This window comes from Corynebacterium atrinae (assembly GCF_030408455.1).
GTDB classification, from domain to species: domain Bacteria; phylum Actinomycetota; class Actinomycetes; order Mycobacteriales; family Mycobacteriaceae; genus Corynebacterium; species Corynebacterium atrinae.
Genome location: NZ_CP046977.1, coordinates 2,506,546 through 2,621,888, shown reverse-complemented (window position 1 = coordinate 2,621,888; position 115,343 = coordinate 2,506,546). Strand labels below are relative to the sequence as shown.

General features: G+C 61.9%; 87 protein-coding genes, 1 tRNA gene and 1 pseudogene (1 of these 89 running past the window's edge). 49 read left to right on the top strand and 40 right to left on the bottom strand.

Features of this window, described 5'->3' with window-relative positions:
• The first annotated feature begins 153 nt into the window (after positions 1–153).
• The gene (locus CATRI_RS12650) at positions 154–786 is read left to right on the top strand and encodes a TetR/AcrR family transcriptional regulator (RefSeq protein ID WP_290218166.1); all 633 of its coding nucleotides are present in this window, start codon (positions 154–156) and stop codon (positions 784–786) included.
• Here the strand turns inward: CATRI_RS12650 and yidC are convergent.
• On the bottom strand, positions 713–1,948 hold the full coding sequence (gene yidC, locus CATRI_RS12645; RefSeq protein WP_290218164.1) for a membrane protein insertase YidC: 1,236 nt from the start codon (positions 1,946–1,948) through the stop codon (positions 713–715). The genes CATRI_RS12650 and yidC overlap by 74 nt on opposite strands.
• Before the next feature lie 150 nt (positions 1,949–2,098).
• Between yidC and CATRI_RS12640 the strand changes: the two genes are divergently transcribed.
• Entirely contained in the window at positions 2,099–3,385 is a 1,287-nt protein-coding gene (locus CATRI_RS12640) for a sensor histidine kinase (protein ID WP_290218161.1), read from the top strand.
• Positions 3,382–4,020 (top strand): response regulator, encoded by a 639-nt coding sequence (locus tag CATRI_RS12635; protein ID WP_290218158.1) that lies wholly within the window; start codon positions 3,382–3,384, stop codon positions 4,018–4,020. The genes CATRI_RS12640 and CATRI_RS12635 overlap by 4 nt, the downstream gene beginning before the upstream one ends.
• Positions 4,021–4,023: 3 nt before the next feature.
• On the opposite strand, the gene CATRI_RS12630 is transcribed toward CATRI_RS12635, so the two are convergent.
• Both CATRI_RS12630 and CATRI_RS12625 read right to left on the bottom strand, forming a co-directional pair.
• Positions 4,024–4,362, bottom strand: a complete 339-nt coding sequence (locus CATRI_RS12630) for a histone-like nucleoid-structuring protein Lsr2 (protein WP_290218156.1) — start codon at positions 4,360–4,362, stop codon at positions 4,024–4,026.
• A 210-nt stretch (positions 4,363–4,572) separates the two neighbouring features.
• Entirely contained in the window at positions 4,573–5,208 is a 636-nt protein-coding gene (locus tag CATRI_RS12625) for a DUF6474 family protein (protein WP_290218155.1), read from the bottom strand.
• 219 nt (positions 5,209–5,427) lie between these two features.
• On the opposite strand from CATRI_RS12625, the gene CATRI_RS12620 reads away from it, so the two are divergent.
• The gene (locus CATRI_RS12620; RefSeq protein ID WP_290221193.1) at positions 5,428–6,831 is read left to right on the top strand and encodes a TM0106 family RecB-like putative nuclease; all 1,404 of its coding nucleotides are present in this window, start codon (positions 5,428–5,430) and stop codon (positions 6,829–6,831) included.
• On the opposite strand, the gene CATRI_RS12615 is transcribed toward CATRI_RS12620, so the two are convergent.
• A complete protein-coding gene (locus CATRI_RS12615) occupies positions 6,809–8,002 on the bottom strand; it encodes an MFS transporter (protein ID WP_435384170.1) in 1,194 nt (397 codons plus the stop codon). The genes CATRI_RS12620 and CATRI_RS12615 overlap by 23 nt on opposite strands.
• Before the next feature lie 71 nt (positions 8,003–8,073).
• Between CATRI_RS12615 and CATRI_RS12610 the strand changes: the two genes are divergently transcribed.
• Positions 8,074–8,961 carry a LysR family transcriptional regulator gene (locus CATRI_RS12610; RefSeq protein ID WP_290218153.1) on the top strand — a complete coding sequence of 296 codons (888 nt, stop codon included), beginning with the start codon at positions 8,074–8,076 and terminating at the stop codon, positions 8,959–8,961.
• A gap of 168 nt (positions 8,962–9,129) precedes the next feature.
• Here CATRI_RS12610 and CATRI_RS12605 read toward each other — a convergent pair whose 3' ends face one another.
• A complete protein-coding gene (locus CATRI_RS12605; RefSeq protein WP_290218152.1) occupies positions 9,130–9,729 on the bottom strand; it encodes a superoxide dismutase in 600 nt (199 codons plus the stop codon).
• 128 nt (positions 9,730–9,857) lie between these two features.
• Here CATRI_RS12605 and msrA point away from each other — a divergent pair, with 128 nt between their 5' ends.
• Positions 9,858–10,529, top strand: coding sequence for a peptide-methionine (S)-S-oxide reductase MsrA (msrA, locus tag CATRI_RS12600; protein ID WP_290218151.1), 672 nt, complete (start codon positions 9,858–9,860; stop codon positions 10,527–10,529).
• A 5-nt stretch (positions 10,530–10,534) separates the two neighbouring features.
• Here the strand turns inward: msrA and CATRI_RS12595 are convergent, their stop codons facing one another.
• A complete protein-coding gene (locus CATRI_RS12595; protein WP_290218149.1) occupies positions 10,535–11,218 on the bottom strand; it encodes an HAD family hydrolase in 684 nt (227 codons plus the stop codon).
• 174 nt (positions 11,219–11,392) lie between these two features.
• On the opposite strand from CATRI_RS12595, the gene CATRI_RS12590 reads away from it, so the two are divergent.
• Positions 11,393–12,943: an alkaline phosphatase D family protein gene (locus CATRI_RS12590; RefSeq protein WP_290221187.1), complete on the top strand. Its 1,551-nt coding sequence runs from the start codon at positions 11,393–11,395 to the stop codon at positions 12,941–12,943.
• Here CATRI_RS12590 and CATRI_RS12585 read toward each other — a convergent pair.
• Positions 12,933–14,765 (bottom strand): alpha/beta-hydrolase family protein, encoded by a 1,833-nt coding sequence (locus CATRI_RS12585; protein ID WP_290218147.1) that lies wholly within the window; start codon positions 14,763–14,765, stop codon positions 12,933–12,935. The two genes, CATRI_RS12590 and CATRI_RS12585, sit on opposite strands and share 11 nt — an antisense overlap.
• Before the next feature lie 160 nt (positions 14,766–14,925).
• Here CATRI_RS12585 and CATRI_RS12580 point away from each other — a divergent pair, with 160 nt between their 5' ends.
• Entirely contained in the window at positions 14,926–15,882 is a 957-nt protein-coding gene (locus tag CATRI_RS12580) for an L-lactate dehydrogenase (RefSeq protein ID WP_290218144.1), read from the top strand.
• A 267-nt stretch (positions 15,883–16,149) separates the two neighbouring features.
• On the opposite strand, the gene CATRI_RS12575 is transcribed toward CATRI_RS12580, so the two are convergent.
• Positions 16,150–17,619, bottom strand: coding sequence for a hypothetical protein (locus CATRI_RS12575; protein ID WP_290218142.1), 1,470 nt, complete (start codon positions 17,617–17,619; stop codon positions 16,150–16,152).
• Positions 17,620–18,017: 398 nt separating this feature from the next.
• On the bottom strand, positions 18,018–21,887 hold the full coding sequence (locus CATRI_RS12570; protein WP_290218139.1) for an ATP-binding protein: 3,870 nt from the start codon (positions 21,885–21,887) through the stop codon (positions 18,018–18,020).
• An 845-nt stretch (positions 21,888–22,732) separates the two neighbouring features.
• On the opposite strand from CATRI_RS12570, the gene CATRI_RS12565 reads away from it, so the two are divergent.
• Genes CATRI_RS12565 through CATRI_RS12555 form a run of 3 tightly spaced genes read left to right on the top strand, consistent with a single transcriptional unit; the run spans position 22,733 to position 26,250 of the window.
• The gene (locus tag CATRI_RS12565; RefSeq protein ID WP_290218136.1) at positions 22,733–24,583 is read left to right on the top strand and encodes a pyruvate kinase; all 1,851 of its coding nucleotides are present in this window, start codon (positions 22,733–22,735) and stop codon (positions 24,581–24,583) included.
• 5 nt (positions 24,584–24,588) lie between these two features.
• Positions 24,589–25,314, top strand: a complete 726-nt coding sequence (locus tag CATRI_RS12560) for a glycerophosphodiester phosphodiesterase (protein WP_290218134.1) — start codon at positions 24,589–24,591, stop codon at positions 25,312–25,314.
• A 21-nt stretch (positions 25,315–25,335) separates the two neighbouring features.
• A complete protein-coding gene (locus CATRI_RS12555; protein ID WP_290218131.1) occupies positions 25,336–26,250 on the top strand; it encodes a DUF5926 family protein in 915 nt (304 codons plus the stop codon).
• 4 nt (positions 26,251–26,254) lie between these two features.
• Here CATRI_RS12555 and CATRI_RS12550 read toward each other — a convergent pair whose 3' ends face one another.
• Genes CATRI_RS12550 through CATRI_RS12540 form a run of 3 tightly spaced genes read right to left on the bottom strand, consistent with a single transcriptional unit; the run spans position 26,255 to position 29,519 of the window.
• Positions 26,255–27,499 carry an LCP family protein gene (locus CATRI_RS12550; protein ID WP_290218129.1) on the bottom strand — a complete coding sequence of 415 codons (1,245 nt, stop codon included), beginning with the start codon at positions 27,497–27,499 and terminating at the stop codon, positions 26,255–26,257.
• A gap of 17 nt (positions 27,500–27,516) precedes the next feature.
• Positions 27,517–28,254, bottom strand: coding sequence for a CPBP family intramembrane glutamic endopeptidase (locus CATRI_RS12545; protein ID WP_290218126.1), 738 nt, complete (start codon positions 28,252–28,254; stop codon positions 27,517–27,519).
• Positions 28,251–29,519, bottom strand: coding sequence for an amidase (locus CATRI_RS12540; RefSeq protein WP_290218122.1), 1,269 nt, complete (start codon positions 29,517–29,519; stop codon positions 28,251–28,253). The genes CATRI_RS12545 and CATRI_RS12540 overlap by 4 nt, the downstream gene beginning before the upstream one ends.
• Between CATRI_RS12540 and pheA the strand changes: the two genes are divergently transcribed.
• Positions 29,518–30,465, top strand: a complete 948-nt coding sequence (pheA, locus tag CATRI_RS12535; RefSeq protein ID WP_290218117.1) for a prephenate dehydratase — start codon at positions 29,518–29,520, stop codon at positions 30,463–30,465. The two genes, CATRI_RS12540 and pheA, sit on opposite strands and share 2 nt — an antisense overlap.
• A 1-nt stretch (position 30,466) precedes the next feature.
• Complete coding sequence (locus CATRI_RS12530; RefSeq protein ID WP_290218114.1) at positions 30,467–31,129, top strand: histidine phosphatase family protein; 663 nt, start codon at positions 30,467–30,469, stop codon at positions 31,127–31,129.
• A 20-nt stretch (positions 31,130–31,149) separates the two neighbouring features.
• On the opposite strand, the gene CATRI_RS12525 is transcribed toward CATRI_RS12530, so the two are convergent.
• The 3 genes from CATRI_RS12525 to CATRI_RS12515 all read right to left on the bottom strand — a co-directional run bounded on the left by CATRI_RS12525 (position 31,150) and on the right by CATRI_RS12515 (position 33,347).
• Positions 31,150–31,497, bottom strand: coding sequence for a metallopeptidase family protein (locus CATRI_RS12525; protein WP_290218112.1), 348 nt, complete (start codon positions 31,495–31,497; stop codon positions 31,150–31,152).
• The gene (locus CATRI_RS12520) at positions 31,494–32,501 is read right to left on the bottom strand and encodes a septum formation family protein (protein ID WP_290218109.1); all 1,008 of its coding nucleotides are present in this window, start codon (positions 32,499–32,501) and stop codon (positions 31,494–31,496) included. The genes CATRI_RS12525 and CATRI_RS12520 overlap by 4 nt, the downstream gene beginning before the upstream one ends.
• 75 nt (positions 32,502–32,576) lie before the next feature.
• A complete protein-coding gene (locus tag CATRI_RS12515; RefSeq protein ID WP_290218106.1) occupies positions 32,577–33,347 on the bottom strand; it encodes a GntR family transcriptional regulator in 771 nt (256 codons plus the stop codon).
• A gap of 164 nt (positions 33,348–33,511) precedes the next feature.
• Between CATRI_RS12515 and serS the strand changes: the two genes are divergently transcribed.
• The 4 genes from serS to glpK are packed head-to-tail and all read left to right on the top strand — an operon-like array spanning position 33,512 to position 38,063.
• A complete protein-coding gene (gene serS, locus CATRI_RS12510; protein WP_290218104.1) occupies positions 33,512–34,771 on the top strand; it encodes a serine--tRNA ligase in 1,260 nt (419 codons plus the stop codon).
• Positions 34,772–34,773: 2 nt separating this feature from the next.
• A complete protein-coding gene (locus CATRI_RS12505; RefSeq protein ID WP_290218099.1) occupies positions 34,774–35,715 on the top strand; it encodes a lysophospholipid acyltransferase family protein in 942 nt (313 codons plus the stop codon).
• 1 nt (position 35,716) lies between these two features.
• Complete coding sequence (locus CATRI_RS12500; protein ID WP_290218098.1) at positions 35,717–36,544, top strand: HAD family hydrolase; 828 nt, start codon at positions 35,717–35,719, stop codon at positions 36,542–36,544.
• A 4-nt stretch (positions 36,545–36,548) separates the two neighbouring features.
• Positions 36,549–38,063: a glycerol kinase GlpK gene (glpK, locus tag CATRI_RS12495; protein WP_290218097.1), complete on the top strand. Its 1,515-nt coding sequence runs from the start codon at positions 36,549–36,551 to the stop codon at positions 38,061–38,063.
• Here glpK and CATRI_RS12490 read toward each other — a convergent pair.
• On the bottom strand, positions 38,060–40,159 hold the full coding sequence (locus CATRI_RS12490; protein ID WP_290218096.1) for an N-acetylmuramoyl-L-alanine amidase: 2,100 nt from the start codon (positions 40,157–40,159) through the stop codon (positions 38,060–38,062). The two genes, glpK and CATRI_RS12490, sit on opposite strands and share 4 nt — an antisense overlap.
• Before the next feature lie 168 nt (positions 40,160–40,327).
• Between CATRI_RS12490 and glf the strand changes: the two genes are divergently transcribed.
• From glf to CATRI_RS12465, 5 genes are all read left to right on the top strand, one after another.
• On the top strand, positions 40,328–41,527 hold the full coding sequence (gene glf, locus CATRI_RS12485; protein ID WP_290218094.1) for a UDP-galactopyranose mutase: 1,200 nt from the start codon (positions 40,328–40,330) through the stop codon (positions 41,525–41,527).
• An 84-nt stretch (positions 41,528–41,611) separates the two neighbouring features.
• Complete coding sequence (locus CATRI_RS12480; protein WP_290218091.1) at positions 41,612–42,244, top strand: arsenate-mycothiol transferase ArsC; 633 nt, start codon at positions 41,612–41,614, stop codon at positions 42,242–42,244.
• Between the two features lie 19 nt (positions 42,245–42,263).
• Positions 42,264–42,716, top strand: coding sequence for a phosphatase PAP2 family protein (locus CATRI_RS12475; RefSeq protein WP_290218087.1), 453 nt, complete (start codon positions 42,264–42,266; stop codon positions 42,714–42,716).
• Complete coding sequence (locus tag CATRI_RS12470) at positions 42,713–43,120, top strand: VOC family protein (protein WP_290218085.1); 408 nt, start codon at positions 42,713–42,715, stop codon at positions 43,118–43,120. Before CATRI_RS12475 ends, CATRI_RS12470 begins: the two co-directional genes overlap by 4 nt.
• Positions 43,121–43,294: 174 nt before the next feature.
• Positions 43,295–43,927 (top strand): three-helix bundle dimerization domain-containing protein, encoded by a 633-nt coding sequence (locus CATRI_RS12465; protein WP_290218083.1) that lies wholly within the window; start codon positions 43,295–43,297, stop codon positions 43,925–43,927.
• Positions 43,928–44,029: 102 nt separating this feature from the next.
• Here CATRI_RS12465 and CATRI_RS12460 read toward each other — a convergent pair whose 3' ends face one another.
• Positions 44,030–45,454, bottom strand: a complete 1,425-nt coding sequence (locus CATRI_RS12460; RefSeq protein ID WP_290218081.1) for a DUF5129 domain-containing protein — start codon at positions 45,452–45,454, stop codon at positions 44,030–44,032.
• A gap of 74 nt (positions 45,455–45,528) precedes the next feature.
• On the opposite strand from CATRI_RS12460, the gene CATRI_RS12455 reads away from it, so the two are divergent.
• The 11 genes from CATRI_RS12455 (at position 45,529) to CATRI_RS12405 (ending at position 64,439) form a co-directional block, all read left to right on the top strand.
• A complete protein-coding gene (locus tag CATRI_RS12455; RefSeq protein WP_290218078.1) occupies positions 45,529–47,523 on the top strand; it encodes a glycosyltransferase in 1,995 nt (664 codons plus the stop codon).
• Positions 47,520–48,023 (top strand): phosphatase PAP2 family protein, encoded by a 504-nt coding sequence (locus tag CATRI_RS12450; protein WP_290218074.1) that lies wholly within the window; start codon positions 47,520–47,522, stop codon positions 48,021–48,023. Before CATRI_RS12455 ends, CATRI_RS12450 begins: the two co-directional genes overlap by 4 nt.
• Positions 48,020–49,000 (top strand): decaprenyl-phosphate phosphoribosyltransferase, encoded by a 981-nt coding sequence (locus CATRI_RS12445; RefSeq protein ID WP_290218072.1) that lies wholly within the window; start codon positions 48,020–48,022, stop codon positions 48,998–49,000. Before CATRI_RS12450 ends, CATRI_RS12445 begins: the two co-directional genes overlap by 4 nt.
• A gap of 30 nt (positions 49,001–49,030) precedes the next feature.
• A complete protein-coding gene (locus tag CATRI_RS12440) occupies positions 49,031–50,992 on the top strand; it encodes an arabinofuranosyltransferase AftB family protein (RefSeq protein ID WP_290218069.1) in 1,962 nt (653 codons plus the stop codon).
• A gap of 188 nt (positions 50,993–51,180) precedes the next feature.
• On the top strand, positions 51,181–52,197 hold the full coding sequence (locus CATRI_RS12435; RefSeq protein ID WP_290218066.1) for an alpha/beta hydrolase: 1,017 nt from the start codon (positions 51,181–51,183) through the stop codon (positions 52,195–52,197).
• 363 nt (positions 52,198–52,560) lie between these two features.
• Complete coding sequence (locus CATRI_RS12430; protein ID WP_290218064.1) at positions 52,561–54,501, top strand: alpha/beta hydrolase-fold protein; 1,941 nt, start codon at positions 52,561–52,563, stop codon at positions 54,499–54,501.
• Entirely contained in the window at positions 54,501–54,989 is a 489-nt protein-coding gene (locus CATRI_RS12425; protein WP_290218062.1) for a hypothetical protein, read from the top strand. Before CATRI_RS12430 ends, CATRI_RS12425 begins: the two co-directional genes overlap by 1 nt.
• A 4-nt stretch (positions 54,990–54,993) precedes the next feature.
• On the top strand, positions 54,994–55,905 hold the full coding sequence (locus CATRI_RS12420) for a cutinase family protein (protein ID WP_290218059.1): 912 nt from the start codon (positions 54,994–54,996) through the stop codon (positions 55,903–55,905).
• 147 nt (positions 55,906–56,052) lie between these two features.
• The gene (locus CATRI_RS12415; RefSeq protein WP_290218057.1) at positions 56,053–57,903 is read left to right on the top strand and encodes a FadD32-like long-chain-fatty-acid--AMP ligase; all 1,851 of its coding nucleotides are present in this window, start codon (positions 56,053–56,055) and stop codon (positions 57,901–57,903) included.
• Positions 57,904–58,054: 151 nt separating this feature from the next.
• Positions 58,055–62,863 (top strand): polyketide synthase Pks13, encoded by a 4,809-nt coding sequence (gene pks13, locus CATRI_RS12410; RefSeq protein WP_290218054.1) that lies wholly within the window; start codon positions 58,055–58,057, stop codon positions 62,861–62,863.
• 25 nt (positions 62,864–62,888) lie between these two features.
• Complete coding sequence (locus CATRI_RS12405) at positions 62,889–64,439, top strand: acyl-CoA carboxylase subunit beta (protein ID WP_290218051.1); 1,551 nt, start codon at positions 62,889–62,891, stop codon at positions 64,437–64,439.
• Between the two features lie 303 nt (positions 64,440–64,742).
• Here CATRI_RS12405 and CATRI_RS12400 read toward each other — a convergent pair whose 3' ends face one another.
• The 7 genes and pseudogenes from CATRI_RS12400 to trmB form a co-directional block, all read right to left on the bottom strand.
• Entirely contained in the window at positions 64,743–66,104 is a 1,362-nt protein-coding gene (locus CATRI_RS12400; protein ID WP_290218048.1) for an HNH endonuclease signature motif containing protein, read from the bottom strand.
• A gap of 189 nt (positions 66,105–66,293) precedes the next feature.
• Positions 66,294–66,665, bottom strand: a complete 372-nt coding sequence (locus tag CATRI_RS12395; RefSeq protein WP_290218046.1) for a DUF3054 domain-containing protein — start codon at positions 66,663–66,665, stop codon at positions 66,294–66,296.
• A 57-nt stretch (positions 66,666–66,722) separates the two neighbouring features.
• A pseudogene (locus tag CATRI_RS12390) lies at positions 66,723–67,283 on the bottom strand (suppressor of fused domain protein).
• 127 nt (positions 67,284–67,410) lie between these two features.
• Positions 67,411–68,454 carry a lysylphosphatidylglycerol synthase transmembrane domain-containing protein gene (locus CATRI_RS12385; protein ID WP_290218044.1) on the bottom strand — a complete coding sequence of 348 codons (1,044 nt, stop codon included), beginning with the start codon at positions 68,452–68,454 and terminating at the stop codon, positions 67,411–67,413.
• The gene (locus tag CATRI_RS12380) at positions 68,454–70,790 is read right to left on the bottom strand and encodes an MMPL family transporter (RefSeq protein WP_290218042.1); all 2,337 of its coding nucleotides are present in this window, start codon (positions 70,788–70,790) and stop codon (positions 68,454–68,456) included. The genes CATRI_RS12385 and CATRI_RS12380 overlap by 1 nt, the downstream gene beginning before the upstream one ends.
• A gap of 27 nt (positions 70,791–70,817) precedes the next feature.
• On the bottom strand, positions 70,818–71,495 hold the full coding sequence (locus tag CATRI_RS12375) for an NYN domain-containing protein (protein ID WP_290218041.1): 678 nt from the start codon (positions 71,493–71,495) through the stop codon (positions 70,818–70,820).
• A gap of 28 nt (positions 71,496–71,523) precedes the next feature.
• Positions 71,524–72,306 (bottom strand): tRNA (guanosine(46)-N7)-methyltransferase TrmB, encoded by a 783-nt coding sequence (trmB, locus tag CATRI_RS12370; protein ID WP_290218038.1) that lies wholly within the window; start codon positions 72,304–72,306, stop codon positions 71,524–71,526.
• Positions 72,307–72,443: 137 nt separating this feature from the next.
• Here trmB and CATRI_RS12365 point away from each other — a divergent pair, with 137 nt between their 5' ends.
• From CATRI_RS12365 to CATRI_RS12350, 4 genes are all read left to right on the top strand, one after another.
• Complete coding sequence (locus CATRI_RS12365; protein WP_290218035.1) at positions 72,444–73,640, top strand: hypothetical protein; 1,197 nt, start codon at positions 72,444–72,446, stop codon at positions 73,638–73,640.
• A gap of 15 nt (positions 73,641–73,655) precedes the next feature.
• Complete coding sequence (locus tag CATRI_RS12360) at positions 73,656–74,039, top strand: DUF6802 family protein (RefSeq protein WP_290218033.1); 384 nt, start codon at positions 73,656–73,658, stop codon at positions 74,037–74,039.
• Between the two features lie 118 nt (positions 74,040–74,157).
• Entirely contained in the window at positions 74,158–75,981 is a 1,824-nt protein-coding gene (locus tag CATRI_RS12355; protein WP_290218030.1) for a phosphoenolpyruvate carboxykinase (GTP), read from the top strand.
• A 152-nt stretch (positions 75,982–76,133) separates the two neighbouring features.
• A complete protein-coding gene (locus tag CATRI_RS12350) occupies positions 76,134–77,303 on the top strand; it encodes a glycosyltransferase family 4 protein (RefSeq protein WP_290218027.1) in 1,170 nt (389 codons plus the stop codon).
• On the opposite strand, the gene CATRI_RS12345 is transcribed toward CATRI_RS12350, so the two are convergent.
• From CATRI_RS12345 to CATRI_RS12335, 3 genes are all read right to left on the bottom strand, one after another.
• Positions 77,304–78,230, bottom strand: coding sequence for an NAD-dependent epimerase/dehydratase family protein (locus tag CATRI_RS12345; protein WP_290218025.1), 927 nt, complete (start codon positions 78,228–78,230; stop codon positions 77,304–77,306).
• Between the two features lie 51 nt (positions 78,231–78,281).
• Positions 78,282–79,604 (bottom strand): nucleotide sugar dehydrogenase, encoded by a 1,323-nt coding sequence (locus tag CATRI_RS12340; RefSeq protein WP_290218023.1) that lies wholly within the window; start codon positions 79,602–79,604, stop codon positions 78,282–78,284.
• Between the two features lie 264 nt (positions 79,605–79,868).
• On the bottom strand, positions 79,869–80,657 hold the full coding sequence (locus CATRI_RS12335) for a class I SAM-dependent methyltransferase (RefSeq protein ID WP_290218021.1): 789 nt from the start codon (positions 80,655–80,657) through the stop codon (positions 79,869–79,871).
• 42 nt (positions 80,658–80,699) lie between these two features.
• Here CATRI_RS12335 and CATRI_RS12330 point away from each other — a divergent pair, with 42 nt between their 5' ends.
• A complete protein-coding gene (locus tag CATRI_RS12330) occupies positions 80,700–81,821 on the top strand; it encodes a glycosyltransferase family 4 protein (protein WP_290218019.1) in 1,122 nt (373 codons plus the stop codon).
• Here the strand turns inward: CATRI_RS12330 and CATRI_RS12325 are convergent.
• On the bottom strand, positions 81,760–83,283 hold the full coding sequence (locus tag CATRI_RS12325; protein WP_290218015.1) for an MmpA family trehalose lipid delivery protein: 1,524 nt from the start codon (positions 83,281–83,283) through the stop codon (positions 81,760–81,762). The genes CATRI_RS12330 and CATRI_RS12325 overlap by 62 nt on opposite strands.
• Entirely contained in the window at positions 83,232–84,413 is a 1,182-nt protein-coding gene (locus CATRI_RS12320) for a PorA family protein (protein WP_290218013.1), read from the bottom strand. The genes CATRI_RS12325 and CATRI_RS12320 overlap by 52 nt, the downstream gene beginning before the upstream one ends.
• Before the next feature lie 59 nt (positions 84,414–84,472).
• On the opposite strand from CATRI_RS12320, the gene CATRI_RS12315 reads away from it, so the two are divergent.
• On the top strand, positions 84,473–85,645 hold the full coding sequence (locus tag CATRI_RS12315) for an acyltransferase family protein (RefSeq protein WP_290218010.1): 1,173 nt from the start codon (positions 84,473–84,475) through the stop codon (positions 85,643–85,645).
• Here CATRI_RS12315 and CATRI_RS12310 read toward each other — a convergent pair.
• The 3 genes from CATRI_RS12310 to CATRI_RS12300 are packed head-to-tail and all read right to left on the bottom strand — an operon-like array spanning position 85,561 to position 89,403.
• Entirely contained in the window at positions 85,561–88,701 is a 3,141-nt protein-coding gene (locus tag CATRI_RS12310) for an alpha-(1->3)-arabinofuranosyltransferase domain-containing protein (RefSeq protein WP_290218008.1), read from the bottom strand. The genes CATRI_RS12315 and CATRI_RS12310 overlap by 85 nt on opposite strands.
• 10 nt (positions 88,702–88,711) lie before the next feature.
• Positions 88,712–88,909 (bottom strand): DUF2613 domain-containing protein, encoded by a 198-nt coding sequence (locus tag CATRI_RS12305; RefSeq protein WP_290218007.1) that lies wholly within the window; start codon positions 88,907–88,909, stop codon positions 88,712–88,714.
• A 20-nt stretch (positions 88,910–88,929) separates the two neighbouring features.
• Entirely contained in the window at positions 88,930–89,403 is a 474-nt protein-coding gene (locus CATRI_RS12300) for a universal stress protein (protein WP_290221184.1), read from the bottom strand.
• Positions 89,404–89,493: 90 nt separating this feature from the next.
• Here CATRI_RS12300 and CATRI_RS12295 point away from each other — a divergent pair, with 90 nt between their 5' ends.
• The 3 genes from CATRI_RS12295 to CATRI_RS12285 all read left to right on the top strand — a co-directional run bounded on the left by CATRI_RS12295 (position 89,494) and on the right by CATRI_RS12285 (position 92,831).
• Positions 89,494–90,639, top strand: a complete 1,146-nt coding sequence (locus CATRI_RS12295; protein WP_290218004.1) for a glycoside hydrolase family 3 N-terminal domain-containing protein — start codon at positions 89,494–89,496, stop codon at positions 90,637–90,639.
• A 52-nt stretch (positions 90,640–90,691) separates the two neighbouring features.
• Positions 90,692–92,398: a VanW family protein gene (locus tag CATRI_RS12290; protein ID WP_290218002.1), complete on the top strand. Its 1,707-nt coding sequence runs from the start codon at positions 90,692–90,694 to the stop codon at positions 92,396–92,398.
• 91 nt (positions 92,399–92,489) lie between these two features.
• Complete coding sequence (locus CATRI_RS12285; RefSeq protein ID WP_290218001.1) at positions 92,490–92,831, top strand: DUF2200 domain-containing protein; 342 nt, start codon at positions 92,490–92,492, stop codon at positions 92,829–92,831.
• Positions 92,832–92,925: 94 nt separating this feature from the next.
• On the opposite strand, the gene CATRI_RS13600 is transcribed toward CATRI_RS12285, so the two are convergent.
• Positions 92,926–93,915 carry a tyrosine-type recombinase/integrase gene (locus CATRI_RS13600; RefSeq protein WP_353959726.1) on the bottom strand — a complete coding sequence of 330 codons (990 nt, stop codon included), beginning with the start codon at positions 93,913–93,915 and terminating at the stop codon, positions 92,926–92,928.
• A 40-nt stretch (positions 93,916–93,955) separates the two neighbouring features.
• Here CATRI_RS13600 and CATRI_RS12280 point away from each other — a divergent pair, with 40 nt between their 5' ends.
• Positions 93,956–94,888: a type IIL restriction-modification enzyme MmeI gene (locus CATRI_RS12280; protein ID WP_290217999.1), complete on the top strand. Its 933-nt coding sequence runs from the start codon at positions 93,956–93,958 to the stop codon at positions 94,886–94,888.
• Here the strand turns inward: CATRI_RS12280 and CATRI_RS12275 are convergent.
• From CATRI_RS12275 to CATRI_RS12265, 3 genes are all read right to left on the bottom strand, one after another.
• On the bottom strand, positions 94,878–97,610 hold the full coding sequence (locus CATRI_RS12275) for a class I SAM-dependent DNA methyltransferase (protein ID WP_290217996.1): 2,733 nt from the start codon (positions 97,608–97,610) through the stop codon (positions 94,878–94,880). The two genes, CATRI_RS12280 and CATRI_RS12275, sit on opposite strands and share 11 nt — an antisense overlap.
• Complete coding sequence (locus tag CATRI_RS12270; protein ID WP_290217994.1) at positions 97,603–100,896, bottom strand: helicase-related protein; 3,294 nt, start codon at positions 100,894–100,896, stop codon at positions 97,603–97,605. Before CATRI_RS12270 ends, CATRI_RS12275 begins: the two co-directional genes overlap by 8 nt.
• Before the next feature lie 553 nt (positions 100,897–101,449).
• Positions 101,450–101,520, bottom strand: a tRNA-Gly gene (locus CATRI_RS12265).
• A gap of 92 nt (positions 101,521–101,612) precedes the next feature.
• Here CATRI_RS12265 and dcd point away from each other — a divergent pair.
• Complete coding sequence (dcd, locus tag CATRI_RS12260; protein WP_290217992.1) at positions 101,613–102,176, top strand: dCTP deaminase; 564 nt, start codon at positions 101,613–101,615, stop codon at positions 102,174–102,176.
• A gap of 58 nt (positions 102,177–102,234) precedes the next feature.
• Positions 102,235–103,557 carry a UDP-glucose dehydrogenase family protein gene (locus CATRI_RS12255; protein ID WP_290217990.1) on the top strand — a complete coding sequence of 441 codons (1,323 nt, stop codon included), beginning with the start codon at positions 102,235–102,237 and terminating at the stop codon, positions 103,555–103,557.
• On the opposite strand, the gene CATRI_RS12250 is transcribed toward CATRI_RS12255, so the two are convergent.
• The 4 genes from CATRI_RS12250 to CATRI_RS12235 form a co-directional block, all read right to left on the bottom strand.
• Positions 103,554–104,777: a YibE/F family protein gene (locus tag CATRI_RS12250; protein ID WP_290217988.1), complete on the bottom strand. Its 1,224-nt coding sequence runs from the start codon at positions 104,775–104,777 to the stop codon at positions 103,554–103,556. The two genes, CATRI_RS12255 and CATRI_RS12250, sit on opposite strands and share 4 nt — an antisense overlap.
• 11 nt (positions 104,778–104,788) lie before the next feature.
• A complete protein-coding gene (locus tag CATRI_RS12245; RefSeq protein WP_290217985.1) occupies positions 104,789–106,045 on the bottom strand; it encodes a pyridoxal phosphate-dependent aminotransferase in 1,257 nt (418 codons plus the stop codon).
• Positions 106,046–106,091: 46 nt separating this feature from the next.
• The gene (locus tag CATRI_RS12240) at positions 106,092–106,742 is read right to left on the bottom strand and encodes a DUF1707 SHOCT-like domain-containing protein (protein WP_290217983.1); all 651 of its coding nucleotides are present in this window, start codon (positions 106,740–106,742) and stop codon (positions 106,092–106,094) included.
• A 76-nt stretch (positions 106,743–106,818) separates the two neighbouring features.
• A complete protein-coding gene (locus CATRI_RS12235; protein ID WP_290217981.1) occupies positions 106,819–109,359 on the bottom strand; it encodes a heterodisulfide reductase-related iron-sulfur binding cluster in 2,541 nt (846 codons plus the stop codon).
• A 252-nt stretch (positions 109,360–109,611) separates the two neighbouring features.
• On the opposite strand from CATRI_RS12235, the gene cas3 reads away from it, so the two are divergent.
• The 4 genes in view from cas3 to cas7e are tightly spaced (at most 46 nt apart) and all read left to right on the top strand, a layout consistent with a single transcriptional unit that may run on beyond the window.
• Complete coding sequence (gene cas3, locus CATRI_RS12230; protein ID WP_290217979.1) at positions 109,612–112,461, top strand: CRISPR-associated helicase Cas3'; 2,850 nt, start codon at positions 109,612–109,614, stop codon at positions 112,459–112,461.
• 46 nt (positions 112,462–112,507) lie between these two features.
• Complete coding sequence (gene casA / locus CATRI_RS12225; protein WP_290217976.1) at positions 112,508–114,178, top strand: type I-E CRISPR-associated protein Cse1/CasA; 1,671 nt, start codon at positions 112,508–112,510, stop codon at positions 114,176–114,178.
• On the top strand, positions 114,175–114,804 hold the full coding sequence (gene casB / locus CATRI_RS12220) for a type I-E CRISPR-associated protein Cse2/CasB (protein ID WP_290217975.1): 630 nt from the start codon (positions 114,175–114,177) through the stop codon (positions 114,802–114,804). The genes casA and casB overlap by 4 nt, the downstream gene beginning before the upstream one ends.
• Positions 114,805–114,828: 24 nt before the next feature.
• Positions 114,829–115,343: the 5' portion of a type I-E CRISPR-associated protein Cas7/Cse4/CasC gene (gene cas7e / locus CATRI_RS12215; RefSeq protein WP_290217973.1), read on the top strand. 619 nt of this gene lie beyond the right edge of the window; only the first 515 of its 1,134 coding nucleotides appear in the window; it begins with the start codon at positions 114,829–114,831; its stop codon lies off the right edge, out of view.

The window sequence follows — 115,343 nt, the reverse complement described above, 5'->3', positions numbered from 1 at the left end:
TGGGGGCGGCGGGCGTCTGGCGTTTCTGAGGCCAGTGCGAGGGCCGTGAGACACCAAGGCCGGGGGTGCGTGCTTGCTATACGTACCGGTTTGTCTATATTGAGTAGAAGCAACCGCACATTCCCCCTCGACCCTTGGAAGGACGGCTATTTCGTGGCTCCCAGCACACCTAAAAAGAAGACCACTGTTACCCGCCGGCGCAACCGTCCTAGCCCGCGCCAGCGCCTTCTGGATTCGGCAACGAACCTTTTTTCCACTGAGGGCATCCGGGTCATCGGAATTGATCGCATCCTGCGGGAGGCGGACGTCGCCAAGGCTTCTCTTTATTCTCTGTTTGGTTCGAAGGACGCGTTGGTCATCGCCTATTTGGAGGCGCTCGATGAGCAGTCTCGGCAGGCGTGGGAGGATAGAACGAGGAACATGGCCGACGCAGAGGACAAGATCCTCGCGTTCTTTGACATGGCTATCGCGGAGGAACCCGCGAAAGACTTCCGTGGATCTCACTTTCAAAACGCCGCGAATGAGTACCCGAAGCCGGAAACTGATTCCGAACGGGGCATCATCGCTGCCTGTCTGGCGCATCGGACGTGGATGCACAAGACGATGACGGATCTCCTCACCGCGAAGAACGGCTACCCCTCATCGACGCAGGCGAACCAGTTGCTCATCTTCCTCGACGGCGGCTTGGCGGGCGCCCGTTTCGTCCGGCACGTTAGTCCGTTGGAGACGGCTCGGGATTTGGCTCGTCAGATGTTGCTGGCTCCTCCGGCGGATTATTCAATTTAGCCGCAGCGTCAGGGTTTTTCTTCGCTAGGCGTGCTTGGCGCTTGCGCTCGTTCTTTTCCTTGATGAGTTCGGTGCGTGCGGCGGACTGTTCTTTCCTGATTCGTTTTCGTTCAGCCTTCTCGGCGGTCGCCTTTTCGCGGCGTTCTGCATTTTCAGCTTTGAGCTCTCGGCGAATCTCGGGGATCTTCCACGGCTTAATGGCGCCGGTTGCTTTTCGACGTCGCACTGCCCTCCGGTGGGCGCGCCGCTCCCGGAGGTCGCTGAGGAAGGCCTCCTTCGCTTCATCGGTAGCAGCAAGATGCACATCAGAGAGGGGCATGAGCTGGTCGATCCGGAAGCGGATGTAGGAGGTTTGGGCTAGTGTCCACAGGTTGTTCGCAAACCAGTAGGCGATGATGGCCACGGGGGCCTGGCCGGTGAGGCCGAAGCTGATAAGCATGACGGGGATGAACGGGATCATAAAGACGATCATCTTGTTCGCACCGCGGGAGAGCTTGGAGGACCAATCCATGGTCAAGCGGTTCCGGCGTACGGTCTGGAAGAGGTTGAACATGGTGAAGAAGACGGCCAGCAGCAACGTCGGCAACACGAACTGCATGACTTCACTGCGGGTGGTTCCCAAGGCCGCGAGATGTTCTTCAGACATGGCCACGTAGGCAGGCAGGGGATAGCCGAACAACTCCGCGTTGATGAATGATCGCATCTCTGTGGCGTTGAGCAATCCCACGGAGGCGCCCTCTGGCACTTCCAAGGTCTCGGAGGGTCGGGACATCTGCACGACGACGCGGTAGAGCCCCAAGAAGATGGGAATCTGGATGAGCATGGGCAAGCAGCCGGCCATCGGATTGTAATTGTGGCGTTGGCGCAGTTCCTTGCGCTTGACTTCCAACTCCGCGACCGACTCCTTATCGGTGCGAGACTCATACTCCTTGTTGAGGGCCTCGAGCTCGGGACGCATGACAATGGAGCGCCGCGAGGACAAGTATTGGATCCAGGAAATCGGTGTGATGAGGCCGCGGACGGTAATCACAAGGCCGAGCAGGGAGAGTGCCCAGGCGGTTGAGTCGTTGACTCCCAGCAGGTTGTGGATCAGGAGGTGCCAAAGCTTCAGGACCCCGGAGACCAGATAGATAAACGGTTCCAGCACAGTCGAGTCAACCATCCTCACAGTAGTCGAGAGCAAGGCCACCTGACCTGCTCACCATTCGCTGTTCCGATCCTATCCATGCACGACGGATCTCACGAATGGCCGACCCATAATGCGACTGGGGCATGATGAAAAATTGAGGATCCGCTGAGTAGGCTCATGTACATGGAGACCAGCGAAGAGTCACGGGAGCGCACCTATGCCCCCGATGAGGAAGTGTTGACCGACGGAGTCCACATTCTTACCGCGCTGCTGTTGGTTGTGGCGTTGCTCAGCTCCATCCGTCTTCCCTTCGGTGAGGCAGCCTTGAATCTGCTGCTGTGCTCCGGATTTGCCGTCCTCTATTTCTACGGATCGTCGCAGCTCCCGCGGTGGCGAGAAACCACCCAGTTGCTGTGGCTGGTGGCGCTAACCGGGGTATGGATCCTGGCGATGCTCGTCGCCCCCGTTGGCATCTATCTGGTGTTTTCTTTGTTCTTCCTTTACTTGCGGGTGATGGACGATATTCGGGGCGTCGCCTCGGTGTTGTTTGCCGCGGCGGTATCGGTCATTACGCAGATCCCCAACGGATTGACGGTTGGTGGGGTGATGGGCCCAGCGGTGTCGGCGGGCGTCGTATTGGCTATTCACTACGCCTTCCGCACGATGTGGCGCATCAACCGGGAGCGGGAGGAGCTCATTGATCAACTCATCGCTACCCGTTCGCAGCTCGCCGAGACCGAGAGGGCGGCGGGCGTGGTGGAGGAGCGCCAGCGCTTGGCCCACGAAATCCATGACACGGTTGCCCAAGGCTTATCGAGCATCCAGCTCCTGCTTCATTCGGTGGAGCGTGACATCCAGGGCTTCGGGTTGCCGGAAGAGCAGACAGCTAACCCGCGACGTTTGTTGGAACTGGCGCGAACCACCGCTGCGGAGAATCTGGGGGAAACGCGTGCGATGATCGCGACCCTCCAGCCTGCCTCCCTATCGGAGACGTCGCTGGAAGGGGCCCTGGAGCGAATGTCGCGGAGTTTCGCGGCGGCCGCGGAGGTGGACATCAGCGTCAAGTTGGAGGGCCAAGAAACTCAGCTGCCGATGCGGACGGAAACCTGCCTGTTGAGGATTGCCCAGGGGGCGGTGGGCAACGTCGCAAAGCATGCACATGCCACGAAGTGCCAGGTGACGGTGACCTACGAGCCGGATGAGGTGCGCCTCGACGTCGTCGACAATGGTGATGGCTTCGATCCGACTGAGGTCGAGGAAAGGCCAGCCAGCCTGGGCCACATTGGACTCGACGCGATGCGGCAGCGCGCCGCCGAGCAAGGCGGGGTGCTGGAGGTCGAGTCGACGCCCGGATTTGGCACGGCGGTGTCGGTGGCTATCCCGGTGGACACCGTGACTCATACTGAGGCAACGCTAACTACTACACTTGAACACAACCACAACGAAGAAGAGGAAAGGTGGCAAGCATGATCCGAGTGCTGCTGGCCGACGATCATGAAATTGTCCGGATGGGGCTTCGAGCCGTCCTAGAGGACGCTGAGGACATTGAAGTGGTCGGGGAAGTCGCCACTGCGGAGGCCGCCATCGCAGCCGCCCAAGCCGGTGGGATCGACGTCTTGCTCATGGACCTACGATTCGGGGCCGGCGTCGAAGGCACGCGAGTGATGAACGGGGCGGAGGCCACAGCAGAGATCAAGGCATCGATGGCGAAGCCGCCCAAAGTGCTCGTGGTGACCAACTATGACACCGATGCGGACATTCTCGGCGCGATTGAAGCCGGAGCGGTCGGGTACATGCTCAAAGATGCCCCACCGGCCGAGCTCCTCGCCGCCGTGCGTTCCGCAGCCGAGGGTGACTCTGCGCTGTCTCCCGTTGTGGCGGATCGACTGATGACGCGGGTGCGGACCCCGCGCACATCATTGACGCCCCGTGAGCTGGAGGTGCTCAAGCTCGTGTCGGAGGGCTCCTCCAACCGCGAGATCGGGCACACCCTCATGCTCTCCGAGGCGACCGTGAAATCCCACCTCGTCCATATTTATGACAAGTTGGGCGTGCGCTCTCGCACCTCCGCCGTGGCGGCAGCCCGAGAGCAGGGAATGCTCTAACCGCTAGGAGTGGGCCTTGTCATAAGCCTCGTAGACGTGGGCGGGCAAGGTGCCACGGTCGGATACTCGGATGCCCTCTTCGCGGGCCCACTCGCGGACCTTGCGGGTGTTGGAGCGCTTAACTCCACCGGTGCCTCGCCCACGGCGACCCAGGGCAGGAGCCGCGCTGGCTACCTTGATGTAGGGAGCCAGGGCTTCGCGGAAAGCTGCGGCGTTCTTGGCCGAAAGGTCAACGACGTAATGCGAGCCGTCAAGGGAGAAGCGAATGGAATCGACATCTTCGGCGGCTAGGGGCGAGCCATCGATGTCGTCGTAGTACTGGGTGATTTCGCGGCGTGCCATGGGAAACTCCTCAAGGTGAAATGAAAGCCCGTACTGGTGATACGGGGGATTGTTTTAGTGTATCGACCATTATGCCGACTAAAAGCAAACTCCGCATTCGAACATAGGCTAATTTGTTGAGGCATTCAACAAATTCAATGCTAGAAGTGCAGGTAATGGTGCAATCTCACAAGCAATTCACATGAGAAAAAGAGGCGCAATGACCTCGTATTAGGGGCGACGAAGGCGGTCCTGAATCTCCTGAGTTACCGCATCAATATCGCGTGAGATAGTGCCGTGGGCTCGGCGGCGCTGCTCTGGGGTCATGAACTCTGCGTTGTCCACGGCCTTGTCCAGCTCGTCGAGGCGCTCGTTCACGTCGCGGACGAAGCCAACGGGATGAGTTTCTTCGCTCAAGGTCTGCCGTACGCCGTGGGTGCGGGCTTTGAGTTCGGATCCGTGACCGGAAAAGCGAGCTAGTTCGTCTACGGAAACTCCTACCTTGCGTGCCTTTGCCTCGGCGACCTGCTCGCGGCCGGCGGTAATTGCGCGATAAATCAGGGGTAGCAAAAGGGGAAGGGCCAGGCGGGCGGCTCCGGCCCATCGGCGAACATTGGCGGAATTGATCCGACCCTGTTTGATTTGAGCCAGGGTGTTCTCGGCCATCTTCCGCTCATGCTTGCGGCGGTCCTTGAGACCACGGGCTTCCTGCTTGAGCAGATCTTTTTCCGCTTTGGCTAGGAGCTTTTCACGGCGCAGCTGAAGCTTGGCATCTTCTTTGACGGTTTGGCGGGCCCGGACCTTCGCGGCCTTGATCTCGGCCTTAGACTTTGCGCGGCTTCGGCGGATGGATTTAATAATGCCCATGTGATTGCGACCTTAACTTCCCGGTTAATGGCGATTCATCGATGTTCGCGTTCAACACTACCTGGGTTAGTGGGATATGCTCACGCCATTGTGAGTGCTTTGGAAAGCTGCGGAACTGTGACGGCATCTGATCTGGTCGGTTGCCGTTACCGGTTGGTTCAGCGTGCGCGCTACCCGGAGGTTCCCCGCACCCGCACTGCGGAGGCACGGCTGGCGCGCATGCGGGTTGCTCAGCAGGCGGTCCGTGATTTGCTGCCGCAGCGCCCGGCCCTGGGGGATGGGCGTTCGCGCCGTTTCTTGCGGGTCGACATTCCAGCGGGGGATGAGTTCGCCGCAGAGCTGGCAACCTTGGAGGCGTTAGCGCAACGAGCGACGCTCATTACCGGGGCGGTGTTCAGCAATGCCCAGTGGCGCGTCGAGGTGGACATTCTTGTTCGCCGCCCGGAAGGAACGTATCTGCCGGTGATAGTGAGCAATCACCGGGTTGCGCGCGCTTCTCAGAATCACACCACGGCGGTGGTGGCTACGGGTCGGCTGGGGTTGGGGGAACCCGTCGACGCGCAATTCCGGCTGCGGCACCACGCCGTCGATGGCTATCGCCTGGGTTTGGCGGCCCGTGCCCTTGCTGAACTAGACCTCGATAGCGGTTGGGGAGGGACGATCGGCCAAGATCGCTCGAGGGCTTTCCTTGAGCGCACCGCCTCCTTTCAACCTGCACTGGATGCCGCCCTGCACCTGCGGCTCCCCGATCAGCCACGCCGCGTCAAAGAATGCAGCACCTGTCGCTTCTGGCCCCGTTGTGACGTCGAACTGACCGCCTCGGACGACATCAGCCTCGTCCTCCCGGGCGATCGCGCGCAGCCCTACCGTGAGCAGGGAATAGGCACCGTAAAAGAGCTTATCGACGCCCAGCTCGGCGAGCCCTCCGCCCTCGCCCACGCATGGCGCGAGGGCATCCCCCTGCTGCGCAGGGTGGACGCCGTTACTGCTCCGCGAGCGGACGTAGAAGTCGACGTGGACATGGAGGCTTACCTCGATCAGGGGGCCTACCTGTGGGGCGTGTTCGACGGGCAGGACTATCATGCCTTCGCCACGTGGGAGCCCCTCGGCGGCGACGCCGAGGCGGAGAACTTCGCCCGCTTTTGGGCCCGGTTGCAGGAGCTGAGGCGGCAGGCACACAGCGAGGGACGCAGCTTCGCTTCCTACTGTTGGTCCGCGCACGGGGAGAACCACTGGATGCGCATGAGTGCCCGCCGCTTCGGCGGACAGCGCTTCGCCGATGTGGTGGTTCCCTCGGAAGCCGACGTCATGGAGTTCATCGGCTCCCCCGACTGGGTGGACATGTTCGCCGAGGTGCGCCGCCAACTCGTGGGGCCCTATGGCCTGGGGCTCAAGGTCGTGGCGCCGGTGGCGGGGTACTCGTGGGCGGACGGTGACTTCGACGGCGAGGAATCAGTGAATGCCCGGCGGGTGGCGCGGGGCGTCGATAAGCAGGCGCTGGAGACGCGCAGCCGTCTCCTGCGCTACAACGAAGACGATTGCCGAGCGACCGCGCGGGTCCGGGAGTGGATGCGGGCAGGCGCGCCGGGCACCCCACCGATCAGCGGGCGCCGCGACGATTGAGGGTCAGGCTCAGCGCCACGAGCAGCAGCAAGACTGCCGCGAGGGTGAGCGTGAACCCAGTCCAAGACAGCTGCGCGAACACCAGGCCGGTCAACGCCCCGATGATCGATGACCCTGCGTAGTAGCTAAACAGGTACATGCTCGACGCCTCGGCGCGGTGTTCGGTGGCGGCCAGGCCGATCCAACTCGACGCCAGGGAGTGCATGGCGAAAAACGCCGCCGTGAACACCAACAGGCCAAGCAGGGCGAGGGGAAGCCATCCGGAGGCGGTCGCCAGCGTGCTCAGCACCATGAGGATCGTGCAGGTCAGCAGCGTCGGCCCGCGACCATAGCGGCCCGCGATGGCGCCGGCGCGGGCGGAACTCCACGTGCCGGACAGATACATGATGAACACCAAGCCGACGAGCCCGGGCGACAACCCGAAGTGATCGATCATGCGGAAGCCGAAGAAGTTATACATGGATACGAACACGCCCATGCCCACAAACGCGATCGCAAATAGTGCTAGCAGGTGAGGATTGCGCAGGTGCCCGACCATGGCGGCGAATTCCGAACGCATGCCGATCTCTTTCGGCACGAAGCGACGCTGGCGGGGCAGGAGGAAGGCCATGGCGATTGCGATAGAGAAGGTGATGAGCGAACTGATGACCAGGGAGGTGCGCCAATCGACGACCTCCAATAACCCGGCCGGCATGAGGCGACCGCTCAGCCCGCCGACGGAGGTACCGGCGACGTAGATGCCCATCGCGCGCGGGAGGTCCTCGGGGTGAAGCTCCTCGGCGAGCCAGGCCATGGCGACCGCGGGGACTCCAGCGATGACGAGCCCCTGGAGACCGCGCAGGGCGATGAGGGAGGCGCCGTCCGGCGCGAGCGGCAGCAGCATCCCGATCGAGGTGGCCAGCAGCGCGGAAAAGATGAGAATGCGGCCGCGGCCGAAACGCTCGGAGAGGATCGACGCGGGCACGATGCACAGCGCGAGCATGCCCGTCGTGGCGGAGACGGTGAGGGCGGCGACGCTGGGAGTGAGGTGGAGGTCTTCGACGAGCGTGGGCAGCAGGGCTTGCGTGGCGTAGAGGGCATTGAAGGAAGCGAGCCCCGCCAGCAGCACGGCGAAAACGGCGCGGCGATAGAGACGGTCACCACGGCGCAATCCCGGCTGCTTAGGAGTCATGCCCATCATGGTGGCCGAGCAGGGGGCATGTGTAAAATGTACGGAATTGAGTAGTTCGATACGATAGGCGCATGAGTGACTTCTCCCTCTCTGACCTGCAGGGACTGCTAGCCGTCGCGGAATCCGGGCACCTCACCGAAGCCTCCGAGGTCCTCGATGTGTCCCAGCCCACTCTCACGCGCCGCATCCAGCGCCTCGAACGGGCCATCGGCGCCGACCTCTTCGACCGCTCCGGCCGCCGCATCGCCCTCAACGCTCGCGGCCGCGCCTTCCTACCCCACGCGCGCACCATCGTCGCCGAGCTCGCGGACGGCACCGCCAAAGTCGGCCGCCTCATGGACCCCGACCACGGCACCGTCCGCCTCGACTTCATGCACTCGCTCGGCACCTGGATGGTCCCCGACCTCCTCCGCGACTACCGGGCGCTCCACCCCCACGTCGACATCCGCCTCCACCAGGGTGCTGCCCGCGAACTCGTGGACAGAGTGCTTATCGACGCCGCCGACCTCGCCCTCGTCGGACCCCGCCCACCCGAGGTGGGCACCGAGATCGGCTGGCACCAACTCCGCGTCCAGCGCCTGGCACTAGCCGTCCCCGAGGACCACCCCCTAGCCCTACCGGGCCCCGTGCCCATCGACATTCGCGACGCCCGCGACGAAGGCTTCGTCGGCATGCTCCCCGGCTACGGCACCCGGCTGCTGCTCGACCGCGTCACCGAAGAAGCGGGCTTCCACCCGCGCCTCGTCTTCGAATCGATGGAGCTGACGACAGTCGCGGGCCTCGTCTCCGCTGGCCTCGGAGTCGCCCTCCTGCCGCTCGATGATCCCTACCTCGCGCCCCGCGGCATCGTTCTGCGCCCCCTCGACCCGCCCGCCCACCGGGAACTGGGGTTGGTGTGGCGCGCCGGGGCCTCGGAGGCGCCGCCGGTCGATCGCTTCCGGGAGTTCATCGTGGGTTAAGGGGCTGAGGTGTCGGGAACTCGAAACCCGCTCTATCTAACAACTCCGGGGTCAATTCCTCTTCCAAAACCGCCAAGTTGTTAGGAAGTGCCGGTTTTGCCAATGCAGTGGGCCAAAAAGCCGCCGGACACTTGGTCCGGCGGCTCGTCAGGTACTAGCTAGGGGGAATTACTTGGCGGAAGCGTAACGCTGTGCGACGTCGTCCCAGTTGAAGACGTTCCACACGGCCTTGACGTAATCGGCCTTGACGTTCTTGTACTGCAGGTAGAAGGCGTGCTCCCACATGTCGAGCATGAGCAGCGGGGTCAGGTTGATGGAGATGTTGCCCTGCTGGTCGGTGAGCTGCTCGATGACGAGGCGGTCAGCGACGTGGTCATAACCAAGCACGGCCCAGCCAGAGCCCTGCAGGCCCAGAGCTGCCGCGTTGAAGTGCTCCTTGAAAGCGTCGAAGGAACCAAAGTCGCGGACGATGGCCTCAGCGAGCTCGCCGGTCGGCTCGCCGCCACCGTTGGGGGAAAGGTTCTTCCAGAAGATGGAGTGGTTGGTGTGTCCACCCAGGTTGAAGGCGAGGTCCTTGGAGAGTGCGGCGGCGGCGACGCCGATGTAGCCGTTCTCGCGGGCGTCGGCAAGCTTCTCCAGGGCGGCGTTAGCACCATTGACGTAGTTCTGGTGGTGCTTGGAGTGGTGCAGCTCCATGATCTCGGCGGCAATGTGGGGCTCGAGAGCGTCGTATGCGTAATCGAGCTCGGGAAGTTCGTAGACAGCCATTTTTCTCTTCAGTCCTTTCGTAGACGTCGCACCGTCAAGCGGCGCGCTGTTCCCCATGATAGGCATATTCGAGAAATTGGCAACGATTGTGTTCCCAAAATGCTCTCACGTGGTACTAGGGTGGGCGCATGGCATGGATGTTTCAACGCACTCCCGAACTTGTCCCTACTAGCGAAGCTCTCAAGGGCGGCCGGGCCCCAGTTCTGCCTCACCCGCGCCCGCATGCCGTCCTGGGCACCCCCATCACCGGCCCCTGGCGCGAGGACCAGCGCGTGCTCTACATCGGTATCGGCTGCTTCTGGGGCGTGGAAAAGATCTACTGGGAGATGGAAGGGGTGGAGTCAACCTCGGTGGGTTACGCCGGAGGCGCCACGATCAACCCCACCTACCGGGAAGTCTGCTCAGGCCGCACCAACCACGCCGAGGTAGTGGAAGTGGTCTACAACCCGGCCGTGATCTCCCTCAAGGACATCGTGGTGGCCGCTTTGGAGGCCCACGACCCGACCCAAGGCATGCGCCAAGGCAATGACGTGGGCACGCAGTACCGTTCGGCCTTCTACACCACGGGTGAGCACGCGGAGGAGGAGAAGCAGGAGATCCAGGCGATCGTGGATTCCTATGCTGAACAGCTGGCTGGCCACGGTTTCGGCGAGGTCACCACCGAGGTAAAGACCCTCGCAGAGACCGCCTCCGGTGCCTACTACCTGGCCGAGGATGAGCACCAGCAGTACCTGCACAAGGTGCCCAACGGCTACTGCCCGCACCACTCCACTGGTGTGGCCTGCCGCATTCCGGACTAGGGGCTTTAGGCCCGGAGTAGGTCGACCACGCCCGTCAGCGACGACATGACCCTCTCATCCGCCGGTGCGGCCGGGTCACGCGGTTGGTCCGCGCGCTGCAACAAGACAGCATCCATGCCGGCGGCGCGGGGACCGGCGACATCGTTGGTCCAGGAATCACCAACCATGAGGGTGTCTTCGGCGCTGGCACCTAGGCGAGAAAGGGCGGCGGCGTAAGCCGCCGGTTGCGGTTTGGGTGCGCCGAGTTCGACGGTGGCGAGGAGGAGGACGGCGTCGATAAGCAGTCCGGTGCGTTCGAGTTTGGCGCGCTGTAGTTTCTCCGCTCCGTTGGTGAGGATGCCCACGCGCAGTCCGGCGGCGAGGGAATCGGTGAGCGCGGGCCGGGCGTCGTCGTAGGCGCGCCAGCTGGAGCGATAGACGCGCAGATAGCCTTCGTACAGCTCGAGTGCTTCCTCATCGGAGAGGGACGGGCGGCCGAGGAACTCCTTGCAGCGCTCGACTCGTTGGCCGACGTGGCTTACCTCGCCGTTTTCGAAACGCGTGAACCACTTCTTCTCTATATAGGACCAGCGGGACCACTGGCCGGTGGGCAGGCCCAGTTCCCGGCACCACTCGTCGACGCCGAGGCGGGCGGCGGAGGCGTGATCGACGAGGGTGCCGTCGAGATCGAAAAGCACGGCGCGATACATGGGGCTTTAGTGTAGGCGGCACCTATGTGAAGCGGGCATGAGATGTCCTTCATGTAGGGCTCGTTCCGCCGCCGGGCGGGTCACAATGTGGCCGTGACTACCAATGATCAGCGCGGACAGCGACAACTTACCCGGCGAGGGCTGCTGCAGGGCACCCTCTTGGCTGGGGCAGTGATGGCAGTGCCGGGGGTGTCCACGGCGAGCGAGCATCGGGCGTTCCTGCACGGAGTGGCATCGGGTGACCCACTGCCGACGTCGGTGATCTTATGGACGCGGGTGACCCCGTCGCCGGAGGCCGTGCCCGGGGCGGGCATCGGGCCGGCCGTGCAGGTGGGGTGGGAGATCTCCCGTTGGGAGGACTTTCGGGTGGTGGAGCGGGGCGAAACGACGCTTGCTACGGCTGCCACCGATCACACCGTTCACGTCGACCCTTTCCACCTAAACCCCGCAACCACCTACTTCTACCGGTTCACCATCCTCGACGGGCCGCTGGCCGGGCAGGTGTCGCCGGTGGGGCGGACGCTGACGCACCCAAGCGACGACACGAACCCGGGGCAATGGCGCCTGGCCGTGTGCTCCTGCGCGAACTACGAAGCCGGGTACTTCCAGGCCTATGCCGACATCGCCCGCCGCGCCCACGCCGGGGAGATCGATGTGGCAGTGCACATGGGGGACTACCTGTATGAATACGCCTCGGGGGAGTACGCCGGTAAGGACGGGGTGGTGCGCCCGCACGTGCCGACGTGGGAGTTAACCGCCCTGCCGGACTACCGCTCGCGCTACGGCCACTACCGCCTCGACCCCGACCTGCAGGCCGCGCACGCCGCGCTGCCGTGGGTGGTGACCTGGGATGATCATGAGATCGCCAACAATGCCTGGGCGGGTGGGGCCAGTGAACACACCGGGGCGCACGGCGATTGGGCGGCGCGCCGGGACCACGCGATGCAGGCTTACCTCGAATGGTTGCCGGTCCGCGGCACCTCCCCCTCGCGTGGTGGGCATATCTATCGCACTCTGCGCTACGGCACCCTCGCGGAGCTGCACATGCTGGACCTGCGTTCCTATCGCAGTGCCCCTGGCCTGCACAATCCGCTGTCGCGCGGCGAGGATCGCACGATCATGGGCTCCGAGCAGTTCCGCTGGCTCTCGGCGCGGCTGGCCACTGCCTCCACGCGGTGGAACCTCATCGGGACCTCGGTGATGATGGCCCCGCTCGATCTCATCAACATCGCGCAGGAGGTGAAAACGCAGCTGCTGTCCATGATCGGTGTCGATCTGGCGGGCACGACCATCAACGTGGACCAGTGGGATGGCTACCAGGCTGACCGCCAGCGCCTACTGGATCAGCTGGCGCGGACGCACGCCCATGGCCGGACGGTGTTTCTCACCGGCGATATTCACTCGGAGTGGGCCAACCACATCTGGGCAGGTGATCGGGTGGTCGCGGCGGAACTCGTCTGTTCTTCCGTGACTGCCGCCAACGTGGATGACCTGCTGCGGCTGCCGGTCGACAGCGCCACCTCCCTGGTCGCGGAGACCCACGTGCGGGCGCACAATCCGCACATCGCCCACGTCGACCTGGACGCGCACGGCTACTCCACTCTCCTTATCCACCATGATGCGGTCGAGATGTCATGGCAACGAGTGTCCGATGTGACTGTCGCCGGTTCCGGAGTATCCACCGCTCACACAATGCTTTACGACGGCGCGCAGCTCACCGTATGACGGAATCCCGACGGATAAACTCCGCCGCTTTCGCGGCGAGAGAGGGGGCCAGGCGCACGGCGGCGTCCGCGCCCAGCACCGCGTCCCAGTACCACAGCATTTCCTCGTGATAGTTGTGTCCATGGCCCCCGGCGGTGGCATTCGACGTCAGCTGATCCAGCCCGATCTGCCAGGACGTAATGAAAGGAATCCAGCGGATACCGGTGACCACGTCGAGGCGTTGGGCGCGCGGGGCCGGCCGACCACGCGTGCCCGGCTCGGTGAGCCAGGCGGGTCGGCGCCAGATCAGCGGAATATCCCACCAGACGATGGGATCAGACGCATGTTGGGCAAAGATGATTTTTGGCTTTAACCAATCATTGCGATACTCCAACCCATTAAAGTCCCTTGTCAGGTGGCTTTCGTGAGCAGTAAATCGGACGTGCTTACCGCCATCCACGATGGGAAGCCGCTCAGGGGAGCCGGCATCCCGGGTGGCGGTGAGCTCCTGGGTCAGCCGGGTGAAGCGGGGTGCCCCGGAAAACACGGCACCATCGACCCGAGTGAGCAGATCCTCAAGGTCCTCGAACGCGGTGACCATCCCGTAGGCGCCCAAGGATTCCCCGGCGACGTACAGCTTGGGACGATCGTCCGGATCCATCTGCTCCAAGCGGGAGAGGACCGCGGCCACGAGGATGCGGCTGGCGCGCACCGGGGTATCACGGTCGAGGTAATAGGACACTGCCGAGGGAAGGTAGGAGTACTGCATGGACATGGTGGCGCAATTGCCGCCGGTGAGAAATTCCACGGCGTCGACCGACCAGTCGGTGATCCACCCCGTACCGGTCGACGTTTGGATGACGAGGGTGTCGCGCCGAAAGGCCCCCGTGCGGTCCATCTCGGCCAGGACTTGTTGCGTAGCGGAAGCGAAGGAGCGCCCCGGGACGAGGCCAACGAAGATTCGGATGGGCTCGTGGACCTCCTCCAGCCCCGTGACCTTCGCGATGTCCCGGGCGCGGGGTCCGAGAGCTAAAACGGCTCTGCCTTGGGCGCCCACCCGGGTCCAATTCTCCCGCGACCAGGGGCTTCCTGAACGCTCCGGCTCCCACGGCATTGCGACTCCCGGGAACACCGCCTGGTTGAGGTGAGCGGCCCGCCGTGCCAAGCGGGCGATGATGCGCCGCATAAGGAGGCGGTCGCTGAGGATGAAGGCGGCGCCCGCCACGCCCATCGTCGCCAGCGGCCACCCCAGCCACGGCGGCATGATCCGGGAGAGCCGGCGCCCCAGACGATCGACGCTGAGCTGGGCGGCCTCCCCCAGCAGGAGGAGGGCGCCGTACCCGGCCGTTCCCACCGCCGCCCCCACGGCCGCCTGCTTTGCCCCACGCAGGTGCCCGAGGCCGACGAGCTGGGATTGTTGATCCTGCCGCCTCAAACTGAGCGCGGCGGCCGCCACCGTGATCGAGGCGATGGCGAGGTGACCGGCGTGCAAGGTAGCTAAGGTAATGAGTCGTTGCGGGCGGTGCCCGGCCCGGTCGAACGCCTTCGACATGGTCCACGCCGCACCGGTGCCGATGGCATGCCCCACGCCCTGACACACGGCCACATTGGCGGCGATGGCCCACCACGGCCTCGGGAGCAGGGAGGGAGACACCGCCCACCACGTCGCGATCTCCGCGCCCACAATCCCGGGCAGCAGCCGCTCAGAGAAGTGACGACGCTTAGTCATCCGCAGGCCAGGTGTGATATCGGCTACCACCGCGAGCGCAAAAGCGGTGCCCTTGAGTGCCCCGACGGCACCCCGGGCAAGGCCTCTGAGCAGGAAGGAGCGGGTTGAGCCCATGGTGTTAAGTCTGGCAGAGGAACGCCCGTCTCGCAGCCCCTGGGCGGGAATGTAGCCGAAAAGGTGGTGCACAAACGGACAAAAAGGGAGATAATAGGAAGCAATCAGACTTTTCGTCTGGTGCCCGAATCCAAACCCCCCAACGGGAGGACAGCTGTCAATGCGGAAGACAATCGGAAACAAGGTCGTTCTCATCGGAGCCGGTGACGTGGGAGTGGCATACGCCTACGCCCTGGTTAACCAAGGAACCGTCGACCACCTCGCCATCATCGACATCGACGCGAAGAAGCTTCGCGGCAACGTGATGGACCTCAACCACGGCGTGGTGTGGTCTAGCTCCCGAACCCGCGTCACCGAAGGAACCTACGCCGACTGCGAAGACGCAGCCATGGTCGTCATCTGCGCCGGCGCCGCCCAGAAGCCGGGCGAGACCCGCCTGCAGCTGGTTGAGAAGAACATGCGCATCATGAAGGGCATCGTCGACGAGGTCATGGCCAACGGCTTCGACGGCATCTTCCTCATCGCCAGCAACCCGGTCGACCTGCTCACCTACGGCGCATGGCGCTACTCCGGCCTGGAAAGCCACCGCGTCATCGGCTCGGGCACCGTCCTCGACTCCGCCCGCTACCGCTTCATGCTCGGCGAGCTGACCCACACCGCCCCCTCCTCGATCCACGCCTACATCATCGGCGAGCACGGCGACACCGAGCTCCCCGTCGTCTCCTCCGCCACCGTCGCCGGTGTTCCGCTGTCCGCGAACTCCGAAAACGACCCGGACTTCGACGAGCGCATCGAGAAGATCTTCGAAGAAACCCGCGACGCCGCCTACGACATTATCGACGCCAAGGGCTCCACCTCCTACGGCATCGGCATGGGCCTGGCCCGCATCACCAAGGCCATCATCAAGAACCAGGACGTCGCCCTGCCGGTCTCCGCATACCTTGACGGCCAGTACGGCGAGAAGGACCTCTACATCGGCACCCCCGCCGTGGTGAACCGCGGCGGCATCGGCCGCGTCGTCGAGCTGCGCCTCAACGAGCACGAGAAGGAGCGCTTCCAGCACTCCGTGAACACCCTGCGCGAGATCAAGAACGAGTTCTTCCCCGACGCGCCCTAAGAGCTTTGCCTTGTGGCCTTAAGGCCTGACCTGCGGGATTTTGTGGGTCAGGTCTTTTGGTTTGCGGCTGTGCGTAGGCGGTTTTGGTCCTGACTGTAGTGGGAGCAGAAAACAGGGTTTGGGCACCTCATTAGTGAAAGTCGACCACTGTTTGACCTCCACGTAGGTCACTGGAATCTCGAATCGGCCGTCGAATAGGTCAATGCCTTCCCCAACGCCGCTGGACAGAGCAAGAGTGAACGGTGCAGCTCTCGCCTGGCGCGGGAGCTAGCGCCAAGTCCAAGAAAGTCGACGCCGCAAGGTTCGACGCGCTCCTTCAGTGGGGCGCTTCAGCATTTCACGGTCAGATTCGCTTTCTTGTTTGATCGGCAATGCGCAGAACAAGCCCGCCAGACGCAATAGGACTGCGGACTCGGAAGAGACGAAGTTAAACTTGAATCCGTGAGCCGACATGTTGCGTAAGTTCATGCCGGGGTTTAGGAGCGTTGTTCGCAACGCGCGGACCCAGTCCACGTCTAGGTTCAGCCCTTCAAGTTTGTCTACGTAGAAATCCATGGCTGGGAACCTGCCAGGTGATGCCCCCCGCTCGAGCCTGTAGATCGGTTCATCGAGCAGCAGGAGTAGGCGTCGCGCTCCTGCTTCGATCAGCGGGATAGCGAGACGCGCACTATCCGACGGCTCCCCGCGCCAGTGCAGGTGGAGAGAGTGGGCGAATTGAGACGCATGAGTGGGGTCACCGCCAAAGGTTGCGCACATCCAGGAAGCAATCTCTGACTCCGCAGGCCGTCCAAACCTTCGCTCAATTTCGGTCAACTCCAGATTGAGTAGTATCCCGTGGATACCGATCGCAAATTGCTCCGTTCGCACAAGCTCTTCCTCATCGAAGTCACCGTCGCTTCGTTCTGGTAGACCGTGGGATCCGAATGCTATGCGCGAAACCAGACGCCGGATGCTGCCTGCTGACGATGCCTTAGAAGTTGCAACGTTCTCGGCGTGGCTGCCCGCTGGGGATGTCGATGCCAGAAAGATCCGCAGCGCGTAGCGCCAGTCGGCAGCCAGCTTGTATCGCCGCACGTGGCTGCGGAAGGCGCTGGTCGGCACGATGAGGGTTGCCTCGTGGGATTGCCATCCCATCGACTCTGGAGGCACGGACTGCATAATCTTGACGGCTCTGTCGCGCGATTCTGTGTCGCCGTAGCGACTGGCAACGTCGGCCGCTGCGGAGGCCCAGTGCATTCGCCGGAAACCTACTTCCTCCAATTCCGCCGTGGTCAGATATATGTCAACTTGCTGGCGTGTCGCTTCCAGTCGCTCGGAATCAGTCGTCGCGAGACTGCGCCGGCAGTCTGCTATCCAATCGGCAGTCGAGGGGTCTTGATACTCCGTCGCAGCCTGATCCAGGACAGCCCGTACCTGTGCACGTTCGTCGTTCGCCATCGAGTAGGTTGCGGGGCCAGCCGAGAGCGGAATCGCCACCCGAGAGACCACTCCGTCTGGCATGTGATCGCCGATCGCGGATTTAGCGAATCTGAGCGCCTCTTTACGAATGCCTTCCTCTTCAGGCATCCGCCGACGTCGCGCGATCGTGTTGGCTCTAGCGATCGCTAGAGCGCGGTGGAGGTTGTCGACTGTGCCGTCGGCTCCGAGTTCGGTGTAGGCAGCCACTGACCTCGCGGCATGCTCGACGCCGATCTCGGCACCGGATGTAAGTAGGGAGTCGCATAGCAGGGCAACCAAGATCGGCAGGTTTGTGCTTGCTAGCAGGGATCGCCATAAGTTGTGTGACTCCCGAGTCGCGGCCGGGATGGGTCTCACCTGCAAGAAAGTGCGTGGGCCCGATAGTGGTGTGAGCGCAACGCTGCCGTCTATCGCCTCGTCGTCCAATTCGAACCCGAGCAAAGTAGTCAACTCGGACTGAAGGTCGAGCGGCAACTCAACGAACTCAGCGTCTGCGTGACAGGCTAGCGATATCGCCAGAGGGTCACCAGCGGTGGCTCCAAGGCGATCGAGGATACTGGCGGCGGCCTCGCCATGCCCCGATTCGTATAGGTACTTACCACTTGCCAGGTCGCTCGGATCGTCGCTGTCGGCGGCAGGTGTCGTCGGGTCTTGGCCACCTGAGTTATCGGTAAAGCTCACCAGTCTTCCTCTCGTTCCCTGTATCGAAGTTCGTCAATTATCTGTTGAAACCAGTCGGCTGCTTGGCTCAACTGGGAACAAAGGTACGTAGACGTCGTCTTCTCTGCGGCCGCTGCGCACGCGTCGCGTGCGGCATTCAGTTCAGATGACTCGTTCCCCACCCATCCCCATGTATTCAGACGCATCCCTCGCTGGAGCTCAGGCAAGACGTCGTCGAGAACGTCGTCGCTCTCAGCTCGGTTCACACAGGCATCCGCCAGCGCGAGGTTGCTCGGGACCCAGAGCCTCAGGGACCCAAGTACTCGCACGAAGATGATGAGTTCGTTGGAGCGAAGGCCCGGGACCATCGAGGTGAGAGATGCTGCTTGGTCCGGGAGGAGTTGGTTGCTCAGTGCAGCTGAGACAACCTCTCCTAGATCATCGGAGCCGTCGTGGAGATGCTCGATGAGCCAGTCCGAAAATTCGTCTACGTTTTTCTCAAAGGCGGCGTGAAGGTCAGGAAAACCGTCATCTATTTTCTCGCCTTTGCGGATGGTGTCGAGTAGGAAGTCCAGAGCCAGTTTGGGGTGCGCGCGGGCTGCGGTGGTGACTACTTCTTGGGCGATGAAGTCGTTGAGTCCAGCACGTGCTGCGATTGACAGCAGCGCTGAATGGGTAGCCTGATCACGCTCTGTTTGTCCGGTGTCGTTATCGTAACTCCATGCGCCCATGAGTGCGTTCGCAGCCGCACGTGGCGGAACGTCGTGTGCTAGGAGCATTGCGGATGTCTCTCGAGGGTTGGTGTGGAGATACCACCCGCTGCTCCCGAGGAATGCGGTCGCGATGTCGATGTCAGGATCCGCGATGCCAGTGCGCCAGATTTCGAGAAATACCTCTTGGTTCTGCGTCCAGGGAACACCGTTTACGAATGTGGCCAGAGCAAGTCGCACTCCAGTCCGCGAGGACACGATAGCGCCTGCCGCCCACGCAAGGGTTTCTTCCATGGCGCTGCCACTCCATTGAGTGATCAGGACTGGGAGATCCTGGTCCAAAGGGTGGTCCTCCGGTGTGGAGGCGATCATGCGAACGAGGTCGGGCACGATCGGTGCCTGAAGGTCACCGATGGCTTGCCAAATTCCATAGAACGACTGCTGCTTGCCGAGCCCTTGCGACTCGACGCTCACATCGCCAATGATGGCGAGGATCTCGGCCGCCGTGCCGAGATTGAGTAGCCGTTGGGCCAGGGCACTGTTGACGGTCGAGATGCGGGCGCGTTTGGCAGCGATTCTCGCGGACGAGGCAGCCTGTCTCCTCTCGCGCTGCTCTTGCTCCGATAGTCCTTCCGTTTCGGCGCGTCTCGCGTCTCTCCGGGTTTTTAGTTCGGCAAGGTCCGGAACATATTCAACTTTTTCGCTGGCCAACTGCCATGGCAATCCGGTGGCATAGTCAGCAAGTGCGTCTCGGAGGTTGTCGGAGATATCGAGCTCGTGCTGCAGGGACAGGGCCGCATGCTGAATGAGGAGCGACTGGGCATGTTTGGCGTTCCAGTCGATCGCGCCTCGGATCATGCGGCGGATGGTCGCATAAGGAGTGCGTGCGGCGGCCTGCGTGAGTGTGTCCAGGGTCGCGAGGTCGTCGTCTTCCCAGGTAAGCACGGCATCCGCGCTCACGGCGTTTCCGAAGTAGCCGTGAGGCGCTCGTAGTGCTTGCCTCAACAGTTCGATAGCGGCTCCGGCTCGTAAGAGGCTGTTAGACGATGCTTCGTCGACAAGTAGTGCTCGAATATGGTCACGCACGAGCCGCATTTCGGTCGCAGAGATCAGGTGCGGTGTGAAGGATAGCTGGTGATGCGAGAACTGGGTGGTCTCGACCACCTCCTTTGCGAGTAGTGGTTTGAGCGCCGATAGCGCGACGACCGCTTCGGCATCGCTGTGCGAGGAGATGAATGACTCCACTCGTGCGACGATCCGGGTTGCGTAGGAATGGTCTGGGAGTGTCGCCAGATTGCAGAGTTCATCGGAAAGAACGCGACTGGGGTGATCCGGGTGTGAGTGTGGGGGCCGGGAGTCCACACATGCGAGAGCCAACAGCGCGTCGACGGCGGTCTCGAGAGTGCTGGAGTCATATATCGCTGCGCGACCGTAGAGTCTTGGCAACTTCGCGCGCACGTCGGACCGGCCGATGATATACCGAGAGCCTGGCCAGATCCGCCGATGGAGTTGTTCGTCCGCGTCGCGTGCGTCGTCTACCTCAGGAACTTGCCAGACGTCGTCTCGATCGAGGCGAATGCGTACATCCTCGATCGCGGCCACTAGGGCGGCGGGTTGCGTCGCTGCGAGCGGCGCGATCTGATCCAGCTCTCGCGTAAGTGCTGCAGGGTGCGGTGAGTCGAGCCGAGTTCGAATTGCGTTCCAAACGGCAGCCATAACCGCGGGCCCGCCTCGTTGACTTACGCGCCAGTCGAGCTCGCCAAGTGTGATCGTTAGTCGCTGGTAGTGGTTCGGTCCGAAGGACTGCCAAAGTTCAGAAACGAAGCCAGTGTCGAAATCCGCGAACACCGCGACACCTTCGACGATCTGGTCGGCAAGTACGTCCGGCACCACGCGAAGTCGGCCGTCGGTATCAATTAAGATCCCGCAGTCGATGAGTTGTTTAGTTAGCCGGGAGAGTTGTAGCAAGCTGAGTTTACAGAAGTCTGCGATCCGCGCTCGTTCGGCCGTCAACTCGCTGGCGTCAGGTTGTACACAAGCGTATGTCGCGATCACTCGATGGACCATCTCGCTGTCAAATCCTTCGAAGCCGCTCGGGACCATGACCTCCTGGTATCGCGAGAGCACGACCCGCCGAAGGTTCGCGTTGACCGCTATTGCCCCGCTAACTTGCCCTCTCCGTATGAGGTTCGTCAGGATGACAGCGATGTGTGGGCTGTGTCGGGCTTGTTCGGCGAGGTAGTTGCGAAGACCGAAGCTTAGGTCAAGACCGGACGTAAGTCCTGCCACGAGCTTTCTGGCTGCGGAGAGACTCAGTTCATTGAGGGAGATAAGGAGTTGGTCGTCTGGTGCGAAGGAGGCACGTGCGATCGCACCTTGTATTGAAGGGAGACCGCTTGGTCGGGTAGCGAGGATGATCCGAAGGTCGGAATGGCTGCGCGCGAAGGCGAGCAGGGGGTCTAACGCGGATGGGTCGTTGTGCGCGTCGTCGATCACGACAATGTCTGTGCCTGAGTGCAGATCACGCATCGCACTCACGTCGAAGGTCCAGTTCGGTGCGAGGCAGCTGATGACGCGACTCGGATCACGTGCGATCACGGCACAGAGAGCCTCGTTCCACAGGCGAGTCTTTCCTCGACCACCTGGGCCGCTGATGACGAGAATTTGGGGCGCTCCCTCGTGTGACCCGTCCAACTCGCTGGCGAGGCGATCCAGTTCATCCTCTCGGCCAGCTAGCTGGCCGAGGTCATTGATGATGGATGCAGGGTTCTGTCGGGAGGTCAGGAAACGGTCAAAGGGAATCATCGCGTCACCCAGCGCAGCGACGAACTGTCGCCGGACCTGAGCTCCCCAGAATCGTTCGACGATGTCGTGTTGCGTCTGAGTCGGCAGGATCCTCAGCATTTCCGTGAGTGTCCTTCGATCCAGGAGTGTCCAGTTCGGGTAAGTGAGCATCTCCTTGCGTGCCTGTACGGTAGCTATTCCGCCGAAAACGAGATACAGCTCATCGGCTTTGTCGAAAGTCGTCGCCCGAACGGCATCTCGGACCACTCCACGAGTGAGCTTCTCGAGCTGCTTCACCTGCCAGGCCGCTGGCGTTCCATCGTTAAAGCGGCCAAAGAAGTCGATGCCATCTTGCTTGTCGCCAGGGACACCCCATCGCTCAACGTGCTGCACGTGGCGAGCAGTGTTTCCGAGAACCCGCTCCGAAAAGAGGAGAGCCTCAACGAAGTCCTCCAATTCGGTGTCCGATAGCCAGGGCGTCGGTAGTAGGTGTGAGTACTTATGTCCGGTAAGCTACTCCCACGCCGGTAGCCGATCGGACGATATGCTCTGCTTTTCTGAACCCTCTTGATCAATCATTCGATGCTCCATTATTTAAGAGAGGGCGAAGCGAATCGCTGAGACAAACCGGACCACATCCTGTCGGATACGTACGACACTGTACGGGGTAGCTTACCTTGTGGGTAGGTGAATTGGCCTTTCTATCGCGTCGGTGGCCAGGGTTATCTTGGCGAATCACAATCACAATGTGACCCCAAATTTCTGCCTTTTGGACCTGGACTTCTTACGTTGCTGTCAGTGGCCTTCTATGTCTGTCTCTCCATAGCTCGTCGAACGACTAGGGTGGCATTCGGGCAGACTATCGACCCCCGCCCAACGTGCCGAAAATCGTCGATAGACATCCAAGAGTTCAACGCCCGTATCAAGACGGAGTCCATTGACTGTGAATACGCCGCACGGAGCTCTGATAGATCGAAGCCTCAGCGATGTTCGCATATCTGCCCGACCAAGCGAGCGCCGAGGTCCTTTTTTGAGCCTTCTGGTGCCTACTGCTGCTTTGACTCACCTGCCTCGTTCAAACGCAGTTCCACACCGCACACACGCCGAGCCAGCAATACATAGAAACTCGCACTAACCGAAGAGTCCTCAACTCACCAATTCTCACCTGTGCCGAGGTGCCGAATCCCCCCGGCACAGGCACAATGTGGTGAGTAGTACTCACGAGGGAGACGAGGCACGTGGACGAGTCCAGGCTGCAGGAATTGATCACCAAGGTCGACAAGCTCATCGTCGACCTCAATGAGGACGCGAAGATCCACGAAGAGGCGATTGCCCGGGTCGCAGACACGCATCGGGATGGTGCGCTCAACCTGGTGCACTATGCGGCCCTGCGGCAGCATGATATTCGTCCTATCCAGGGTGGATTGTCGTCGGTGGGGGCGACTCGTTTGACCACGACGGAACCTTCTGTCCTGCCGCGCCTCCAGGCTGCCCGCAATGTCCTTTCGGCTTATGCCGGAGAGGAGTTGAAGTACACGTCCTCCGAGGTGGGCACTGCGTTCGCGCGGGCGGATGACATTTTGGAGCAGCACGCGGACACTCTGTTGGGTGAGACGTTGGAGGAGACGAGTTCCCGCATCATGGTTACGCTCCCGACGGAGGCGGCCACCGACCTGGAGCTCGTCCGCGGATTCGTCGACGCGGGCATGGAGCTCGCTCGCATCAATTGTGCTCACGATGGCCCAGAAGCATGGGAGCAGATGATCGCCAATGTCCGCGTCGCAGCCAGCGAGGCAGGTCGCCCCGTCAGGGTCGCCATGGATCTCGCGGGTCCGAAGGTCCGCACCGGTGCCATCGTCCCCGGACCTGAGGTGGGACGCGCGCGCGTCACCCGCACCGAGACCGGGTTGGTGACTACTCCGGCGAAACTGTGGATCACCCCCACCGGCTCGCCTGTCCCGCAGATGCCCTTCCTTGCCGGCCGTCCGGCGTTGCCGGTCCAGGTGGACGAGGAGTGGTTCCAAGCTTTAGAGGTGGGCAGCAAGATCACGCTGGTGGATAATCGCGATGCCAAGCGCACCTTCACCGTCACCACGCTGGCGGACGGCGCTGCCCTCGCCGAGGGCCAGCGCAATGCCTACATTTCCAACTCGACTCTCTTGCAGCACGACTGGCGCAAGGCCCGCGTCAGCGGCATCCCGGCCACGGAGCAGAAGTTGCGGCTGTACGTCGGCGATCGCCTCATCCTCACCGATGATCCGACCCCGGCGGCGCCCGCGCCGGGCTGGACACCGCGGATCAGCTGCACCCTCGCGGAGGCGGTCACCGCCATCGAAGTCGGCCAGCGGGTGTTGTTCGATGATGGCTCGATTGGCGCGGTCGCAACAGACAAGCGAGTCACCGCCGAGGGGTTCACTGAGGTCATCCTCGACATCGACTACGCCGGTGCCAACGGCACCAATCTTGCTGCCTATAAGGGCATCAACCTGCCCGACACGGACTTGCCCCTGCCTAGCCTGAGCCCGGAAGATATCGAGGCGTTGAGGTTTGTGGCGCATCACGGGGACATCGCCAATGTTTCTTTCATTCGCAACCCGGCGGACGTGGCTTTCCTCCTGGAAACCCTGGAAGGCATCGCGGAGGAGTCCGAGGACCCGGAGCGGGTGCGCAACCTCGGCATCGTGCTCAAGATCGAGACCATCCCGGCCTTTGAAAACCTCGCCCTCATCCTGCTGGAGGGCCTGCGGCACGCCAACCTAGGCATCATGATCGCTCGCGGCGATCTAGCCGTGGAGCTGGGCTTTGACCGGATGGCTGAGGTGCCCCGCCTCATTGCGCAGATGGCGGAGGCCGCGCACGTGCCCACCATCATGGCCACCCAAGTCCTGGAGAATCTGGCCAAGTCCGGCCTGCCCTCCCGGGCGGAGATCACCGACGCCGCGTACGCCCTGCGCAGCGAGGCTGTCATGCTGAACAAGGGCCCGCACATCACCGATGCCATTCGGGTTCTCAACGTCCTATCCGCCAAGCTGGGCCGCTCCCAGCGCAAAAATCGCCAGCTGCTGCGCCGAATCGGCAGCTGGTCTTAAATGCCATGAAGATCATTGCTCACCGCGGCTATTCCGCGCGTTATCCCGAACTGACCCGGCGCGCCTTCGAGGCCGCCCTGGCCCTGCCAATTCACGGCGTCGAATGCGATGTGCGATTGACTCTCGACGGCGAGGTCGTGGTCATCCACGATCCCATCATCGACCGCGTCGCCGATGGTTCCGGGCGCGTCTCCGCGCTCACGCTCTCCCGCTTGCGGGACTTCAACTTCGGCACCGCCCTCGACCCCCAGGAAGTGCTCACTCTCGGCGACTTGCTGGACATGGTCACCGAGCACGACGACAAGCACATCTACATCGAAACCAAGCACCCGATGCGCTACGGGCGCATGCTGGAGGAGCAGGTCGTGCAGTGCCTGCGGCACCGCGGGCTTGTCGACGACCCCCGCATCCACATCATTTCCTTCGCCGCGTCCGCGGTGGTCCGGATGAAACAGATCGCCCCGCAGGTCGATCGTTTTCACCTGCGCCGCAAGATCGAGCGTTGGCTCAACCCCATCGATACTCATCCCGGTACCCCGACCGGCCTCGGCTTGTCTCTCGCGCGGGCACGGAGCCGACCGGAGCTCATCGGGAAGCGGGGCCTGCCGACGTACGTGTGGACGGTCAATGACCCCAAGGACATGCTGTGGGCCCGCGACGCGGGCGTCGACATGATCGCGACGGATGAGCCGGAATTGGCCCTGCGGGTGTTGGGTCCGAGCCAGTCCTAGCGCCCAGGTATCTTGGACGCCATGGCCAAGAAGAATAAGAAGAATGCTGAAGTCCTGCCGGAAGGCATGAGCCGTCGACAAGCGAAGTTGGCAGCTCGCGTCGCCGAGCGCGCTGCCCTGGACCGCGATCCCCGCCCCTACGGTGGGCTGGCGGCAGAGGCTGACCTGGTGGCTTTGCAGGAGTTTGTGCCCTCGGCCGTCGCCAAGCTTGATGTCACCGGCATCGACCGGGACGTGTACGTGGCGACGGTGCTGCCCGGCGGCGGAGCAGCACTGGTGCGCGATTCCGGCGAGGCCTTCGTCGCCTTGCAGCTGCCGATCCGCAGCGCCAACCCTGGCCGTGACCTGGCCAAGGCCCTGGCGTGGGTGAAGGATGCCACGCCGGGTCAGACGCTGGACAACGGTCAGGCGGACGGCACCGAGCCGGCGCTGAGCGAGCTCATTCCCGCCGACGCCGAGCTGGAGATTACCGAACACCAGGACTTCAATTGGTGGATTCCGGAAGGCACCCAGCTGGATGCGGCGACGGCGCAGGGCATGCAGGCCGCGAATGACGCCGTGGTCGAATCGTACCGCATCAACGTCGAGATCCCCGGTGCCGTCTGGTGGGTTGATCCGGGCAGCGGCAAGGCCCACATCCGGTGGGTCCGCCCGGTGGACAACGAGGATGCCCTGCTCAGCGCCCTGGCCCGCATCGCCGCCCGCGGTGAGCTCAACCTCGGCGAGGGAACGAAGTTCGCCGGTGTGTTCCGCACGCACGGCATCGTCGTGCCGGTCTTCGACCTTGACCCGGTGGTCACTCACCTGGAATACGACGAGGAACTGCAGCGCGTGTCCAAGGCCGTCGACGCCGAACTGGATAATGATTCCCAGCTCAGCGCCGATGAGCGCAAGCAGTTGCAGAACATCAAGTCCCGCCAGGTGACCATCCGCTAGCGGGCTACTTCATCGAGCTCCACAGCGCCTGCGCGCCGGCGTCATCCCAGAGGACGACGTTGCCCACGGCATAGTCCGCGAAGCCGGCAACGGGGACGGTTTCCGTGGTGACGCCGCTGCGCATCGCCAACGCGACCCGCGCCAAGTGCCAGGCGTGGTCGCCCTTGCCCACGGTGAACGAGTTGGCCGTGTTGGACACAAGCGGGAAGAACTCGAAGGGGTTGAGCAACGTCGACGGGCGAGTGGCCTCAGTCATGAGGGCGCCGAAGAACTCCCGTTGGCGATCCACCCGGTCGAGGTCACCCATGGCCGTGGCGCGGGTGCGCACGTATCCCAAGGCGGTGGGCCCGTCCATCTTCTGGCAGCCCGCAACGATATTGAGATTGGCCAGCGGATCATTGATGGGCTCGGTGGGGCACAGCTCGACCCCGCCGATGGCGTCGACGACGTTGGCTAGTCCGCCCATGCCGATCTCCGCGTAGTGGTCAATGCGCAGGCCAGTGGCCTGTTCAACCGTGGACGCCAACAAGGTCGGACCGCCGTAAGTGAAGGCGGCGTTGATCTTGTCTTCGCCGTATCCGGGGATGGAAACGTAGCTATCGCGGGGCAGCGACACGAGTCGGGCCTGGCCGCCGTTGGGGATGTGCAGCACCATGATGGTGTCGGTGCGGCCGATGCCAATGTCACCGCCGGTGCCCAGCCTGGCGACGTCCTCCTCGCTCATGCCCTGACGGGAATCGGAACCCACGAGCAGCCAGTTCGTTCCGGCGGTGTTGGCCACCTGGGGGGACGGGGTTGCCTCGACGCGGGTGAGCTTGGAATCGACCCAGAAGAGCATCGATATGCCCAACACCAACACCACGGCGAGCAGCCCGCCGAGCGAGCGGAGGCACCCACCCGGCCGGGGAGCGCGGCGACGCTTGCGGGGTACCGCGGCCGGCTGGGGACGAATGGATCGCGGCACCGGCTGGGCTGATGGCACAGGCTGGGGCCGACGGGGAACCTCACGCGGGGGAATGTACTGCCGCGGCGATTCGTAGCGGGTGGGCTCAGCTGCGGGAGGCGGGGCGTCGCGACGCGGGCGACGCTGCGGAGCATTGCGAGCATCCGGACGGCGGCGAACGGGGCGGCCGAAACGATCGACGAGGGGACGGCCGTCGCGCCCACGGACGATGTCGCCCGAATCGCGTGGGTCGGTAGATCGCGGGCGGGGTGGCCTGCGGTCGTCTCGGTAATCCCGTTCATCCATGGATAAGAGGTTACCTGTCACAGTCCCAGGAACGAGAGGTTGCCGGCCAGGAAGGAGTAGCCGACGAAGGCGAAGGCATCGATGAGGAAGTGAGCGATGACCAAGGGCCACACGCGCCCCGTGCGCCAATAAAACCAGCCGTAGAGCAGGCCCATGAGGATATTGCCGAAGCCGGCGGATACCCCCTGGTAGAGGTGGTAGCTGCCGCGCAGCACGCTGGAGGCGGCGAGCGCGGCGGGCATACCCCAGCCGAGGCCGCGCAGCCGGGTGAGCAGGTAGAAGACGACGACGATTTCCTCGCCAAAGGCGTTCGCCCCGGACCTCAGCAACTGCACTGGCACTTCCGTCCACGGGTGCGTCAACGTGGTGGGGATCACTACCCGGGAGAGGCCGAGGTGAACGGCGGAGGCGTAGAAAACCAGGCCGGGAATCCCAATGATCGCCGCCAACCCAGCGCCCCAGGCCACGTCGCTCCAGCGCGGGCGATGGAGCGTGATCCCATCACCGGCGAGGAGGAAGAGGGCGAGGCACCCGTAGGCGACGAGCACCCCGGCCGAACACAATTGCAGCCCCAGATCGATCCACACGGACGAGGACATGGTGGTGTTGAGCGTGACTTGCTGCTCGTTGAGGGGAGTGGGGCTGAGGAGGGAATCGATGAGCCGGAGCGAGGCCCGCAGCCCGGAGATGCCGAAGGTGATGGCGAGGACCAGGAGGATTTCCAGGCGCACCCTTTGCAGGCGTGGCGTAGTCATCGTTCAAGCTCCGTGGCCAGCTGGAGGAGGGCTGCGTCGTCGAGGGTGATCGACCCGAGGTTCACGCCCACCGGAGGTCCGCCGACCACAGCCCACGGCACCGAGATCGCCCCGCGCCCGGACATGTTGAACAGTGACCCCCAGGGCGACCAGCGGGTCTGGGCGAGGAAGTTCTCCTCCGGGTCGAGGCTCGCGAAGTAGCCGATCGGTGGGGGAGCGGCGGTGGTGGTCATGGGGGTGAGCAGGGCGTCGACGTCCCAGGTCCGCACCAGCAGGTCGGATAGCGCGCTCGCGTGTGCCGTGGCCTCGGCGAACTGGGAGCGGGTCACCGCGCGGCCATGAGCGCGCAGCCAGGCGACAATGCCCTCGGTGGGCCCGCGCAACCCGGCGAGCTTGGAGGTAAAGATGGTGCGAAAGGCCGCAAAGGTATCCGCCGCCTGCGGGTACGGGTCCACCGCCACGACCTCGTGTCCCGCCTCCGCCAACTCGGAAGCAGCCGACGCCAACGCCGCCAGCATCACCTCATCCACCTCTGCCTCGGCGAATAGCGGCTCGGCCAAGACCCCGATCCGCCGTCGGGGACCGACGCCCCCGGGGTACCCATGCAAGAACGCTGCATCGTCAACCGTGCGCGTGATGAAGCCCTGCGCTGCCAACTGCGGGGCGGAAGGTTTGAAGCCCACGACCCCGCAGGCCGCAGCCGGCACCCGAATCGAGCCACCCCCATCCGAGGCATGAGCAGCGGGCAGGATGCCCCGGGCCACCAACACCGCCGCCCCACCAGAAGAACCAGCGGGGGTCCGCCCAGGCCACAGCGGATTATCTGGGAAGGGCAGCCCCGGCGGTTCGGTATAAATGGTCAACCCCAGCTCCGCCGCGGCACTCTTCCCCGGGATGACCACCCCCTCCGCGAGCAGTTCGTCCACGAACACGTCGTTGTGGTGTGCCAGGCGGGCGCGCCGGGCAGACCCGGAGGTGGTGGGCATCCCGGCGACGTTCGACAGGTCTTTGATGGGCATGAGTAGACCGTGGAGGCGGCTGCGGGGTGCGGGAGGGACGGCGTCGATAAGCATGGCCGCCGAATAGGCGGCATCAAGGTCCACATGACTGAAACCGTGCTCGGCGGGGGTGAGGCCATCCAGGCGGCGCGCCAACTTCTCCACCTGGGAGACGGCGCTGAGCTCACCACGACGAAGCGCGGCGACGGTCGCGCGGACGGAGGAAACCATGCCGACCACATTACGACTGGATAGGCTGTCAGTCATGACCACCACTGTCGCTTACCTCGGGCCCGCCGGAACTTTTACGGAGGCAGCGCTCCTGCGCTTCGCCGAGGCCGGGGCCTTCGGGGAGGCGGACATCACCCCACTACCAGTGAGTTCACCGCGGGAGGCGCTCGACGCGGTGCGCACCGGGGCAGCGAGTTTCGCCTGCGTGGCGATCGAGAACTCCGTGGATGGTTCGGTGACGTCGACGCTCGATGCCCTCGTTGAGGACGGGGGAGTGCAGATCTACCGCGAGTTGGAACTCGAGATCGCCTTCTCCATCATGGTGCGGCCCGGCATGGCGTTGGAGGACGTGCGGACTTTTGCCACGCACCCCGTCGCCCACCAGCAGGTTCGCAAGTGGCTGGCTGAGAACATCCCCGGGGCGAGCTTCATCCCGGCCTCCTCTAACGCGGCCGCCGCCGAGGCCGTCGCGGAGGGGCGCGCCGATGCTGCTGCCGCCCCCGACCGTGCCGCCGCCCTCTTCGGGCTTGATGTTTTGGCAGAGAACGTCGCTGACCTGGCCGGAGCGCGCACTCGCTTCGTTGTCGTCGGTGCCCGCGGCGTCCCCACCGCCCGCACCGGCAACGATTCCACGACGGTCGTGTTCACCCTCCCCAACGAGCCTGGCACCCTCGTCGGCGCGCTCACTGAGTTCGCGCTGCGGGGCGTCGACATGAGCCGCATTGAGTCGCGGCCCACCCGCCAGGAATTCGGCACCTACCACTTCTATGTCGACCTCATCGGCCACATCGACGACGCCCCCCTCGCCGAAGCGCTCCGCGCCCTGTGGCTCCGAGCGGAGGACATCACCTACCTCGGATCGTGGCCGATCCCGCGCGAGGAGGGCCGGCCCGAGGAGCTGGAATCGAACCTCAACCGCCTGCAACTCGCCACCGATTGGGTGCTGGCCGCGCGCGAAGGTCTCGAAGGCGGGGTCGCCTAGCATGCCCGGACGCCTCATCCTCTTGCGCCACGGGCAGACCCACAGCAACGTCAATCGTCGCCTGGACACCCGCCCGCCCGGCGCCGAACTCACGGCCAAAGGCCGTGCCCAAGCCCGGGAAGTCGGCTTCGAACTGGCAAAATACAGTCGCTTATCGACGGTCGCCTCCTCCGTCGCCCTGCGCGCCCAACAGACCGCAGTCCTCGCCGTCCAGGCATACGAGGAAGCCGCAGGCTTGCCGGAGGGGAGCCAACGCATCGATGTGCTCCCCGGTGTGCACGAGATTTTCGCCGGAGACCTCGAACTGCGCAGTGATGAAAAATCCCAACTGCACTACTACCAGGCCCTGCGGGGCTGGCTGGGAGGCGACGAATTCGCGGCTACTCCCGGTGGCGAAACCTACGGTCAGGTGCTCGATCGCTTCCAACCGGTGCTCGAAGGCTTGGTCGAAGATAACCTCGCCGATGGGCAGGAGGATGACGTCCTTGTGGTCAGCCACGGGGCAGCGATCCGGACTGTTGCCGCCCACGCCTCCGGCGTCGACCCCGACTACGCCTTCGCCAGCTACCTGGGCAATTGTCGCTTCATCGTGCTTGACCCGGTGGGCAAGGAGTTCGGTAGCTGGGACATTCTGCGCTGGGCGGATGGGGATCTGCCGGGCTGAGATTGTGGGCTAGCCCTGAGTTAGCCCCAGCCGAGTTCGTGCAGCTCGTGCTCCTCGAGCCCGAAGTAGTGCCCGACCTCGTGGAACACCGTCACCTTGATCTCCGCTGCCAGTTGCTCTTCGGTGTCGCAGAAACGCTGGAGCGCGCCCTTGTAGATGGAGATCGTGTCGGGCAGGAACCCGGTGTGGTCGAAGGTGCGCTCGGTGAGCATCACGCCCTCGTAGAGACCGAGGATCTCTGGGTTGGCCTCGTTGAACTCCTGCACGAGGAAGACGACGTTGCCTAAGTGGCGGGCGAACTCCTCGGGGATGAGATCAATGGCGTCATTGACCATTTCCTCGAAGGAGGCATCAGAGACCTCGATCACGGGGTGCGAGCGGCGTCTCGGAGAGGATCACGCTCCGGCGGGGCGGCGGGGGTCTGGCCGTCCACCTTGAGGGCTTCGCGGCCGTCCTTTGCGGAACCGGTCACGGTGGCAAAGGCCCCGTCCTCGCGGGCGAAGGTGAGCGCGCAGTTTACCGAGCGGGAACCACCGATCCACGACGGTTGCTCCAAGGTGCCCCAATAGGGCTGCAGGGTGGATTGATAGAGCTGCTCTTCCCCGCCGAGGTAGTCCATGGCGGCCTGGGTGCACACCCCGGACAGGTAGCGGTCCTGGTCCTCCACCGAAGGAACACCCTCGGGGAACTGTGCGGTGAGGTCAACCACCTGCGTGATCTCCAAGTTGTGGTCCTCAGAACAATCGACCGTCCGCAGCGAATGGGAATTATCCACCAAGACGCACTCCCCCGGCTTGGATACCCGCGCCTGGTCCTGCGTGGAGGCACTGCCGACGGTGAGCATGGGCATGCCCGAGGAATCGGTGGACTGCAACCCGCACAACATCGTCCGATCCCCGGCCTCCCACGCAGCGGCGGGCGGCAAAATCGGGGCGATGGAGTAGCGGCCGACCGGGTCGAAACGCCCGTTGAGGAAGCGAAGCGTCGGGGCTTGGCACAGTTCTTCGCGCAGCTGGGCTTGGCGGGTGAGATCCGGGCGGGGCGCCTCATCGCCAAACTCAGAGGACGGATAAGTGCCCAGGTTTTCCCGGGCGGAGACCTCGAAGCGGTGCTCGCTATCGCATGGGGTCTGCTCGAAGTTGGTCACTTCCCCCGAGTCGGAGACATTCCACGTGAGGCAGGCACCAACATCGGCCGTGGTGAACGATGCTGGATCGTCGGCGGAGGCGTTGATCGAACCATCATGGGTGGAGTCACCGCCGACCGGGTGGCCAGTGACATAGCTGAAGGTCCCGATCGCGGTGGCCGCGCACAAAGTCGCCACGAGGCCGGTGCGCACGGCTGTCGCTGATCGAGCGGATCGCAGGTTCATAGTTCTCCCATTGTGCCCAGTTGGAGTTGACGATACCAACGCGCCACGCGATTCCAAGACCTTTTAGAAGAGCTATTAGAGCCCTTCGGCCCTGGAGACGCGTGTATTCAAGCGGTAACGATCCGTGCGATACACCGAGGAACACCACTCAATGGGTAAGGAATTGGACCGGGAAAAACGCACGATGTGGAGCAATGCGGTGCCCGGAGGGACCTCGAGCAGCTCGGCCTGATGGTCGTCCGCTTCCACCGCAGTGACAACCTGGTCAGCTTCCGTGATGGGTAGGTCGTAGTCACGTTCCACGATGGCGTAGACGGAGTTGTACACGTCGTTTTCCAGCAAATTGGGGACGTAAGTCGCGTTGTACCAACCGTCATCGATGGAATAGGGTTCACCGTCGCCTAGCCGCAGTCGGCGCAGGTGGGTGTGGAGCAGGCTGGGGGTGGCACCAAAGAAACTCGCCACCTCGGGTGGGGCGCAGGCGCGCCCGGCCATGAGGATCTTCGAGGAGGCGACGACATTCTGGGACTTCATTTCCGAGCTGAAGGAGGCGAGGTGCAGTCGCGATACCAGGGGGCTCGGGGCGACGAAGGTGCCTCGTCCGCGGACGCGGCGCAAGCGGTTGGAAGCGACGAGATCGCCAATGGCGCGGCGGACCGTGATGCGGGAGACGCCATAGGCTTCCTCCAGTGCCCGTTCGCCGGGCAGAATATCGCCAGGGTGTAGTTGCGTGGTACACATTTCTTCCAAAATCGACCTGAGTTGAGCGTGCTTGGGAATCGGTCCATCAACAATGATTCGATCGGGTAGCTCTGGGGCAGGTGACTTCCGAGAAGAAGTTGGCATAGTCCTATTCTAGAGGGCTGGTTATTACCAGTGTGCATTTAGGGAGTGAAAAACTATGTACAGCATAGGAATGCCTTTAGGTTTTAGCTCAAAATTAGATGAGAGCCCGGGGGAGTGGGCAACTGATATCTGCTGTTGACCCCTGCGCGCGGTAGGCTCGGGGCGTGATTGATCTCAAATTCCTTCGTGAGAATCCCGACGTAGTCCGCGCCTCTCAGGTGACCCGCGGCGAGGATCCCGGGCTGGTCGACGAACTGCTAGCCGCCGATGAAATCCGCCGCGAGGCCATCCAGGCCGCCGACGCCCTGCGCAACGAGCAGAAGTCTTTTGGCAAGAAAATCGGCCAGGCCGCGCCGGAGGATCGCTCCGCCTTGCTAGCAGGATCCAATGAGCTGAAGGCCAAGGTTAAGGAAGCCGAAGAAGGCCAGAAATCCGCCGAGGACAAGGTCTTTGAGATCCAGATGCGCCTGTCTAATGTCGTCGCCGGTGCCCCGGCGGGCGGCGAGGACGACTTCATCGTACTGGACACGGTCGGGGAGCCCACCACCTTCGATTTCGAGCCGAAGGACCACTTAGAACTGGGCACCAATTTGGGGCTCATCGACATGGAGCGCGGTACTAAGGTCGGCGGTTCCCGCTTCTATTACCTCACCGGTGACGGGGCCTTCCTCCAGTTGGGCATGATGTTGCTGGCGGCCCAGAAGGCCCGTGCGGCTGGCTTCCAGCTGATGATCCCGCCGGTGCTCGTGCGCCCGGAGATCATGCAGGGCACCGGTTTCCTGGGGGACCACTCCGAGGAGATCTACTACCTCGAGCGCGATGACCTGTACCTGGTGGGTACCTCCGAGGTTGCCCTGGCCGGTTACCACAAAGACGAGATCATTGACCTGCGCAATGGCCCGCTCAAGTATGCCGGCTGGTCCTCGTGCTTCCGACGCGAAGCCGGTTCCTATGGCAAGGACACCCGCGGCATCATCCGCGTCCACCAGTTCGACAAGGTGGAAATGTTCGTCTACTGCAAACCGGAGGAAGCTGAGGTGCAGCACCAGGCCCTGCTCGCCATGGAACGCGAGATGCTTGCCGCAATGCAGGTTCCCTACCGGGTCATCGATATTGCTGGCGGTGACCTCGGAGCCTCCGCCGCCCGCAAGTTCGACACCGAAGGCTGGGTGCCCACCCAAGGGACCTACCGTGAGCTGACCTCCACCTCGAACTGCACCACTTTCCAGGGCCGTCGCCTGCAGACCCGCTACCGCGATGAGAACGGCAAGGCGCAGGTAGCCGCCACCCTCAACGGAACGCTGGCTACGACTCGTTGGCTCGTTGCCATTTTGGAAAACAACCAGCAGGCCGATGGTTCCGTCGTCGTCCCCGAGGCGTTGCGCCCCTTCGTGGGCAAGGACGTCATCGAACCGAAAAGGTAACCATGAGCGGACATACTCGTTTTGAACGCCGCGGCGGTTTCTACGTTCCCCGCGGCTTTCCCACCGTGCCCGACCACCCCCAAGAGGCGAAAGAAGCACCCTACAACCGGGTGATGATTCCGCTCCTGCGAAAGATCATGTCCGCCCAGGGCTTGACCATCACAGTGTTCGGAGCGGAGAATGTTCCGACCTCGGGTCCCGCGTTGCTCGCCATTAATCACACCGGTTTCTACGACTTCATCTTCGCTGGCATCCCAGCTCTCCTGCGGGGGAAGCGCTTGGTCCGGTTCATGTCGAAGCAGGAAGTGTTTAACGTTCCCGTCATCGGCAAACTCATGCGCTCGATGGATCATTTGCCGGTCGACCGCGCCGCCGGAGGTTCCTCCCGCACCGAGGCCGTCGCCCGGCTGCGCCGGGGGCAGTTGGTGGGGATCTTCCCTGAGGCGACGATCTCCCGCGCATTCCAGCTCAAGGATTTCAAAAACGGTGCGGTCCGCATCGCCGAGGAAGCCGATGCCCCGCTATTGCCGGTGGTCATCTGGGGTTCGCAGCGCGTGTGGACCAAGGATCACCCCAAGCGGCTTGGGCGGAGCAATACCCCGATCTTTATCCGCGTTGGGGAGCCAGTCGACCCGACCGGCGATCCGGACGTGGCCACCGAACGCTTGAAGTCCGTCATGAACGGGATGCTTGACCAAGTCCGCGATGACTACACCCGGGCCTACGGCCCGTTTCCTTCCGGGGAGTTCTGGATCCCTTCCGATCAGGGCGGCAGCGCCCCGACGCTTTTCGACGCCGCCCGCCTCGACGCCGAAGAGCGTGAAGCGCGGAAGGAACGCAAGGAAGCCAAGGTTTCGGAGCGGTTGAACAAGCGCGCGGATGCGGCCCTTGGCAACGCACGCACTGTTAGAGCCCGACTCAAGAACCTGTTCAGGAAGCGATAACATGGATCACGCACCAAAGCTGGTCGCCAGCGATGTCGATGGGACGTTGCTCAACTCCCAGGACAGGGTGACTCCCCGGGTGCGTGATGTGATCGTCCGAGCAGTGGAGGCCGGCACCGAAGTGGCTTTGGCTACCGGCCGCCCTCATCGCTGGATCTTCCCGGTGTTGGACCAGCTGACCGTGCGCCCCGTGTGCGTCACCTCCAACGGGGCCGTGCTCTATGATTCCGCGACTGATCGCGTCCTGCGTTCCCATGTCCTCGACCCGGAGACCATGACCCTCGTGCTGGAGTCGGCGAAGGAGGCGTTTTACGACGTCGGTGGGGTCGCCGTCGGATGCGAGCGCGTCGGCCAGTCCGCCTTCGACCCGGAGGAAGAAATCTTCGTCATCACACCCGGGTTCCTCCATACCTGGGAGGAGCAGGGGTACGGAGTGCTCCCCGAACACGAGGTCATCTCCCAGCCGGCGGCGAAGATGATCTTGCGCCACGAAGGGCTGAGCGCGCCTGAGATGTTCGACAAAATCTTCCCCTTCATCGACCCCGACCTCGCGCACGTCACCTACTCCATGAATGAAGGGCTGCTCGAAATCGCCGCCCCTGGCGTCACCAAGGCTTTGGGCGTATCGACGCTCGCGGAGCTCCACGGCGTCGATAGGTCAGAGGTCCTCTGCCTGGGAGACATGCCCAACGATATCGAGATGCTCCAATGGGCGGGTCTCGGCGTGGCGATGGGCAACGCCCGGGATTCGGTTAAAGACGCCGCCGATTTCGTCACAGCCACCAACAATGACGAAGGTTTGGCGCAAGTCCTCGAGCGCTGGTTCTAAGACCGTGAATGTATCCCAGGAAAAGCCGTATGTGGTCGCGATCGACCAGGGGACGACGTCGACACGCTGTGTCATTGTCAACCAGGCGGGTGACGTAGTCTCCTCCGCCCAGTTCGAGCACGAGCAGATCATGCCCCGGCAAGGCTGGGTCGAACACGACCCGATGGAAATTTGGTCAAATACCCGGCTGGCGGTGTCGGAGGCGATGGTGAGCATCGATGCGTCGCCAGAGAATTTTGCTGCCCTCGGGGTGACCAACCAACGCGAGACCACCGTCGTGTGGGACAGAGCGACCGGGCGGCCTATCTACAACGCCATTGTCTGGCAAGACACCCGTACCGAAGACATCGCCGGGGATAACCCGCGCCGCTGGTTTGAGCGAACGGGTCTGCTGGCTAATTCCTACTCCGCCGGCCCAAAGATTGCGTGGATCCTCGATCATGTGGAGGGCACGCGGAAGAGGGCCGAATCGGGAGAGTTGCTCGCCGGGACGATGGATACCTGGCTGCTGTGGAACCTCACCGGTGGCGCCCGCGGTGACGAGGGCCGCGCGGCAGTGCACGCCACGGACGTGACCAACGCCTCGCGCACCTTGCTCATGGACCTGCGGACCCGGCAGTGGGACCCCGAGCTGTGTGACGCCGTCGGCGTTCCCCTCCAGATGCTCCCGGAGATCCGACCGTCGGTGGGGCGCTTTGGTCAGGTGCGCCGCCGCGGCACCCTGCGCGCCGTACCAATCACCGGCATCCTCGGGGACCAGCAATCCGCGATGTTCGGGCAGGGCTGTTTCGCGGAAGGTGATGCAAAGAATACTTATGGCACCGGACTATTTCTCCTGCTCAATACCGGTTCGGAGCCGATGGTGAGCCAGCACGGACTGCTGAGTACCGTCCTCTACGAGATCGAGGGGGAGAAGCCGGTCTACGCCCTAGAAGGGTCAGTCGCGGTGGGTGGGTCGCTCATCCAATGGCTGCGGGACCAGCTGGGAATTATCCGCTCGGCTCAAGAAATTGAGACACTCGCCGCTCGGGTCGACGACAACGGTGGTGTGGTCATCGTTCCTGCCTTCTCGGGGCTGTTCGCTCCCCGCTGGCGTCCCGACGCCCGCGGCGTCATTGTCGGCCTCACCCGCTTCGCTGATCGCCGTCACATCGCCCGAGCCGCCCTGGAAGCCACGGCCCTGCAAACCAAAGAGGTGGTGGAGGCGATGATCGCGGACTCGGGGCTCTCGCTCAATGAGCTGCGGGTCGATGGCGGCATGGTGGCCAATGATTTGCTCATGCAACTGCAGGCCGATGTCCTTGGTTCCAGCGTGGTCCGGCCGGCGAATATCGAGACCACGGTCATGGGTGCGGCCTTCGCCGCGGGCATCGGTGCTGGTTTCTGGCCCTCGCTTGACTCTGTGAGGTCGCTGCAAAAAGAAGACCGCTCCTGGTCCCCGGAGTGGGGGACGCAGGAGCGGGAGGAACTGGTGGCCCTGTGGGACAAGGCCGTGGAGCGTTCCGTCGACTGGGCCTAAGTCAGCTTGACGTCGACGGTGCCGGTGGCGGGATCGTAAGTGATGTAGCCGCCCTGGAAATCTACGCGGAGGGTGTTGCCCGAGGCGTACTCTTCGCTGGTGGGCAGGCCGAGCGGGCCGAGATCGAAGCCCTGGCCAGCCCAGGTATCGGCGATCACACCCCACAGCGCCTTGGTGCCCACCTCTTGGTTGTTGAGGATGATGCCGTTGTCAAAGACCGCGTAGTCGGTGCTTCCCTTGCCGCCGCCGGCGCCGAGCAGGAGGCCGTCGATAGCCGAGATGCCGGTGGTGGTGCCGGTGGTGCTGATGCCGCCGCGGGAGGCACCGAGAACGGGGCCGAGCGTGGTGGAAATCCGGCTCCAGGTCTTCTCGATGTCGGAATTGCCCGACATGGAGATGGCGGTATCGGCGAAGGGCTTGAGGTCTGCGATCTTCAGGCCCTGGATGACCTCCACGTCACCGACCTTGTTTACTCCACCCGGAAGGGAGCCGTTTGCGACAGCGGCGCCAATGGCGACCGCAGCCAGGGTTCCCACGATGCTGGCGATGGCGGTGGTGTCACCGTTGATGGCGCTGCTCAACTGGGCCGGCAGAGTCTGCGGTGCGGGGCGGTTCGGGTCGGTCACTACCGGGTTCGTCGGGACCGTCGGATTGGTGATGATCGGGTTGGAACCAGTGCTGGCGGTTCCGCCCTTGATCTGCTGGTACTTCTTTTCCGCGATGCTGCGGATGTTGCCCATCTGGGCGTATCCGTACTGGCCCGGGCAGGTGTTGACCTGAGCGTCGCGGTGTGCGAACACGTTTTGCAGGGTCATGGGAACCCCGGCCGGGTACTTGTTCCCGCTGAAGGCTCGCGGAGTGTAGGACTTGCTACCCATCGGGCTGAAGCCGGCGACTGCGGCCTTCCAGCCGATCATCTCGCCCACGGAGTTGATGAGGGCGGTGGAGGGCACGGCGGTGTCGTAGTTGCCCATCATGGAGATGCCGAAGGTGTTGTGGTTGTATCCACCCACGTGAGCGCCCTGAACGGACTTGTCCAAGCCACCGGCGCGGCCTTCGTAGATCGTGCCGAACTTATCCACGACGGCGTTGTAGCCGAGGTCGCACCAGCCGAGCGCCTTCGCGTGGTAGTCGTACATGCCGCGCATGATGCCGGCGGCCTGTGCCTGGGTGTAGTTGTTCGATCCGGCTGTGTGGTGCACGGCCGCCGCCTGGGTGAAGCTGTCGTAGGACGGGGAACTGCAGCGGATGCTTTCGTTGGCTCCCCAGCCAGCGCGGCTCACCACGTTGGGCATGCCGTAGGTCGTCGAGTTGGTGGCGAGGGCGATGCCGCCTTCATCGGCCTTACCGTCGATGAACACTACGCCTAGGTCGTCTTGGGCAGCGACGTCCGCGACGGGCTTGATGTCGCCGTAGTTGGTGGGCAGGGGAGCCAGGCCACCGTCGGTGGTGGAGACCTGAGCCGGTGCGGCCGCGGGGGCGGGTTCTTCCACCGGAGCGGGAGCAGGTGCAGGAGCAGGGGCGGGGGCGGCTGCCTCCGGCACGACTGCGGGGGCGGCGGCTTCGGCCTGTTCGGCGTTGCCCTCGCCCGGCACGGTGACGTCGACAGCCTGGTCGCCGATGATGTCGACGCCGGCGACGGAAACCTGGACCTTGTTGGTCGGCTCGACGTAGATGAGGTCGGTGCCGTTGGCGGTGCCGCCCTCCTCGAGGCCGATGGGCTCGGCGTTGTACCAGGGTCCCCAGGTGCCGTCGGCGCTTTCGGCGCGGATGTAGGCGGCGATGTCACGGTCGCCGTCCCACGTGACGGCGAACATGGAGAACTGCTCGTCGCGGGTGAATTCCTTAACGGTGCGGGGTCCGGGCTCGCCTGACTGGGCGGAGATCGCGGCGTCTTCGACGACCACGTTGGCGCCGGAGGCGAAGGAGTCCGTGGCCATGGCGGCGTCGATGGGATTGCCGCCGGTTTCCTGGGTCTTGAGGATCTGGTTGCCGCCGAAGGCGGCGGATACGACCAGGGCGGTGGACAGGACAATAGCCAACGTCGGATTGACGCTGGCTTGCCGGGACGTGGCGATTCGGCGTCGTTGCTGCACGATGGGGCTCCCTATGATTGGTGATGCAGGTGTTGCAGGTTGGGTCGATAGTAAACTCTAGTACATAGTCGGGGCAATTGGTACCAATGTGACTGGAGTGTCGCCGCATGGCGACGTCGAAGGTGTCGCATTGCGCGGGGTGGGCGGGCGTCGATTAGCCTGACTGGCATGACGGAAACCTATGACCTCATCGTTGTCGGCTCGGGACTATTCGGCCTTACCGTGGCCGAAAGGGCGGCTACCCAACTGGGCAAGCGGGTGCTCATCGTCGAGCGCCGCGATCACCTTGGCGGAAACGCCTACTCGGAGGCTGAGCCGAACACGGGCATCGAGATCCACAAGTACGGCGCGCACTTGTTCCATACCTCTAATAAGAAGGTGTGGGACTACGTCAACCAGTTCACGGATTTCACGGGTTACCAGCATCGTGTCTTCGCCATGCACGACGGCACGGCGTACCAGTTCCCCATGGGCCTGGGGCTGATTAACCAGTTCTTCGGCCAGTACTACTCGCCCGACGAGGCGAAGGCTTTGATCAAGGAGCAGGCCGCCGAGATCGATTCCGCCGACGCGACCAACCTGGAAGAAAAGGCGATCTCGCTCATCGGCCGCCCGCTCTACGAGGCGTTCATCCGCGATTACACCGCCAAGCAGTGGCAGACGGACCCCAAGAACTTGCCGGCGGGCAACATCACTCGTCTGCCCGTCCGCTATACCTTCAATAACCGCTACTTCAATGACACCTACGAAGGCCTACCGGTCGACGGCTATGCTGCCTGGCTGCAGCGCATGGCGGACAATGAGCTTATCGACGTCGCCCTGGACACCGACTGGTTCGTCGTGCGCGACGAGCTGCGCGCAGCGTCCCCCGACGCCCCGGTCATCTACACCGGCCCCCTCGATCGCTACTTTGACTACTCCGCCGGCGAACTGGGCTGGCGCACGCTCGACTTCGAAACCGAGGTGCTGGAGACGGGCGACTTCCAGGGCACGCCGGTGATGAACTACAACGATGCTGAGGTTCCTTACACCCGCATCCACGAGTTCCGTCACTTCCACCCGGAGCGCGAGGACGTCTATCCCAAGGACAAGACGGTCATCATGAAGGAATACTCCCGCTTCGCCGAGGAGGGCGACGAGCCCTACTACCCGATCAACACCCCCGACGATCGTGAGAAGCTCCTGGCCTACCGCGAGCTCGCCGCCGCGGAAGCCCGCGATAACCAGGTGCTTTTCGGTGGTCGGCTGGGAACGTACCAGTACCTGGACATGCACATGGCCATCGCTTCGGCGCTGACGATGTTCGAGAACAAGCTGGTGCCCTTCTTTGACGAGGGTGCGGCACTTGAGCAGGGGCGCGGCCACTAAAGGCGACTTGTCACAGCCCCCGGGGTGCCTTAAGGTTAACTGCAGGTTAACAAAATAGAAACAGCGCTCCCCGGGAGGCACGCCATGAGCACCACGTCCAACGACCGCTACGCCATCGTCCGCGAAGACATGCACCGCCGTTACGGGCAATACTTCTACGCCGGAACCATCGATGAGCTCATGGATAAAGCCATCGCGGAGGCCGAGGCCCGCGCAAAAATCGAGACGTTCTTGCCCATCATCGTCGAGCGCGAGGTATCGGAGGAGCTCGAAAGCCGCGCCGAGGCCGCCGGTCGCAGCGGTACCGCCCGCCCGGAGGTGCTGTTCGTCTGCGAGCGTAACGCCGGTCGTTCGCAGCTCGCCTCCGCCATCATGAATCACGTCATCGGCGATCGCGTTTTCGTCCGCTCCGTCGGCCTCAACCCCGTCGGCGGGATTGACCCGCAGGTCATCGAAGTGCTGGAAGAGCGCGGCATCCCTAACGCCCACCTGTACCAAAAGGAAATCGTCCCCCGCACGGTCCACCGCTCCAGCGTCATTGTGCTCATGGGCGTCGACGAGCTCCCCGGCATCCCGGGCGATCGCATCGAGCGCTGGGATATCGCCGACCCCGCCGGCAAATCCCTCGATGAAGTCCGAGCCATCGCCGATGACATCGAGGCCCACATCAAGGATCTTGTCGTTGAGCTGGGGAAGTCCAACTTCAGCGCCGTGTAGCTAGCTTTTCGACGCCCCCGTGCTCACCGTCCTGAGCCACCTCACCGGCCCCACGGCGATGGCCCTGCTGGCCATCGTCATCGCGGCGGTGCAGGTCCTGCGCACTCGCCAGGTGTGGTGGGTGGCAGCACCGGTGGCGGTGCTCGTCGCCAATCTGTTGAGCCACCTGCTCAAGGCGGTGATCGGGCGGGATCGGCCGCCGGTTGAGGGCCGGCTCATTGAGGAAACTAACTTCGCATTCCCCTCCGGCCATGCCACCGCGGTCGCTGCGCTGGCTACGATGCTCACCGTGTGGTGGTGGCCGCGCCATCGCTGGGCCATCGGCCTGGCCTGGCTGGCAGTGCTGTTCGTCTGCTGGACCCGGCTCTACCTGGGAGTTCATTGGGTAACTGACTTGCTTGGTGGCCTAGTCCTGGGTGGCGCGGTTTCCCTGGCCACGTGGCAACTTTTCCGGCCTAGAATCAAACCATGACTACGTGGATCAATCCCTACCTGCAGTTCCTTGGTAATGCCCGCGAGGCGATGACCTTTTACCACTCCGTCTTCGGTGGCCAACTCGACATCGCTACCGGGGCTGACTTCGGCGTGCCTGATGATGACGAGAGGATCATGCACGCCCACCTCGAAACTGCTGATGGCTGGACCTTCATGGCTTCCGATTGCGATGACACGGATGGTGAGGGCGACGGAAATCCCTCCCGCAGCCTGTGCATCGGATCCGACCGCCCCAACCCCGCGGCCCTCGAGTGGTTCGACGCGCTCGCCGAGGGCGGCGAGGTCCACATGCCTTTGGAGAAGCAGGCGTGGGGATCTCTCTACGGGCAGGTGCGCGACCGTTTCGGGGTGCTGTGGATGTTCAACCTCGTGGCCGATTAACCTTAAGTTAACGAAAGATGAACCGCTGTGACCTGCGGTTATGTTGCGGGTTGAGATAAAACCGCTGGATAATGCTTGCCGGGCGCGCCTTGAGTAACGTAAGGTGAACGCAAGGTTAACAACCGGGGTGAGGGAATTAACCTTTCTCCCCGCACACGAAAGCGAGCATTCATCATGAACAACAACTCTTTCTTCCTCGTCCGCCGCGACCTCTACACCCGCTACGGCCACGCCTGCGACGCGCGGATCATTGACTCCATCCTGGACAAGGTCATCACCCGTCACACTGCGACGGCGAAGGTGACTGATTTTCTCCCCATCTTCATCGCCCGCGATGCCGCCGAGCAGATCGAAGACCACGCCTGGACACATGGAGACGTTGGAACACCACGGAAGAAGATCCTCTTCGTTAACCGCAGTAACGCCCCCGTCGCCGTCCTGGCCGCCGGCCTTGCTCGCCGCCTGAGCAACAATGGCGTCGTAGCAACCACCGCCGCTACCCACCCGGAAAACCGCGAAGATAACCTCATCGAATGGGTCATCTCTGAGCGTGGCCTTGCAGGTGCCGCGGTGAGCGCCCACGACCGAACCCTCGATGCCCCCGACCTGGTTGTCTACCTCGGAATGGATGAGGACGCTGATCTGCCAGGGCGCCGCTACGTGCACTGGGACGTTTCTCACACCGACGGTATGGACCTGACTGCTACTCGTCAGTTTGCTGATGAGCTCGAAGGCGCCGTCGCCCGCCTCCTCCAGGACCTCGACATCCGTCCCCTCGCACAAGATGCGGAGCCCCTGGCGGCTTAACCGGAACGCAGGTGCCAAAATTCTCTAGAATGCGCGTGCCCTCCTGACGTTTTCCCAGTTCGCGAGCAGACGGGTTCCACATTCTAGAGAATTTGTGCAACCCTAGAACCCGCGCGACCCGCCCCCGCCGGAGAAGCCGGGACTGGAGTAGCCGGTCGTCGCGCTAGACGATGACGCGGCCGCGGCATGCGCCTCCACGTCTTGGTGATGCCACGCGCTGGTGATGGCGAACGGCACATATCCCTGGAAGCCGTAGCCGGGGCGCCACGTCGATTCCCACAGCGCCGGTGCGTGGTGTTCGTCGGAGGCCTCGACGTCGGAAGCGTCGTAAAGGCGTTTCGTGGCGGCCTCGACGAGGACGCGATGCCTGGTCAGCAGGTCGGCGAAGCGGTCCATAAAGCTGGGAGCCTCCAGGTCTGAGCGCAGGGCAACGACATCGCGGCCGAGTTCTTCGAGCTGGGGAACCAAATCGGACTCGGGTTCGGCGGCGAGTGCTTCGAGGATGTCTTCGTGGAGTGTGCTGAGCTCTCGCCTACGCACTGAGGCATCGCCGTGTTCCATGCTGGCGAGCATTTCGATATTCTCTTCCGCCGTGGTCAGTCGGGTGAGCTTCTCATGCGCGCTGGATATCCGCGCAGCGTGGGAGCGGAAGCGCTTGTCATCGGAGGAGGCGCTGAGCTCGCCCAGGGCATCCATGTCGGAGTGAATGGCGAGGAAGCCGTCGCGGACTTCTGCCCACTGCCGCCTTAAGGCATCGTTGGCCAGGGGGGAGGTCAGTGAGGTGGCCCGAACGTCGATGGCGGGTAGCTCTTGGGCCACGCGCCCGTAGTTGCGTTGCAGGTCGTCGAACTGGGAGCGGGCGGTTGCTGCCTTGTTCTTGCGGCTGCGGGCTACCATGGCACCGCCGAGGCCAACGGCCGCGACCCCGCCGAGGCCGGTGAGACCGGCGGCAAGGTAGAGGCCCGTGTTGTCTCCAGACCCGCCACCGCCGTTGTTACGGGTGGCCGTCGGATCGGCCGCTGCCATGGCGCCTTGGAGGAGGCCGGCGGCCCAGTTGCCGTCCTTGAGCGGGGGTTCCATGCGGTCGAGGATGCCGTCGAGGCGGCCGGACTCGTAGAGGCCGATCGAGGCGCAGACGTCATCTCCGCAGTACACGCCCATTCTTTTAGGATCCAGTCCCACGGCGACGAGGAGGTGGCCAGGTGCCCATTTGTCGCCGTCGGCGGAAATGAGGTCGGGGCGGTCTTGTTTGGCGTAGTCCAGGACGGTGTCGTTGAGGTTGTCGTCGTTGGTGGCGAACAGCAAGTAGTTCACTGTGGTGACATCGGCGGGCAGGGGGATGGTGGGGGTTTGGGAGGTGAGTAGGTCGACGTCGCCGGGGCTGAGTTCACCGGCGAGGTCGACGACGTCGACCTGGGCGACCGATGTGGATTGGGCGGTAGCGGGAGGGGAGGCGTCGATAAGCAGGGGAGAAGTAGCCACAATGAAGCCTAGGGCCACGAGAACTAGGAGGATTCGGCTTCTCATGAACGCGATGTTACGCAGGTGCATTGCGTGTGTGACGCGAAAAGTCGGTCCCGCGCACTACCCTTAGTCGGGAGATGAATAGTCGAAAGGCAGAGTTGACGGACGTGAAGCAGACCGGAGCCCAAAACGTGCGCGAGATGTTGCAGCGGATTTTGCTGCCCAAGCGTGGTGAGCCACATGATGTGCGCAGCCTCTACCTGCTCGAGGCGGAGCAGAATAAGGATCGCCTGACCTGGTCTGATCGGGTGACGGTGACGGTTCCGGCTGGTGCCGAGGCGTCCTTTGAGACGTATTTCAACGCCTTCCCGGCGAGCTATTGGCGGCGCTGGTCGCAGCTGGATCATGTGCTGCTGCGGATGAACGTGGCTGGTACGGCGAGCGTGGATGTGTATCGCTCGAAGATTGATGGGACGCGCGTGTCGGTCGATGGCCAACTCGTCGTCGACGATGTCGTGGAGTTTTCCATCCCGCTGTCTCATTTCGAGGATGGTGGTTGGCTGTGGTTCGACGTGACGGCGGAAACGGCGACGACGATCACTGAGGCCGGCTGGTATTCGGACCAGGAGCCGGGGCCGCAGACGATGCCGGATGGCACGCAGGTTGGCCCCTTCGATAAGCGCGCCACCGTCGGTATCCCGACGTTCAACCGCCCGGCCGATGCGGTCGCCGCCTTGCAGGCGTTGGCGGAGGACCCGCTTGTCGACGCCGCGATCGACGCCGTCATCATGCCCGATCAGGGCAATCAGCATCCGGCCGATTTCCCCGGCTACGACGAGGCGGTTGCCCACTTCGGCGAGCGTTTCCACGAGTTCCGCCAGGGCAACCTCGGCGGCTCGGGCGGCTATTCGCGCATCATGTTTGAGGCCCTGGGTGATGGCCCGGCGGGTGCGGCGCAGTCCCCGTTCATTTTGTACATGGATGACGACATTGCCATCGAGCCTGAGTCGATCCTCCGGGCCATCCAGGTTGGCCGTTATGCGGCCAGCCCCATCATCATCGGCGGCCAGATGCTCAACCTGCAGGAACGCAGCCAGCTGCGCACCATGGGCGAGATCGTCGGCGGCACGGATTTCATGTGGGGCAAGGCCCCGCACTCGGTGGAGGATCACGATTTCGCCGCCTACCCGCTCAACTACCTCGGTGATCCGCGCGATGCGAAGGACCCGGACGCGATCAACTCCCGCGACCTGCACCGCCGCATCGACGTCGATTACAACGGCTGGTGGATGTGCATGTTCCCGCGCGTCGTTGCGCAGGCCAACGGCCAGCCGCTGCCGCTGTTCATTAAGTGGGATGACACGGAATATTCGCTTCGCGCCGCCAAGAAGGGTTTCCCGACGGTGACCTGGCCGGGCGTTGCTATTTGGCACATGGCCTGGACCGACAAGGATGATGCGATTGACTGGCAGGCGTACTTCCACCTGCGCAACCGCCTCATCGTTGCGGCACTAAACTTCGACGGCCCGGTCGAGGGCATCATCACGAGCCTGCGCAAGTCCATGTTCAAGCACCTGATGTGCATGGAGTACTCCACGCTGGCCATCCAGCTGGAGTCCATGCGCGACTTCCTGGCCGGCCCGGACCAGCTCTTTGACATCCTTGAGTCTTCCTTGCCGCGCATCGCCGCTATCCGCAAGGACTATCCTGACGCCGTCGTCATCCCCTCTTCCTCTGAGCTGCCGCCGGTCTCTGGCGCGCCGGGAGTGCCCATGAAGGATGTGGGCGGCCGCTTGAACAAGGTGCGCAAGTTGAATTGGCTCATCAAGGGCCTCAAGCATTCGCTGAGCCAGGAAGACCCGCGCCACCACGAGGTGCCGCAGGCCAACCTCTCGCCGGATCAGGCGCGCTGGTTCACGCTCTCGCGTCTTGACGGTGCGACCGTCACCACCGCTGGCAACAACGGCGTGTCCTTCCGTAAGCGTGACCGCGCCAAGGCGAAGGAACTGCTCAAGCAGACGTGGGAGTTGCAGTCGGAGATCGAAGAGCGTTTCGATGAGATGCGGGAGCGCTACCGCGCGGCCGAGCCGCGGCTGGTCAGCCGCGAGTCCTGGGGGGAGATTTTCCGGTGAAGTCCGAGGTAGATCTGCTCGTCGGCCTCCAGGAGGTCCTTGCCGACCGGCCCGGCCTCGTGCCTGGGGCCCGCGCCCTATCTCACTTTGGTGAGCACGCGCTCGGGTGGATGGCCCTGGCCGCGCTCGGCGCGGCGGTGGACGAACGGCGGCGTCGGCAGTGGGTGGGCGTGGGCGTGTCTGCCTTCGCCTCGCACGCGGCATCCGTGGTGATCAAGCGGGTCGTGCGGCGTCAGCGCCCCCATGATCCACGCATCCGCGTGGGCGTGGGCACGCCGTCGCGCCTGTCGTTTCCTTCGTCACACGCCACGTCCACGGCCGCGGCGCTGACCTCGCTGTCTAGCCTCAGCGGTTCGACGATTCCGCTGGCGGGAATTCCGGTGATGATGGTCTCGCGTATGGTCCTGGGGGTGCATTACCCGACTGATACTCTCGCGGGCGCCTTGCTGGGCGTTGTGACGAGCCGCGCAGTCACCACGATCGAGAGGAAGATAGCGTGACCGAGGAAAAGACGGGGATCTTTCAATCTGAGCCCCATACCGAGGGAATCGACAACACGCGCAAGCGCCAGCCGCCGAAGAACCTGCCCGATGCGATGATCAAGGCCCTGCGGCCGAAGCAGTGGGTTAAGAATGTCCTGGTTGTTGCGGCTCCTGCCGCTGCCGGCGCGGAAGCGCTTCTCGACGGCCGCACGCTTGTCGACGTTCTCCTCGCCTTCGTTGTCTTCTGCCTCGCTGCCTCGTCGATCTACCTGGTCAATGATGCCCGCGATGTCGATGCTGACCGCGAGCACCCCACGAAGAAGTTCCGCCCGATCGCCTCTGGAATGCTGCCGATCAACCTGGCGTATGCCATGGCAGTGGTCCTCATCATTGCCTCCGTGGGATTGTCCTTCCTCGCTTCCTCCGGGTGGGGGCTGGCGGTTGTGGTGGCGGTGTACATCGCCTTGCAACTGGGATACTGCTTCGGCTGGAAGCACCTGCCCGTGATTGATATTGCTCTGGTGTCCTCCGGTTTCATGCTGCGTGCGATGGCCGGTGGCGTGGCCGCCGGGATCGAACTGTCGCAGTGGTTCCTACTGGTCGCCGCCTTCGGTTCGTTGTTCATGGCCTCCGGCAAGCGCTATTCGGAGCTGTTGCTCGCCGAGCGGACGGGCAAGAAGATCCGCAAGTCCCTCCAGGGCTATACCCCGACCTACCTGCGATTTGTGTGGACGCTGGCCGCCACCGCCGTCGTCATGAGCTACGCCCTGTGGGGTTTCCAGCTGTCCAACGCCGTCGAGGGTGCCGCCGCCGTGTGGTACCAGGTCTCCATGGTTCCGTTCACCATCGCGATCCTGCGTTATGCCGCGGACGTGGACCGCGGGGCCGGCGGAGCCCCGGATGAGATGGCTCTGTCGGACCGTGTCCTGCAGGCGCTGGCCCTCCTCTGGGTTGTGTGCATTGTCCTGGCGGTCTACTTGGTGCCTGCGCTCTAAGCCGATTTCACCCTGGTAACATCTGCCACCATGACCACAGCAGTTCGGGAGGGTTCCCGCCGAGCACAGACCTCGCTCATCGGCCGCGGAACCATCACCGGATGGTCGGCTCTTGCAGGGGTGCTCGCTTTGGGAGTCCTCGCCTTCGTGGGGGGCTGGACCCGCCGCTGGATGAGCGATGATGGGCTCATCGTCTTGCGTACTGTTCGCAACCTCTTGGCCGGGAACGGCCCCGTCTTCAACGCCGGTGAGCGGGTCGAGGCGAATACCTCGACCCTGTGGCAGTACCTTATCTATCTCGTCGCGCTGGTATCGGATGCCCGGCTTGAGATCATCGCCATGTGGCTGGCCCTCATCTTCACCACCGCGGCCTTGGCCATCGGTGCTTGGGGAACGGCGCGGCTTTATCGTCGGCACCACGCCGTCGTGCTCCTTCCGGTCGGCGGGCTCATCTATTTCGCGGTTCCTCCCGCGCGTGACTTCGCCACCTCGGGACTCGAGTGGGGTCTGAGCCTGTTCTGGATTGCCGTGCTGTGGTGGTTGCTGGTGTCCTGGGCGACCCCCACGGCGACGTCCGGTCGCCACCATGCCGCCTCCGGAGTCGATTCCCTTGTCTATTGGTTGGCGTTCTGGTGTGGGCTGTCTTGGCTCGTCCGCCCGGAGCTGGCTCTCTACGGTGGCCTCGTCGGCCTGCTCATCCTCATTGGCACCTCCAGTTGGAATGGACGCGCGCTCGTCATGGCGGCGGCGCTGCCCGTCCCACTCGGCTACCAAATCTTCCGCATGGGCTACTACGGGCTGATCACCCCGCACACGGCAGTGGCCAAGTCGGCCAGCGATGCTCAGTGGGCTAATGGCTGGGCTTACGCCCGTGACCTCTCCGAGCCCTACTACCTGTGGATTGCGTTGGTCTTGGCCATAGCGATGGCGGCGATCGTCCTGTGGCGCTTGTCGACGTCCTCCGTACCCCACCACTCCGACCAGCCAGCGCTGGCGCGCACTCCCGGCGCAGCCATCGGGTTGATCCTGCTTGCCGCCGCACTCCACGCCACCTATGTGCTGCGAGTTGGTGGTGACTTCATGCACGGCCGGATGCTGCTTCTCCCGCTTTTCGCGGCTTTGCTCCCCGTTCTCGTGCTGCCGGTTCTCGACCTAGCGCATTCTAGCCGTCTATTTGATGGTGCGCTTTTGTTGGCCTTCGTTGGCCTGTCGTGGTGGGGCTTGAGCGTGGTCGCCGACGGGCACACCCTTAATTGGGAGGAAGAATACGGTGATGAGCTCGGCATCGTCGACGAGCGTGACTTCTGGACGTTTGCCACCAATCGCGAGCAGGGAGATCCTCCCCTCTTAGCCACAGATTTCACAGGAAATAAGGCACTGAGGGACTATTCCTCAACAATGGAGCGGGCTGAGGCCGAGGATGCCGCGTTAATGTCGCAGTACCTGACCGGCGATCCAGCCTACTTCTCATGGATGACCAATCCGCGCCAAGACGCCACGGCAAACCTCCTCGACGGCTCCGGACTTGGAGACCTGCGTCCCACGTTGTACCACACGAATCTTGGCATGACCAGCATGAATGCTCCGTTGGACTTCCGCGTGCTCGACACCGTTGGTTTGACTACCCCGTTGGCGGCGCGCTTGCCACGAGATGAGGACGGCCGGGTCGGGCACGATAAGTGGCTTCCATTCAGCTGGCAGGCCGCCGACACGGACGCCGATATTGAGCGCCTCTATGGTTGGTATCCGCCGGAGGAAACCCGCCTAGCCCGCGAAGCTCTCCAAACACCCGAAATCGCTGACCTGCTCGCGACCTCCCGCGAGCCGATGAGCTGGGATCGTTTCTTGGCTAACCTCCGCTACTCGTTGACAGAAGGCCGCACATTGCAGATCGCGTTCGAGCCAGAAGAGGCGATCAAGGAGCTGGGGCCCCCTGATTCGGGCAGGCGCATCGCTTGGCCGACAGAAGTTTCCTTAGATACTCCCAGGTAGCGGCAATTTAGTCACGAAGTGATAACAATCAGATGAGTAAATCATCACGGCGTGGTCTAAGCTATGTCCGAGCGAAGTATGCGTGTGCGTTCTTTGACTGCCGTTAGCCGCCGTTGTTAACGATGTCTAGGTTCGTGCCGATAAACCAATCAGTGCCATCCAGAGCCACTGTAAAGCCGAGGAGAACAATGACCTTCCTGACCGGAGCCCGACGTATGAGCCGAAAGGCCATCGTCGTCTTGACCGCATTTGCCACCGCCCTAGCTCTCATGGTGTTTGTCAATGCCGGTGAAGCCAAAGCCAACCTCCGCGGCGATGCCACGGGTACCTGCGACTGGGATGGCGTGGGCTACGGCGTCCAGCGTTGTGACGTGTGGTCTGCAGCTTCTGGCCGCAACATCCCCGTCCAGATCAAGCCCGCCGCCCGCGGCGGCAACGCAGCCCTCTACCTCTTGGACGGCCTGCGCGCGACGGAGCACGCTAACGCCTGGACCGTGGACGTAAATGCCCCGGCCGTGTACGAAGGCACCAACATCACCCTGGTCATGCCCATCGGTGGTGCCGGTTCCTTCTACGCTGACTGGGAGGGTCCTGCTACCTACGACCTGAACAACCCGGTCACCTACCAGTGGGAGACCTTCCTGACCTCGGAGCTTCCCGCTTACCTGCGCAACAACTTCGGCGTCGCCCCGAACAACAACTCCATTGCTGGCCTGTCCATGGGTGGAACTGCCGCCCTGAACCTGGCTGCCAAGCACCCCGGCCAGTTCCGCCAGGCGCTGTCCTTCTCGGGTTACCTGACCCCGACCCTGCCGGGCATGCAGACCATGCTCCGCGTCGCCCTGCTCGACGCTGGTGGTTTCAACCTCAACGCCATGTACGGCAGCATTGTCAGCCCGCGTCGCTTTGAAAACGATCCGTTCCTTAACATGAACGGCCTCGCTAACTCCGACGTGTACATCTCCGCTGCTACCGGTATCCCCGGCCCGGAGGATGCCAACTACCCGGCGAACCTGAAGCTTTCTGGCGCTCCTCTGGAGATGCTGGCTCGCGTCACCACCCGCCTGTGGGAGGGCAAGGCTCGCGCTGCTGGTCTGAATGTTGCCACCGACTACCCGATCACCGGCATCCACAACTGGACTCAGTTCGGTTCCCAGTTGGAGAAGTCCAGGAACCGCGTCCTCGACGTTATGAACGCCTGGTAATCACCACGCCGCAACAGCCCCGCTTTGACCTCCCTGAGGTTGGGCGGGGCTGAAGTGATTCTCAGGTGTTTCGGTGTGTCCCACTCCCAAAAGTCTCAAGTTCAACTTAAACTTGACCGTGACCTACGGAGACGGTAGCGACCTTGGCCCACACCAAGCCTGCGACCTTCCCGCTCGGGCGACACAATCACATACGCTCCCGGAAGCTATCTGCACGCCGGGGTTGATCGATAGCACGATCCCGAGGGCGGGGAACCCCCGGGGTGGAGCTGGCCGCTTCCGCGCGGTCCTACGTCGGCGACCCTCTTGACAGCGACCGCGGGGTCATCCGAACCACGACACGAGAACAAGGACCACAACTCCATGCGCGACACCGCATTCCGTTCCCCACAGCGCGCTGGCCGCTTCCGCCAGGCCTGCTTGGCAGCTGCCGTCATTCCCACCACCGTCGCCCTCGGCCTGAGCCTCGCTCCGGTCGCGACCGCTCAGAGCTCCCGCTCGAGCCTGTCTGATCAGATCCGCCCGTCGGATCCCCCTGCGCGGACGCCCATCAGTACTGAGTACCCGACCGTCGATAACCTGCCGGCTGGCGTTTCCGTCAACCGCGTCGAGTGGCTCAGCGACCGCCGCCTCGCCATCTTCATCAATTCCGCCGCTATGCCAGATGCGCCGATCCAGGTCCAGATGCTCCTGGCCCGCGACTGGCACTCCAGCCCCAACCGCGACTTCCCGGAGGTGTGGGCCCTCGACGGACTGCGCGCCCGTGAGGATGAAAGCGGCTGGACCATCGAGACCAACATCGAGCAGTTCTACGCTGACAAGAACGTCAACGTCATCCTGCCAGTCGGCGGCGAATCCTCCTTCTACTCGGATTGGCAGCAGCCCAACAACGGCAAGAACTACAAGTGGGAATCCTTCCTCACCAAGGAGCTCATCCCGATCCTGGACAACGGCTTCCGCTCCAACAAGCAGCGCGCCGTGTTCGGTCTGTCCATGGGCGGCACCGCCGCGATGAACCTCGCCCAGCGCCACCCGCACCTGTTCTCCTTCGTCGGCTCCTTCTCCGGCTACCTGGACACCACCTCCTCCGGAATGCAGCCCGCGATTACTGCCGCGCAGCGTGACGCAGGTGGCTACGATTCCCAGGCCATGTGGGGTCCGTACAACAGCCAGGATTGGATCGATCACAACCCTCGCTTTGGCATCGGCGCGCTCAAGGACATGACGGTCTACGTCTCCTCCGGCTCGGGAACTGACGACTTTGGCAAGCCCGGCTCCGTGGCCAACAGCCCGGCCGCAGCCGCCGGCATTGGCTTGGAGATCCTCTCCAACATGACCACGCATACGTTCGTCAACGAGGCGCGGGCCGCTGGCATCGAGCCGATCGCCCACTTCCGGCCCTCCGGTGTGCACGCGTGGCCGTACTGGCAGTTCGAGATGACGCAGGCCTGGCCGCACATCGCCAACGCGCTCAAGCTCTCTGAAGAAGACCGCGGCGCCAAGTGCACCGTCGGCGGCGCCATCGCCGAGGCCGTGAAGAATGTCAACATCGGCTCCTGTGTCAACGACGAGTACGAAGCCGGCAAGGACAACGAGGGCCGTCGTCAAGACTTCCGTTCGGGCACCGCCTACTGGTCCCCGGGCACTGATGCGCACGCGCTGTTCGGCGCGATCAACGCCCGCTACAACGCCCTTGGTGGGCCGTCCGGTTGGCTCGGATTCCCGACCACGGGCGAGACCCCGACCCGGGACGGCGTCGGTCGCTTCGTCCACTTCCAGAATGGGTCGATCTACTGGAGCCCGTCCACCGGCGCTCAGGAGATCCCGGGCGACATGTTCGAGATGTGGGGAACCACCGGCTACGAGAACGGTGACCTGGGCTTCCCCACGGCACCCGCCAAGGAAGTCAACGGCGGCTTTGTTCAGCAGTTCCAGAAGGGCTACGTCGTCCGCACCAAGGACAACAAGAACTACTGGGTAGGTGGACTCATCGGCGTCAAGTACGGCGAAATGGATACCGCCAACTCCGCACTGGGCTACCCGAAGTCCAACGAGATTCGCATCAACGGCGGCGCCTTCCAGGAGTTCGAACACGGCAACATCTACTGGTCGCCCGCCACCGGCGCGAAGTTCATCAAGTACGGTGCGATCTTCGACGCCTGGGGCGCGAAGAAGTGGGAGCAGGGCGAGTACGGCTGGCCTACCGCTGACCAGGCCGGGATCCCGGCTGGCGGCGAGGTAATGGAATTCCAGCACGGCAAGATCAGCCAGGTTAACGGGGCCATCAAAGAGGAGCGAAACTAATGAGCGCCCGCGGTAGTAACCGCATCGGCCTGGCCATCATGGCCCTTGCCACCGCCGTCGTGCTCGCCGCTTGCGGCGGCACGACGGTGGAGGAGGGCTCGGTGACGGCCACCTCGGTGGCACCGCTGGAGCGGTCGACGGCGGCGTCGGAAAGCTCTTCTGCCAAGGCCAGCCCCTCTCCGACTGAGGCTCAGCCGCAAGACCAGGGCGCACGGGAAGTGGAGGAGGTGCCGGAGCAGTCTGTGCCGCGCACCAAGGAAGACCTCGCCTACCTGGAGGATCTAAGCGGTTCGGGCATCGACGTTAAGGGAGTCGAGAGCCAAATGATTGGCACTGCTGTGACCGTGTGCAATCCGGAGGGTTCGGGCATCGATGCGGTTACCGTTCCGGCGGTGGCGGGCCAGCTCGTGGAGCAAGGACGCAGCAACAAATCTCCCGAGGAGATCGCCACGCTGATTGAGAACGCGGCGCGGAAGGCGTATTGCTAGAGCGATGAGAAAGACACTCACCATCCTGGCGGTCATCGTCCTCGTCGTGGTGATCGGAGTGGGCGCGTTGCAGTTCTTCCGCACCTCCGATCAGACCCCGCCCCCGTTCGGGCAGCCACCGACCGAGGATGTGCAACAACCGGAATGGTGTCCTGCAGTGGAGTTCATCTCTGCCCCAGGCACCTGGGAGTCTTCCCCGGGAGACGATCCGGTGCACCCGACTGCGAACCCGTGGAGCTTCATGCTCTCGATCACGCAGCCACTGCAGGAGCGCTACTCGCCCGACGACGTCAAGGTATGGACGCTGCCGTATACGGCAGAGTTCCGCAACATCAACTCCCAAAACGAGATGAGCTACGACGACTCGCGGCAGGAGGGCCTAGCCAAGCTGGAAGAAGAGCTCGTCCTCACACACAGTGAGTGCCCGCTCACCGACTTCATCATGGTCGGCTTCTCCCAGGGCGCAGTGATTGTTGGCGACGTGGCCAACAAGATCGGCCAGGATAGCGGCGTAGTGCCGGCCGACCGGATCAGGGGTGTCGCCCTGATTGCTGACGGCCGCCGGGAACCTGGTGTGGGCCAGTTCCCCGGCACCTACGTCGACGGCGTCGGCGCCGAAGTTGCACTCGCCCCGCTGAATCTGCTGGTCCAGCCCATCGTCCCCGGTGCGACCATGCGCGGCCCGCGCCCGGGTGGCTACGGCTCCCTGCAGGACCGCACCTTCGACATCTGTGCCCCGAACGACAGCATTTGCGACGCCCCCCTCAATGTCGGCAATGCGCTCGATCGCGCCCTCGCGCTCGTCGCCGCCAATGGCATTCATGCTCAGTACGCCACGAATCCGGATGTTATCCCTGGCACCACGGCCAACGCCTGGGTGGTCGACTGGGCAACGGGGCTTATCGACGGCCGCTAAGCACTACTCTCGCATGTAACGAAAGTGTCACGGCGGGGGAATATTAAGAGGTATCCCGCCTCTGATACGTTGTGATGTAAAAGCATTTTTCGGATGCCACATACGTACTGAAGTGTCCCAACCAGGGGGCCAACCTTAAGGAGAAGCATGGACCTGAAAGCGGCGATGAGCCAGTTCTTCAACGAGAAGGGTGAGATCGTTCTAGCACCGCAGCTCACGCTCGCGGGCCTGGCCGAGCTGACGTACCAAGCCGATCTCCAGTACGGCGGCGGCGAGCGTCAATGCCTCCGCTTCTGGGATTTCTCCGAATCCCGTGAGGGCACCCCGGTGGACTACAACCGCACCGAGATCAACACCCGCATCAAGGCCGTCGCCGCACGCCTGCAGCAAGTGGGCAAGATCGGTGACCGCGTTGCCATCCTGGCCAACAACTCCCCGGAGTACATTTTCGGCTTCATCGGCGCCCTTTACGCTGGCATGGTCCCGGTGCCGTTGTACGACCCGAACGAGCCGGGCCACGCGGATCACCTCAAGGCTGTCTTCGCGGATTCGGAGCCGGCGTTTGTGCTGACCAACTCCACTTCCGCCGCGGCCGTGCGCGAACACTTCTCTGAGCTGCCCTCCCGGGAGCGCCCCCGCATCCTCGCGGTGGACACCCTGCCGAATAGCCTCGCCCCGTCCTACGTCAACCCGATGATGACGTTGCAGGGCCAGCAGCTCATGGCGTCCGCCACCACGATGCCGGTGGATCAGATGGCGTTTCTGCAGTACACCTCCGGTTCGACCCGCACCCCAGCCGGTGTGCAGTTGACCAACCGCTCCATCTTGACCAACGTGCTGCAGATTTTCACGGCAATTGGCCTGCGCACCCCGCTGCGTCTGGTGTCCTGGCTGCCGCTGCACCACGACATGGGCATCATTTTGGCTACCTTCGTCACCATTTTGGGACTGCCGAACGAGTTGATGACCCCGCGTGACTTCATTCAGCAGCCCAAGCGGTGGGTAGACCAGCTCAACCGTCGCGAAGGCGAGGACGGTGTCTCCATCTACACCGTCGTGCCGAACTTCGCCCTGGAATTGGCCGCCCGCTACGGCAAGCCAAAGGAGGGTGAGACCTACGACTTCTCCGCTGTTGACGGTCTGGTCGTTGGCTCCGAGCCGGTGACGGAAAAGGCCATCGAGACCTTCTTGGATACGTTCGGTGAGTACAACCTCAACCGCAGCGCCCTGCGCCCGTCCTACGGTCTGGCGGAAGCCTCGTTGCTGGTCGCCACCCCGCAGACCGACGAACGCCCGCTCGTTTCGCACTTCGACCGTGACAAGCTGGCCGAGGGCATCATCGAGTTCATCGACCGGGACTCCGACAAGGCCGCCGCATTCACCTCGAATGGCCAGGTCGTCCGCCCGCAGGCCTTGACCATCGTTGATCCGGCCACCCGCGCCGAGCTGCCCGATGGCCGAGTCGGCGAGATGTGGGCTATCGGCGAGAACATGGCCGCCGGCTACCTCGGCCGCGACGAGGAGACTGCCGATACCTTCCGGAACACGCTAGGGGAGCGCCTGGCCGAAGGATCCCGCGCTGATGGCCGTCCGGATGAAGGATGGATGGCTACCGGCGACTTGGGCGCCTTCGTCAATGGGCACCTCTACATCACCGGCCGCCTCAAGGACCTCATCGTCATCGCCGGACGTAACCACTACCCGCAGGACATCGAGTACACGGTCATGGCCGCGTCCGACCAGGTCCGCCCGGATTCCCTCGCCGCCTTCTCCATTGAGGGCGATGATGTGGAAAAGCTCATCCTCGTCATTGAGCGTGACGAGAAGGCTGATGCTGCTAACGATGCCGCTGCCGCGGAGGCCATCCGCGCCGCGGTGACCAGTGCGCACGGTGTCACCCCGGCCGACATTCGCTTCGTCGGCCCGAATGAGATTAACCGCTCTTCCTCCGGCAAGATTGCCCGCCGCGTGGTGCAGAAAGCGTACCTGGCGAACTAAACTTGGATCGTTGCTCGATGGCCTGGCGTTGGTAACGTTACTGGCCGGAGCAACGATTTAAGTCTTTATAAGCATGCCCTCGTCTGCTGACATGAGGGTCTGCGTTGTTGTGATACTGCTTAATCCCCTGTAGGAAAAGGATAAACACCGAATGAGTGTGAGCCAGACTCCCGCGACTGTCGAGAACATGACCGTCGAACAACTCCGTGAATGGCTGCGGACATGGGTCTCTACCACCTCAGGTGTCCCCATCGAGGAGATCTCCGACGCGAAGCCGATGGAGAATTTCGGACTGTCCTCCCGCGACGCCGTCGTCCTCTCCGGCGAGTTGGAGAACCTCCTTGGCGTCCAATTGGACGCCACCATCGCATACGAATACCCCACCATTGACGCGCTGGCGCAGCGCCTCGTCGACGGTGAGCCCGCTACCCGCGAGCGCACCCGACCGGTTTCTCGCCACGCAGCGTCGGGCGCATCGACCCCGGGCACGCACGACATCGCGATCGTCGGCATGGCCGGGCGTTTCCCCGGCGCCCCCAACCTGCCTGCCTACTGGGACATGCTGGTCGAGGGCCGTGATGGCACCGGCGAGTTGCCGATCGGCCGCTGGGCCGAATACGTCGCCGACGATGTCATGTCGCAGAAGATGGCCGAGCAAAACCTCGTGGGCGGCTACCTCAACGACCTCTCCTCCTTCGATGCGGAGTTCTTTGGGCTCTCCCCGCTGGAGGCCGCGAACATGGATCCGCAGCAGCGCATCATGCTCGAGGTGACGTGGGAGGCCCTGGAGAATGCTCACCTCGCGCCGAGTGAACTGCGTGGGACCTCGGTGGGTGTGTTCATCGGATCCTCCAACAATGACTACGGAATGCTCATCTCCTCGGACCCAGCGGAGGCGCACCCTTATGCCTTGACAGGAACCGCGAGCTCGATCATCCCGAACCGTATTTCCTACGCCTTCGACTTCCGCGGGCCTTCCGTATCGGTGGATACGGCCTGTTCTTCCTCCATCGTGGCGGTACACCAGGCAGTGCGGGCGCTGCGCGAAGGCGATGCCGATGTCGTCGTTGCCGGTGGTGTGAACGTCCTGGCCTCGCCCTTCGTCTCCACCGCTTTCGGTGAGCTCGGCGTGATTAGCCCCTCGGGCCACATCCATGCCTTCTCCGACGAGGCGGATGGATTTGTCCGCGCGGATGCCGCTGGCGTGCTCATCCTCAAGCGAGTTGATGATGCTCTCGCAGACGGCGACGAGATCCTCGCCGTTATTAAGGGTTCGGCCGTGAACTCGGATGGGCACTCCAACGGCCTCACCGCCCCGAACCCGGACGCGCAAATTGATGTGCTCTACCGCGCTTACAATGACGCCCAGGTAGATCCGCGCGAGGTCGACTACGTTGAGGCTCACGGCACCGGAACCATTCTCGGTGACCCGATCGAGGCCTCCGCCCTCGGCGAAGTCCTGGGCCAGGGCCGTGAAGCATCGCGTCCGACCCTGCTCGGTTCCGTGAAGTCCAACATCGGTCACTCCGAGTCGGCCGCCGGTGCCGCTGGCCTGATCAAGGTTGTGCAGGCCATGAATCACGGCGTCATCCCGCCGTCCCCGCACTTTGAGGCTCCTAACCGCTACATCGATTTCGATGCCGAGCACCTCGAGGTCGTCGAAGACCCGCGTGAGTGGCCCGAGTACTCCGGCCACAAGATTGCCGGCGTCTCTGGCTTCGGTTTCGGCGGCACCAACGGCCACCTCGTCGTTTCTTCCTTCGACCCGGCCGACTACGAGCATCAGCCGCTCGAGCGCGAAGCTCAGCTCGTCGATCCGGACCGTCCGAACGCGGTGGCCTTGCCGGTGTCTGGATTGCTGCCATCGCGGCGTCGGCAAGCAGCCGCCGACCTGGCGGATTTCCTGGAAGAGCGTGACGACGCCGCCCTCATCCCCCTGGCCCGCTCCCTCGCCCGCCGCAACCACGGGCGCTCACGCGCCGTGGTCACGGCCACCGATGTCACCGAGGCCATCAAGCGCCTGCGCCAGGTCGCGGACGGCAAGGTCTCCGTAGGGATCTCCGCTTCCGACTCTCCCGCCGCACTCGGCCCCGTTTTCGTCTACTCCGGCTTCGGTTCCCAGCACCGCAAGATGGCCAAGGAATTGATCGGCGTCTCGCCTAAGTTCCTCGCCCGCTTGGAAGAACTCGACGGTTTTGTCGATCATGAGCTCGGCTGGTCCATCCTCGACCTCGTCCGCGATGACGAGCAGACCTATGACACCGAAACCGCGCAGGTGGCCATCACCGCCATCCAGATTGCGTTGACTGATTTCCTTGCTGCCTTCGGCGCGAAGCCGGCCGCCGTCATGGGCATGTCCATGGGCGAGATCGCCGCGGCCTACGCCGCCGGTGGCTTAAGCGACCACGACGCCATGCAGATTGCCTGCCACCGTGCCCGCCTCATGGGCGAGGGCGAAAAGTCCCTGCCCGAGGACCAGCTCGGCGCCATGGCCGTGGTCGAGCTTTCCGCGGAGCAGCTCACAGAACTCAACGCAGAGGATGCCTTCGCCGACATCGAACCGGCCGTGTACGCCGGCCCCGGCATGACCACCGTGGGCGGGCCGCGCGGGCAGGTGACCGCGCTCGTCGAGAAGCTGGAGGGCGAGGGTCTGTTCGCTCGGCTACTTAATGTCAAGGGCGCGGGGCACACGAGCGCGGTTGAACCGCTGCTCGGAGAGCTCGGCTTCGAGACCGCTGGCATCACCCCGCAGCCGTTGCACACCCCGCTGTTTAGCTCCGTTGATCGCGGCGTGATCCACGAGCCGGGCGCGGTCGTCCACGACACCGACTACTGGCTGCGCATGACCCGCCAGCCCGTGTACTTCCAGGACGCCACCGCGGCCGCCTTCGCGCAGGGGCACAACACGTTGGTGGAAATTTCTCCCAACCCGATCGCCATCATGGGCATGATGAACACTGCGTTTAGCGTGGGCAAGCCCGATGCGCAGCTCCTGTACGTGCTCAAGCGCAAAATCGACTCGGCCATCTCCATCCGCGATCTCTTGGCCAAGCTCTACGTCAACGGTGCGCCGATCGACTTCTCCGTGGCTTATGGCGATGGCGCGCTGCTGCCCGCCCCGAACATCACCTGGAAGCACCAGCATTACTGGACCAACGCCCGCCCATCGAGCAACCGCGCCGCGGATTTGCCCGGGGCTCGCGTCAACCTGCCCAACGGTGGGGTGGCGTTCTCCACGAACGCTGATCAGGTGCCCTCCTCGCTCGCGCTCCTGGAACGCGCCGCCGAGCAGGTCCAGCCCGAATCGCAGCTCATCGCCGCCGAAGAGCACGCGATGCTGCCCGCCAAGGGAGAGATCACCACGCTGGTCACCCGCACAATCGGTGGCCTGTCCATCGAGGTTCACTCCATATCCCCCTCCGGCGTGACCTCCCTCGTCGCGGAGGGCTTCGCCACCGCGTTGCAGCTCGGCGCACCCACCTCTGCCCCCGGCGTCCAGGCGCCGCGAGAGAATTCGCTTATCGACGACCCCGCCACCGACGACCTCGACATCGAAGAAGTCCGTTGGGATCCCGCCTCCGGCGAAACTGTCGAGGAACGCCTGCGTTCCATCGTCTCCGAGTCGATGGGCTACGACGTTGATGACCTGCCGCGTGAGCTGCCGCTCATCGACTTGGGCCTCGATTCCCTCATGGGCATGCGCATCAAAAACCGTGTGGAGAACGACTTCCAAATCCCGCCCCTGCAGCTGCAGGCGCTTCGCGACGCCTCCGTGGCCGACGTCGTCCGCATCGTCAAGGAAGCTGTCGACGGCAAGTCCGTCGGTACCCCGCTCATCGAGCCCGTCGTATCCGCCGATGACGTGGCCGAGGCCGCCCAAGGCGTCGGCGTCGCTCCCCGCGATGCCTCCGAGCGCATGGTCTTCGGTGTGTGGGCCGGTCTCACCGGCAAGGCCCCGGCTGGGGTGACGAGCGTGCTCCCGGCGATTGACGCGGACGTCGCCAAGCAAATCGCTGAACGCCTCAGCGAGCGTTCCGGAATCGACATCTCCGCCGCCCAGGTGGCGGAGGCCGACACCCTGGAGCCGCTGGCGAACATCGTGCGCGAGGGTCTCGAGACCGAGGTCGAAGGCAACATCCGCGTCCTGCGCCCGCGCGCCGAAGGCTCAACCGCCCCGAGCGTGTTCATGTTCCACCCCGCCGGTGGATCCTCCATCGTCTACCAGCCGCTCATGCGCCGCCTGCCCGAATCCATCCCGGTCTACGGTGTCGAACGTCTCGAAGGGACGCTGGAAGAGCGTGCCGCGGCCTACGTCGATGAGATCCGCACTTACTCAGACGGTCGCCCCATCGTGCTCGGCGGCTGGTCCTTCGGCGGCGCTCTCGCTTATGAAGTCGCGTACCAACTCAAAGACACCGATGTCGACGTGGCGTTTATCGCGCTGCTGGACACTACTCAGCCTTCCGAGCCCATCCCGGACACCATCGAAGAAACCAAGGCCCGCTGGGGTCGCTACAGCGCCTTTGCCAAGCGCACCTACGGCCTCGACTTCCCCGTCCCCTACGAGATGCTGGAAACCGCTGGTGAAGAAGTGATGCTCACCATGCTGGAGCAGTTCCTCGCCACCACCGACGCCTCCGAGCACGGCCTCGCCGCCGGTGTGCTGGAACACCAGCGCGCTTCCTTCGTGGACAACCGCATTCTGGACAAGCTCGACTTTGAACGCTGGGCCGGGCTCGGCATCCCAGTCCTGCTGTTCCGCTCCGAACGGATGCACGACGGCGCCATCGAGCTCGAGCCCCGCTACGCCACGATTGACCCCGACGGTGGTTGGTCCGCTATCGTTGATCAATTGGATATTGTTCAGCTCTCCGGCGACCATCTCGCGGTCCCTGACGAGCCCGCCATCGGCATTGTTGGCGCGCACATGGCCAAGCGCATCGAGGGTCTGGACAGCTAACGAACGAAAAAGCGAGTGGTGATCAGTGACTGAGAACTCCACGGCGACTAAGCTCGCCGACCTTCGCGCCCGGCTCGACAAAGCCCAAGATCCGGGCAGCGAACGCGCCCGGGAAAAGCGCGATGCCGCGGGTCGAACGACCCCCCGGCAGCGCATCAACGCGCTTCTCGACGAAGGCAGCTTCGTTGAGGTCGGCGCCCTCGCCAAAACGCCCGGCGATCCCTCCGCGATCTACTCCGACGGCGTAGTCACCGGCTACGGAATGATCGACGGTCGACCCGTCGCCATCTACGCCCACGACAAAACCGTCTACGGCGGCTCCGTCGGCGTGGCCTTTGGCCGCAAGGTCGTCGAGGTCATGGACATGGCGATCAAGATAGGTTGCCCGGTCATCGGCATCCAAGACTCCGGCGGCGCCCGCATCCAAGACGCCGTGACATCGCTAGCGATGTACTCCGAAATCTCCCGCCGCCAAATGCCCCTTTCTGGACGCAGCCCACAGATCTCCATCATGTTGGGTAAGTCCGCCGGTGGTGCCGTGTACGCTCCCGTGACCACTGACTTCGTCATCGCAGTTGACGGCGAAACCGAGATGTACGTCACCGGCCCCGCCGTGATCCGCGAGGTCACCGGCGAGGACATCACCTCCGCCGAACTCGGCGGCGCCCGCCAGCAGGAACTCAACGGCAACATTTCCGCGGTCGTCGAAAGTGAGGACGAGGCCTTCGAATTCGTCCGCGACCTCCTCGACCACCTCCCCACCTCCTGCTTCGATGCCGCCCCCGTCTTCGCGGCCCCCACCGATGAGGACGTCGCCGAGGCCCCCGAGCTCGACCTGTTCATGCCCGACGATTCCAACGCCGGCTACGACATGCTCGACTTGCTCGGCCACCTCGGCGACGATGACAACCTGGTGGAAATTCAGGCCAACTACGCGCCCAACCTCATCACGGCATTCGGGCGTATCGATGGCCGAGCCGTCGGCTTCATCGCCAACAACCCCATGCACTTCGCTGGTTGCATCGACGCCGACGCCGCCGATAAGGGTGCCCGATTTGTCCGCATCTGCGACGCCTACAACATCCCGCTGGTGTTCGTCGTCGATACTCCCGGCTACTTGCCTGGCGTGGAGCAGGAGAAAGCCGGACTCATTCACCGCGGTGCCAAGCTGGCCTTCGCTCTCGTCGAATCGACCGTGCCGAAGGTCACCCTCATCGTTCGTAAGGCCTACGGCGGTGCTTACGCCGTCATGGGTTCCAAGAACCTCTCTGGTGACATCAACCTCGCCTGGCCGACCGCCCAGATCGCTGTCATGGGCTCCGCCGCCGCTGTGGTTATGATCCAGGGCAAGCAGCTTGCTGCCGCTCCTCCCGAGCAACGCGACTACTTGAAGAAGATCTTCATGGACTTCTACGACGAGAACATGACCAGTCCTTATGTTGCCGCGGAGCGTGGCTACATTGACGCCATGATCCAGCCGACTGAAACTCGACTGGCTTTGCGTCGCGCCCTGCGGCAATTGTCCACCAAGGAAGAGTACGACCTGCCGAAGAAGCACAACATCATGCCCATGTAGCTCGTTGTGTAACGAACTGATAACCTCCGCACGATGTAGTCCATGTACCAGCCCCAAATTTTCTCTAGGAGTTAATCCCTATGCTCAGCAGCATTCTTGATCTGTCCGGTGACATCCTCAACTACGTCTACATGATCATCAACCAGATCATTAGCGGCAAGTAGACGTTCTTTGGGTCAGACGAAGCCGCCGCGCGTCCCGCTGTTGCCGGGAAACGGCGGCTTTAGTGATTCTCCCTGGGCTGAGCAATCCCACGGGCATGCCCGTGGTGTGTGAGCATTTCCAGGTTCTGCAGGGGGCCTTCTAGGTCTCCCGGCTGTCAAGGGGGCGTCCCCATTCGGAGCAGCTAGGGCGTTCGTGGGGCGGTGGTGGTTTCTCCGGTTCGCCTTGTTCTCTCTTTTGTGCTTGGGACTCCGACCTAATCCTCGCCCTGCGCTTCGTAATCCGCTGGGACACCGTCTGCAACCACCGTCTTTCGCTGGGGGCTAGTGGCCCATCACCTTCGGACTCCGCCCAGGACCCGTCATCAAACAAGAAGTACTTCCGCCTCGTCACCGGATCCATGACATACGTCACCCGGCGGTCTGTCTTCATCGCATGATGCTTCACACACAACGCCGCCAAATTCGCTGCTGTGGTGGGCCCGCCATCGGCGTGATTGATCCGGTGATCCATCTGTGCTCGATGAGCAGGGGCATCACACCCACCGACTGCACACGTCCCATCAAGGCCGATGACGAGGGAGCGGATATCTGAGGGGGTGGCATACGCAGACGAGACTTTCTGAGCAATCGCATCGAGATCAATCTCCACATCAACCCGGTTAAGCAGATCTTCGGTCTGCTTTGCGGTGAGGTACCCGACCCCGGAGACCCATGCTGGGGCATTCGGGATATCGGATGCTCGGTAGATGTTGAGGGTGACATTCGTTGACCCCTCACCCCTCATCAAGGCCACGAAGGCGTCTGCCTGACTGATCCCATGGGCGATGGCGTGCTTGCGGATACGAAGGTCGATTTCTTGGGCGACGACCCCATCGAGATCAGCATGCAGGAAGCCCCGGCCGTCGTCGAAGGAGATCGAGACACTATCAACCGGTTGTGGGGCGGGATCCTCGGAGGAGATCGACTCATCGAGCATGGTGATGATCGCATTAAGGCGCTGTTTGATCTTTCCTGGTGTGGGAAGGATCTGATTAGTACGAGTAGGGGTGAGGAATTCTGCTAGTTCGGTATCGATGAGGTCGAGGTGTTCGGTGATGGTGGTGTCTGCTTTACACAACACACCGTCAATCGTCTTCAAGCGGACAAGGTCGAGGTGGAAGTACTCCTCCTGAATCTCCTTCAACTTCGGCAGCTCGTTAAGCCGTTGGTGGGCGCTGATCGCGGACATGAGGTAGTGATCCCCACGCCCCAGAGAACGCCGTAGCTTAGCGAGGACGATGTCAATGTCCTCATCACCATTGGGGAGGACTGATTGCCAGAGTTTGTGGTCTTCTTGGCGTATCTGTGTTCCCCGCCGGGCTACTGGGTCATGAGGTGAGCTGACCGCGAAGTAGTGCTGGGGGCCGGCGGCTGCCTCTTTCAGGTGCGCCTCCACCATGGAAAAGCCAATCTCAAGCGTGAGTGGTAGCGCTTTGCCTGGGTAGAAAATGTCACTGCTCATGTTCGTTCACCCCCTTGCCCCTTCGATTAGGTGTTCTAACTCCAATAGTAGAACACAATATCGAAACACGCAAGGGGTAGGGCAATGTTTTTGTCCAGGTGGCGCATGTTCAGTGCTGGCAGACTGGCCGCGTTGGCGCTAGTCAGAGGGCTGTGGTGTGTGCAGCTGCGCACAGCACCCCTCTGGGGGCTAGGACTTTGTTTTGGCTCGCATGTTCGTTAGGCCGCGCCATCCGATGAGTAGGAGGCCGGACATGATGGAGGCGACGATGATGAAGGACCAGTGGGGTAGTTCCCCGTGTCGCAGTGCCCAGATGCCTAGTCCGGTGATGGCGGTGGAGAGCCAGATGATGAGGCCGCCGGGAGCGATGGGGAGTGTGGGCTTTTTCGTTGCGTAGCAGATCGCGTGTCCGGTGATCCCGCCGAGGAGGAATGGCCAGAAGGTCCCCAGGACGTTGAGTGTGGTGAAGGGGGCTTCTGGGGTGTTGTGGGCAAGGCGGGCGAGGATCGCGAAGGTGAGGATGGCGATGACATCCGCAAGGATGATACGAGAGGGGGGCACGAGGTTCTCCGGTTTCACGCTGAGAGCTGCTGGATATACAGCTACTTTATCCCGCGATCAGATGACCCTGGGGCGGCCCGGTACTACGCCTTCGGGGAATCGGGCGGCGTCGAGACGCGCGAGCAGCTCCCCTGGGCTGTGTTGCAGGTGGAAGCCAGACTCTTCGGGGTAGAGGAAGTACAGGCCCCAGAAGTGTACTGTGGTGCCTTCGACCTTGAGTGAGCGGATGTTCGGATCGGCTACGGAGGTTGGCTCACCGACGATCAGTCCGGAGAAGTCGGAGCCTTCGTAAGTGTCCTCGATTGTGTCTCAGGCCTGGAGTGTGGTGCCGGGTGCCAGCCAGGTGTCCGCGAGGTAGGGAACGCGGGCGGTGAACTTGAGCTGATCATAGGGCCAGGTGATTCGCTGGGCCTCTTCCTCGGGCAGTGTCGGGGCTTGGTCGAGGGGAGTCCAGTCGGCAGGCAGGGTGATCATGAGCTCCGCCCGGTCGACATCCTTGCGGCCCCGGGGAACGTTCATCCGATGCGAGGACATGCCGGAGGTGACGAGGGTCCACAGTGGGCGTTCGGGGGTGGGTGCCCAGGAGTAGACGTCGATGCGAGGGCCCTGCGGGACCATCTCATGCCACACGGTTGGTTCGCCAGGGAGGAAGCGGGAGAGGTGTTCTGGGATGGCCTCGAGGAGAATCTCGCTGAGGTCGTCGTCGGAGGGGCGTGGCCGGAAGAAGTTGAACATGGGCCCCGCCCTATTCGGAAGCTGTGAGTCCGCGGCGGGCGTAGTGCGCAAAGTAGATGATCCAACCGATGACGGTGACCAAGGCGAAGGAAATGAGTCGGTAGATGAGGGCGGCGCCGGTGGCGTCGACGGCGGTCATGCCGGAGGCGACCAGGGTGGCGAGGATGGTGGCTTCCACCGTGCCAAGCCCACCGGGGGTGACCTGCGCGGAGCCGGCGATCTTAGCGGTGGTGTACGCGAGGAGGACGCCCATGATGGTGGTGTGATCGGGCGCTTTTTCCAGCCAGGGAGCGGCATCGGTGATGGCCCAGATGCTGGCCCAGAGGACGACGGCGTCGAGAAGCCGGTTGGACAGGGACCAGAAGGCGGCGGCGGCGAAGCTGCGTTTGCTCAGGTGGACGGTGTCGAGCTGATGGATGTGTTTGACCAGTCCGTCGACCCCTGCGGTTTCTTCGCGGCGGAGGAGTCGGTTGAGGGGAGGCATCCAGGCGCGTGTCCATTGTTCGAGGTGGCGTGGGTTATTTGCTGCCCAGTAGACGGCCCAAGAAAGGGCCACCATGGCGATGAGTGAGGCAACGAGGGACCAGATGCTGATCTTCGCGCCGAGGAAGAACACTGCACAGGCACCGATGAGGACGAGCCACATGGTGGAGATTGCCGAGGATAAAACGAAGAACCAGCCGCAGAGCACGGGGGAGGCGCCCCAGCCGCGCTGGACCTGGTAGGTGAAGAACGCGGAGAAGGCGGGGCCGCCGGGCAGGGTCGTGGACCAGGAGTTGGAGGCCATGGTCACTGCCGTGGCTTCGCGCAGGCGGACGCGGGTCCCTCCGGCGCGCATGAGCAGGCGCATGACCTCGGCCATTGCGAACAGTGACGCGAAGGCGACGGTGGTGGCGAGGAGGAGGCCGGGTACGTGGGCGTCGCTAAGCCGCCGGACGCCCGCGCCGAAGAAGGGGAATTGGTCGCGGAAGGCGACGGCGAGGACCACGAGGATGACCAGTGGTGCAACCCATCGCACCCACTTGTTCCGGGCGGCCTTCTGCAGGAATTCCATTAACGTTCCAGCTGACGCTGTTCGTCCTCCCGAAGGCGGCGGAGCAGTTCGGCGAAGGGAACCAGCTCATCATCCTGGCGGGTCGTGCGGCCGCCACGTGCGGCCTCCTGTTCATCGACGATGACGGCATCGTGGATCGAGAGTTCGGCGGTGTCCTGCACCGATGGTGCCGGCACAGGCTTATCGACGACCGCGGGTTCCACCTGCGAGCCGTGCCCGAGCTTGGCGTAGGCCTTCTTGACGAAGCCAGGGGCCCACCAGTTGTCTTCCCGCAGCAGGTGCATGACAGACGGCACCAACATCATGCGGATGATCGTCGCGTCGAGTGCGAGGGCGGCGATCATGCCGAAGGCGATGTACTTCATCATGACGATCTCGGAGAAGCCGAACGCGCCGGCCACGACGATCATGATGAGCGCCGCCGCGGTGATGATGGAACCAGTGTGCGCAGTGCCGTATTTGATGGCGTCATCGGTACTGTCTCCTCGGTCGCGGGCCTCGACCATGCGGGAGACGAGGAAGACCTCGTAGTCCGTTGACAAGCCGTAGACGATGGCGACAATGAGGACCAGCACCGGCGACATCAGGGGGCCCGGGGTGAAGTTGAGCAGGCTGGAGCCAACTCCGTTGACGAACATCGCGGTGAGGATACCCAGCGTCGCCCCTAGACCCAGGATGGTCATGATGATCGCCTTAGCGGGCAAAATGAGCGATCCGAAGACGAGCGCCATGAGGATGAATGTGGCGGCGATGATGTACAGCGCCATCCACGGCAGCTTCTCCATGAGTGCTTCGATGGACTCAATTTCCATTGCCGGTGTGCCGCCAATGTAGGCGTTAACGCCCTCGGGGACGGTGATGGCACGGAGCTGATCGACGACGTCGCCGTTGAGAGAGCGGTCCTCAATACCTGCGGAAAGCACCGTTGTCCCGTCCACTGTGCCGGAGTCCGGCGTGAAGGGGGAGGACAGGCCGGTGATCTGACGGGTCTGCATGTAGATATCAACGAGCTGTTGCTCGCTGGCGTTGGTGACGACCAGTTTGATCGGCTCGGTGCGGAAGCTAGGGAAGCTCTCGTTGAAGTCATCCTGTGCCACGCGGGTGACCTGGTCTGGTGGGAGGTAGGTCTCGTTGATGCCGCCGAATTTCACACCCGCCAACGGCAGGGTGAGCGCGAGGAGGAGACCGACGATGGCGACGGTGACCAGCTTGGAGTGGCGCATGGCCCAAGCGGGGAAGCGGAACCAGATGGTGTCTTCGAGGCGACGGGCCTTGCGGCTAGCGCGGCGAACGGAAAGCTTGTCGATGTTTCGGCCCAGCATGCCAAACACTGCGGGCAGGACCGTCACGGAGAGTAAGGCAGCAAGTCCGACCGCAGAAATGGCACCATAAGCGACTGACTTGAGGAAGGCTTGCGGGAACACCAGCAGGCCCGACAAGGCCACGGCGACCATGAGGGCGGAGAACACCACCGTCTTACCGGCGGTCGCGTTCGTGGTGGTTACCGCCGTTTCTATGTCCACGCCTTTGTCTAATTCCTCCCGGAAGCGGGAGACCATGAACAGGCCGTAGTCGATGGCTAGGCCGAGGCCGAGCAGGGTGACCACGGACTGGGCGAACACGTTGACCTGGGTGACTCCGGCCAGGATGGAGAGGATGCCCAGGGAACCAGCGATGGAGAGCACACCAACGAGCAGGGGCATGAAAGCGGCGACGACGGAGCCGAAGACCACTAGCAGGAGGATGGCGACGACGGGGAGGGCGACAACTTCGGCGCGGACAATATCGCCTGCCATGCCGTCATCGAGAGCATCGGCCACGGCGGTGGCGCCGGCAACCTGGACGGTGACCCCTTCGGGAAGTTGATCGGGAACGAGCGCGTCCTCGATGGCGCGGAAGTCCTTGAGGGTCTGCTCACCATCGCCGACCAGGCCGATGGCGGCGAAAGCCTTGGTGCCGTCCGCGTTGATCAGCTGCGCATTGCGGGTATCAAAGTAGCTGGTGATCTTGTCGATCTGCCCGGGATGCTGTTCTTTCAGCTCCGTCAGCTGACTGGCCAGCGCGCCGAAGGTGGCCGGGTCGTTGAGCGTGCGCCCAGAACCTTCCGCCACTTCGTAGAGAAGGATAACGTCGCCGTTGTTGTCTCGCCCGAAGGTCTCGAGCTCGATCGCGGCGGCAGCGGTGGAGGAGGAACCTGGATCGTCCCAGCCTTCTTGGCTCATGCGATCGCCCAGGCGGAGGCCGAAGATAACGTAGATTGCCACGATCGCGGCGATGATGATCACCGGCACAATGCGGCGGTGGCGATAGGAAAAGTGACCCCATTTGAGGAACACGGCAATCCTCCTTTCCGGGAACGAAGCTTAGTGGTTGCGGCTAGATAGCAAGGCCGAGAGCGGGCGGAAGGGCTGCAGCCAGGCACCCTCGGACGGCAGGGAGTCGAGGCTGATGCGCGGCAGTGGCTCGCGGAAGACCCCGGGGATCTCCTCGAGGTCAACGAACGTGATCGAGTCGGAAGCCACTGCCCAGGAGGCGTGCTCGTGGAAACCGAGGACGGTGACGGGCAGGCCTTCGGCAGTCAGCTCGTCGATAGTGTCCTTAAAGTTCTGGCCGTCTGCGGAAGCGACAACCAGACCTTTGAGCACACCTTCTTCGTGCCGACGACGGATGTGCGCCAGCATGTCGGGATCGACGTCGGAATCCTCATCGGTCTTTGGTTTGGCGAAGACGGCGAAACCGACGTTGCGCAGGGCCTCCACCCAGGGGCGGATGACATCGGCGCCACCCGGGGTGACGTTGGTAAACACCGTCGCCTCGGCTTCGATGTGCTGGCCGGTCTCGTGTGCCAGGCGGCCGGCCTGGGCGAGCATCCAGCGGCCGATGGCGTCGAAACGCGGGCGGTAGGCGGCGGTCGGGCGGCCCCCGAGGATGGCACCGAGGCCCATGTCCAGGTTCGGGGCATCCCACACGAGCAGCAGGTTCTCGGGGCCGGGCGCCGCCGCAGCCGTGTAATGGTGGGTGGATTCGTGAAGATCGCTCACGGAGGGGTTCTCATTTCAGAAATAGGAGTTAAGCAGGCGTGTGGTTGCGCTGCCACAGAAATTCATTGATGGTGTGGTCTTTTTGCAGACCCTTGCCCTCAAACTTAGTGATCACCTGGCGGTCGGTGAGCTGCGGGCATTCTTCCCACGGCCACCCCCGGTATTCCAGGAGAGGTTCCACGTCGACGAGCTCGGAGATCCATTCGGCATAGTCCGCGTGATCGGTGGCCACGTGGAGGACGCCACCCGGCTTGAGGCGGGTGGCGATCAGGTGCAGGGTGCCGGATTGGATGAGGCGACGCTTGTGATGGCGAGCCTTCGGCCAAGGGTCGGGGAAGAAGATACGGACGCCGTCCAAGGACGCCGGCGCGATCATGCGGGCGAGGACCTCGACCCCATCCCCGCGCACCATACGGATGTTGTTAATGTCCCCGCGCACGACCGAGCCGAGGAGCTTGGCCAGGCCCGGCTTGTACAGTTCGACGGCAATAACGTTCGTGTCCGCCTCAAGCGGAGCCATCGCGGCGGTGGAGGTTCCGGTTCCCGAGCCGATTTCCACGATGGTGGGGGCGTTGCTGCGACCGAACCATGAAGGGACGTCGATAAGCTCATCGCTGAGGACTGTGCCCAGGTGGGGCCAGTTTTCCTCCCAGAGCTTTTCTTGGTTATCGGTGAGGGTTCCGCGCCGAAAACTCACCGCACCGAGGCGAGGGTAGGTGCGGCCGTCATCGCCGAAGTCAGTTTGCGGGGGGCGGCCAGCGGGCAGATCTCCAAGCGGGCGGGCACTATCAGGAAAATTGGAAGTAGACATCCCTTATATTGTCCTCTGGTCTTGGGCAAACTTCAATTCTCTGCCAGCCATAATCCCCTGCGGTTGCGGGATTAGTCCTGCCGGGTGATCATGTGGGCAACGGCATTCAGGGGGGGATGCGGGTGGAGACTCCGGACATGTTTATTCGTGCCGCCGACTGGGCGCATGGGCGCGAGTTTGGCTGCCGCGTGGGCATGGACCTGCGCCGGATCCTCGGCGAACTTACGGGCCCGCCCCGCGTGGGGGCATGCACGCTGGAGGGGAGCGTGCCGCTGCCCGACTGTGCGGAGATACGGGAGGTCACCGTCACGTGGCCTGGGCTTTCTTTAGGGATCGACGCCGCGGTGCTTGTGCACCCCGCGCCCCTGCCGCCTGAGGTTCGTGCGCGGATCCACACGGCCTCGCCGCTCGTGGTGGTGGTCGCCGAGCTCGATCGTTCCAGCTGGGAGTTCGTGCTCGCACGGGTCAAAGAACAGCTCATCGAGGTTCGCCTCCGGCTCTTGGCTGTGCAGTTGCGTTTGCTGGCTGCCCGGCATCCGGTGGTGGCGTCAGAGCTGGCGGGGATCGCCCGGGAGGCCGAGCCCCGTCGACCGCGCATCGCCGTCATCGGTCCGGATTCCGATGCCTGTGCGCAAGTAGCAGCAGCGGCGCGGGGCGTGGATGTCGTGGACCACTCGGATGTCGATGCGGTCCTCGCCGTCGCCCCATCCGCCGGCTGGGGTCCGGACGATGTGCCGACGCTTATCGACGCCGCCCGCCGCAGCGGCCGACTCATCAGCACTGCCGCGCTACCGCCCGGTGTCGACGGTACTGTCGCCGCCCCCGGCGACTTGGCCCAGGCCCTCGCCCGCCCACGAGCGGGCGTCGTGCCTGCCCCGCGGATCGGGGCGTGGCAGCGCGCCGCTGAGCACTGCGAACGTCGCCGTCGCCTGCTTTTCGACGCCCACCTAGTAGCACTCATCGCCCAGGCGGAATCGGACCCGGCGGCTGTACTCAGGGGTCTGCGCGCAGTGGCGCTTAGCAATTCGCTCCCGGAGCCGGGAAAGCCGCGCCTGGGTTCCCTCGCGCTGCAGGCCGTCGTGTTGGGGCTGGCCACCGGCGCCGCTATCTGCCGAGTGCTTTGGTGGTGGCAACCGGTGCTCGGCATCGTGCTGGGGTTGGGGGCTGGTGTGGCGGTGGGTTGGGTGCGGTGGGTAAGGGGGCGTCGAGAAGCACAGGTGCTTTGGGCGGAGCGGGAGGCTGCCCGACTGCGCCGTGCGACTGCCCTCGGTGCCGCGCAGCGCGACGGCCCGCAGCAGTGGCTGCACCGCAAACTGACTTTGGCGCGGGATTGATGAGGGGTTAGCGACATGGATCTGCATGGATTGGCAGGATTGGCGGGGGAGGGAGAGGGGCTCCGGCTGTACCTCGGTGAGCAGGAATGGGGATTGGGAGGGGTGGCCGGGGATTCGGTCACTTTGTGCGATGCGGAGGGTGCGACCGTTTATGCCGACCTTGATGGAGATGGAGATGTCGATCACATTTCCACAGTTCATGGCGATGGCCGCTATGAGGTCTATTCCGCCGACCCACACCGCGCGATGTGGGGATTAACCGACTTTGACCCACTGTGTGACCAACGTAACAGGGTGCTGGCCTGCGAAGATTCTCCCCAAAACACCCCCGAAATGAGGCAAAGAAAAGGTTCGCATCATGAGCAAACGGACATGTGGATTCGTATAGAGCATGGATAAGGCCCATGTAGGGCCAGGGAGGGGGTACAGACGGTTTGGGAAGCCCCCGCGAGTGGTGACAAGTCGATAATCTAGGGGAGGAAACTCTATCTAGTGACGCTTATGTCAAGGAGAACACATGACCACTGCCATCAAGGGCCTCGTTGGCCCCGCCCCGACCGACAACGAGAAGCTCCTCTCCTGGATTGCTGAGGCAGTGGAGCTGTTCCAGCCGGAGGCAGTCGTCTTCGCTGATGGCTCGCAGGAGGAGTGGGATCGACTGACTTCTCAGCTGGTTGAGGCTGGCACCCTAATCAAGCTGAACGAGGAGAAGCGTCCCAACAGCTTCCTCGCTCGCTCCAACCCGGACGACGTGGCCCGCGTCGAATCCCGCACCTTCATCTGCTCTGAGAAGGAGGAGGACGCTGGCCCGACCAATAACTGGGCGGACCCGGCAGCCATGAAGGCGGAGATGACCGAAGTTTTCCGTGGTTCCATGAAGGGCCGCACCATGTACGTCGTGCCCTTCTGCATGGGCCCGATCACTGACCCGGACCCCAAGCTGGGTGTCCAGCTCACCGACTCGGCTTATGTGGTGCTGTCCATGCGTGTCATGACCCGCATGGGCGCGGACGCACTGGCCAAGATCGGAACCAACGGCGACTTTGTTCACGCCCTGCACACCGTGGGCGCCCCGCTGGAGCCGGGCCAGGAAGATGTCACGTGGCCGTGCAACGACCTCAAGTACATCACCCAGTTCCCGGAGACCAAGGAGATCTGGTCCTACGGCTCCGGTTACGGCGGAAACGCCATCCTGGCTAAGAAGTGCTACGCCCTGCGTATCGCCTCCGTCATGGCTAAGGAAGAGGGCTGGATGGCTGAGCACATGCTCATCCTCAAGCTCATTTCCCCGGAGGGCAAGAACTACCACATCGCCGCCGCTTTCCCGTCGGCCTGTGGCAAGACCAACCTCGCCATGATCACCCCGACCATCGAGGGCTGGACCGCCGAGGTCGTCGGCGACGACATTGCCTGGCTGAAGCTGCGCGAGGACGGCCTCTACGCCGTCAACCCGGAGAACGGTTTCTTCGGTGTCGCACCGGGTACCAACTATGACTCCAACCCGATCGCCATGAAGACCATGGAGCCGGGCAACACCCTGTTCACCAACGTCGCACTCACCGACGATGGCGACATTTGGTGGGAGGGCATGGACGGCGAAAAGCCCGCTCACCTCATCGACTGGCTGGGCAATGATTGGACCCCGGATTCCGGCGTCAATGCCGCGCACCCGAACTCCCGCTACTGCGTGCCGATCGAGCAGAGCCCGGCCGCTGCCCCCGAATTCAATGACTGGCACGGCGTCAAGATCGATGCCATCCTCTTCGGTGGCCGTCGCGCGGACACTGTCCCGCTGGTCACCCAAGCATTCAACTGGGAGCACGGCACCATGATTGGCGCCACCCTATCTTCCGGTCAGACCGCCGCCTCCGCGGAAGCCAAGGTTGGCTCCCTGCGCCACGACCCGATGGCCATGCTGCCGTTCATGGGATACAACGCCGGAGACTACCTGCAGCACTGGATCGACATGGGCAATGAGGGCGGCGACCGTATGCCGGCCATCTTCCTGGTCAACTGGTTCCGCCGCGGCGAGGACGGCCGCTTCCTGTGGCCGGGCTTCGGCGAGAACTCCCGAGTTCTGGCCTGGGTGGTTGACCGCATCGAGGGCAAGGTCGACGCCGACGAGACCGTTGTTGGATACACCGCTCGCGTCGAGGACCTCGATCTGTCGGGTCTGGATACCCCGGTTGAGGACGTCAAGGAGGCCCTGAGCACCTCTCCCGCGGACTGGCAGCGTGACCTGGAGGAGAACGAGGAATACCTCGCCTTCCTCGGCCCGCGCGTTCCGTCCGAGGTTCATGCGCAGCTTGCGGCTCTGAAGGAGCGCATCGCTCAGGCCTAGCGGCCAAACTTGCGGATAAAAGGCCGGGCAGGGAATCACTGAATCAGTATTTCCCCGCCCGGTTTTTTGTATGTCAGATATTTGACATACTTGGAAGCAGAATCCTACCGACTTGATCCGGAGTTCACTTGCTGCCTGCGCATCCTCGCGTCTTGTTCATTACTGAAGCCCGCCTAGCCCGCAAGGGGGAAAGCTGGGTAGCGCTAGATGGCGTCAATGGTGATACACAGTGGCGACGCTACTCTCTAGATGACTGCGACACCGCCCTGCTAGCTCGTGCGACCCAGTCTCCGGGCGAGGGCGACCCAGTTTCAGTCTTCGACGTCATCGCACTCAGTAACTATCAAGGTCTGGGAGGTGCTATCAAGACTGCACCTCGGATTGCTCGCGAGATCTTCTCTGCTGTCCGATCTGCCGATCTTTTGGTGGTGCGTACCCCTGGCCCGCTCTCGACCTTGGCAGTTCTTGCTGCGCGTGTAAGCAAGATCCCCTATGCAGTTGAAGTCGTCGGTGACATCTACGAAGTCTTAGCTCTTGGCTCAATTCCAGGTATTAGGCGCTTGGCCCCGCTAGGGAGGCTTGTCACTCAGTGGATTTGCGCGGCAGCTTCAGCTGGGCGTTTCGTTACCCGTGAGACGCTGCAGCAGACGTACCCGGTTAAGAATGGCCCCACGATCGCCATCAGCAATGTTCAGATTGCAGATTCTCAGATATGCCAAACGCCCCGCTTGTCCCGCCACCACCGAAATGAACTCCGCCTTATTGCAGTGGGCACACAGGAAGTGCCCTACAAAGGCCACGACATCGCGCTTCAAGCGGTTGCTCTCTTGTGCAGAAATCATCCTTCCATCGATTTCTCGCTAGAGCTGGTCGGTGGAGGCAGACTCCACGAGGAACTCAAGTCGCAAGCCCAGACACTGGGAATCGACGACTCGGTGAGTTTTCGCGGGCAGTTGTCACCTAAAGAGGTAGTCGAGGCGATCGATAACGCCGACGTTCTCCTGCAACCTTCATTGTCGGAGGGATTGCCCCGGACAGTTATTGAAGCTATGTCACGAGCCCTTCCAGTTGTAGGGTCTCGCGTTGGTGGAATCCCGGAGCTCGTAGCGCCGGAATTCCTAATCAACCCAGGTGATGCGGAAGAATTAAGTAGTATTCTTGCATTGCTTCTCGACGACTCGGTCTACCACAAGCAGTCGAGCAGGTCGCTTGAAGAGAGCGCAAAATACGCTCTCTCGGAGCTTGATCATCGCTTCGCAACCTGGTCGGACTGGTTGAGCTCCATCGCTCACCGCCGCGAGGTAGTGGGGCAGGATATTTAGCTACTGAGACTTGTACCAGGCCAACGTCTCAGCAAGTCCTTCTCGCAGGTCCTTTTCTTTAACTTGGGGGAATAAGGTCAACAGCGAGGAATTAGCAGCCTGAGAGTGTTTAACGTCTCCTGGGCGAGGGTCTTCGTAGATTCGCTCGACCGGGGAACCGACCAGAGACTCTAGCTCGGTGAGGATTCCATGGAGGTCGGTGCGGGTATCAAAGGCCAGGTTGACCGGTTCGGGATGGCTCACCCGTCGCTCGACAGCGTCGAGTAGCACACTGCAAACGGTGCCTACGTAGGTGAAGCTGCGGGACTGGGTCCCATCGCCATAAATAGTTACCGGCTGGCCCTGGATGATGGCATCGAGGAATCGCGGGATTACCGCAGCGTAAGCATGTCCAACGCTTTGCCGGGGACCAAATACGTTGAAAAAGCGGAACGCGAGCGTCTCCATTCCGTAGGACTCCTGATGCGCAAGAACATACTGCTCTCCAGCAAGCTTCGTTACCGCGTATGGGCTCATGGCTCGGACCCACTCACGCTCGTGTTTCGGCAGGGCTGGGTTGCGCCCGTAAACCGAGCTAGACGACGAGAACACCAAGTGATTGACGTCGGCCCGGCGGGCAGCTTGCAGCACCGCAAGTGTTCCGTTGATGTTGACGTCATTGGTGCGGTGCGGGTCCTGAATACTGCGGGGCACGGAACCCATCGCCGCCAGGTGGACAATTGAATCGGCACCCTGGAAGACGGGAACGAGTTCTTCCTCGTCGAGAATGCTCATTTCCACGAAATCGAGGTCTAGGCCCTCCAGGTTAGCCTTCTCCCCGGTGGATAGGTCGTCGACGACAACGACGGAGTGTCCCGACTCCAGCGCGAGGCGTGCGAGGTTTGAACCAATGAATCCTGCTCCACCGGTAATGACGATTCTTGACATACGGTAATTACCTTCTTTTGCTCGTGGGTGGTTGTCTATCGAGATTCTTGACTAGAGGCGTTGAACGGCCTTGGAATTGACGTTGAGCTTTCCCCGAGTGTCCAGGATGACTGTGGACTGCGCTGACAGTTGTTCCAGGTCATACTCTTTGTGTGCCTGAAGAAAGACAACAATGTCAGCCGACTCCACGGCAGAGGAGAGATCCTCGACTCGCGCTAGAGGCTCTTTAGTTAGCAGACCATGGGACTCAGGCTGCCAGCTGTCAACGAAGGGGTCATGGTAGCTGATGTTGGCACCCCAGGAAGAAAGCTTGAAGTAGAGAGGATCAGCTGGGCTTTCGCGGCAGTCGCTGACATCGGGTTTGTAGGTGACTCCGAGGAGGAGAACCTTGGCTCCATTGACGGGGATCCGTTGTTCATTGAGGAGCGACCAGACGCGCTCGGCGACGTAGCTGGGGGCAGCGTCATTGATGACTTCGGCCATCTCGAGAAGCCGGAAAGGGTAACCCAGCTCGGACTTGACTCGGTGGCTGAGGTATTTCGGATCGACGGGGATGCAGTGACCACCTACGCCGGGACCCGGGCGGAAAGCCATGAATCCGAATGGCTTGCTCTCTGCGCAATCGATGGAGTCCCAGAGATCGATGTCGAGCTCGTGGCAAATTCGGACCATTTCGTTTACCAGTGCGATGTTGACGTGGCGGAAAGTGTTTTCAAGCAGCTTGGCCAGCTCGGCCTCCTTCGTGCCGCGCGCTTGGACGACTGTGTCGACAATTTGAGAGTAGAACTCCACCGCGTGCGATTGGCAGGTCGGGGTCACCGCGCCGACGACCTTGGGAGTGTTCTTCAATCCGTACTTGGGGTTGCCGGGGTCGATGCGCTCGGGAGAAAAGGCAATGAAGATATCGGTTCCGATGTTAAAGCCCAAATCCTGGATCGCAGGAACAAGGATGTCTTCTGTAGTTCCTGGGTAAACAGTTGACTCCAAAACAATCAGAGTCCCTGACCGGACATAGGTGGCGATATCCTTCACCGCTGATCGAACCGCGCGAAGGTCGGGACCACCTCGAGGATCTAACGGGGTGGGGACGCAAATAACCACGATGTCCGCTCGACTGATCACCTCGGAATCGGTGGTTGCAGAGAATCCTGCGGCTAGGGCCTGTGAGACCTGCTGATCGGTGATGTCATCTACATGAGATCTTCCTTCATTCAGCCGGTCGACCACCGGACCACTTCGATCTAAGCCAGTGACCCGGAACCCCACTTCCGAAGCACGCATTGCTAGCGGGAGTCCTACGTACCCCTGCCCAATGACGACTAGGTGGCGTTCTCCGGGAACTGATTGCTCAGGTTTGTGACCAGAGAGGTTCACGTAAATGTCCTTCCCGCGGGCTATATATAATAGTCCCCTTATGGCGATGATGATCAGGCTCAACTTCGTTCAGATTACTATGTCGAATCTGCGTATTTGATTGGCCCCGATGTAGAGGATGCTTTCCTGCGGAACTATGCGCCAATACGTCCGGTGGTATGTGCGGAAATGCTCCCTAGTTGCTTTCGAAAGTAAATACAGTGGAGGAATGTACATGATTTGGAAACTAAATCGCTTTTCTTATAGGAAACGATTTTGCAAAAATCAATCCAGCCGTTGATGCCTACAGTATTTACGCACCACAATGACCAGGTTGGATACCAGGAACTCGCGCAGGACTGGGACGCGCACCAACCACCAGGCCCACGCAGGGTGATATCGCGGGAAGCAGAGTTCCACCTGCGCCAACCCTCGCTGCTCCAGGGACGCCGCCCAGTGCAGCCCCGCACGGCAAGAGACGTCGAAAAGCGAGGTGCCGAAGCTGTTTTTCGGAGGGTGCCCGTGCCGACGGGCGTAACGATCACGCGCAAATCCGCCCCCGACATAGTGCTCCCACAGTCCCGTCTCGTGCCCGCCGAAGGGGCCGAGCCACACGGTGTAGCTGAGCACGCACAACCCACCGGGGGCGGTGACGCGCAGCATGTCCTCGCCCATGGCCCAGGGGTCGGGGACATGCTCGGCGACGTTGGAGGAGTAGACGACATCGAAGGAACCATCGATGAAAGGTAAGTGCGCGCCGTCGCCACGCACGGAGCCGGGTACGGCGATTCCGGCTGCGGCCATCTCGCCCACATCTGGCTCGACGGGCACGTACCGGGCGCCGCGCTCGCGAAAGGCGGCGGCGAAGTAGCCGGGACCGCCGCCCACATCGAGGACCTGCCGGCCCCGCAGGGTGGTGCCGGTGAGATCGCGCAGGAGGGCTTCGACAAGCATCGCTGTGTCCTCGGCGAGCGGGCGATAGAACAGCGCTGGATCGCTTTGTTCGTGGCGGATGGAGCGCAGGAGGGACAAAGATCGCCGAAGGGTCGCGAGGTGACGAGTGTGAGCGGGCACGAATCCATCGTGCCACGGCCGGGCAGGTAGGCTGGCGGCGCTATGAAGATCCTTCTGTTGTGTTGGCGCGATTCGACGCACCCCCAGGGTGGCGGCTCGGAACGCTACCTGGAACGCGTCGGCGAGTACCTGGCGTCCCAAGGTCACGAAGTGGTCTATCGCACGGCAGGGCACACCGACGCCCCGCGTCGTTCCCTGCGCAACGGGGTGCGATTTTCCCGCAGCGGCGGCAAGTTTTCGGTCTACCCCAAGGCGTGGGGTGGAATCCTGCTGGGCCGGTTGGGCGTGGGCACGCTCGCGGGCATCGATGCCATCGTGGATACTCAAAACGGCATCCCCTTCTTCGCGCGCCTCGTTTCCGGAGTGCCGACGATCCTGCTCACCCACCATTGCCACCGCGAGCAATGGCCCGTCGCCGGCCCAATCATCGCGCGCGTGGGCTGGTTCTTGGAGTCTCAGGTCGCCCCGCGCGTGTACCGTGGCGCGCCTTATGTGACGGTGTCGCAGGCCTCGAAGGACGATCTGGTCGACCTTGGGGTTCGGGCCCAGGATATTCGCATCATCGAAAACGGCATTGACCCCGTGCCCGCGCACGTGCCCCAGCTCGCCGCGGATGGAGTGACCCACCTGGTCACGCTATCCCGGTTGGTGCCGCACAAGCAGATCGAGCACGCGATGGATACCCTCGCTGCGCTCGCGCCGGGCCGTGAGCTGGTCTTGGACATCGTCGGTTCTGGCTGGTGGGAGGACGAGTTGAGGGAATACGCCGTCGCCCGCGGCATCTCTGATCACGTGGTATTCCACGGCCAGGTGACGGAGGACTACAAGCACGCCCTCCTCGCCCGTGCCGCTGTCCACCTCATGCCCTCGCGCAAGGAAGGCTGGGGGCTGGCCGTGGTTGAGGCCGCGCAACACGGGGTGCCGACGGTCGGGTACCGCCAAGCCGGTGGCCTCCGCGACTCCATCCGCGACCACTCGACGGGCCTCCTCGCCACTGATGAGGCCGATCTCACGCGCCTCACGGCGCTGTTGCTTGACGACGCCCCCCTCCGCCACTCACTGGGCACCGCCGCGAAGCAGTGGGTCACCGATTTTTCCTGGGCTACGACGGGTGCGCGTTTCCACGAACTCCTCGTCGAACAAGCAGCACCCCGCAAGGAATAAGTAGCCAGCTGAGCAGCAAAATCGCTCCCGGCCAGATAGTCATGGGACCTTCGCCGGTTTCGTGGATGTTCTCCCCGTCGACGATGAGGCCGACCCCGAGATACTGCAGCGTGGCCATATCGCCCTGATCCCAAGCATTGCGTGCTTCTATCCACCGGACGGACGGGGCATCGACCAGCACGCCATCGACGACGAGGGCCCCGGACTCCACGGTGGAAAGCGCCTTGTTCACGGGGTTGAGCACCGTTCGACCATCGGGTAGCCAGACGATGGCGGGTGCATCGACAAAATAGACGTCGCGCCCGGCGGCCCGCTCGACCAGGGCTTCGGAGTACAAAGGGGCCGTCGTAGGGGTCAATTGCTTGAGGGCGACGGGGGCATCGGGGACCTGGAGCAGCGCGAGCGCCATGACCAGTCCCGCCACCCAATTCCGCAGGGAGGCCGCGGCCATCACGTAGGCAGGTAGGGCAAGGATGACGAGCTTGCTGCCATCACGCAGGAGCCCGGCGCCGGGGATCGAAATCACGGCCCAGTTCAGGAGTCCGGGGAAAAGCCAGATCGCGCACGCTCCACCGAGGCCGAGTCCAGCTAGAACGAGCAACGGGGTGGGCACCTGGCGGGCACCCAAGAGCAGCAAGCCAAACATGACTACCCCAGCCAGAGCGAAGCCGGCCTCCCGGGAGGCCGGCACCGCGTCAGCGTTCCAGATCCCGCCTAGGCCAACGAGCGAGCCGAGGGTGCCCACCCACCCCTCAGCGCGGGGAATGAAGGCCTCCACGGAATAGCCAAAAGTGCTGGAGATCAGCAAAATCCCCGGTATCACCCACGGGAGGGTAGCGATGAAACCGATCAGCCCCGTTACCCAGCGGAGCCTCCCACGGGTGACCGCCAGGCCGGTGGCCAGGGCGAAAAGTGCCCCCGTGGGGGTCAGCGACGCTGCCCACATGGCCAACCATGTGATCTTCATTCGTCCACTGAGGCCGGCGGCGGCGATAAGCGGAAGGAGCCAACCGGCAATGACTAACGACCAATGGCCCTGCAGGAATCGTTCCACCGCGAAAGGATTCCACAGCGTGATCGTGACCGCCGCACACCGGCCAAGTACCCCGGCTCCGGCCAGACGGGCGAGCCACAGCGCCCCGGCGACCCCGGCTATCGCGCCGGCGAGGATGAGCAGACGGGCAAACCAGGAAGCGGGCATGACCATCCCCGCTAGGGCCAGCAACCCGTCTTGGGGGACGTTGCGGGCCGGGAGATCACCGCTGCCCAGGGCTCCGGGGGACAACGCCGGGGAGTCAAGGACCAACATATCGCGCAGGGCCAACTGGCCCGGCAGAACCAGTGGCCACAGGACCGCGGCGAGGAGGAGGCCGGCGGTGAGCCACGGGAGCGTCGATAAGCGCGAAGACCTCAGGGTGTCTCCTCCACACGGCGTCGCACCAGGATCAACACCACGCCCCATACGGTGAGGAAGAAGGCTACTGCCTTGGCCAGGTAGGCGAAGGCCTGGAGCAGGGTGAGGCGCTGAAGTCCTTGCTCGGCCAACGCTGTCTGCGCGCTGGTGGTGGCCTCGTCCCACTGCATCGTGGAGTAGAAGAAGGTGTGAGTTGGGGATGGGTCATCCGCGAAGGCGCGGGCCTCCTCGTCACTTCCGGCGAAGAAAACATGGGTGAGCTCGCGATAGTCGAGGATCGTGCCGGTATCCGGCTGGACCCAAAAAGTGCGTTCCACGGTGAAATAGGAAGTCACTGACACCACATCAGTGGGTTTGTGCCCACAGCGTTGCAGCTGCTCAGGGGAGTAGAAACGATCGGCGCGGCCCGTCAGTTCTGTGGAAGTGGAACCGCTCGCGCTGCCCGGAATGAAGGCCTGCGACATGTCGGGGGCAAGGTTGCGGGGGGTGATTGTGTGGGTGAACTCATAGGCCTTGAGGCCCTTGTGCTCGAGTTCGTCGACATAATCGATTGGTTCAGACTCCTGCGTGAGGCGCTCAAAGTAATCGTAGGACTTGCGCTCGGCGGGAAAAGGGAAGAAAAACTGCAGTCCCTGGCGGGTAAATGCGGAACTGTCGTAGCCTACATCCGCATCCGGGATGACCAGGCGCATGGAACTATCTGGGTCGGGGACAGGATAAGCCGTCGAGCGGTTGATGCGCACGTGGTCCTGGATTTCGGCGACGGGTGCGTCGAACATGTACATGGTCAGCGCCGAATCGACGTTGATCTCGGAGCGCTTGTCCGTCGCGCTCGTCGTAGTCACCTGTTTGAAGTAGGAGGTCCCCTCGATGACCAGGCAGGAGTAGGGGACCTCTGTAAAGCTGCGGCCCTGGCACTCCGGGCGAGTGGCATTTTCCGGGGGAATGACTTCATCCCGCCAGGCTGCCGGGTCCAGACCCAAAGTGGCTGCGGGCTCCGTGGACACAGTCTGCGACAGGCCCACGGGCAGCGGCCTCATGAAGTTGATAACCAGCGGGGGAACGGTGGAGCCCGCGAAGAACAACAGGCCCGCGATGAGGAAAATGAGGAGAATGACTCTTCGGCCGCCGCGGGCACCCCGAGTCAACCCTGCTCGCGCTGGGACTGGATTGGACACAGGCATCCTTCCACTATGCTCGTTCGCAATAGAGAAAACTCTCGGGAGGTGGCGAGGCTGTGGTAAATCCGCCGACGCAACCGAATCGATTGCAGGGCTCACAGCCAGATATTTCCCCATCCTACAAAAGCGGGCACATCCCGGCCTTGGAGGGCCTACGCGCCGTGGCGGCTCTGGGCATTCTGCTCACCCACGTGGCTTTTCAAACTGGCGTGGATCCGGCCTCGACGGTGGGATCGATCCTCGCGCGCTTCGACTTCTTCGTCGCGGTGTTCTTTTTCCTCTCTGCCTTTTTGTTGTGGCGCCGACACCACGCCGATCGCACGGGTCCCGAGATCGGCCGCTACTTGTGGAAACGGGCGGGCAGGATACTGCCTGGCTACTTGTTCTGCGTCGTTGCGGTCATAGTGTTGCTTCCAGAGGCCTCCCGGATGAGCTGGTCGCAGATCCTGGCCAATCTCACCCTCACGCAGGTGTATGTCCCGGATGCATTGGCGCCCGGCCTGACACACCTATGGTCACTGAGTGTTGAGGTCGGGTTCTATCTGGCCCTGCCGCTCCTGGCCCTGCTCATTGGGGGTTTCCCGCGGAAGGTGCGCATCCTCCTCATCCTGGGGGCGGCTTTGCTCAGCCTCGGATGGGCCTACCTGCCCTTCGTCGCCTCCACTCCTGCCGACGGTGTGGCCAACCGACAGATCTGGCCACCAGGCTTCGCGTTGTGGTTTGCCCTGGGGTTGCTGGCTGCTGAGATAGAAGGGCGTGTGCCACGGCGAGTTGAGCGATTGTTGCGTGTGCGCTGGCCGTGGTGGATCGCCGCGATCCTGGTGGCCTGGGTGGCGGGGCAGCCGTGGTTTGGGCCCGTGGGGCTCACCCATCCCGAGCCCGGTGAATTCGTTCTGCGCGTCCTAGCCGGTGCGGTCTTCGCAGCCGTGATCGTCGGACCCGTCGCCCTGGCTCCGAGTGAAAAGGGCTGGCTGTGCAGCGCTCCTATGCAGGCGCTCGGGCGATGGTCTTATAGCATCTTCCTTTGGCATGTGGCGATGCTGTCGGTGGCCTTTCCCTTGTTGGGGATTGGCCCCTTCCAAGGCGCAACGGTCCAGGTCCTCGTACTTACCGTTGCCTTGAGCATTCCGGTCGCGGCGGCCAGCTACGTCTTCGTCGAGGAACCCGGCAACAGGCTCGCCAGGGCGGCCGCACATAGGAGCGCGACCACGAGCGAATCACCGGCATAGTCGGCGCTGGGCCAGGGGCCGCGGGCCAGCCAGGCCCCAGAGATAAGGACTGGCACCGTGGCCATAATGCTGGTGGGGAATATGGTTACCCGCCGGATCACCAACGCTGCCGCCCCGGCCAACCAGCCGGGCCAACCAGCCGTCAGCCCAATGCTTACCGCGGCGAGGACGAGGAGTCCGAGCCCGGTGCCCGTTGTTACCGCCAGGGTGGGGTCGGCCTGCCAGCGGCCGCGGCGGGTCAGAATACCGATGGCCGCCAACAATGTGAGACCACCGAGGAGGGCCCCACCGAACAACGACCACCGGTAGGGAGCCTCGCCAGCGAAGCTGAACTGCACGACCCCCGCGGTGCCGGCCGGGACCAGGAACGCCTGGGTGGCGGCGTCGATAGTCATGGGGACGAGCTCCTGCTCACCGAGGTGAGCCCGCAGCCCCGGGTTGGCGGCGCGGCCGGTGATGAGCAGTCGCGCTGAGTCGTCAGCCATGAGCGCTCGGCCGGTCATTGACCACGGTGGGGAGGGGGTGAAGCCCTCCTCGGTGAGGCTGATCCACTGGGCGCGGGTTTCCACGCGGTGCTGCCCGGCGGGCAACTCGATGAGATCGCCCCGGGAGTATTCGACGCCGTCGATAGTGACGGGGCGTCGGTTCGGTGCCTCCAGCCGCACGCTCATCGGGCGGGGGGCGGTGAAGCTGCGGATGAGCACGCCGGTGTCGACGAACAGGCGCTGGAAGAGGAATTGGCGCACGTCCGGTGAGGTATCGGGGACAGTGACCAGGCGGGAAATCTCGTGTCCGGCGATGGCCACTTCCGCCAAGCCGACGGCCTGGTTGGAGGTGAGCGTTACGCGAACATCGGCGACGATGCCCGGCAGCTGCACCTCAGTGGGTTCATTAGCGGTTAGTTCCACGGTGAGGTCGTTGACCACGACCGTCGCCGAGTCGGTGGCGGTGACTGTTACCAGTGGGTTGACCACCGGCTCGGAGGGAGTGAGCTGCAGCCACTGGCCCTGAGCTGCTCCGGGGGTGGGCCACCACGCAGTGTCGAGGCGCTGGTCCACGCTGGCGGTGAGCGAGCGGCGCGGGTCGGCCCCACCGAAGCTGGTGGCGTCAGCGGCCGAGCTACTGGCGGCGACCTCGCCGCCGCGGGACTCCACCCGGGTGAGGGGACCTACGCTGGGATAGTCCGGGACGGCGTTGCTCACATCGGAGCCTTCGCCACGGTTGGCCAGCGGTGCACTGGTGGCACCGTGGAGGGTGCCGTAATTGCGCACCGTCAGCAGGGGAGTATCGGTGACCACGTCGGCGTCGCGGTCGACGAGCTTCCTGGGCCCAGGTCCGGAGAGCGCATCCAGCAGCGCGAGCGACTCGCCTCCGCCGGCCACGCGGACAGGGGCGGCATCGCTGATCATGAGGTCGGCGTGGGGGTCGAACAGCACGATCTCGATCTGGTCCTCCGCGCCGAAGGTGGTCAGCGTACCGCCAGTCGCGTCGGCGAGGGCGTGGGCATCAATAGCAGTGGGGGTACCAACGAGGTCGTGGCGGACGAGGACGGCGCCAATGCCCAGACGACGGAGGGCGTGATACCCAGCTGCGGGATCGTGGTTCAATACCGCCATTACCCCGTCGAGCCCCCGGATGGCCTCCGGATTGACCAGGGGCACGGCATCGCGAACCGCCCACGGGATCTCGAGCAGCGGCTGGGCGGGTTCGTCGCGGGTCCACCCCCAGGTCTGGCGGGCGAAGGAGGCCTCCGGGGTAATAAGGGTCCGGGTGCCAGCTGCTTCCGAGTTGAGGTAATTCGCCGCCTCCTGCCAATAGGAGGGCACGTGCTCATAGGCCCCGCGCGGCAGGAGCCGATCCGACCAGGCCGGCGCCAGGGAGGCCGCTGCGATGAGGACCACGAGGGCACCGGCCACCTGCCGTCGACCCCCATGTGCCGTACCCATACCCGCAGGTAAACGCAACATCGACCCCAGCCCGGCGAGCCCCACGAGGAGCGGAAGGCGCACGAGAAGGTCAAACTTATGCAGGTTGCGCAGGGGGGCGCCCGCGCCGTCAAGGAACGACAACCACGGTACGGCCAGGGGCCCGTGAGCGGCGCCCAGAATGCCGACGCCCACGAAAAGCATGCCGATCCAAAGATGGCGCAAAGGGAGGTCGCGCCGGGTCAGTCCCCACAGGCCAAGAGCGGCTACCGCCACGGTAGCTAGGACAAACACCGGGGAAGAAACGAGAACGGTGCCCGCTAGGCGTTCGGTATCCACAAACGGTGCCCAGCTCGTCGTGCCGCGAAGGACTTCGACGAGGTTGAGCCAACGGGTGGTGACAAACGAGGACTCGATGTAGTCCGTGAACGGGGCGGAGTAGCGGCCCAGCACCAGCAGCGGGCCGATCCACCAGAGGCTGACCAGGAGGCAGCCGACCAACCAGCCGAAAAGAGTGCGGGCAGCGAAAGTGTCACGTCGCAACACTCGCCACAACAAGAGCAAGCCTGCCGGGGTACAGGCCGCGAGCGTGGCCGTGGCGTTGACAGACCCCATGAGTGCGACAGGGATGGTGGCCGCCGCCACGGCCCGCCAGCCCAGCTTTCCCAGCACCGCCACCATGACCCAAGGGGCGAGCATGACCGGCCAAGTCTCAGAGGAGATCGAGGTCAGCGTGCTCAGTGAGCGGGGCGAGAGCGCAAACAGGAGCGCCGCCAGCACCTGGAAAGCGGGGCTGCCGATGCGCAGGCGCTGCACCAGCAGGAGAAACCCGCTGAACCCAACGCCGAGCACCAACGTCCACCACATTCTCTGCGCCACCCAACTCGGCAACACATCGGTGAGCAGGAAGAACGCCCCTTGGGGGAAGAGGTAGCCATAGGCCTGGTTCTGCAATTGCCCGAGGGCGAAAGTATCCGTCCAGGCGTGTAAAGCGCCAGCTAAGAAACCGGCAGGGTTGGCCGCCAGGTCATGCTTGGTATCCGCCGAGGTACGTCCCGGTGATTGGGCCCACACCAACAGGGAGATGAACAGCCAGCCGATCAGGTGCTGGACGGGCGGGCGCCGGAGCATAGGGGCGGTGTTAGCCGCGAGTGCCGTACTCAGGGCCGCCCAAGAGGGCATCCTCGGCGGGGACCGCGTTTCCCTGCGGCACGGTGTCTTGCCCGGAGAATGTCGCGATCCCGATGATTGAAATGATGCCCAGGGCAATTCCCACAACCGCGCTGGCCACCACGGAGCTCAAGGCGCGGCGGCGGGCGGTTTCGGAGGAATTGGCCATGGCTCGGAATTTTAGCAGGACTATTCCCCGAATTCTTCCGGCCCTTCCGCCGGTGGGACGATAAACACAGGGATGCCCGCGTTCTGCAGGACCGAGCCCGCGGTTGAGGGCTGCCAAAGGGATCGCCAGCCGCTCATCGCCCGTGTGCCGGCGACGATGACATCGGGGCGAAGCTCCTGGGCGGCGTCGACGATCGCGCACCAGAGGGCAGTTTCCGCCTCCACGAGGTGGGCGCGGGCAGTCAAGCCGAGGGATTCGGCCAGCTCCATCCCCTCCCGGCAGGTGCTGCGCGCGGTGGCGTAGGCCGGGTCCTCGTCTTCGGCGCCGGTGACCCATTCAGCCTGGTGCAGTCCTGACATGCCGATGCTGCGGGCCGCGGTGCGGTGCATGGGCTCCCACGCCGTGAGGATTTCTACTTCGGTGGGCACGAGGAGCCGGGCGGCGTAAGTCATGGCGCGCCGCGCTTCGGCAGAGCCGTCGTAGGCGATGAGCATGGTGGTGGACACGGGGACTCCCTTTTCGCCGGTGGCATGGTGGCCCTGATTCTATCTGGGCGCTCATTCGGGCACACTGGTTGTGTGTTTATGAAGCAGGTGACATCGGTGGCAGCCGCCGTGGCGGCGTCCTGCCTCCTCGTCGGCTGCTTTTCGACGTCCCCCTCGCCCGACCCTGCGGGCACCGTCCACGGTGCTCCGGCGGCGTCGATAAGCTCGGTTCCTCCGCCGGACCCGGTCCGTGAGCGCGTGCCGCAAGACCAGCGGGCCAAAGTGGCGTCTCTCCTGGTGGTCGGGGTGGCGAATTTTGATGATGCGCTGGCGAAACTGCAGCAAGGCGCCGGTGGAATTTTCATCCCGAGCTGGGCGGATGCGGAGCTCCTGACCGCTCAGGGGCGCGATATCACCGAGCTGCGGCGCGTTATCGGGCGGCCATTTTCGGTGTCGATTGACTTCGAGGGCGGCCGCGTGCAACGCCACGAGGAGGTGCTGGGCTCGCATTCCTCGCCGCGCGAGCTGGCCTCAACAATGAGCGTCGAACAGGTTGAGGAGCACGCTCATCGCCTGGGTGAGTCCTTGCGCAGGCATGGGATCACGGTCGATTTCGCTCCGGTCATCGACGTTGATACCGCGGCGCTTGATGTCGTCGGCGACCGCGCTTTTTCCACCGATCCCACCCGGGCGGGGGAGTACGGTGCCGCCTTCGCTCGGGGCCTGCAGGCCGCCGGGATTACTCCCGTGTTCAAGCATTTCCCTGGGCATGGGCAAGCTAGCGGGGATACACATTACGAACTGGCGGTGACTCCTCCGCTGGATCAGCTCAAGGCCCATGATTTGGTCCCGTACACCATCGCCCTGCGCGAAAAGCGTGCCGCCGTGATGGTGGGCCACATGGTGGTGCCCGGTTTAGGTGAGGCGCTGCCCGCCAGCCTCAATCCGGCCGCCTACCAGCTACTGCGCAGCGGGGAGTACCCCAATGGCATCCCCTTCACTGGCCTGATTTACACCGACGACTTGGCGGGGATGCGGGCGATTACGGATAAGCACCCGCTGCCGCTGGCGGTGTCGATGGCGATTGCGGCGGGCGCGGATCAAGCCCTGTTTTCCTCCGTCTCGGATTTTAATGATGTGATCAGTAGCGTCGAGGCGGCCGTCAACACTGGCCAGATCCCCCAACAACAAATTGATGATTCCGCCTATCGGGTGCAACGGCAGCTGCTCGACTCAGGCCTCTAAGCGTGCACTCTGGAGTATGTGTTTCCTGGGTGAGCCGGTTAGTGTGTGACGTGTGAGTAAGTCAAACAGCCACGCCAAGGGTGGTAGCCGTCGAGTGACCCGGATCGTCGGGGGCACCCTCGTCGGCCTCATTGCGGTCGGCGGCATCGCCTACGGCATTGATTACGCCCTGACCAAGGGAAATATCCCCCGCGGCACCACGGTTGGCGGCGTCGCGATCGGCGGGATGGAACCGACTGCCGCGCGCGAGCTGCTGGAAACTGAACTTGGTGATGTCCCGACCCGCGCCGTCGACGTCCGCGCTGGCGAGATGGCTACTACTTTCGTCCCCGCCGAGGCCGGCATGGTCATTGATTGGCAGCAGACCGTCGACGACATCGGCACCGAATCAGCGAACCCGCTGGTCAAACTCAATGGCCTATTCGGCGGCAACTCCGAGGCGCCCATCGCCTCCCACGCCGACGAGGCGCTCCTCGCCCCCCAGCTCGAGCACTTGCAGGCACAGCTGACCCGTGATCCCGTCGATGGAGCTGTTTCTCTTATCGACGCCCGCGTCAACATCACCGATCCCATCAACGGTCAGTCCGTCGATGGCGCGCAACTGCGCACCGTCGTCACCGCCGATTGGCTCAACCCCTCCGGGGTTGAGGCCGACGCTAACATCACGCCCCCGGCCATCGATACCGACGACGTCGACAAGGCCGCCAAGGGTGACGCCGCGAACGCGTTGACCTCTGCCATCTCCGTCAAGGGCCGCAACGACGTCACCGGCGTCATCGATCTTCCCCGCATGGGCGAAGTGGTCACCTTCGTTCCCGATGCCGGGGCCCTGCGCACCGACATCAACCACGAAGCCGCCCAAGCAATCCTTACCGAAGCGCTAGGCGAGACCGAGAAAAGGAAACAAAACGCCCAGATCGCCTTCTCTGGCTCCTCCCGCACCGTCACACCCAGCGTCGACGGCGAAAAGATCAACTGGGAGACCACCCTCGGCGAGCTCAACGAACGCATCCTCTCCACTAGCGAACCCAAGCGCACGTGGGACGCCGAGTACGAGGACGACCCCGCAACCTTCACCACCGAAATGGCCCAAGTGGCAACGTTCAACGAGACCGTGGGTAGCTTCACCACCTCCGGATACTCAGCCTCCTCCGGAGTCAACATTTCCCGCGTCGCCTCCGTGGTCAACGGTGCGATCGTCGCGCCCGGCGATACCTTCTCTCTCAACGGCTACACTGGGCCCCGCGGTGCTGCTCAGGGGTACGTGGATTCGGGCATCATCATTAACGGCCGCGCAGGCGAGGCAGTCGGTGGCGGCATCAGCCAGTTCGCCACCACCCTCTACAACGCCGCGTACTTCGCCGGCATGGAAGATGTGGCCCACACGGCCCACAGCTACTACATCTCCCGCTATCCCGCGGGCCGCGAAGCCACCGTGTTCGAGGGGGCCATCGATCTCAAGTTCCGCAACAACTCCAACTATCCGGTCCGCATTGACACCTCCGTCGGCGGCGGCGATGTCACGGTCACGTTGTCAGGCGTGAAGACCGTCACCGTCGAATCCGTCAACGGCGGGCGTTGGGCCCCCACCCAGCCGCGCGAGCAACGAGTCTCTGGCTCGGGCTGCATCCCATCCGGGGGTGCCCCCGGCTTTACCACGTCGGATACCCGCATCATCCGCAACCTCTCGGGCGGGGAAATCTCCCGCGAGACCCAGACCACCGTGTACGACCCGCAGCCGATCGTCCGCTGTCCCTAAGCTGCCGCGCGCAGCTGCGCGCGCGAAAGTTTGATCCTGCGAGCACCAAAGTATGACTGTGCGCGTACGAAAGTTTGATTTAAGGAGACTCATGTCCAACGAACGCGTCTACGCCTACCCCTTCTCCGACATCTACACCCTCTACGTGGCCAAGGTCGAACGCAAGGACAGGACTGTCGCTGAGCTCGACGAGGTTCTCACCTGGTTAACGGGCTATTCCAGTGCGCAGCTGCGCACTTTCGAGGGAGATCTCCGGGACTTCTTCGCCCAAGCCCCGGCGATGAATCCACACACGGGACTGATCACCGGCGTGGTCTGCGGGGTACGCGTCGAAGAGATCGAAGATCCCCTCATGCAGCAGATCCGCTGGATGGATAAGCTCGTCGACGAGCTGGCCAAGGGGAAGAAGATGGAGAAGATTCTCCGCGGGTAGCGGACCGGTTAGTCGTGCACTCGATCTGTTTGCAAAGTCTCCGCTGTGAAGTGGGGACCGACATTGGGAGCACTCCCCTGGCTAGGGTCTCTTGCTAAGCCTCGGGTCGGTCCGAGGTTACTTGGTCAAAGAGGGAAGATTGAATGGCTTCGTCGAACTGTAATGTGTATTCGGTTCCGTCTGTGGAAACGAAGTGTAAACCCTCTGGTGTGACAGTGACATCCGAACCTCGAAAGTCAAGGCAGATCGCGGGTGAAGGAACGTCACCAAGTGATGCTCCCTGGACTGCCCGCACTAAGGCCTCACGTGGTGGTCTCGCGTAACGCATGGTGGTTGCTACGGATGCATGCCCCAGCAGACGCTGCACCGTCAAGATGTCACGATCCACTTCGTAGGCCATAGTGGCGAAACGGTGCCTCAAGGTGTGCGCTGTCCACTTGCCTGGCAAGGCTGCGCTGAGAATTGCCGACGCGGAGTGTGGCGTCAGATGCTTTCCACGTTGAGAAGGGAATGCCCATCCGTTCACCCGATTGCACCATTCCAGTAGCTCAGAAGCGAACTCTTGGCTTATCGGCACTGAGCGCTTCTTGTTACCTTTCCCGTGTACCCGCAGTACTGGGCCAGTGAACTCCTGTTCTATATCATCGCGATGAATCAACACAATCTCTCCGATGCGTAAGCCGAGCGTCGCCCCTAAGTGAATCATCAGAGCTACGCGAGGGTCAGCTGTCCTCAACGCCTCGGCGATGGCTTCTTCTGGCGCGGGACGGGGCTCACGGGGTGGTGGCGGTGGGCTTGTTAAAGAGTGTGTGGGGTTGGCGGCGCCGGTCCTTTCATGCAGGTGCGTGAAGAACTGACCGTAGACGATGTACGCGCTTCTGCGAGTCACGCTCGCCCACTTCTGCTTAGCACACCACTCTTCGAGAGATTCTGTGCTCACCGATTCTGGCGAGCAAGCCAAACCCCGAGCTAGCTGGGAGACATGGGAACGGTACAAGGCGATGGTAGAGGAGCTTAGGCCCTTCGCGTGAAGGCTTGAGAGCCATGAAGAAACAGCCCAATCCCAGCTGGTGGGGATACTCATCTGTTGACTATTATTCATAGCTCACGTTACATCCGACCCATTGGGCATCGCATTTGGTGACAATGCCGACATTAAGGCTGAGCCAGAGGAACGACAAGTCAGGAACATTAACCCGTACCTGGTAGACGGCCCAGACGTGTTCGTAGAGAAGCGTTCCAAGCCATTGGCTGACTTGCCTCGTGTTACCAAAGGCTCGCAGCCCACTGATGGGGGAGCTCTCTTGGTGGAGCCGGAAGATTATGAAGCCATTATGGCTGACCCAATCGCCGCTCAGTACGTCAGGCCATTCGTAGGGGCGAAGGAGCTAATCCACGGGCTGCCAAGATGGTGCTTATGGATTTCAGACAGTGAGGTAGACAAAGCCCGCAAATCGCCTGTCGTCGCGGAACGCCTTGCACAAGTGACCCAGTTTAGATCTGCGAGTAAAAAGGCTGGCACGAGAGCTTTGGCAGCAATCCCGCATCAATTCGGCGAACGGAGACAACCGACACACGGATACGTATGTATACCGAGACATTTCTCTGAGACTCGGGATTTTGCGACTGTCAAATGGTTCAATGAAGGGGACATTTCAGGCGATGCCAACTTTACGGCCGATGATCCTGACGGATTCCTCTTCGCCATAATCTCTAGTTTGATGTTCATGACCTGGCAACGACTCGTTGGCGGAAGGCTAAAATCAGACCTTCGTTTTTCAAATACGCTAGTTTGGAACACATTCCCTCTTCCCACTCCTAGTGTTGAAGAACGCACTTCAATAGTAAAAGCCGGCCAACACATCGTTCACGTTCGGTCAGCTCTATCCGATGGTTCTCTCGCGAATATATACTCTAAGACCCCCTTAGATGACGAGCTCCGTGACGCACACTTTGCACTCGATGCTGCTGTCGATAGACTCTTTAATCTTGACATGTCATCAATCGACCAGCGTGAGCGAGCGCTTATTAAAAGCTACCTGAAGCTTAGTCAGTAGAAGCTAATCGAAGGTACTGGGAAAATAGGGCCTCAATACGCTGCCCTTCCGAGGTGGGCCCGGTGAGGCCAAATGCCAAATCTACCAACTCGTCCAGAATTTCGTGAGAATGCTTTAGGTCGGCGAATATCCCCAGTTCAGAGTATTGTTCGGCCAGCGACTGGCCATCTGAAATCTCCCTTGCTTCCAAGATTTGCGCTCCTGCGGCAACGATGCGTTCACGCAGCTCTTTTTGCATCGGAGGTATAGGGAAGTTGTTCCAGACTACTGTATTGGAAAACCTAAGACGAGATTCAAGTCTTCCGCCAACGAGTCGTTGCCAGGTCATGAACATCAAACTAGAGATTATGGCGAAGAGGAATCCGTCAGGATCGTCTGCGGTGAAGGCCAGGTTGCTAGCGATGACTGAGTGGTCCAAGTGGCGTGCGGTAATATAAGCTCGCCGTTCACTGACAACCGATGGGACGCAGACATAGGGGGTTAAGGCAGGGCGGCGCTCGCCGAATAGGTGTGGCGTCTGTGCCAGCGATCGAGTAGATTCCTTCTTGCTCTCTAACCGGAATTGCCTTACGGCACCAACTCGTTCACTCAGGACTATCGACTCTTCGATTTCGTTTGGTGCCGCGTTTACGAGCCATAGGCACCACCGAGGAAGCCCGTGAATGAGTTCCCGCGCTCCTACGAATGGCCTGACGTACTGAGCGGCGATTGGGTCAGCCATAATGGCTTCATAATCCTCTTGTTCAACGATCAGAAATCCTCCATCGGCTGGCTTGGACCCATATCTAGTCGCTGGCAGGTCCGCCAATGGCTTGGAACGCTTCTCTACGAACACGTCTGGGCCGTCTACCAGGTACGGGTTAATGTTCTTGACTTGTCGTTCCTCTGGCTCAGCCTTAATGTCGGCATAAGTGAAGAGCCTGCGCGGGGCTCGAGTCCCCCTTTCGAAGCCGATGATGACACAATGGACGTGTGCCATGCCAGGAGCCTCGGATTCCCACTGAAATGACTGGTGGGCGAAGCTGATGTGCCAGCCAGCGTTAAACAGTGGGCGGAACAGCGCAGGTACCGGCTGGCCTTGGGCTATCGAGTTGGTGGAGACGAAAGCGAACTTGCCTCTTGGATGGCCTTCGAGGAAATCAGCGGCCTTCTTGTACCACCCCGTGACGTAGTCGAGATAGCCTGCGTAGTCTTTGCCCCACACGATTTGAAGATCTTCCTTTTGGTCTGCAGCCTTTAGGTACTGTCCAATAAATGGGGGATTTCCTGTGCAGTAGATCTCATTCCCGTCGGGCACGACGTCGGCCCAGTCTGTGCGTAGTGCATTGCCGATATGTATACCGGCTCGGTTGAAGTCGTCAATAGGTAGACGGACCAGGCTTGTTCCCAGCAATTCGGCCATGTGCTGGTTGGCGAGGTGGTCAACTAGGAGCATGGCGGTGGAAGCAATAGCAGCCGGCCATTCCTCGATTTCGATCCCTGCGAAGTGGGACATTCGAACGACAGTGTCCTCCATCCCGTCGCCTTGCAGACGGAGCTGGTGCTCTTGTTTGTAGATGCCGTCACGCCAGTCGAGTTCGCGTCTTCTGCCGATGAGGCGTAGCTCCAGGGCACGCATTTCCTTGTAGGCGACAATAAGAAAATTGCCACAGCCACACGCTGGATCCAAAAGACGGATTCCGGCTAGCCGATTGTGGAGCCGGGTCAGTTCACCCTTGTTGTCCCACGAGTCTTCGAGCTTGCGCTCCAGCTCGTCTAGGAACAGCGGGCGTAAAGTCTTGAGTATATTCGCCTCAGTCGTGTAGTGCTCGCCCATTTCGCGCCGAGCTTTGGAGTCCTTGACGGTTTGAAACATAGATCCGAAGATCGCCGGACTGATCACGGACCAGTCGAAGCCAGACGCGTCTAATACTTCCTGGCGGAACTTCAAAGGAAGGGCTGGTATTTCTAGCCGGTTGGAAAAGAGGCCACCGTTGATATAACGTAAACCGGCAAACTCACCTGAGACTCCTGGTGTTCCCACGAGGTCCAGTGCAGGGTTGTTGACTGCATCAAATAGCTCAGAAAGCTTGTCAGTAAGGTTTTCGGAGGTGGTATGCTCAGCGAGCCAGTTGTGGAAAGCATCTTTGGTCCACATACTAGTGTCATCGCCGAACCAGAGGAATAGTAGTCTGCCAAGCATCTGAGTGGCTTGACTAGTTTCCATTCCTGCTGTAGCTAGGTCCTCATATAAGCGACCCATCAGTCGTGCGGCCTTAGAGGAAGCGGTTTCTGATTCGCGATCGAACACCTGCCGCATTCGTTCCACCAAAGCTGGCAACGACAGGAAATCATCATCAATCCCGATTCTCATGGCTTCGAGACGATGAAGCAAATCAGGGTCCGGAGTATCGGTCTCGTGGCGGTGTGCCATGAGTTTAGCGTTAACGGAACCTAGCTTCGCATGCCTAGGCCAGCGCCAGTCTTGGATGCCACCGTTGGTGAAGATAACAAGCCGTTCCGCACTGACTTTCGACAGTTCAGTGTCGATGCGTCGTTGTACAGGACGTGTTGGAAGTTGGTAGCAAACCCACACGGCCAGGCCTCGGTAAGTGGCGACTTTGTCGAGATGGGCTCCATGAGCTTCGAATTCCCGAGGATGGTCAGGTTTCGACCAGCCTAGCTTGCGAAATAGCTGTTCGAAGTCGTCTACATCAACCAGCCGCATCAATTGGTCAGTCATTTGCAATTCCCATCACGGAAACAATATGGATTTGATCCTTACCGCTGCGAGTCTGGATGACCAGGTCATCTCGAATGTGCAAGGTGCGGAGAAGCTCGAGTAGTTCCACGTCATTAGCGCCTCTGCGACGCGCTGATCTGAGTCTATTCGTCGCTAGCTTGGTTAGAGGCCTCTGGAACAGCGCGTCGAGTGCTTGGTCCGTCGCTGGGTCGTGTATCAGATTGAGTTGGTTTCCGAGGCGATTCCATAGGATCTTACGTTCTCCTCGTAGTCTGCCTGCTATGCTATTTTGTTCTTTCAGCGGACCGGATTTCACCAGTTCTCTCACCAAAGAGTCATGCTCGGTTGAACGGACCAACCCCGGCTCAAAAGGAGTCGACTCAAAAATTCTCAGGGCCTCATGCCCGGTTAGGAGATGCATTTCTCCGTCTTTGCTAGCCCAGCCAAAGAGATCCATCCCAGATTCAGTTTGAACATGTGCAGCAACCCCGCACCTTTGGTCGGACAGCCGGAAGGCTCTGGTTGCATCAATCATATCTGGAAGACGCGCAATACGATCGGCAAGGTCAGCATCATTCTTCGTAGCTTTATTCCAAATTTCATAAGCAAGGGATGAGGCATCTACATCATCTTCGTGGGAGATATCATCGATGTGGCCATTGTATAGGTCACGAATAATCGCCACTTCTTCTTCAGTGTCAAAGAATGATTCATCAGAGCCAAAAGTAGCAGCGTTGGCAGCCAGTCGCTGTTGTACCCTCTGCCGTAGATTTAGCACATCTTCCACCGAGCCATGTGAAATGGTGTAAATCAAAACCGTGCCAGCTTCTTGTCCAACGCGGTCTACTCGGCCAGCACGTTGAATAAGTTGGATGATCGCCCAAGGAATATCGTAGTTAACCACAATATGAGCATCTTGGAGATTCTGCCCTTCGGACAATACATCCGTTGCGACTAAGATATGCAGCTCATCGTTCATTTCACCAATGTAGTCTTCATTATGAGCAACTAACTTTGCGTTTGATTTCGGGGAAAACCGTCGAGCCACCGCTGTGGGATCATCGGTGTCCCCTGTGGCAAGCCCAACGTTTTCTACACCCACCTGTCGCAGTGCAGATGCGAGATAGTTTGCTGTGTCTTTGTACTCTGTGAAGACAAGTATCTTCTCTCCAGGATGCTCCGTTTTAACTAGATTTAGGAGTGCTCGCAGTTTTGAGTCATTTTCCACAGTCCATGGACCGTAGGAGGATAAAAGGTAGGAGATGGCGCGGTTATCAGACTCAAGTTCGTCACGTAGTCTGCTAACAAACAATGATGGGCGCACCCACCTAATGTCGGGGCTAGGTTTGCCTGCCACGCGCTCATACTCTTCAGCCGAATCTCCTGCCGTTTGAAGTCTCGATCCAATCGAGGATTCCTCGCCAGAGTCGGAATCGCCCCTCAAAACGTTGGCATCAATGGTTCCAACTGGAATCGGAAGTTCTTCGTCAATTGCGTACATAAAAAGTTGATTTCGGGCAAAATGCCGCTTTAGTGACAAAATGAATGAATGGCCGCACGAAGAGAGCCGCTTGTAGAAATTCGTGCGGACAAATCCCGACACATGTCCACGTGAACGCTCCAAGTCCTCGAGAATTGCGACTTCTTCCGGAGTCGCTTGTTTTTTGCCTGCTGGGGACACGTAAGAATATAAATCATAACGGGGCAACTTCAATGAGGCAATCGTGTCCAGCGTCATGTCTTCAACCATTAGGGCTGCGGGGTCCTCCCCATGGAACTGGTGGTCAACTGGCTTAGCGATGCGTTTCGGGAAGAGGAACTGCTGGCCATTCGAAAAATTCAAGTACTGCTGTCCGTACTTGTTAGTGCTTGCGTAGTTCTCTTTCACAAAGGATCGGGTTCGCCGAACTAGATGCTCGCCCATGAGTCGTTTCCAGTCCTCCGACTCGTCTGACTTTCGAAATGCTGCCAAAGTTGACAGGCCGAATTCTATGTTCTCGGCAAAGTTTGCCTTTGACAAAGCCGCCAATGGTTGCAATCCAAGGTCTTCATCGTCATCTATGAACAGCCCCAATTGATTTGCGACGTCCGAGTATTTGATGTTGAATGGAGTTGCTGTCAGTAATAGTGCTTTTGAATCATTGGTCATGATATAACGTTGCACGTTCTGATAGGTCTGTGTTTTTTCGTTGCGTAGCGTGTGGGACTCATCCACAATCACGAAGGGATAGCGTCGGAGATCATTCAGAGAATGGCTCATCGAGTAGGGAACGACCCGGCCATGCAAATCATACGCCCCGAGGTGTTCTTCCCACATTGTCTGGAGGTTCTTTGGACAAATCACCAACGGCTGGTAGCCATACTCATCGCGTAACATCAACGCCACTGCGATGGCAGTCAGTGTTTTTCCCAGGCCGACTACATCGCCGAGCATCGTCCCCCCACGCATCATTACTCGACGGGCTAGTGTTTTCACCGCCGTTGCCTGGTATTCCAACAACTCATCGCTTATACGTCCGGTTAGTGAATATTCGTCTAAGCCTTCACGAACATCCCGGGACATGTCGTAGCAGACTTTTAAGAAGACGTCTTGCGGTGGGCGCGGAGTTGGTGAGGCCCAGGACTCTTCGAGGAGGTCTAAAAGTTCTGGGCCAATAGGCAAACTCCAGTCATCATTCCATCGCCCTTCGAACCACTGAGAGAGTTTCTCCGCTCCGTCGGCATCTACGACATCTGTGTTCAACTCCAGATTCGAAGTCATGCCAGGATAGGTGAGATTGGATGATCCTACCAGCCCCATCGTTGGCTGAGATGGGTCATCACGGTGAAAAATGTAGGCCTTTCCGTGTAGGGGCTGATCGCAGAAGACTCGAATCTCGACGGCACCTGCTTTGATTTGGTCCTGCAAGTGGGCTAGGGTCTGTCGATCGGTGTTCGTTGGGATGCCTCTCATCAACTGCCCACGTAAGATCTCAAGTAGCGCTTTTCTGCGCTGCACAGCGATCTCGCGATCAGCAGTGACGTCTTCTTCTCCTTCGATCTCGCGTTGGTAGGCGGCAATCACCTCCTGATGGGCAGAGCCTTGCACCATTCCAATCAGCACACGTGCAACAGGGAGCGGTCGATTCGCGGAAATTTTCAAGTCCACGATGTCACAAAACAGGCTCCAACCTCGTAGGTTGAAATAGCCTGTCGCAACATCCAAACGATCGAATGCTTTGAACATGGTTCTTGCGTGATTGCCCATTGTCGTATCGTCAGACAGATTGTCAAGAATTCTGGTCATACCTAGTTTCCTTCACCTTGTTGTAACTTGACGATATTTAGAATGTAGGGGTGCCAGGCATATTGTACGATTATATGCCGGGGTTGATTGTCCGTATGTGGCTTGGTATGGCTACGGGCCCTGAGGATCGTCTGGTCTGTATTGGCAATGCAGAGAGCCCACTTCGCATGGAGTCTGTCGTTTTCATACAGGATTGTATATGACTCGCAAGCTTGTTTTGATCATTTGCAGTTGCTCCTTTAGGGAGCTGATCGACGATCTCGCGGTCTACGGATAAGTCCAGGTGCGGGCACCAGATTGCGTTGCTAGGCCTCGCCCGATTTAGGTGAGTGGAAGGGGTAGATAGCTCATCTGTTTTTGCCGATCTCAGGCGAAGTAGCTAAATCGCTTGTATGAGTGCATCTGGCTGCAGTGCTCACGCGCGTTTCGTATGGCTGCGATAGAATTGAGAGAAGCCAGTGGCTATGAAACTGGCGACTTTTCCACCGGCCACCAGGCGCAAAAACTCCCACCAAGCTCCTAAACTGACTGCTCAGAGGTTACTTTTCTTTTGAGCCGGCGACGAGAATCGAACTCGCACTCTCAGCTTGGGAAGCTGATGTTCTACCACTAAACTACGCCGGCATCTGCTCGTGATGAGCTACCGGATGAGTCTAGCACTCACTGGAGTGTGGGGAGCAAAACGTCCAGGCTGCTGCGTGCCGTAGACTGACGGCGTGCTCCTTTCCGATCGTGACATCCGTACCGCCATCAGCTCCGGCGAACTGGGCATCGAGCCTTTTGCCGCAGAGAATATCCAGCCGTCGAGCGTCGATGTGCGCATGGACAGATACTTCCGGGTATTCAACAACTCCAAGTACACCCACATTGATCCGAAGCTGCAGCAAGACGAGCTGACCAGTTTGGTCGAGGTGGACGAGGGGGACCCCTTCGTGTTGCACCCAGGTGAGTTTGTGTTGGCCTCTACTCTGGAGAAGTTCACTCTGCCTCCTAACCTGGCTGGCCGTCTCGAAGGTAAGTCCTCCCTTGGGCGTCTGGGATTGCTCACTCACTCCACTGCTGGGTTCATCGATCCCGGCTTCTCCGGTTACATCACCCTCGAGCTGTCTAACGTGGCCAACTTGCCGATCGTGCTGTGGCCTGGGATGAAGGTCGGTCAGCTGGCCCTGTTCAAGATGTCCTCGCCCGCGGAAACTCCCTATGGCGCTGGTGCGTTAGGTTCGAAGTACCAGGGTCAGCGTGGCCCGACTCCCTCGAAGGCGTACTTGAACTTCTCTTAAGCTCTACGAAAACACCAGGTAACGGATTGTTCATGTCAGCTAAGTAAGATGCCGCTCTATGCGTATGACTGTCATCGGTACCGGCTATCTTGGGGCGACTCACGCCGCTTGTATGGCCGAACTCGGCCACGAGGTTCTAGGCATCGATGTGGATGCCGCGAAAGTCGATTCGCTGAAGGCGGGGAAGGTCCCTTTTTATGAGCCCGGACTGCCGGAGGTTCTGACTCGGAACCTGGAGTCAGGTCGGCTGGGCTTTTCCACCGACTACCAGCAGGCTGCGGACTTTGCACAAGTCCATTTTCTGGGCGTCGGAACGCCGCAGAAGCGGGGCTCTTATGCCGCGGACCTCAGCTATGTTCGCGGCGCCGTGGAAGCGCTGGTGCCGAAGCTGAGTGGGCACCACATTATCTTTGGCAAGTCCACTGTCCCCGTTGGTACGGCCGCGGAGTTGCAAGACTTGGCAGATGGGCTGGCGGGGCCTGGCACAACTGTCGAGATCGCCTGGAACCCCGAGTTCCTCCGCGAAGGTTACGCCGTAAATGACACGATCACGCCGGACCGAATCGTCTTGGGTGTGCGGGCCAACGATTCTCGCGCGGAAGAAGTCGCCCGGGAGGTGTATGCCACCCCCATCAGCCAGGACACCCCCTTCCTGGTCACGGACTTGCCGACGGCGGAGTTGGTCAAGGTCTCTGCCAACGCCTTCTTGGCCACGAAAATTTCCTTCATCAACGCGGTCTCCGAAGTGTGTGAGGCCTCCGGTGCTGATGTCACCTTGTTGGCGGATGCCATTGGATATGACGACCGCATCGGCCGTAAGTTCCTCGGTGCTGGCCTAGGCTTTGGCGGTGGTTGTCTGCCCAAGGACATTCGTGCTTTCATGGCCCGAGCCGGCGAACTCGGGGCGGATGACGCGCTGACCTTCCTGCGTGAGGTCGACGCCATCAATATGCGACGCCGCGATCGCGTCCTCCAGCTCACGCGCCAATTGGCCGGCGGAAACGTGCTGGGCAAGCGAGTGACGGTCCTCGGGGCGGCGTTCAAACCCAATTCGGATGATGTCCGAGACTCCCCGGCGTTGTCGGTAGCCGGGCAGCTGTCGCTGGCTGGTGCGGACGTGAGCATTTACGACCCGGAGGCGATGGACAACGCCCGCAAGGTCTTCCCTACTCTCAACTACGCGGAGTCCTTGGAGGAGGCTTTGGCTGAAGCGGACATCGTCGTGCTGGCCACTGAGTGGCAGCAGTTCCGCGATCTGGACCCGGTGAGCACGGGGGAGTTGGTGCATGAGCGGACCATCATTGATGGCCGTAACGTTCTGCCCGTCCAGCCGTGGAAAGATGCCGGCTGGAACATCCAGGCTCTGGGAAGGAACCTCTAGTCCCGATTGATGCGCTCGGGCACGGTCCACGCGGCGATCAGCGTGGTGAGGGGAACAGCCAAGGTCAGTGCCAAGGCGCCAATGCCGGAGCGCAGCAGCTCCGTGGCGACGATATCGCTGGTCAATGTTTGCGTCAACGGCCGGTTAGCAACGCTGATGAGGAGCAGCATCGGCAAGGCCGCGCCCGTGTAGCTAAGCACCAGGGTGTAGACCATGGAAGAAATGTGGTCACGCCCGACCTTCATTGCGCCGAGGAACAGCCGCCAGGGGGTGGCCTCGGGGTCGAGATCGGAGAGCTCGTTGACGGTCGAGGCCTGAGAAATCGTCACGTCATTGAGCACGCCAAGCGCGCCGATAACGAAGCCGCACAGCATCAGCCCGAGAATAGAGACCCCGGGCAGGTACAACAGGATATTCAGGTTGTCCTCCGCGCCGAGTCCACGCAGGTGGGTCGTGCCGATCGCCAGCCCCGCTAGCGCCGCCGCGATGACGAGGGCGATGAGTGTTCCCCCTAGCGCGGAGGCCGACTTCCAATTCAGCCCATGGACCAGCGGCACTACGACCATGAGGATTGCCGACCCCGAGACCAACGCAAAGGGCAGGGCGGGTCCGCCGTGGAGGAGGCCCGGGATGAGGAAAACGGTGATCCCAAACAGGGTGATCACGAGGCCAATGAGGGCACGGAAACCCCGCCACGCTGCGAACAACGCAATGGTCACGGCGATGACCAAACCCCAGACGATCAGCGGCGTCGAACGCTGATAGTCGCCGAAGGAGTAGGTCAGCTCACCGGACTCGTCTGTAGCCTCGATGAGGTGAATCTTCGAGCCCTCGTGCAACTCCGCTTCGCCCGGCAACCCATAACTCACCAGCATCGTGGTTTTGCCAGCGTTGTCCCCCGACTCGATGCGCACAAGGGCGCGTTGGCAGGGATCGGTGGATTGACCCAGCGGGGTCCGCGGTGACCCCTCGAAAGCCCGACCGATGTCGGGGGAGGCGCAGACGGCGCCGTCGACAAGCGTGACCGTGGCCTGCACCTGGGCATGGTTGAGGCTGAACGTCGACTCGAACTGTGGGGAGACCTCGGGCCTATCCGAGGAAGGCCACAGCCACCACACCCCAAGAAACGTCACGATCATCGATGATGCCAAAAAGAAGAGCAACGCAGAGCGCGCGAGGGAACGAGGGGCAGAGTGGGTGTCGTTGCTATGGCGTCCCATTTGTGCGAAAACTACTGCTTATAGCTGACGAGGAAGTTGCCCAACCGTTCGATGGCGTTTTCCAACTGCGAAGCCCACGGCAAGGTAACCACCCGGAAATGGTCGGGGGCGGGCCAGTTGAAACCGGTGCCCTGGACCAGGAGGATTTTCTCAGCTCGCAGGATATCGAGCATGAGCTTCGCGTCATCGTGGATCTCGTAGACATTCGGATCCAAGCGGGGGAAAGCATAGAGCGCACCCATCGGTTTCACGCAGCTGACACCGGGAATCTCGTTGAGCTTCTCCCAAGCGATGTTGCGCTGCGTGTACAGACGCCCGTTCTCGTGGGTCAGCTCGTAGATCGACTGTCGCCCGCCTAAGGCCACCTGAATCGCGTGCTGGGCAGGGACATTCGGGCATAGCCGAGTTCCGGCCAGCAGCTCCAGGCCCTCGATGAAGCCATGAGCCCGATCCTTCGGTCCCGTGAGAACCATCCACCCTGCGCGATAACCGGCAACGCGGTAGGCCTTGGATAGGCCGTTAAAGGTGATCGTGAAAAGGTCGGGGGCGAGCGTGGCGATAGAAATGTGCTCGGCATCGTCGTAGAGAATCCGGTCGTAGATCTCATCGGCAAGGATGAGCAGCTGGTTCTCGCGGGCGACCTGGACTATGTCCATGAGTACCTTGCGGGAGTAGACGGCACCCGTCGGGTTATTCGGATTGATGATGACGATGGCCTTGGTGCGATCAGTGACTTTGGCGCGGATGTCCTCGATCGACGGGTTCCAATCATCCTCCTCATCGCAGAGGTAATGCACCGGCTTGCCACCAGCCAGGGACGTGGCGGCCGTCCACAACGGGTAATCCGGGGCAGGGATGAGAACCTCATCGCCGTCATTGAGCAACGCCTGCGTAGTCATCGTGATGAGTTCGGAAACGCCGTTGCCCAAAAACACGTCGTCGACATCGAAATGCGGGAAACCCTCAATAAGCTCGTACCTGGTGACGATCGCACGCCGAGCCGGAATGATGCCCTTGGAAGTGGAATACCCCTGCGACGTTGGCAAAGCAGCAATCATGTCACGCATGATGACGTCGGGAGCATCAAAACCGAAGGTAGCGGGGTTGCCCGTGTTGAGTTTGAGGATGCGATGCCCATCCAGCTCCAGCCGCTCCGCCTCCGCCGCCACCGGCCCACGGATCTCGTAGAGCACGTCTTTCATCTTGTCCGACTGGTCAAGAATGCGAGGCTCGCGGCGGAGCGGGCGGGGGGAATCGGTCTCGGTCATGGAGACCATGTTGCCACTCAGCGTGGCCAGGGGAAAGCAGAAGCCACTATTTCCGACGATTCTCCAACGTCCGATTCACAAAACCCATCGCCTTACTCGTCAGCTCGGCCGTCTGAACCTTGCGCTCCGCCCGCAACTCCGCCAATCGATCCTGCTCCGCCAGGCGCAACTCCGTTGCGCGCAGCTGCTCCATCGTCCGCAACTCCCGGATGCGTTGCCTATCGACGGCCCGCGCACTCGGCATGTGCCACGATTCCGGACCGACCTTCATCACATAGAGGAGAATGAACACCGCCGGAATGAGGAAAAGCAACAACATCGAACCACCGGACGTAACAGGAGCAAAGGCAATCGCCGCGGCCAAGGAGCCCACGCTCGTGAGCCCAAAAACACCCAACCGAGTCCGACGACCCTCCACATACGCCGTCTGGATCTCCTGCGCGCTATACAACGTGCTCATCGACGCTGACGTCGACGTCGAAGCCGCTCGGCGATGTTGCGGCAAATCCACAAACAACGGCGCCAGCTCACCATCGAACTGGGCTGCAGCGATCTCCTGGCAGCGCTCATCATATTCGTCGATAGTCAGACGGCCCTCGGAGAATGCACGCCCGAGTGCCGCCATCGCGGCCTGGCGCTCCTCATCGCTGAGACGCACACGGCCATTGAAACCCTGAGACTGATAGCTACCGTTCACGACGGCCAGTCTACCGAGCTTGTCCAGCATTTCCCTCCGGGTTTCCCCTGATCTTTGACGTACCGACTAGAGGGACTCAATCGTCATTGGGTGCCGGCGGTACTGCCGTGCCTGGGGCTGGTGGCACTGCTGTTCCGGGCGCCTGCGGAACCGCACCACCAGGTGCCGGGGGCACCGATGTGCCGGGGGGCGGAGGGACGGCACTCCCAGCAATAGGCGGCACGGCGCTTCCCGGAGCTGGGGGCACAACTGCGCGCGAAGATGGATCGCCCGAGGATTCAGGGGATGTAGGTACCGAAGTTCCTGGAGCAGATGGCATTGCAGTGCCAGGTGCAGGAGGCGCGTGTGGTGCCAAGGCTCCGGGGGCAGGTACCGCACTCGGTTGGGCGGGTGGGACGGACGCCTGCTGAGGCTCCGCATCCTTTCGCTCCGGTGCGGAAGGAGCTTTTTCAGAGCTATCGACAGGCTGGGCGGGTTTGATGGGCAGGGATTGCCGACGGGGGGCCTCGAGGAAGGCGGGCTCGCGTGCGGGAGGGAGGGCGCCGTCGATAAGCACGGAGTCACGCAGCATGACTGCGACATCCCTGACCTGCGTGGAGCCGGGATCCTCGGGGGAGAGGGCTTTGAGGCCGCCGGTGAACATCGTGTTGCAGAACGGGCAGCCAGTAGCGATTTCGGTGGCGCCGGTCGCGAGGGCTTGTTCGGTGCGGAATTCGTTGACGCGCTGGCCGATGGTCTCTTCCATGAACATTCGCGAGCCACCCGCGCCGCAGCAAAACGCTTCGGCTCGATTGTTGTCCATTTCGCGCAGCTCGACACCGGTACCGGCGAGGAGCTCGCGCGGCGGATCATAAATCTGGTTGTGTCGGCCGAGGAAGCAAGGATCGTGATAGGTGATCGGCTGGCGATTTTCCGGCGTGCGCGGGACGGGCGTGAGCAGGCCGTCGCGCACGAGCCGGTTGAGCAGCTGGGTGTGGTGGAAGACGTCGAAATGCCCGCCGAAGTCGGGGTATTCGTTGCGGATGGTGTTAAAGCAGTGGGGGCAGGTGGTGATGATCTTGCGCTGACCTGCGGGCACGCCCTCGAAAGTGTCGTTGAGCGTGGCGATGTTCTCCGTCGCGAGCATCTGGAAGAGGAACTCGTTGCCGGCACGGCGGGCCGGATCACCGGTACACGTCTCGCCGGTAGACAAGACCGCATACTTCACGCCCGCGGTCTGCAGCAGCTCGATGACGGCGCGGGTGGTGCGCTGACCAGCGTCGTCGAAGGCTCCAGCACAGCCGACCCAGAAGAGGTATTCGGTGTCCGAGAAATCGTCGAGATCCTCGCCGATGACGGGCACGGTGAGCCCGTCCCGGCGAGCGGCATCGACCCAGGAAGCGCGCTCTGAGCTGTTCCGGCCCCAGGGGTTGCCCTTGGTTTCGAGGTTTTTGAACAGGCCTGTGAGCTCGGACGGGAAATCAGACTCCGCGAGGACCCGGAACCGGCGCAGGTCAGCCACATGATCGAGATGCTCAATGTCGACGGGGCATTGATCGACGCACGCACCACAGTTGGTGCAAGACCACAGGACATCGTCTGGGACGATGCTGGTCATGCTCAAGACATCGAGATTGGCATGCTTATCGACGGTCGCATCCCTCAGCCCCGTCATCAACAGCTTAGGGTTGAGCGGTTTCCCCGTGTTCCACGCGGGGCAGAGATCCTGGCAGCGGCCGCAGTCGGTGCAGGTGGCGGCGTCGAGAAGCATCTTCCACGAGGCATCGGCCGCGGTGCCGACACCGAGGGTGTCAACTTCGTCGACGTTGTCGAGGGTGAGGACCTTCGTACCGGACGTCATGGGCTTGAGTGCACCGAGGGCTTTGTGCCCGTCCGGGTTGCGCTGGAAGAAGATGTTGAAGAAGGCGAGGAAGCGGTGCCAACCGACGCCCCAGCTCAGGTGGTAGCCCATGAGGATGAGGAAGACCATGCCCGCCAACAACTTGACCAGCGCCATGACGGACACGAGTGTCGGGGAAGCTGGGAGCAGGGTTGCGAGGTGGATGGAGAGGAAATCCGCCCAGGGGGAGCCGCCGCCATATGTCGCAAGTTTGCTGGCCTTGACCAGCAGCATGCCGAGACCCTCGGCGAAAACGATGGTCTCGATCGCACGGGCAGCGACTGCGTTGGATTCGTAGAACCGGGAGGCCCGGCTGGTGGTGCCCTGGCGGATTCGGATGATGATCAGGGCCACGATGCCGACCACAGTCCCGACCGCAAGGACCTCCTCGATGAAATGGTAGGCGGGCCACTCCGACAGAAACGGCCAGCCGCCAGCGGGGTTAAACGTCTGAATGAACGCCTCAAACCACACCAAGATGCCGACGAGGAACCCGACCATGACGAGCCAGTGAGCGATGTTGACTAGCGGGCGCCCCTTGAAATGGGTGTGCCCGAAAACCTCGATGATGACCTGCGCGAGGCGCCGGGCGGGTTCACTGGTCCGCGTGCCTTCGGGTAGGGGCTGTCCCTGGCGGACGTAGCGCAGCATTCGAAATGCGGCGGTGAGGAAATAGAGGAATGCGGGGACAGCGAGGCCGATGCCGATGATTCCTAGCACGGTCGTTGCTATCGACATGAGAGAGCGAAGTCCTTCTGGGAGGCGGTAGGAAAGGAGCCGCATAAAGCCCTGCTGACGCAGGGAAACCGATACTTCTCCGGCTGGCACGTAGTGATGAACGGCTCATACCTGCTGACGCAGGCAAGATTCAACGTATCCCGTGCTGAGAGGGGGTGTAAAGTTGAATTCTTCCGGAACATCATTTGAACTTCATAACTATTTGTCATCCAGCAATTGACGGAATTAAGTAGTCCGCCTAGCATGTGAATCATGAGCTTAAAGCGAGTAGTCGACACTCAAGAGGTGCAGTTCGAACGCATGGAGCAATTCCTGGCCAGTGCTTCGGATCCGCTTAAGTCATTGTGGGCCAAGTCGGGCGACGAGACTGGGTGGCTTCCACTGGTTCAGCACCTGGCCGATGCCTCTTGTGTGGCGGGATGTCTGTGGGATAACTGGATGTCGGATTCGCTGAAACGGTACCTGGCAGACAAAATCGGTGTCGAAGAGTGCAATGTCCGAACACTGATCACATTTGTGGCGGGAACACACGATGTTGGCAAAGCGACGATGAAGTTCGCTCGCCAAATTGAGTTGAAAGAGCCTGGTAGGGACATTGTTGAGGGGATCGCGGACGCGGGAATTCCCTTGGCTATGTCCAGGGCAGAATATGAGTCAACGCAATTCCCGCACGGGCTGGCAGGGGAGGTCATCCTTAAGGACTGGTTGGTGGAACGCGGCTGCCCGAAAAAGCTCGCGTCATCGATCAGCTCAATTGTCGGAGCCCATCATGGAGTTGCATCCCAAGACGATGACAAGAAACCAGCGCGAGCTCTGCTAGAAGACTATCCGCAAGAGTGGAAAGCCTTGCAGGTCGAGATTCTGGAAGGGATCTCGAGGGCCACGGGCATTTGGGATGTCGTGTCTAAACTGCCGAAGAGGCTGAACGCAGACTCGACCATGCTGATCACTGGTCTGATTGTTATGGCTGACTGGATTGCCTCCAATGCTGATGCGTTTCCCATGGTAGTTAGAGGAAGCCTATCGGATCGAGTCCGCGAAGGAATGGACTCGATCGATCTCACCTCGCCGTGGAATCCACCTGAAATGGAGGGTGTTGAGGTAGACGAGTTTTTCCGGCACGCCTTTGGATGGCCTGCGACATTGAGTGCGAGACCTATCCAGAAGGCAGTTTTCGACGCATTGGAGACAATCGAGGGGTCTTGTTTAGCAATCATCGAAGCTCCCACCGGTGAAGGGAAGACCGAGGCTGCACTTGGGTTAGGTCAAATGCTAGCGGCTCGATCGGGAGCGCAAGGGCTCCTTCTGGCCACTCCAACCATGGGCACTTCCAATGGGCTGTTTTCTCGAACCTTAGACTGGGCGGAAAGGAGTACTCCCGAATCGACCATCACGTCCATGAACTTGGTGCACTCCCGAAAGCGGTTTTCTGCTGAGTACGAAAAGCTACGCTGGGCTCAGCCGCGGGGTATCGGGGAGGACACGCACAACGATCATGGATCGGTAGTCGCCAGTCAGTGGCTTAACGGGCCTAAGAAGGCACTGTTGTCCAACTTCGTCGTTGCCACAGTGGATCAGGTGTTGATGATGGTTCTCCAGATGCGGCATTCCATGTTGCGTCACATGGGCCTTGCGGGGAAGATCATCATTATCGACGAAGTCCACTCTTATGACCTCTACATGGGGAGCTACCTCAAACTGGCGCTTCGATGGCTAGCTCGCTATCGCGTCTCCGTTATCTTGCTAAGTGCCACATTGCCGGGTCAAACCAAGTCTGACCTCATCGAAGCCTACTCAGGTGAAAGCTCCGGAGTCCTCCCAGAGAATCTTTCTACGGGATACCCATTGTTGACGGTGGCTGACCGCCGAGGAATCCAAGAATTCCCCGTCGTCCAACGTCCGACCGACTTGGTAGCTGAAGTATCGATAATTCCTGACGGGTTGGATGAGCTAGAGAGTTTAGTAGCAGATCTTTACTCAGATGGAGGGTGTCTCCTCATTATCTGCAATACAGTCCGACGAGCGCAGGAAACCTACCACTCCTTGGCGTCAACCTACCCCGAACAAGTTGAGCTTCACCACAGTGCATTCATGGCTGCTGAACGGGCCCAGAAAGAAGACAAACTGCGCGAGGAACTAGGCCCTCACCTACATCGTGGTGAGGGGCGCCCGACGCATCGGATCGTGGTGAGCACCCAGGTTGCGGAGCAAAGTCTCGACATAGATGCCGATGTGCTCATCAGTGACATTGCACCCATGGATCTACTGATCCAAAGGATTGGAAGGATTCACCGCCACGTCCGACCCGAATCCGATCGCCCGCTGAAGCTACAAAAGCCGAAGGTGTTCATTCGGGCTATCGAACAGAAAGAACCAGTACCAAAATTTGAGGCTGGCAGCGCTGCCGTCTATGAACCAGCAATTCTCCTTTCCACCCTGGCAAAACTACCGCGTGTCTTCCGTCGGCCGGACGATGCGCCTGCGTTGGTGCAGTCAGTTTACAGTCCTGATTTTGAACCTCCCGAGGCCTGGACAGAAGAGTACTCGCTGGCGCATTCGGCGATGGTGCAACGCCAACAGCTGGCTGAGCTTCGCGCGAAGACTTTTCAGATCCCTTATCCAAAGTTAGCCAGCGGGCTTTCCCAACTGTTTGAGAGATATTCCAAGCAGATGGAGCAGGCGTTGAAGAGCGAAGAGGCAGGAGCTGCACAGGTCCGAGATACAGATCCCACCTTTGAGGTAGTGCCAATCATTGCGACTTCCTACGGGTACCGGGTAATCCCTTTCCTTGGGGGCGAAGAGATTTCCCCCGAGTTGATGGATGATGCTGAGCTTGATTATCAGACCGCGTTTCGGCTTGCTTCCTCGGTGCTTAGGCTTCCGTCCCGATTTAGCAAATACGACCGAGTCTTCGATGTGGTCATCGAGAAGCTGGAAAAGGAGACACCCGTCGGCTGGAAGAATCACTACCTCCTCAAAGGACAAGTTGCACTTCGACTTGATGAATCCGGTGAGATAGAGCTTGATGGGGTCGTGTTGCGCTATAGCTCAGAACGTGGCCTCGAGGTTGTGGAAAATAGGTCGTGGAAAGGGAGCGAGTGAAGCAAGAAGCATGTATTAATAGATTCAAGAATTGGAGAAGGGAACTATGAACGAGCCACCTACGTTTTCACTGCTAACTGAGCCATGGATCAAATGCGTTACCGCTGATGGTCGGTTGGTTCAGCTAGGTATTCGAGAGATCTTTGATGGAAGTAAAGAGATTAGAGGCCTTCGGGGTGATTCTCCCCCACAGGATTACGCGGTACTGCGCCTGCTCCTGTCGATCTATTGGCGGGCTCACCGCACGGAGGTCCAGGTTTCAGCGGGAAGCACTTTTGATTTCAGCGACTGGTTTGATGATGAGCTTGAGCGGCTAGCTCAACCGGACACGGCGGTTTCTGCCTACCTCGACCAGTATGAAGAGCGGTTTGACTTACTGCACTCATCTAAGCCATTCATGCAGGTAGCTGATTTGCGAACCCCCAAGGATTCAACCTCTCCGGTCCGAAGAATTGTGCCTGAGCTAGAAAGCGGGTACTTCTCCATGCGGGCAGGTACCGGGCGGGAAACTCTAGGTCTGGATGAGGCCGCGCGCTGGCTGGTCTATGCCCAAGCATATGACTACTCGGGGATTAAGTCTGGGGCAGTGGGTGATGAGCGAGTCAAAGGCGGTAAGGGCTATCCCATCGGCACTGGTTGGACGGGGCGTACGGGTGGCACCGTGGTCTTGGGAGCTGACCTGCGACAAACGATGTTGCTAAACACCACGCTCCCTGCTTTGGCCGAAGAAGAAGATAGGCCGGTGTGGGAGCGGAATCCCGACACCGCGGCCGAGCGCCACGTTCCACAGCCAGATGGCGCGGGTGAGCTTTCGGGACCGCAGGGCCCAAATGACCTCGCGACATGGCAGAGCCGACGAATCCGTTTGTATGTAGAAGGTGACCGCGTGGTTTCGGCCTTGGTCAGCAACGGCGATCGAATTCCAGATGCCGGAGCAAATGTTCTCGACGACCCCATGACTCCATACCGCTTCAGCAAGAACCAGTCGAAGAAGGACAAGATCGTCCACTATGCACAGCCCTTCGACCCAGATCGGACGATGTGGCGATCTCTGGAACCGTTGATTTCTTTAGATCGGGACCCCGGATTCGACGGAAAGAACGTCGCCCCCAAGCGGCCCAAGAACTTGTCCCAGCTCGCTGAATTGGCAGCTAATGACGTCGACGTTCCTTCGCCACTCAACGTGGAACTGGTTTCGGTGGCCTACGGTCCCCAGGACTCTTCGGTAGCTACCACTGTTTCTAGCCGAATCGAGCTTCCGGTGGCCTTGCTTGAGCCGGAGGCTGCCAAGCTACGGGCGGAAATAATTAATACTGCCGACGCGACTCGAGACTCTGCTATCGCACTGGGACAGTTTGCCGGACAACTTCTGCAGGCGGCGGGTGGTGAGTACGAGTTCCAGCCGACTCACACGGACGGTGTGCTTGCAGAATTGGAACCGCGCTTCATTGAGTGGCTCGGTCAGTTAGAGGCACAGAGCGTCAAGGCTTACTCAGCGGTGTGGCAAGAGCAGGTAAAACACACGATCCTCGAACGGGCCACTGAGATTATGCGAGGCGCCGGGCCTAAGGCACTCGCCGGCCGAGAAGTGAAGAACCCTGATGGCAACACCACGCGAATCCTCTCGGCCGGATCCGCCTACCGGATGCTCCAAGGGCGTCTGAAGAAGATCCTCACCCTCATTGACCCAGACATTGCTCCAAAGGAGAAGAAGTGACCAATTCACCCCCAGATGGCCCAGAGCGCGATTCCCTTTTCGGGTCAGTCGGCGCAACGGCGACCAGGCTTCAATCTCAGTACCTAGGAGAGAAAGGAGAACGCCTACAGGCGCAAGCGCGGGGAATCTTAGCCGAGCTGCGTCGCCGAGCGGGGCAACCAATTGAGCAAGATCCACTGTCGCTGGAAAAGACCCTCATGGTGTTGACCCCTGCGCTCAATGAAAACTCGCTAGGACGCACCGATGCACCGTCGCGGTCAGAGTCGGCAGCATTTCATGCACTCAGTCTGTTCGCCCTTCATATGCAAAGTGCTACACATCCCATGCACCAAAGAGGAACGAGCTTCGCTTCTGCCTGCGGCCGGTTGTACGCAATGAGTGAGTCAGCTTCCCTCAAGCCCAGATTTGATGCACTTTTGCTCGCCCGTTCATCTCGTTCACGCTTGTCCCATACGCGGTCGATGATCACATTGCTCCGCGGGTCGGGTCTCGGGTTTGACTACGCCCAGTTTGCTAACGATCTGCGGTCCCTTGATAGCGCAGAGCGCCGCCCGGGCGTACTGCTGCGCTGGGGCCGAGATTTCGCCATGGGGCGCTTCTCCGCTGACTCTTCCACATCCTCCTAAAAACTCTCACCTGAAAGGTTCATCATGTCGCTTGTCATCGATATCCATGCCCTCCAGACCCTTCCGCCCAGCCTCATCAACAGAGATGACACTGGAGCTCCGAAATCCGCAATTTACGGTGGAGTTCCACGCCAGCGAGTCTCTTCCCAAGCGTGGAAGCGGGCCATCCGCAAGGAATTCGAGAACAATTTTGACTCCGTCAGCATTGGCTACCGGACCAAGTCCGTCGTGGAGCTGGTAGTGAAGAAAGTCCAGGAACTCGGTGATGACAGCTGGACAGATGATCGCGCATCGAAGGCAGCTGAGCAAGCCTTTAAGGTTGCCAAAATCAAGTTGGTAGAGCCCAAAACCAGGGACGAGGATTCAGAGGAGGAGAAGCGTCGGGTGTTCCAGGAAACCGGATACCTGTTGTTCCTCAGTCCTCGTCAAATTGAGAACCTCGCTCGCGCCATCATTGAGGCAAATGGTGAGAAGTTGGGGAAGCCAGAAGTGGCCAAACTCATTGACTCAGCCCACAGCGTCGATATCGCCATGTTCGG

Excerpts from the sequence above, each read along its gene's own strand:
- yidC (WP_290218164.1), bottom strand. The coding sequence starts at position 1,948 with ATGGTTGACTCGACTGTGCTGGAACCGTTTATCTATCTGGTCTCCGGG.
- CATRI_RS12640 (WP_290218161.1), top strand. The coding sequence starts at position 2,099 with ATGGAGACCAGCGAAGAGTCACGGGAGCGCACCTATGCCCCCGATGAG.
- CATRI_RS12635 (WP_290218158.1), top strand. The coding sequence starts at position 3,382 with ATGATCCGAGTGCTGCTGGCCGACGATCATGAAATTGTCCGGATGGGG.
- CATRI_RS12630 (WP_290218156.1), bottom strand. The coding sequence starts at position 4,362 with ATGGCACGCCGCGAAATCACCCAGTACTACGACGACATCGATGGCTCG.
- CATRI_RS12625 (WP_290218155.1), bottom strand. The coding sequence starts at position 5,208 with ATGGGCATTATTAAATCCATCCGCCGAAGCCGCGCAAAGTCTAAGGCC.
- CATRI_RS12620 (WP_290221193.1), top strand. The coding sequence starts at position 5,428 with ATGCGGGTTGCTCAGCAGGCGGTCCGTGATTTGCTGCCGCAGCGCCCG.
- CATRI_RS12615 (WP_435384170.1), bottom strand. The coding sequence starts at position 8,002 with ATGACTCCTAAGCAGCCGGGATTGCGCCGTGGTGACCGTCTCTATCGC.
- CATRI_RS12610 (WP_290218153.1), top strand. The coding sequence starts at position 8,074 with ATGAGTGACTTCTCCCTCTCTGACCTGCAGGGACTGCTAGCCGTCGCG.
- CATRI_RS12605 (WP_290218152.1), bottom strand. The coding sequence starts at position 9,729 with ATGGCTGTCTACGAACTTCCCGAGCTCGATTACGCATACGACGCTCTC.
- msrA (WP_290218151.1), top strand. The coding sequence starts at position 9,858 with ATGGCATGGATGTTTCAACGCACTCCCGAACTTGTCCCTACTAGCGAA.
- CATRI_RS12595 (WP_290218149.1), bottom strand. The coding sequence starts at position 11,218 with ATGTATCGCGCCGTGCTTTTCGATCTCGACGGCACCCTCGTCGATCAC.
- CATRI_RS12590 (WP_290221187.1), top strand. The coding sequence starts at position 11,393 with ATGGCAGTGCCGGGGGTGTCCACGGCGAGCGAGCATCGGGCGTTCCTG.
- CATRI_RS12585 (WP_290218147.1), bottom strand. The coding sequence starts at position 14,765 with ATGGGCTCAACCCGCTCCTTCCTGCTCAGAGGCCTTGCCCGGGGTGCC.
- CATRI_RS12580 (WP_290218144.1), top strand. The coding sequence starts at position 14,926 with ATGCGGAAGACAATCGGAAACAAGGTCGTTCTCATCGGAGCCGGTGAC.
- CATRI_RS12560 (WP_290218134.1), top strand. The coding sequence starts at position 24,589 with ATGAAGATCATTGCTCACCGCGGCTATTCCGCGCGTTATCCCGAACTG.
- CATRI_RS12555 (WP_290218131.1), top strand. The coding sequence starts at position 25,336 with ATGGCCAAGAAGAATAAGAAGAATGCTGAAGTCCTGCCGGAAGGCATG.
- CATRI_RS12550 (WP_290218129.1), bottom strand. The coding sequence starts at position 27,499 with ATGGATGAACGGGATTACCGAGACGACCGCAGGCCACCCCGCCCGCGA.
- CATRI_RS12545 (WP_290218126.1), bottom strand. The coding sequence starts at position 28,254 with ATGACTACGCCACGCCTGCAAAGGGTGCGCCTGGAAATCCTCCTGGTC.
- pheA (WP_290218117.1), top strand. The coding sequence starts at position 29,518 with ATGACCACCACTGTCGCTTACCTCGGGCCCGCCGGAACTTTTACGGAG.
- CATRI_RS12540 (WP_290218122.1), bottom strand. The coding sequence starts at position 29,519 with ATGACTGACAGCCTATCCAGTCGTAATGTGGTCGGCATGGTTTCCTCC.
- CATRI_RS12530 (WP_290218114.1), top strand. The coding sequence starts at position 30,467 with ATGCCCGGACGCCTCATCCTCTTGCGCCACGGGCAGACCCACAGCAAC.
- CATRI_RS12520 (WP_290218109.1), bottom strand. The coding sequence starts at position 32,501 with ATGAACCTGCGATCCGCTCGATCAGCGACAGCCGTGCGCACCGGCCTC.
- CATRI_RS12515 (WP_290218106.1), bottom strand. The coding sequence starts at position 33,347 with ATGCCAACTTCTTCTCGGAAGTCACCTGCCCCAGAGCTACCCGATCGA.
- CATRI_RS12505 (WP_290218099.1), top strand. The coding sequence starts at position 34,774 with ATGAGCGGACATACTCGTTTTGAACGCCGCGGCGGTTTCTACGTTCCC.
- CATRI_RS12500 (WP_290218098.1), top strand. The coding sequence starts at position 35,717 with ATGGATCACGCACCAAAGCTGGTCGCCAGCGATGTCGATGGGACGTTG.
- glf (WP_290218094.1), top strand. The coding sequence starts at position 40,328 with ATGACGGAAACCTATGACCTCATCGTTGTCGGCTCGGGACTATTCGGC.
- CATRI_RS12480 (WP_290218091.1), top strand. The coding sequence starts at position 41,612 with ATGAGCACCACGTCCAACGACCGCTACGCCATCGTCCGCGAAGACATG.
- CATRI_RS12470 (WP_290218085.1), top strand. The coding sequence starts at position 42,713 with ATGACTACGTGGATCAATCCCTACCTGCAGTTCCTTGGTAATGCCCGC.
- CATRI_RS12465 (WP_290218083.1), top strand. The coding sequence starts at position 43,295 with ATGAACAACAACTCTTTCTTCCTCGTCCGCCGCGACCTCTACACCCGC.
- CATRI_RS12460 (WP_290218081.1), bottom strand. The coding sequence starts at position 45,454 with ATGAGAAGCCGAATCCTCCTAGTTCTCGTGGCCCTAGGCTTCATTGTG.
- CATRI_RS12455 (WP_290218078.1), top strand. The coding sequence starts at position 45,529 with ATGAATAGTCGAAAGGCAGAGTTGACGGACGTGAAGCAGACCGGAGCC.
- CATRI_RS12440 (WP_290218069.1), top strand. The coding sequence starts at position 49,031 with ATGACCACAGCAGTTCGGGAGGGTTCCCGCCGAGCACAGACCTCGCTC.
- CATRI_RS12435 (WP_290218066.1), top strand. The coding sequence starts at position 51,181 with ATGACCTTCCTGACCGGAGCCCGACGTATGAGCCGAAAGGCCATCGTC.
- CATRI_RS12430 (WP_290218064.1), top strand. The coding sequence starts at position 52,561 with ATGCGCGACACCGCATTCCGTTCCCCACAGCGCGCTGGCCGCTTCCGC.
- CATRI_RS12425 (WP_290218062.1), top strand. The coding sequence starts at position 54,501 with ATGAGCGCCCGCGGTAGTAACCGCATCGGCCTGGCCATCATGGCCCTT.
- CATRI_RS12420 (WP_290218059.1), top strand. The coding sequence starts at position 54,994 with ATGAGAAAGACACTCACCATCCTGGCGGTCATCGTCCTCGTCGTGGTG.
- CATRI_RS12415 (WP_290218057.1), top strand. The coding sequence starts at position 56,053 with ATGGACCTGAAAGCGGCGATGAGCCAGTTCTTCAACGAGAAGGGTGAG.
- pks13 (WP_290218054.1), top strand. The coding sequence starts at position 58,055 with ATGAGTGTGAGCCAGACTCCCGCGACTGTCGAGAACATGACCGTCGAA.
- CATRI_RS12400 (WP_290218048.1), bottom strand. The coding sequence starts at position 66,104 with ATGAGCAGTGACATTTTCTACCCAGGCAAAGCGCTACCACTCACGCTT.
- CATRI_RS12385 (WP_290218044.1), bottom strand. The coding sequence starts at position 68,454 with ATGGAATTCCTGCAGAAGGCCGCCCGGAACAAGTGGGTGCGATGGGTT.
- trmB (WP_290218038.1), bottom strand. The coding sequence starts at position 72,306 with ATGTCTACTTCCAATTTTCCTGATAGTGCCCGCCCGCTTGGAGATCTG.
- CATRI_RS12365 (WP_290218035.1), top strand. The coding sequence starts at position 72,444 with ATGTTTATTCGTGCCGCCGACTGGGCGCATGGGCGCGAGTTTGGCTGC.
- CATRI_RS12360 (WP_290218033.1), top strand. The coding sequence starts at position 73,656 with ATGGATCTGCATGGATTGGCAGGATTGGCGGGGGAGGGAGAGGGGCTC.
- CATRI_RS12355 (WP_290218030.1), top strand. The coding sequence starts at position 74,158 with ATGACCACTGCCATCAAGGGCCTCGTTGGCCCCGCCCCGACCGACAAC.
- CATRI_RS12345 (WP_290218025.1), bottom strand. The coding sequence starts at position 78,230 with ATGTCAAGAATCGTCATTACCGGTGGAGCAGGATTCATTGGTTCAAAC.
- CATRI_RS12330 (WP_290218019.1), top strand. The coding sequence starts at position 80,700 with ATGAAGATCCTTCTGTTGTGTTGGCGCGATTCGACGCACCCCCAGGGT.
- CATRI_RS12325 (WP_290218015.1), bottom strand. The coding sequence starts at position 83,283 with ATGGGGCGTGGTGTTGATCCTGGTGCGACGCCGTGTGGAGGAGACACC.
- CATRI_RS12310 (WP_290218008.1), bottom strand. The coding sequence starts at position 88,701 with ATGCTCCGGCGCCCGCCCGTCCAGCACCTGATCGGCTGGCTGTTCATC.
- CATRI_RS12305 (WP_290218007.1), bottom strand. The coding sequence starts at position 88,909 with ATGGCCAATTCCTCCGAAACCGCCCGCCGCCGCGCCTTGAGCTCCGTG.
- CATRI_RS12300 (WP_290221184.1), bottom strand. The coding sequence starts at position 89,403 with ATGCTCATCGCCTACGACGGCTCTGCCGAAGCGCGGCGCGCCATGACT.
- CATRI_RS12295 (WP_290218004.1), top strand. The coding sequence starts at position 89,494 with ATGAAGCAGGTGACATCGGTGGCAGCCGCCGTGGCGGCGTCCTGCCTC.
- CATRI_RS12285 (WP_290218001.1), top strand. The coding sequence starts at position 92,490 with ATGTCCAACGAACGCGTCTACGCCTACCCCTTCTCCGACATCTACACC.
- CATRI_RS13600 (WP_353959726.1), bottom strand. The coding sequence starts at position 93,915 with ATGAGTATCCCCACCAGCTGGGATTGGGCTGTTTCTTCATGGCTCTCA.
- CATRI_RS12275 (WP_290217996.1), bottom strand. The coding sequence starts at position 97,610 with ATGACTGACCAATTGATGCGGCTGGTTGATGTAGACGACTTCGAACAG.
- CATRI_RS12270 (WP_290217994.1), bottom strand. The coding sequence starts at position 100,896 with ATGACCAGAATTCTTGACAATCTGTCTGACGATACGACAATGGGCAAT.
- CATRI_RS12255 (WP_290217990.1), top strand. The coding sequence starts at position 102,235 with ATGCGTATGACTGTCATCGGTACCGGCTATCTTGGGGCGACTCACGCC.
- CATRI_RS12250 (WP_290217988.1), bottom strand. The coding sequence starts at position 104,777 with ATGGGACGCCATAGCAACGACACCCACTCTGCCCCTCGTTCCCTCGCG.
- CATRI_RS12245 (WP_290217985.1), bottom strand. The coding sequence starts at position 106,045 with ATGACCGAGACCGATTCCCCCCGCCCGCTCCGCCGCGAGCCTCGCATT.
- CATRI_RS12235 (WP_290217981.1), bottom strand. The coding sequence starts at position 109,359 with ATGTCGATAGCAACGACCGTGCTAGGAATCATCGGCATCGGCCTCGCT.
- cas3 (WP_290217979.1), top strand. The coding sequence starts at position 109,612 with ATGAGCTTAAAGCGAGTAGTCGACACTCAAGAGGTGCAGTTCGAACGC.
- casA (WP_290217976.1), top strand. The coding sequence starts at position 112,508 with ATGAACGAGCCACCTACGTTTTCACTGCTAACTGAGCCATGGATCAAA.